99 protein-coding genes (1 of these 99 only partly in view) are annotated in these 114730 nt (G+C 73.4%); 42 read left to right on the top strand and 57 right to left on the bottom strand.

The features are described from left to right. The 3 genes from FHX73_RS39090 to FHX73_RS39080 all read right to left on the bottom strand — a co-directional run. Positions 1 to 1227 carry the 5' portion of a hydrogenase maturation protein gene (locus FHX73_RS39090; protein ID WP_145910847.1) on the bottom strand. 444 nt of this gene lie to the left of the window's left edge, so 1227 of the gene's 1671 nt are visible here — the first part of the coding sequence; the start codon lies at positions 1225 to 1227; its stop codon lies off the left edge, out of view. A 106-nt stretch (positions 1228 to 1333) separates the two neighbouring features. Then, complete coding sequence (locus FHX73_RS39085) at positions 1334 to 2497, bottom strand: hypothetical protein (protein WP_246214159.1); 1164 nt, start codon at positions 2495 to 2497, stop codon at positions 1334 to 1336. Between the two features lie 203 nt (positions 2498 to 2700). Further along, positions 2701 to 3291, bottom strand: a complete 591-nt coding sequence (locus tag FHX73_RS39080) for a cysteine hydrolase family protein (RefSeq protein WP_145910767.1) — start codon at positions 3289 to 3291, stop codon at positions 2701 to 2703. A gap of 196 nt (positions 3292 to 3487) precedes the next feature. Here FHX73_RS39080 and FHX73_RS39075 point away from each other — a divergent pair, with 196 nt between their 5' ends. Next, positions 3488 to 4480 carry a GlxA family transcriptional regulator gene (locus FHX73_RS39075; RefSeq protein ID WP_170305274.1) on the top strand — a complete coding sequence of 331 codons (993 nt, stop codon included), beginning with the start codon at positions 3488 to 3490 and terminating at the stop codon, positions 4478 to 4480. Here FHX73_RS39075 and FHX73_RS39070 read toward each other — a convergent pair. After that, positions 4477 to 5886: an MFS transporter gene (locus FHX73_RS39070; protein ID WP_145910766.1), complete on the bottom strand. Its 1410-nt coding sequence runs from the start codon at positions 5884 to 5886 to the stop codon at positions 4477 to 4479. The genes FHX73_RS39075 and FHX73_RS39070 overlap by 4 nt on opposite strands. Before the next feature lie 135 nt (positions 5887 to 6021). On the opposite strand from FHX73_RS39070, the gene FHX73_RS39065 reads away from it, so the two are divergent. After that, entirely contained in the window at positions 6022 to 6918 is an 897-nt protein-coding gene (locus FHX73_RS39065; protein WP_145910765.1) for a helix-turn-helix domain-containing protein, read from the top strand. Positions 6919 to 6929: 11 nt separating this feature from the next. Here the strand turns inward: FHX73_RS39065 and FHX73_RS39060 are convergent, their stop codons facing one another. Both FHX73_RS39060 and FHX73_RS39055 read right to left on the bottom strand, forming a co-directional pair. Beyond that, positions 6930 to 8297, bottom strand: a complete 1368-nt coding sequence (locus FHX73_RS39060) for a sialidase family protein (RefSeq protein ID WP_145910764.1) — start codon at positions 8295 to 8297, stop codon at positions 6930 to 6932. 118 nt (positions 8298 to 8415) lie between these two features. After that, positions 8416 to 9105 (bottom strand): GntR family transcriptional regulator, encoded by a 690-nt coding sequence (locus tag FHX73_RS39055; RefSeq protein ID WP_246214158.1) that lies wholly within the window; start codon positions 9103 to 9105, stop codon positions 8416 to 8418. Positions 9106 to 9329: 224 nt separating this feature from the next. On the opposite strand from FHX73_RS39055, the gene FHX73_RS39050 reads away from it, so the two are divergent. From FHX73_RS39050 to pcp, 3 genes are read left to right on the top strand one after another with little or no spacing between them, the layout of a single operon-like run. Beyond that, positions 9330 to 10034 carry a DUF969 domain-containing protein gene (locus FHX73_RS39050; protein ID WP_145910763.1) on the top strand — a complete coding sequence of 235 codons (705 nt, stop codon included), beginning with the start codon at positions 9330 to 9332 and terminating at the stop codon, positions 10032 to 10034. Further along, positions 10031 to 10999 (top strand): DUF979 domain-containing protein, encoded by a 969-nt coding sequence (locus FHX73_RS39045; RefSeq protein WP_145910762.1) that lies wholly within the window; start codon positions 10031 to 10033, stop codon positions 10997 to 10999. Before FHX73_RS39050 ends, FHX73_RS39045 begins: the two co-directional genes overlap by 4 nt. Positions 11000 to 11035: 36 nt before the next feature. Continuing rightward, a complete protein-coding gene (pcp, locus tag FHX73_RS39040; protein WP_145910761.1) occupies positions 11036 to 11677 on the top strand; it encodes a pyroglutamyl-peptidase I in 642 nt (213 codons plus the stop codon). 10 nt (positions 11678 to 11687) lie between these two features. Here pcp and FHX73_RS39035 read toward each other — a convergent pair whose 3' ends face one another. Continuing rightward, entirely contained in the window at positions 11688 to 12950 is a 1263-nt protein-coding gene (locus tag FHX73_RS39035; RefSeq protein ID WP_145910760.1) for a chymotrypsin family serine protease, read from the bottom strand. A 248-nt stretch (positions 12951 to 13198) separates the two neighbouring features. Here FHX73_RS39035 and FHX73_RS39030 point away from each other — a divergent pair, with 248 nt between their 5' ends. Beyond that, positions 13199 to 13966: an SDR family oxidoreductase gene (locus FHX73_RS39030; RefSeq protein ID WP_145910759.1), complete on the top strand. Its 768-nt coding sequence runs from the start codon at positions 13199 to 13201 to the stop codon at positions 13964 to 13966. Between the two features lie 14 nt (positions 13967 to 13980). Here FHX73_RS39030 and FHX73_RS39025 read toward each other — a convergent pair whose 3' ends face one another. From FHX73_RS39025 to FHX73_RS38975, 11 genes are all read right to left on the bottom strand, one after another. Next, positions 13981 to 14745, bottom strand: coding sequence for a thioesterase II family protein (locus FHX73_RS39025; protein ID WP_145910758.1), 765 nt, complete (start codon positions 14743 to 14745; stop codon positions 13981 to 13983). 158 nt (positions 14746 to 14903) lie between these two features. Continuing rightward, on the bottom strand, positions 14904 to 15350 hold the full coding sequence (locus FHX73_RS39020) for a cupin domain-containing protein (protein ID WP_145910757.1): 447 nt from the start codon (positions 15348 to 15350) through the stop codon (positions 14904 to 14906). A 95-nt stretch (positions 15351 to 15445) separates the two neighbouring features. Continuing rightward, the gene (locus tag FHX73_RS39015) at positions 15446 to 16783 is read right to left on the bottom strand and encodes an ammonium transporter (RefSeq protein WP_145910756.1); all 1338 of its coding nucleotides are present in this window, start codon (positions 16781 to 16783) and stop codon (positions 15446 to 15448) included. Then, complete coding sequence (locus FHX73_RS39010; RefSeq protein ID WP_246214157.1) at positions 16783 to 18168, bottom strand: ammonium transporter; 1386 nt, start codon at positions 18166 to 18168, stop codon at positions 16783 to 16785. Before FHX73_RS39010 ends, FHX73_RS39015 begins: the two co-directional genes overlap by 1 nt. Positions 18169 to 18233: 65 nt before the next feature. Then, positions 18234 to 19205 (bottom strand): urease accessory protein UreD, encoded by a 972-nt coding sequence (locus FHX73_RS39005; RefSeq protein ID WP_145910755.1) that lies wholly within the window; start codon positions 19203 to 19205, stop codon positions 18234 to 18236. Further along, positions 19202 to 19822, bottom strand: a complete 621-nt coding sequence (gene ureG, locus FHX73_RS39000) for an urease accessory protein UreG (RefSeq protein WP_145910754.1) — start codon at positions 19820 to 19822, stop codon at positions 19202 to 19204. Before ureG ends, FHX73_RS39005 begins: the two co-directional genes overlap by 4 nt. 38 nt (positions 19823 to 19860) lie before the next feature. After that, positions 19861 to 20577 carry an urease accessory protein UreF gene (locus tag FHX73_RS38995; protein ID WP_211786468.1) on the bottom strand — a complete coding sequence of 239 codons (717 nt, stop codon included), beginning with the start codon at positions 20575 to 20577 and terminating at the stop codon, positions 19861 to 19863. Continuing rightward, the gene (gene ureC / locus FHX73_RS38990) at positions 20574 to 22298 is read right to left on the bottom strand and encodes an urease subunit alpha (protein WP_145910753.1); all 1725 of its coding nucleotides are present in this window, start codon (positions 22296 to 22298) and stop codon (positions 20574 to 20576) included. Before ureC ends, FHX73_RS38995 begins: the two co-directional genes overlap by 4 nt. Further along, entirely contained in the window at positions 22298 to 22759 is a 462-nt protein-coding gene (locus FHX73_RS38985; protein ID WP_145910752.1) for an urease subunit beta, read from the bottom strand. The genes ureC and FHX73_RS38985 overlap by 1 nt, the downstream gene beginning before the upstream one ends. Before the next feature lie 69 nt (positions 22760 to 22828). After that, positions 22829 to 23686 carry a sirohydrochlorin chelatase gene (locus tag FHX73_RS38980; RefSeq protein WP_145910751.1) on the bottom strand — a complete coding sequence of 286 codons (858 nt, stop codon included), beginning with the start codon at positions 23684 to 23686 and terminating at the stop codon, positions 22829 to 22831. 3 nt (positions 23687 to 23689) lie between these two features. Continuing rightward, a complete protein-coding gene (locus tag FHX73_RS38975) occupies positions 23690 to 23995 on the bottom strand; it encodes an urease subunit gamma (RefSeq protein WP_145910750.1) in 306 nt (101 codons plus the stop codon). Positions 23996 to 24452: 457 nt separating this feature from the next. On the opposite strand from FHX73_RS38975, the gene FHX73_RS38970 reads away from it, so the two are divergent. The 3 genes from FHX73_RS38970 (at position 24453) to FHX73_RS38960 (ending at position 26936) form a co-directional block, all read left to right on the top strand. Continuing rightward, positions 24453 to 25409: a heavy metal-binding domain-containing protein gene (locus FHX73_RS38970; protein ID WP_145910749.1), complete on the top strand. Its 957-nt coding sequence runs from the start codon at positions 24453 to 24455 to the stop codon at positions 25407 to 25409. A 125-nt stretch (positions 25410 to 25534) separates the two neighbouring features. Continuing rightward, the gene (locus tag FHX73_RS38965; RefSeq protein ID WP_145910748.1) at positions 25535 to 26365 is read left to right on the top strand and encodes a heavy metal-binding domain-containing protein; all 831 of its coding nucleotides are present in this window, start codon (positions 25535 to 25537) and stop codon (positions 26363 to 26365) included. 103 nt (positions 26366 to 26468) lie between these two features. Beyond that, positions 26469 to 26936, top strand: coding sequence for a hypothetical protein (locus FHX73_RS38960; protein ID WP_246214156.1), 468 nt, complete (start codon positions 26469 to 26471; stop codon positions 26934 to 26936). A 44-nt stretch (positions 26937 to 26980) separates the two neighbouring features. Here FHX73_RS38960 and FHX73_RS38955 read toward each other — a convergent pair whose 3' ends face one another. Then, positions 26981 to 29167: a DEAD/DEAH box helicase gene (locus tag FHX73_RS38955; protein ID WP_246214155.1), complete on the bottom strand. Its 2187-nt coding sequence runs from the start codon at positions 29165 to 29167 to the stop codon at positions 26981 to 26983. Positions 29168 to 29217: 50 nt separating this feature from the next. On the opposite strand from FHX73_RS38955, the gene FHX73_RS38950 reads away from it, so the two are divergent. Beyond that, entirely contained in the window at positions 29218 to 30354 is a 1137-nt protein-coding gene (locus FHX73_RS38950; protein ID WP_342795365.1) for an NAD(P)-dependent oxidoreductase, read from the top strand. Positions 30355 to 30400: 46 nt separating this feature from the next. Here the strand turns inward: FHX73_RS38950 and FHX73_RS38945 are convergent, their stop codons facing one another. Next, positions 30401 to 31693, bottom strand: a complete 1293-nt coding sequence (locus FHX73_RS38945; protein WP_145910746.1) for a condensation domain-containing protein — start codon at positions 31691 to 31693, stop codon at positions 30401 to 30403. Positions 31694 to 31698: 5 nt separating this feature from the next. Next, complete coding sequence (locus tag FHX73_RS38940) at positions 31699 to 33972, bottom strand: peptidase domain-containing ABC transporter (protein WP_145910745.1); 2274 nt, start codon at positions 33970 to 33972, stop codon at positions 31699 to 31701. Between the two features lie 1226 nt (positions 33973 to 35198). Here FHX73_RS38940 and FHX73_RS38935 point away from each other — a divergent pair. From FHX73_RS38935 to rfbA, 3 genes are all read left to right on the top strand, one after another. Further along, positions 35199 to 35624, top strand: coding sequence for a response regulator transcription factor (locus FHX73_RS38935; RefSeq protein WP_145910744.1), 426 nt, complete (start codon positions 35199 to 35201; stop codon positions 35622 to 35624). Between the two features lie 118 nt (positions 35625 to 35742). Further along, positions 35743 to 36723 carry a dTDP-glucose 4,6-dehydratase gene (gene rfbB / locus FHX73_RS38930; RefSeq protein ID WP_145910743.1) on the top strand — a complete coding sequence of 327 codons (981 nt, stop codon included), beginning with the start codon at positions 35743 to 35745 and terminating at the stop codon, positions 36721 to 36723. Positions 36724 to 36752: 29 nt separating this feature from the next. Further along, complete coding sequence (gene rfbA / locus FHX73_RS38925; RefSeq protein ID WP_145910742.1) at positions 36753 to 37622, top strand: glucose-1-phosphate thymidylyltransferase RfbA; 870 nt, start codon at positions 36753 to 36755, stop codon at positions 37620 to 37622. A 31-nt stretch (positions 37623 to 37653) separates the two neighbouring features. On the opposite strand, the gene FHX73_RS38920 is transcribed toward rfbA, so the two are convergent. From FHX73_RS38920 to FHX73_RS38890, 7 genes are read right to left on the bottom strand one after another with little or no spacing between them, the layout of a single operon-like run. Continuing rightward, positions 37654 to 38865 carry a serine hydrolase domain-containing protein gene (locus tag FHX73_RS38920; RefSeq protein WP_145910741.1) on the bottom strand — a complete coding sequence of 404 codons (1212 nt, stop codon included), beginning with the start codon at positions 38863 to 38865 and terminating at the stop codon, positions 37654 to 37656. Then, positions 38862 to 39734 (bottom strand): FAD binding domain-containing protein, encoded by an 873-nt coding sequence (locus tag FHX73_RS38915; RefSeq protein WP_145910740.1) that lies wholly within the window; start codon positions 39732 to 39734, stop codon positions 38862 to 38864. The genes FHX73_RS38920 and FHX73_RS38915 overlap by 4 nt, the downstream gene beginning before the upstream one ends. Then, the gene (locus FHX73_RS38910) at positions 39731 to 40225 is read right to left on the bottom strand and encodes a (2Fe-2S)-binding protein (protein ID WP_145910739.1); all 495 of its coding nucleotides are present in this window, start codon (positions 40223 to 40225) and stop codon (positions 39731 to 39733) included. The genes FHX73_RS38915 and FHX73_RS38910 overlap by 4 nt, the downstream gene beginning before the upstream one ends. Next, a complete protein-coding gene (locus FHX73_RS38905; protein WP_145910738.1) occupies positions 40222 to 40938 on the bottom strand; it encodes an FkbM family methyltransferase in 717 nt (238 codons plus the stop codon). Before FHX73_RS38905 ends, FHX73_RS38910 begins: the two co-directional genes overlap by 4 nt. A 17-nt stretch (positions 40939 to 40955) precedes the next feature. Continuing rightward, positions 40956 to 43241: a xanthine dehydrogenase family protein molybdopterin-binding subunit gene (locus tag FHX73_RS38900; RefSeq protein WP_145910737.1), complete on the bottom strand. Its 2286-nt coding sequence runs from the start codon at positions 43239 to 43241 to the stop codon at positions 40956 to 40958. Further along, on the bottom strand, positions 43238 to 44014 hold the full coding sequence (locus tag FHX73_RS38895; protein ID WP_145910736.1) for a class I SAM-dependent methyltransferase: 777 nt from the start codon (positions 44012 to 44014) through the stop codon (positions 43238 to 43240). Before FHX73_RS38895 ends, FHX73_RS38900 begins: the two co-directional genes overlap by 4 nt. 38 nt (positions 44015 to 44052) lie before the next feature. Beyond that, entirely contained in the window at positions 44053 to 44316 is a 264-nt protein-coding gene (locus FHX73_RS38890) for a nucleoside triphosphate pyrophosphohydrolase family protein (protein ID WP_145910735.1), read from the bottom strand. Between the two features lie 257 nt (positions 44317 to 44573). Here FHX73_RS38890 and FHX73_RS38885 point away from each other — a divergent pair, with 257 nt between their 5' ends. The 4 genes from FHX73_RS38885 to FHX73_RS38870 all read left to right on the top strand — a co-directional run bounded on the left by FHX73_RS38885 (position 44574) and on the right by FHX73_RS38870 (position 49273). Further along, on the top strand, positions 44574 to 44879 hold the full coding sequence (locus tag FHX73_RS38885) for a phosphopantetheine-binding protein (RefSeq protein WP_145910734.1): 306 nt from the start codon (positions 44574 to 44576) through the stop codon (positions 44877 to 44879). A 50-nt stretch (positions 44880 to 44929) separates the two neighbouring features. Further along, positions 44930 to 45940 carry a MupA/Atu3671 family FMN-dependent luciferase-like monooxygenase gene (locus tag FHX73_RS38880; protein WP_145910733.1) on the top strand — a complete coding sequence of 337 codons (1011 nt, stop codon included), beginning with the start codon at positions 44930 to 44932 and terminating at the stop codon, positions 45938 to 45940. A gap of 52 nt (positions 45941 to 45992) precedes the next feature. Continuing rightward, on the top strand, positions 45993 to 46928 hold the full coding sequence (locus FHX73_RS38875) for a phosphotransferase (RefSeq protein ID WP_145910732.1): 936 nt from the start codon (positions 45993 to 45995) through the stop codon (positions 46926 to 46928). A gap of 83 nt (positions 46929 to 47011) precedes the next feature. Further along, the gene (locus FHX73_RS38870; protein WP_145910731.1) at positions 47012 to 49273 is read left to right on the top strand and encodes a non-ribosomal peptide synthetase; all 2262 of its coding nucleotides are present in this window, start codon (positions 47012 to 47014) and stop codon (positions 49271 to 49273) included. Positions 49274 to 49324: 51 nt separating this feature from the next. Here FHX73_RS38870 and pabB read toward each other — a convergent pair whose 3' ends face one another. The 7 genes from pabB to FHX73_RS38835 all read right to left on the bottom strand — a co-directional run bounded on the left by pabB (position 49325) and on the right by FHX73_RS38835 (position 57547). Next, the gene (gene pabB, locus FHX73_RS38865; RefSeq protein WP_145910730.1) at positions 49325 to 51385 is read right to left on the bottom strand and encodes an aminodeoxychorismate synthase component I; all 2061 of its coding nucleotides are present in this window, start codon (positions 51383 to 51385) and stop codon (positions 49325 to 49327) included. Beyond that, positions 51366 to 53075, bottom strand: coding sequence for an AMP-binding protein (locus FHX73_RS38860; RefSeq protein ID WP_145910729.1), 1710 nt, complete (start codon positions 53073 to 53075; stop codon positions 51366 to 51368). Before FHX73_RS38860 ends, pabB begins: the two co-directional genes overlap by 20 nt. A gap of 62 nt (positions 53076 to 53137) precedes the next feature. Further along, a complete protein-coding gene (locus tag FHX73_RS38855) occupies positions 53138 to 53914 on the bottom strand; it encodes a ketosynthase (RefSeq protein ID WP_145910728.1) in 777 nt (258 codons plus the stop codon). A gap of 115 nt (positions 53915 to 54029) precedes the next feature. Then, the gene (locus FHX73_RS38850; protein WP_145910727.1) at positions 54030 to 55220 is read right to left on the bottom strand and encodes a beta-ketoacyl-[acyl-carrier-protein] synthase family protein; all 1191 of its coding nucleotides are present in this window, start codon (positions 55218 to 55220) and stop codon (positions 54030 to 54032) included. Positions 55221 to 55312: 92 nt separating this feature from the next. Then, complete coding sequence (locus tag FHX73_RS38845) at positions 55313 to 55693, bottom strand: acyl carrier protein (protein ID WP_145910726.1); 381 nt, start codon at positions 55691 to 55693, stop codon at positions 55313 to 55315. Between the two features lie 10 nt (positions 55694 to 55703). After that, positions 55704 to 56798, bottom strand: a complete 1095-nt coding sequence (locus tag FHX73_RS38840) for a MupA/Atu3671 family FMN-dependent luciferase-like monooxygenase (protein WP_145910725.1) — start codon at positions 56796 to 56798, stop codon at positions 55704 to 55706. Continuing rightward, a complete protein-coding gene (locus FHX73_RS38835) occupies positions 56798 to 57547 on the bottom strand; it encodes an SDR family oxidoreductase (RefSeq protein ID WP_145910724.1) in 750 nt (249 codons plus the stop codon). Before FHX73_RS38835 ends, FHX73_RS38840 begins: the two co-directional genes overlap by 1 nt. A gap of 456 nt (positions 57548 to 58003) precedes the next feature. Here FHX73_RS38835 and FHX73_RS38830 point away from each other — a divergent pair, with 456 nt between their 5' ends. The 8 genes from FHX73_RS38830 to FHX73_RS38795 all read left to right on the top strand — a co-directional run bounded on the left by FHX73_RS38830 (position 58004) and on the right by FHX73_RS38795 (position 66976). Beyond that, a complete protein-coding gene (locus FHX73_RS38830) occupies positions 58004 to 59266 on the top strand; it encodes a PLP-dependent aminotransferase family protein (protein ID WP_145910723.1) in 1263 nt (420 codons plus the stop codon). Beyond that, positions 59263 to 60417 carry a glycosyltransferase gene (locus FHX73_RS38825; RefSeq protein ID WP_145910722.1) on the top strand — a complete coding sequence of 385 codons (1155 nt, stop codon included), beginning with the start codon at positions 59263 to 59265 and terminating at the stop codon, positions 60415 to 60417. Before FHX73_RS38830 ends, FHX73_RS38825 begins: the two co-directional genes overlap by 4 nt. Positions 60418 to 60463: 46 nt before the next feature. Beyond that, a complete protein-coding gene (locus FHX73_RS38820) occupies positions 60464 to 61609 on the top strand; it encodes a PLP-dependent aminotransferase family protein (protein WP_145910721.1) in 1146 nt (381 codons plus the stop codon). Further along, on the top strand, positions 61606 to 62652 hold the full coding sequence (locus tag FHX73_RS38815) for an NAD-dependent epimerase/dehydratase family protein (protein WP_145910720.1): 1047 nt from the start codon (positions 61606 to 61608) through the stop codon (positions 62650 to 62652). The genes FHX73_RS38820 and FHX73_RS38815 overlap by 4 nt, the downstream gene beginning before the upstream one ends. 64 nt (positions 62653 to 62716) lie before the next feature. Beyond that, entirely contained in the window at positions 62717 to 64114 is a 1398-nt protein-coding gene (locus FHX73_RS38810; RefSeq protein ID WP_145910719.1) for an NDP-hexose 2,3-dehydratase family protein, read from the top strand. A 32-nt stretch (positions 64115 to 64146) separates the two neighbouring features. Then, positions 64147 to 65121, top strand: coding sequence for a clavaminate synthase Cs1 (gene cs1 / locus FHX73_RS38805; protein ID WP_145910718.1), 975 nt, complete (start codon positions 64147 to 64149; stop codon positions 65119 to 65121). An 11-nt stretch (positions 65122 to 65132) separates the two neighbouring features. Further along, the gene (locus tag FHX73_RS38800; protein WP_145910717.1) at positions 65133 to 66104 is read left to right on the top strand and encodes a Gfo/Idh/MocA family oxidoreductase; all 972 of its coding nucleotides are present in this window, start codon (positions 65133 to 65135) and stop codon (positions 66102 to 66104) included. A 44-nt stretch (positions 66105 to 66148) separates the two neighbouring features. Next, complete coding sequence (locus tag FHX73_RS38795) at positions 66149 to 66976, top strand: TauD/TfdA family dioxygenase (protein WP_170305273.1); 828 nt, start codon at positions 66149 to 66151, stop codon at positions 66974 to 66976. 164 nt (positions 66977 to 67140) lie between these two features. Here the strand turns inward: FHX73_RS38795 and FHX73_RS38790 are convergent, their stop codons facing one another. The 7 genes from FHX73_RS38790 to FHX73_RS38760 form a co-directional block, all read right to left on the bottom strand. Beyond that, the gene (locus tag FHX73_RS38790; RefSeq protein ID WP_246214153.1) at positions 67141 to 68367 is read right to left on the bottom strand and encodes a TIGR02679 family protein; all 1227 of its coding nucleotides are present in this window, start codon (positions 68365 to 68367) and stop codon (positions 67141 to 67143) included. Further along, entirely contained in the window at positions 68364 to 72512 is a 4149-nt protein-coding gene (locus FHX73_RS38785; protein WP_145910715.1) for a TIGR02680 family protein, read from the bottom strand. The genes FHX73_RS38790 and FHX73_RS38785 overlap by 4 nt, the downstream gene beginning before the upstream one ends. Before the next feature lie 19 nt (positions 72513 to 72531). Further along, entirely contained in the window at positions 72532 to 73746 is a 1215-nt protein-coding gene (locus FHX73_RS38780) for a TIGR02678 family protein (RefSeq protein WP_145910714.1), read from the bottom strand. Next, positions 73743 to 75272 (bottom strand): TIGR02677 family protein, encoded by a 1530-nt coding sequence (locus tag FHX73_RS38775; protein ID WP_211786467.1) that lies wholly within the window; start codon positions 75270 to 75272, stop codon positions 73743 to 73745. Before FHX73_RS38775 ends, FHX73_RS38780 begins: the two co-directional genes overlap by 4 nt. A gap of 733 nt (positions 75273 to 76005) precedes the next feature. Further along, positions 76006 to 76488, bottom strand: a complete 483-nt coding sequence (locus FHX73_RS38770) for a hypothetical protein (RefSeq protein ID WP_246214152.1) — start codon at positions 76486 to 76488, stop codon at positions 76006 to 76008. A gap of 48 nt (positions 76489 to 76536) precedes the next feature. After that, entirely contained in the window at positions 76537 to 77862 is a 1326-nt protein-coding gene (locus FHX73_RS38765) for a GH1 family beta-glucosidase (protein ID WP_145910712.1), read from the bottom strand. 114 nt (positions 77863 to 77976) lie between these two features. Further along, a complete protein-coding gene (locus tag FHX73_RS38760) occupies positions 77977 to 78606 on the bottom strand; it encodes a TetR/AcrR family transcriptional regulator (RefSeq protein WP_145910711.1) in 630 nt (209 codons plus the stop codon). A 96-nt stretch (positions 78607 to 78702) separates the two neighbouring features. On the opposite strand from FHX73_RS38760, the gene FHX73_RS38755 reads away from it, so the two are divergent. Both FHX73_RS38755 and FHX73_RS38750 read left to right on the top strand, forming a co-directional pair. Next, on the top strand, positions 78703 to 80271 hold the full coding sequence (locus FHX73_RS38755; RefSeq protein WP_246214151.1) for an APC family permease: 1569 nt from the start codon (positions 78703 to 78705) through the stop codon (positions 80269 to 80271). Between the two features lie 43 nt (positions 80272 to 80314). Continuing rightward, positions 80315 to 82048 (top strand): amidase, encoded by a 1734-nt coding sequence (locus FHX73_RS38750; protein ID WP_145910710.1) that lies wholly within the window; start codon positions 80315 to 80317, stop codon positions 82046 to 82048. 7 nt (positions 82049 to 82055) lie between these two features. Here FHX73_RS38750 and FHX73_RS38745 read toward each other — a convergent pair whose 3' ends face one another. Next, positions 82056 to 83162 (bottom strand): response regulator, encoded by a 1107-nt coding sequence (locus FHX73_RS38745; RefSeq protein ID WP_342795364.1) that lies wholly within the window; start codon positions 83160 to 83162, stop codon positions 82056 to 82058. 142 nt (positions 83163 to 83304) lie between these two features. Continuing rightward, positions 83305 to 83520, bottom strand: a complete 216-nt coding sequence (locus tag FHX73_RS38740; protein ID WP_145910709.1) for a hypothetical protein — start codon at positions 83518 to 83520, stop codon at positions 83305 to 83307. Positions 83521 to 83982: 462 nt separating this feature from the next. On the opposite strand from FHX73_RS38740, the gene FHX73_RS38735 reads away from it, so the two are divergent. The 8 genes from FHX73_RS38735 to FHX73_RS38700 all read left to right on the top strand — a co-directional run bounded on the left by FHX73_RS38735 (position 83983) and on the right by FHX73_RS38700 (position 92220). Further along, positions 83983 to 84942 (top strand): helix-turn-helix domain-containing protein, encoded by a 960-nt coding sequence (locus tag FHX73_RS38735; RefSeq protein WP_145910708.1) that lies wholly within the window; start codon positions 83983 to 83985, stop codon positions 84940 to 84942. A gap of 133 nt (positions 84943 to 85075) precedes the next feature. Then, positions 85076 to 85738, top strand: coding sequence for a TetR/AcrR family transcriptional regulator (locus FHX73_RS38730; protein WP_342795363.1), 663 nt, complete (start codon positions 85076 to 85078; stop codon positions 85736 to 85738). A gap of 461 nt (positions 85739 to 86199) precedes the next feature. Beyond that, on the top strand, positions 86200 to 86508 hold the full coding sequence (locus tag FHX73_RS45875) for a hypothetical protein (RefSeq protein ID WP_211786466.1): 309 nt from the start codon (positions 86200 to 86202) through the stop codon (positions 86506 to 86508). After that, positions 86505 to 87236 carry a bestrophin-like domain gene (locus FHX73_RS38720; protein ID WP_145910707.1) on the top strand — a complete coding sequence of 244 codons (732 nt, stop codon included), beginning with the start codon at positions 86505 to 86507 and terminating at the stop codon, positions 87234 to 87236. Before FHX73_RS45875 ends, FHX73_RS38720 begins: the two co-directional genes overlap by 4 nt. A gap of 189 nt (positions 87237 to 87425) precedes the next feature. Continuing rightward, positions 87426 to 88544: a hypothetical protein gene (locus tag FHX73_RS38715; protein WP_145910706.1), complete on the top strand. Its 1119-nt coding sequence runs from the start codon at positions 87426 to 87428 to the stop codon at positions 88542 to 88544. Positions 88545 to 88854: 310 nt separating this feature from the next. Then, positions 88855 to 90273 (top strand): family 2B encapsulin nanocompartment shell protein, encoded by a 1419-nt coding sequence (locus FHX73_RS38710; protein ID WP_145910705.1) that lies wholly within the window; start codon positions 88855 to 88857, stop codon positions 90271 to 90273. An 80-nt stretch (positions 90274 to 90353) separates the two neighbouring features. Further along, positions 90354 to 91217 (top strand): geranyl diphosphate 2-C-methyltransferase, encoded by an 864-nt coding sequence (locus tag FHX73_RS38705; protein WP_145910704.1) that lies wholly within the window; start codon positions 90354 to 90356, stop codon positions 91215 to 91217. A gap of 136 nt (positions 91218 to 91353) precedes the next feature. Next, on the top strand, positions 91354 to 92220 hold the full coding sequence (locus FHX73_RS38700) for an SDR family NAD(P)-dependent oxidoreductase (protein ID WP_145910703.1): 867 nt from the start codon (positions 91354 to 91356) through the stop codon (positions 92218 to 92220). A 72-nt stretch (positions 92221 to 92292) separates the two neighbouring features. Here the strand turns inward: FHX73_RS38700 and FHX73_RS38695 are convergent, their stop codons facing one another. Together FHX73_RS38695 and FHX73_RS38690 are read right to left on the bottom strand one after the other, a co-directional pair. Further along, positions 92293 to 92961 (bottom strand): O-methyltransferase, encoded by a 669-nt coding sequence (locus tag FHX73_RS38695; RefSeq protein ID WP_145910702.1) that lies wholly within the window; start codon positions 92959 to 92961, stop codon positions 92293 to 92295. An 84-nt stretch (positions 92962 to 93045) separates the two neighbouring features. Continuing rightward, complete coding sequence (locus FHX73_RS38690; protein WP_145910701.1) at positions 93046 to 93699, bottom strand: DedA family protein; 654 nt, start codon at positions 93697 to 93699, stop codon at positions 93046 to 93048. Positions 93700 to 93893: 194 nt separating this feature from the next. Between FHX73_RS38690 and FHX73_RS38685 the strand changes: the two genes are divergently transcribed. Further along, entirely contained in the window at positions 93894 to 97445 is a 3552-nt protein-coding gene (locus FHX73_RS38685) for an NACHT domain-containing protein (protein WP_246214173.1), read from the top strand. Positions 97446 to 97598: 153 nt separating this feature from the next. Here FHX73_RS38685 and FHX73_RS38680 read toward each other — a convergent pair whose 3' ends face one another. The 9 genes from FHX73_RS38680 to FHX73_RS38640 all read right to left on the bottom strand — a co-directional run bounded on the left by FHX73_RS38680 (position 97599) and on the right by FHX73_RS38640 (position 105973). After that, positions 97599 to 98903: a S53 family peptidase gene (locus tag FHX73_RS38680; RefSeq protein WP_246214150.1), complete on the bottom strand. Its 1305-nt coding sequence runs from the start codon at positions 98901 to 98903 to the stop codon at positions 97599 to 97601. A gap of 82 nt (positions 98904 to 98985) precedes the next feature. Beyond that, positions 98986 to 99822 (bottom strand): class I SAM-dependent methyltransferase, encoded by an 837-nt coding sequence (locus tag FHX73_RS38675; RefSeq protein WP_211786465.1) that lies wholly within the window; start codon positions 99820 to 99822, stop codon positions 98986 to 98988. A 154-nt stretch (positions 99823 to 99976) separates the two neighbouring features. Further along, positions 99977 to 100762: a spermidine synthase gene (locus FHX73_RS38670; protein WP_170305281.1), complete on the bottom strand. Its 786-nt coding sequence runs from the start codon at positions 100760 to 100762 to the stop codon at positions 99977 to 99979. Between the two features lie 59 nt (positions 100763 to 100821). Beyond that, entirely contained in the window at positions 100822 to 101784 is a 963-nt protein-coding gene (locus FHX73_RS38665; protein WP_145910697.1) for an alpha/beta hydrolase, read from the bottom strand. Positions 101785 to 101821: 37 nt separating this feature from the next. After that, positions 101822 to 102940, bottom strand: a complete 1119-nt coding sequence (locus FHX73_RS38660; RefSeq protein ID WP_145910696.1) for an AI-2E family transporter — start codon at positions 102938 to 102940, stop codon at positions 101822 to 101824. Between the two features lie 44 nt (positions 102941 to 102984). Further along, positions 102985 to 103698: a glycerophosphodiester phosphodiesterase gene (locus FHX73_RS38655; protein WP_246214149.1), complete on the bottom strand. Its 714-nt coding sequence runs from the start codon at positions 103696 to 103698 to the stop codon at positions 102985 to 102987. Beyond that, a complete protein-coding gene (locus FHX73_RS38650) occupies positions 103695 to 104135 on the bottom strand; it encodes a hypothetical protein (RefSeq protein ID WP_145910694.1) in 441 nt (146 codons plus the stop codon). The genes FHX73_RS38655 and FHX73_RS38650 overlap by 4 nt, the downstream gene beginning before the upstream one ends. A gap of 58 nt (positions 104136 to 104193) precedes the next feature. Continuing rightward, positions 104194 to 104610, bottom strand: a complete 417-nt coding sequence (locus tag FHX73_RS38645; protein WP_211786464.1) for a TOBE domain-containing protein — start codon at positions 104608 to 104610, stop codon at positions 104194 to 104196. 166 nt (positions 104611 to 104776) lie between these two features. Continuing rightward, positions 104777 to 105973 (bottom strand): ROK family transcriptional regulator, encoded by a 1197-nt coding sequence (locus FHX73_RS38640; RefSeq protein WP_145910693.1) that lies wholly within the window; start codon positions 105971 to 105973, stop codon positions 104777 to 104779. 121 nt (positions 105974 to 106094) lie between these two features. On the opposite strand from FHX73_RS38640, the gene FHX73_RS38635 reads away from it, so the two are divergent. Both FHX73_RS38635 and FHX73_RS38630 read left to right on the top strand, forming a co-directional pair. Further along, a complete protein-coding gene (locus FHX73_RS38635; protein ID WP_145910692.1) occupies positions 106095 to 107303 on the top strand; it encodes an MFS transporter in 1209 nt (402 codons plus the stop codon). A 12-nt stretch (positions 107304 to 107315) separates the two neighbouring features. Beyond that, positions 107316 to 107978 (top strand): TVP38/TMEM64 family protein, encoded by a 663-nt coding sequence (locus tag FHX73_RS38630; RefSeq protein ID WP_145910691.1) that lies wholly within the window; start codon positions 107316 to 107318, stop codon positions 107976 to 107978. A gap of 7 nt (positions 107979 to 107985) precedes the next feature. On the opposite strand, the gene FHX73_RS38625 is transcribed toward FHX73_RS38630, so the two are convergent. Then, positions 107986 to 108714 (bottom strand): SDR family NAD(P)-dependent oxidoreductase, encoded by a 729-nt coding sequence (locus tag FHX73_RS38625; protein ID WP_246214148.1) that lies wholly within the window; start codon positions 108712 to 108714, stop codon positions 107986 to 107988. Between the two features lie 88 nt (positions 108715 to 108802). On the opposite strand from FHX73_RS38625, the gene FHX73_RS38620 reads away from it, so the two are divergent. From FHX73_RS38620 to FHX73_RS38605, 4 genes are all read left to right on the top strand, one after another. Further along, positions 108803 to 109324 carry a DinB family protein gene (locus FHX73_RS38620; protein WP_145910689.1) on the top strand — a complete coding sequence of 174 codons (522 nt, stop codon included), beginning with the start codon at positions 108803 to 108805 and terminating at the stop codon, positions 109322 to 109324. Between the two features lie 260 nt (positions 109325 to 109584). Beyond that, positions 109585 to 109980, top strand: a complete 396-nt coding sequence (locus tag FHX73_RS38615) for a cell division protein SepF (protein ID WP_145910688.1) — start codon at positions 109585 to 109587, stop codon at positions 109978 to 109980. Positions 109981 to 110094: 114 nt separating this feature from the next. Beyond that, entirely contained in the window at positions 110095 to 110643 is a 549-nt protein-coding gene (locus FHX73_RS38610) for a TetR/AcrR family transcriptional regulator (protein WP_145910687.1), read from the top strand. 93 nt (positions 110644 to 110736) lie between these two features. Further along, positions 110737 to 112242: an MFS transporter gene (locus tag FHX73_RS38605; RefSeq protein WP_145910833.1), complete on the top strand. Its 1506-nt coding sequence runs from the start codon at positions 110737 to 110739 to the stop codon at positions 112240 to 112242. Positions 112243 to 112258: 16 nt separating this feature from the next. Here the strand turns inward: FHX73_RS38605 and FHX73_RS38600 are convergent, their stop codons facing one another. Next, positions 112259 to 114691 (bottom strand): SpoIIE family protein phosphatase, encoded by a 2433-nt coding sequence (locus FHX73_RS38600; protein ID WP_145910686.1) that lies wholly within the window; start codon positions 114689 to 114691, stop codon positions 112259 to 112261. Positions 114692 to 114730: the final 39 nt, after the last annotated feature.

Below are 114730 nucleotides of genomic sequence, written 5' to 3'. Positions count from 1 at the left end.
CTCGTCCGCCGCGAGCGCCAGCATCACCCCGCCGGCCGCCGCGTTGCCGCCGAGGGCCGCGACCACCAGGCGGTCGGTGGTCCCGAGCACCGCCTCCACCAGGTCGTCGATCGCCTCGATGTTGGCCCAGGACTCGGCGGCCGGATCGGCGGCGGCCTCGATCACCCCGAGGTGGATGCCGTTGGAGAAGAAGTCCCGGGCGCCGCCGAGCACCAGCACCCTGGTCGGGCGGGCGCAGGCGGCCCGGTAGGCGGCGAGCAGCCGGCGGCACCGGTCGGTGCTCATCGCGCCGCCGGGGAAGGAGAACCGCAGCACCCCGGCCTCGCCGTGCTCCTCGTAGCGGATGTCGCTGAACGTGCTGCGGCCGGCCGGGATCCGCAGCGGCGCGGGGAGGTCGGGGACGGCGGGCAGGCGCTCGCCGAGCGCGAGGACGGCGGGCAGCTTCACCGGGGCGGGGCCGCCGGGGGTGCGGGCGGGGCGCAGTTCGGGGATCCACACCGCGCCGTCGGCGGTCGCCAGGCAGATCGCGCCGGCCCGGGTGGCCAGCACGCTGCCCGGCGTGCCGCGCAGCTCGTCCTCCGGGTGTCCGCCGTGCAGGAACCAGGCGCCGCCGAGCAGTTCGGCGCGCACGCCCGGTTGCGAGTCGGCCGCGCGCAGGGTGCGCAGCACCGCCGCGGTGTCGTCGGCGGCCCAGTCGATCCGGCGCTCGGCCTGGGTCAGCGGCGGGCGCACCCGGATCGGCAGTCCGGTCTGCGGCCGGGGCCGGTGGCGGCCGGAGGCGACCCGGTCGACGGCCCGCAGCACGGCGCGCAGGGCGGCGTCGGAGAGCTCGCCGCGGTAGACGTCGCTCTTGCCGGCGGCGGGCAGCGGGAACGCCTCGTCGGCCCAGATGTCCCCGGCGTCCATCTCGGCGTTGGCCTGGAGGACCGTCACACCCCAGGCCCGCTCGCCGTCCAGCACCGCCCGGTCGAGCGAGGACGGGCCGCGGTCGCCGGGCGGGCCGGGGTGGACGATCAGACAAGTGTGACGGGACCAGACGTCCGCCGGGACGGCCGTCTTCAGCATCGGTGCGAGGATCAGCTCGGGGTCGTGCCGCACGACCGCCGCCCGGACCTCCTGCGGGGTGCCGACCACCTCGGCGGGCGCCTGGTGGCCCCGGTCGTGCAGTTCTGCCTGGACGCGCTGGGTCAGGCTGTTGAACGCGCTGGCGATGAGCAGGATGCGCACCGTGACCTCCGAGGAGTCCATCACTGAGAGTGATGGTGAGACTACCCGGTGCCGGTGAGGGGTGGTGCGTCGACACGCAAGGCGTGCCGGTGGTGCTGGCGCAGCGTCAGATCTGCGCCGGGCTGGCCGAGTTGCTCGCCTTGTGGCCGAACGGGCAGGCGGTGGCGGCACTGAACGCGGCGGCAGTGGCGGCCGCGGCCGGGGCGGGCGAGGTTCCGCCGATCTGGCCGAGGATCTCGTCGGAGAGCAGGTCCTGCCGGCCCTTGAGCGCGTCGGCCACCTTGGTGTCGGCGACGAAGACCAGCTCGGCCGCGACGTTGTCCTGGACGATCCGGGCCAGGTTGTCCAGCGCCACGAAGACCGGGTCGCTGGGCGGCTCGACGGTGGCCAGGTCGATCAGGTGGGTGTCCACCTTCACCGGGTTCATGCAGGGCCGGATGATGATCGAGTTCTGATTGAGCTCGTAGGTGGTCCACTGCGAGAGCACCACGGTGTAGAGGTCCTGCCACTGGGCCTCGCCGATCTTGCCGCGCCACTGCTGCATGATGGCGCGCACGCCGGCGATCTGGGCGGCCGCCGCGTGCTTCATGTTGGTGCGGATGTAGCCGTAGACGCCGGCGGTGAAGTCCTCGAAGGACTTCATGTCGAACCGCTTCGCCTGCACCGTGGCGGTGATGAAGGCGCCGGCCGCGTCCAGCAGGGCGCCGCAGGAAGTGGTCAGCTCCTGGGGCAGGTTGGCCTTGGCGAGGGACTGCCGGGCGGTCGCCAGGGTGGCGCCGAAGGCTTGCAGCGGGGCGATCCAGCCGGTGGTGTCGGTGCTCTTGTAGGCCACCATCCGCAGGTCGTGCGGGTCGATCCGGGCGGCGTTGGACACGTTCGGCACGGTGGGGCTCAGGTAGGCGGCGAGCACCGAGAAGATGCCCAGCGGCACGTGGCTGATCGACTTGGCGAGCTCGAAGGTCTCCGAGACCGGGTTGACGGACTCCTGGGTGCCGTTCCAGACCAGGGTGAACTTGCCGCCCTTGGCGTCGTTCTGCACGACGACCACCGGGCTCAGCTGCTTGACCAGATCGGCCTTGAGGGCCGCGTAGTTGGCCCGCATGCCGGAGTTGACGGCGAGGACGGCGTCGCGGGCCTGGCCCTGCGGGTCGACCGCGACCGGGCCCGGTGCGGCGTCGGTCGCGGCGGCGGACGCTACGGTCGGTGCGCCGAGCAGCGAGGCGGCGCCGAGCGCGGACGCGCCGCCGAGGAATCCTCTGCGAGTGGCCATGAACTCTCCTTCGGTTGGGCTGGATCGGGTCTGTGGGGGATGAACATGCTTGGTCCTTCTGGGGGTTGGGACCGGGGTGTGCCGGGGCACGAAAAAGCGAGCGCGGTCCCAACGGCCGTCCGGGCTCGGGGGAACAGGGGACGGCCGGTGGAGGCCGCGCTCGCCGTCAAGGGGTGCGGTGGCGCGGGTGAGTGCTTCCCGGCTCAGCTCAGGGACTTGCCGGTGGGCACCACGACGCCGTAGAGGTCGGCGATGGTGGCCAGCGCGGCGTGGTGGAGCTGGTGCGCCGTCAACTCGGCGCCGGTGGAGGCGAGCGGGCGGGTGGCGCAGGCGTCGGCGACCACGGTGGGCCGGTCGCCGCGCAGGAAGGCGCCCGCCGTGGTGAAGGCGACGCACATGTGGGTCATGAAGCCGGCGATGATCACGTCCTTGCGGCCGGCCGCGTCGACGTGGGCGGCCAGGTCGGTGTCCACGAAGGCGTTCGGCACCTGCTTGACCACCACCGGCTCGCCCTCGACCGGCGCGACGCTCGGGTGGATCCGGCCGATCTCGGCCCGGATGTCGTAAGGGGTGCCCTCACCACCGTCGTTGATCACGTGGATCACCTTGGCGCCGGCCGCGCGGGCCCGGCCGAGCAGCTCGGCGGCCGAGTCGAGCGCGGCCTGCCAGCCGTCCAGCTCCATCACGCCGCCGACGTAGGTGTTCTGGTAGTCCACCAGGATCAGGGTCGAGTCGGCGAGGGTCGCGGGGGTCTCGTCGAAGCCGTTGAGAGCGCGCAGGGTGGTCGAAGACATGGGTGTTCCGCCTCAGATTCTTTACCGGGCTAGTGAGTGACCGGGGGGAGCTTTTACCGAGCTGTACCGCTCGTCCTCACCGCGCGGTGCGGCGGTGAGCTGCGGTTCTCAAGCTACGGGGGGTGTCGAACTGGCGGCAATGCCATCTAACATGCAGAAAAGGACATGGCCGATGTGCGCTCCGGGGGGAGATTTGATGAACACCGTCAACCGACTGATCGTGGTGGTGCTGTTCGAGGGGGTCGACCTGCTCGACGTGACCGGGCCGCCGGAGGTGTTCTCGCTGGTCCAGCGCGAGACCGACGACCTGACGGGCTACCGGATCATGCTCGCCGCCCGGTCCATGGAGCCGGTGACCACCTCCGCCGGGGTGCGGGTGCTGCCCGACCTCACCTTCGCCGAGGCCCTGGAGCGCAGCATCGACACCCTGCTGGTGCCCGGCTCGGTGGAGGTGGACGAGCGGCGCCGGGTCCACCCGCAGACCGACCCGGAGGTGGTGGACTGGGTGCGCCGGCTCGCCCCGCGCAGCCGCCGGGTCGCCTCGGTCTGCGTCGGCGCGCACATCCTGGCCGCCGCCGGCCTGCTGGACGGCAAGCGGGCCACCACCCACTGGTCCACCGCCCAGCAGCTCGCCACCGACTTCCCCGCCGTGGAGGTGGACGCCGACCCGATCTTCATCCGCGAGGGCAACGTCTGGACCGGCGCCGGGATCAGCGCCTGCCTGGACCTCTCGCTGGCCCTGGTCGCCGACGACTTCGGCGAGCAGCTGGCGCTGCGGGTGGCCCGGCAGCTGGTGATGTACCTCAAGCGGCCCAGCGGCCAGAGCCAGTTCAGCGTGCCGCTGGAACCGGTCTCGACCACCCGCCGGATCGAGGAGCTGCGGCTGCACATCGGACGCAACCTGGACCAGCCGCTGACCGTGCCCGACCTGGCCGAGCACGCCCACGTGAGCGAGCGTCAGCTGACCCGGATCTTCAAGACCGAGCTCGGCCAGACCCCCAGCGCCTACGTCGAGTCCGCCCGGGTGGAGCGGGCGCGCCACCAACTGGAGTCCAGCGACGCGACGTTGGAGCGGATCGCGGCCCGCTGCGGCTTCGGCACCACGGACACCCTGGTGCGCGCCTTCCGGCGCACCCTGGACACCACGCCCACCGAGTACCGCCAGCGGTTCCGGCTCGGCCGGCCCTAAGCTTTGCCGGGACGACGCAGCAGCAGGGCCAGCAGGGTGCCGGCCAGCACCAGGGCGACGTTCACCAGGACCGCCAGGGAGATGCCGGGGAGCACGCTGTGCCCGGCGGCGCGGGTGGCCACCAGGGCGCTCATCACCGGGGTGCCGACGGTGATGCCGATCTGCTGGGTCATGGTGGCCAGGCCGGTCGCCATGCCCTGCTCGGCGTCGGGCAGGCCGGAGGTGGCGGTCACCATGAAGGCGACGATCACGAACATGTTGCCGACCCCGCCGAGGAAGGTGGCCGGCAGCAACAGGCCGAGCCAGCCCGACCCGTGACCCAGCGCCAGCAGTGCCGCCGTGGCGCCGGCCTGGAGCAGCCCGCCCGCCAGCAGCGTGCCGCGCGTGCCCAGGCGGGCGATCACCCGGGCGGCCGTCGACCCGCCGAGCACCGTGCCGACGCCCAGCACACCGAAGCTGAGCCCGGCGGCCAGCGCGGAGAAGCCCAGCACCTCCTGGAGGTAGAGGGTCAGCAGGAAGACCAGCGAGGTCTCGGTGAGGAAGGCGATCAGCCCGGCCAGGTTGCCCAGCACCACCGCCCGCCGGCGCAGCACGGTGAGCGGCACCAGCGGCGCGGCGGCCCGGCGCTCGACCGCGAGGAAGGCCAGCAGCAGCCCGGCCCCGAGCAGCAGCGCCAGCAGTGCGACCGGGCTCCCCCAGCCGCTGCGGCCCGCCTCGGTGATCCCGAGGACCAGCGCGAGCAGTCCGAGCGTGACGGTCACCGCGCCCGGCAGGTCCAGCCGGGGCCGCGCGGCCGGCCGGCTCTCGCGCAGCACGCCCGGCGCGACCAGCAGCACGCCCAGCGCCACCGGGACGTTGACGAAGAAGGCCCAGCGCCAGGAGAGCAGGTCGGTGAGCACGCCGCCGAGCACCGCACCCGCCGTGAACCCGGCCGACATCAGCGCCCCGTTGAGGCCCAACGCCCGCTCCCGCAGCCGCCCTTCGGGGAAGGAGGTGGTGAGCAGCGAGAGGCCCGCCGGGGTCACGGCGGCGGTGGCCAGTCCCTGTGCCACCCGGGCGGCGATCAGCAGACCGGGGCTGCTGGCCAGTCCGCCGGCCAGCGAGGCCGCGCCCAGCAGGGCCAGCCCGAGCAGGAAGAGCCGGCGGCGCCCGAACAGGTCGGCGATCCGGCCGAAGAGCAGCGTGAAGCCGGCTGCGGGCAGGGCGAACGCCGTGCCGATCCACTGGAGTTGGCCGAGCGGGAGGCCGAGCCCCTGGCCGATCGCGGGCAGCGCCACGTTCAGGATGGAGAAGTCCACCGCCAACATGAACTGCGCCACCAGCAGCACCACGAGCACCAGGAGGTGGCGCCCTGAGAGCCGGGTCGCGCCCCGCTCCGCCAGCCGCAGTTCCTCGACTGTCGACATGTCAGTCCTTCCGTTCGGAGAGATCCGTTGACGAGAAGGAGCCTGGCCGGGCGCGCGGCGACTACCCAGACCTCGGCGGAAGGTAGCACTGGCAGGGGTAGTCAACCCGCGGGCCGTTGCGGGCAGACTGGGCGCATGGACACCACGACCGCACTCGGAGAGTTCCTGCGCAACCGGCGCGCCCGGCTCCGGCCCGAGGACGTCGGCCTGACGCCGATCGGCAACCGCCGCCGGGTGCCCGGCCTGCGCCGCGAGGAGCTGGCCCAGCTGGCCGGGGTGAGCGTCACCTACTACACCCGACTGGAGCAGGGCCAGAGCGCCAACGCCTCCGACGGGGTGCTCGACGCGATCGCCCGGGCGCTGCGGCTCAACCCCGACGAGCACGCCCACCTGCGCAACCTGGCCCGCCCGCAGCGGGCCGGGCGCGCGCCCGCCGCCCGCCCCGAGCGGGCGCGGGCCGCCACCCGGCAGCTGATCGAGGCGATGGACCGGGTGCCGGCCGTGGTGCTCGACCGGTGCAACGAGGTGCTGGCGTGGAACCGGCTCGGCCACGCGCTGCTGGCCGGCCACCTCGACCCCGCCGCCCCCGACCGGCCCGCCGAGCGCCCCAACCTGACCCGGCTGCTCTTCCTCGACCCGCACACCCGGGAGCTGTACGCCCACTGGGAGGAGGAGACCCGGGTCGCCCTGGCGGCCCTGCGCCTGACGGTGGGTCAGCACCCGCAGGACCGCCGGCTCGCCGAGCTGGTCGGCGAACTGGCGATCCAGAGCCCGGCGTTCAGCGCGCTGTGGGCCAAGCACCCGGTGCGGGCCTGCACCACGGGCCGCAAGCAGCTGCGCCACCCGCTGGTCGGCGAGCTGGAACTGGCCTTCGAGACACTGCCGTTGTCGGACGGCAGCGGCCACCGGATGCTGCTGTACAGCGCGGCTCCGGACAGCCCGTCGGCCGCGGCGCTGGAGCTGCTGGCCTCGCTCGGCCTGGAGGTCGAGGGGGCCCGGCGGGCGCGCGACCGAAGCTCGCGTTCGAGCTAGGACCGGCCGGACTAGGGCAGCGTCACGTCCACCGTGTCGGACCAGATCTGGTCGGTGGTGGGGTCGGGGGCGACCGCGCTGCCCCAGCCGAGGACCAGGCGGGTCGGCGAGAGGGCGGACAGGCCGAAGGTGTCGCCGGGCCAGACCGCGGTGGCGCCGAAGGAGCGGGAGACCTGGACCGGGTCGGAGAGCCAGCCCTGGGCGATCGAGAAGGTGCGCAGGTACTGGGCGTAGCCGCGCGGGTCGCTGGAGGAGAGCCAGCTCACGTAGGCGATGCCGGGCGGGCCGGCCACCACCTGGATCAGGTGCGGCACGTTCAGGGTGTCCGGGGGCGCCTGGACCGGGGTGGACCAGGTGGCGCCGTGGTCGGTCGAGTAGGCGAGCCAGCCGGTGTCCGTGGTGCTGCCCTGGGTGTCCCAGGTGGCGTAGAGCGTGCCGTCCGGGCCGAGCGCCTCGGCGCCGTCGATCCACCACTCGGTGCTGTTCATCGTCCCGGCGTCCGGGCCGATCCGCACCGGCGGCGACCAGGTCGCCCCGCCGTCGGTGGAGCGGCTGGCGTAGGTGTAGGCGACCGTCAGGTCGTCGGTGGGAACGTTGGTGACGGCGTAGCCCTGGTAGACCACGTCGATCGAGCCGTCCGGCTCGACCAGCACCGGGGCGCTGTCGCCGCCGCTGTTCGGGTAGCCGGGGCTGATGTGCGACATCGCGCTCCACGTCCGGCCGCCGTCGGTGGACTTCTGCACGACGGCGTTGACGTCGCCGGTGGCGAAGGCGCAACTGCCGCTGGGCGGGCAGACGCTGGTCACGGCGGCCGCGCTCGGCCCGTAGTCCCAGGTGAGGTAGAGCGTGCCGTCCGGCCCTGCGGCGATGAAGTCCCGGTCGCCCCAGTTGCCCTGGTCCGGCGGGACGATCACGCCGGCGGTGCGGAAGCTGGCGCCGTGGTCGGTGCTGACGTCCACGACCGGGTAGCTCTGGCCGGAGCGGGAGGTCATGAAGGAGGCGTAGACCGTGCCGTCGGGGGCGACGGTGACCGCCGGGTCCCACGTGCGGCTGCCCTTCTGCCCCGTGCTGCCCGGCAGGGTGAGCGGGGTGGCGAAGGAGTTGCCGCCGTTGGTCGAGGCCGCGAGGCCGATGCCCTTGCAGCCCATCCAGACCTCGTAGACGGCGTTCGCCGCCGGGTCGGCGGCCTGGATGGTCTCGGCGTTCTGGCCGGCGCACCCGGCCGAGACCTCGCTCGGGGTGCCGGTGGTGTAGGTGGCCGCGACGGCCGGTGAGCGCGGCGCCGCGGCCTGGGCCGGGAGGGTGCAGAGGGCGAGCGCCGCGGCGCCGGCGCAGAGGCCGGCGACCGTGGTTCTGAGCGTGGTGCGGGGAGCGTGCACGGACTGATCTCCTTCGGGTGGAAGGGACTTGGTGCCGTCCGGCGGCGCCGTTCGGGCTCCGCCACCGGACGGGATTCCCCCGGATCGGTCGGCTCACTCCGTCACGGCGTGGACGATGTCATCGCGTGGACGACGTCATGGCGTGGACGATCACCGTCCGGGCGTCGTCCAGGTAGCGGGTCAACTCGACCTCGGCGTCGTCGATCTCGCCCGATTCGAGCAGCCCGGCGAGCACCTGGTTGCGGCGCAGGAAAGGCTCGTGCAGCGCGTGCGCGGAGGGCACCGCGGCGAAGGCCAGGCGGAGTTCGGCCGCGAGGCGGACCATGCACTCGTCGATCCGCTCGCTGTCGGCGAGTCCGGCGACGGCCAGGTGGAAGTGCAGGTCGGCGGTGCCGACCGCGCCCCAGTCGCCGCGCTGCTCGGCCTCCTCGGCCCGGGCCAGCGCGCTGCGCACGGCGGCCAGCCGCTCCGGGGTGGCCCGCCGCACCGCCCGCACGCCCGCCACCTCCAGCGCCAGGCGCAGCACGTAGATGTCCACGACGTCCTGCGGGCCGAGCGTGCGGACGAACACGCCGCGGTTCAACTCGTGTGCCACCAGCCGCTGGTCGGCCAGCAGCCGGAAGGCCTCGCGCAGGGTGTTGCGGGAGACGCCCAGGGCCGCGCCGAGTTGCTCCTCGGAGAGCCGGGTGCCGGGTGCGAGCCGGCCCTCGGTGATGTGCTCGCGCAGCAGTTCGGCCACCCGCTGCGCTGCGCTGGCCCGTGCCAGCCGACTCCGGTCGGCCGCCAGTGCGTCGAAAACCCCGGTCACGCCTTGCCTCCTGCCACCGCTGCGGAACTGCCCGTTCCTCTTCCGGAGCGCCTCCGGACGTGGAGAACGAGACGCTACCCGAGTCTTGTCGGATTGTTCCACAATCCCCTAGCCTCACCAGCACCCCCGCAGGGTCCCGGTCCACAAGACCGGGACCGCGCCTGCCCGTTGCGAAGGACCTTCGCCGCGGCGCAGGGCTTCCGATCCGAAAGGCGGCCCTCAGCGTGATCGTTCTTCTCGGCGTCCTCATCGTGGTGGCGGGCTTCGCCGCCAGGCGAAATCCCGTCCTGATCGTCGGCGTCTCCGGCGTGTTCACCGCCCTGCTGGCCGGGCTCGGCCCGCTGAAGGTGCTGGACGCCTTCGGCGCGGCCTTCGCGTCCAGCCGCTCCGTCACCCTGTTCGCCATCACCCTGCCCGTCATCGGCCTGTTGGAGCGTCACGGATTGCAGGAGCAGGCCCGCGCACTGATGGGCCGGCTCGCCGGGCTCAGCACCGGCCGGCTCCTCGCGATCTACCTGGTGATCCGTCAACTCGGCGCGGCCACCGGCCTGACCGCGCTCGGCGGGCCCGCCCAGGCCGTCCGCCCGATGATCGCCCCGATGGCGGAGGCCGCCACCGAGCGCCGGCACGGGCCGCTGACCGGGCGGGCCCGGGAGCGGCTGCGCTCGTTCGCCGCCAGCGCCGACACGGTTGGCCTGTTCTTCGGCGAGGACTGCTTCCTCGCGGTCGGCTCGATCCTGCTGATCACCGGCTTCGTCAACGCGACCTACCACACCCACCTGGAGCCCGCCCAGCTCGCGCTCTGGGCCATCCCGTCCGCCGTCTGCGCCACCCTGGTGCACGGCGCCCGGCTGCTGCGCCTGGACCGCACGCTCGCCCGGGAGTCGGCCGGCGCCGCCACCGAGCCGACCCTGGAGGGTGCCAAGTGATCCGGGTCGAATGGCTCTACTGGCTGGTCGGTGCCGTCTTCCTGGCCATGGCTGCGCAGATGGCCACCGATCGCAGCAATCCCAAGCGCTTCGGCAGCGCCGCCTTCTGGGGCCTGCTCGGCGCCAGCTTCTGCTACGGCACCTGGGTGGTGCAGAAGACCGCGCCCGCAGCACCGTTGGGCCTCGCGGTGCTGGCGATGATCTGCCTGGCCGGCCTCGGCTTCACCGGCCGCGGCACACCCGCCACCACGACGCCCGCGCAACGGGCCGCGTCCGCCGCTAAGTTGGGCAACCGGCTGTTCGTCCCGGCGCTCACCGTGCCGCTGGTCGCCCTGCTCTGCGCCACCCTGCTGAAGGACGTCCACCTCGGCCGCCGGCCGCTCTTCCAGACCGGCGACGAGACCCTGCTGGGCCTCGGCATCGGCGCGATCGTCGCGCTGGCCGTCGGCCTGCTGCTCACCCGCGAGCGCAACCCCGGCGTTGCCCTGCACGCCGGCCGCGGGCTGCTGGAGTCGATGGGCTGGGCGCTGCTGCTGCCGCAACTGCTGGCCGTGCTCGGCTCGATCTTCCAGACGGCCGGCGTCGGCACCCAGGTCGGCAAGCTGACGGTCCACCTGCTGCCGCACGGCGACAGGTTCGCGGCGGTGCTGCTCTACTGCGTCGGCATGGCCGTCTTCACCGTGATCATGGGCAACGCCTTCGCCGCCTTCCCGGTGATGACCGCCGCGATCGGCTGGCCGGTGCTGATCGGGCAGTTGCACGGGCACCCGCCCGTGGTGCTGGCCGTCGGCATGCTGGCCGGCTTCTGCGGCACCCTGGTCACCCCGATGGCCGCCAACTTCAACCTGGTGCCGGCCGCGCTGCTCGAACTGAAGGACCAGTACGGGCCGATCAAGGCCCAGGCGCCGACCGCGGGCGCGCTGCTGGTCTGCAACATCGCGATCATGTCGATCTTCGCCTTCTGACCCTCCGTCACTCCTCCGTCTGGAAAGGCCCCGCTGATGACCCGGGTCCTGCTCACCGGTTTCGAGCCCTTCGCGGGCGACAGCGTCAACCCGTCCTGGGCGGCCGCCCGGGCCCTCGCCGTCGATCCGCCGGCCGGGATGTCCGTCACCGCCGCCCGGCTGAGCTGCGTCTTCGACCGGGCGGTCGGGGAACTGCGACGCGCCGTCGAGGAGTCGGCGCCGGAGGTGGTGGTCTGCCTCGGGCAGGCCACCGGCCGACCGGACCTGACCGTCGAGCGGGTCGCGATCAACCTGGACGACGCGCGGATCCCCGACAACGCGGGCGGCCAACCCCTCGACCGCCCGGTGGTCGAGGGCGGCCCGGCGGCCTACTTCGCCACCCTGCCGGTCAAGGCGTGCGTGGCCGCCGTCCGCGAGTCGGGCGTGCCCGCCTCGCTCTCGCACACCGCCGGCACCTTCGTCTGCAACCACGTGTTCTACGCGCTGATGCACCTGCTCGCCACCGAACTGCCCACCGTCCGCGGCGGTTTCGTGCACGTGCCGGCACTGCCCGAGCAGGTGCTCGCCCAGCCCGCCCCCGCGCTGCCCACCGCCACCGTCGCGCACGGCCTGCGCGCCCTGCTGTCCGCCGCCACCGTCGCCACCGACCTGCGCACACCCGGGGGAACCCTGCACTGATCCACTACGGTCAGCTCGTCGAGAAGTTGAAGGCGTTGACGATGGGAGTCATCGGCACGTAGACGGCCTGCCAGAAGCAGGTGGTGGCCACGGCGGTGTCGTGACAGGGCAGTTGGGTGCCGCTGCCGCCGGCGATGAGGATGCCGCGCGCGCTCATGGCGGCCTGCGGGCCGGAGGGGTTGGCGATGACGGGCCCGCCGCTGTCCCCCTGGGCGACGACGACGTCGTGACCGCCGCGGTGCTCGGCGAGGTCGACGGGGCCGATGACGTCCCCGTGCTCGTTGCGCATCTTCCCGTCGGTGGCGGTGACCTGCACGTCGCAGTGGTAGCCGGACATGGCCCCGCTGGTGCAGACCAGGTCACCGGTGTCGTTGCGGCCGGCCCCGTACAGGCCGCGGGTGGAGGCGGAGCTCCAGGAGCCGTCGTAGAACCGGCCCTCGGCGCCCTGGCCGAGCCCGACCGCGGTGATGTCCAGACCGGCGTCCGACTGCACGGCGTCGCCCACCAGCTGCCCGTCGCCGGTGCGGTAGGTGCCCTGGGCGCCGCAGTGACCGGCCGTCAGCAGGACCCGCCGGTTCCCGCTGAACCCCGCGAAGCCGCTGCTGCAGAAACTGCCCGCCGGGCTGCGCAGCTCGGCACCGGCGTCCCAGGGCGAGCGGGCGGCGCCCCGGGGCCCGGCCAGGTCCGTGAAGCCGCCCTCCGGCACGGCGGTGACCGGCACGCCGCCGGACAGCGCGGTGGCGCCCGCGGCGTAGCTGTCCGGGGTGGGCGAGGAGCCCGCGATGCGGTGGGTGGTGGCCACCTGGTAGCCGACCCGCAGGCCCGTCCCCTGCTCCAGCGGAAAGATGCTCGACCACTCCCCCGGCCCCGCCGCCCGCGCCAGCGCGTCCACCGCACGCAACAGCTCCGCCCGGCTGTAGGGAGCCGAGTGCACCCGCACCGCGTACTGATCGGGCGTGCGCTCCGCGATCACCCGCGCCACCTGCGCGGGCACGCCGCCCTTCCAGTACAGGTCCAGCGCCCGGGCGGCCGGATCCATCACGATCCCGCTGTACCCGTCGCTCCCCGGCACCTGACGATCCACCAGCTCCTGCACCGCGTCCCCCACGTGGTGCAGTTTCACCTGACGGGTCCCCACATCGTCCGTGACGAGCGTGACCCCGGACACCACCCGCCCGGCGGCATCCCCCACCGGCGTGGGCCACGCGGCCCCGGCACACACCAACAGCGCGGCCCCGGCCAGCCCGAAGGCGACCAGGCGGGGATTCCTCATCAGCGCTCCACTCGGCTGCGTCGAACCGTGCTCTCGCACGCACCGCGAGAGGGCCGGCCGGTGCGCACGGGCTGTCACTTGCGTGAACGACCGCGCGCCGGGGACGTCACTGCCACTTACCTCCAGGTAACCGCTGACCTCAAGGTTCGTACTTGTGAGTGCGGATTCCGCGGGTGAGGGTGGGACCGCGACCGGAGGGCCCGATCCGACACGAGGCCCTCTGTGGGGACCACTTCTGAGGGGTATTCATGAACGGCTACGCGGGCAGGAAAGCGGTCATCACCGGCGGGACCATGGGCATGGGGCTCGCCACGGCCAAGGTGTTCGTAGAGGGTGGCGGGGAGGTGGTGGTCACGGGGCGGAACGCGGAGAACCTTGCTGCCGCGCAGGCGGAATTGGGGGCCAAGGGGCACGTGGTGAAGTCCGACACGGCGGTGCCGGCCGACATCGACGCGCTGGGCGGGATCGTCGAGGAGAAGCTGGGCCGGATCGATCTGCTGTTCGTCAATGCCGGGTTCGCGCAGCTCGGCGAGTTCGGGCGGGTGACCGAGGAGTTGTTCGACGCGACGTTCGGCGTGAACGCCAAGGGTGCGTACTTCACCGCGCAGCGGCTCGCTCCGCTGGTCAACGACGGTGGCGCGATCGTCTTCACCACCTCGATCGCCAATGAGTCCGGCACACCGGGGATGGGACCGTACGGCGCCTCCAAGGCCGCGGTGCGGTCGTTCGCCAAGGTGATCGCGGCCGAGTTGCTGCCGCGGAACATCCGGGTCAACGCGGTGAGTCCGGGGTTCATCGACACGCCGACCGGCGGCATCACCGGCGCTGCGCCGGAGATGCTGCGGGCCTTCGCGAAGCTGGGCGACGAGCTCACCCCGATGGGCCGGCACGGCTCCGCCGAGGAGGTGGCCCGGGCGGTGCTGTTCCTGGCCTTCGAGGCGACCTTCACCACCGGTGCGGAGTTGACCGTCGACGGCGGGCTCGGCCAGCGGATCAGCCGGCCGCAGGGCCGGTGACCCGGGGCCCCTGGTCAGGCCGGGGCGCCGAGGGCGTCCAGGTGGTCGGCCAGCAGCGAGATCACGTCCTGCGGGCGCTCGGTGAGGAAGAAGTGGCCGCCCGGGAAGACCTCCAGGCGGAAGTCGGCCGAGGTGTGCTCCGCCCAGGCCTCGGCGTCCGGGATCGGCGTCTGGGGGTCGGCGTCCCCGGTCAGCGCGGTGATCGGGGAGGTCAGCACCGCGCCCGGCGTTCCGCGGTAGGTTTCGGCGGCGCGGTAGTCCGAGCGCAGGACGGGCAGCACCATGCGCAGGATCTCCGGGTCGGCCAGGATCGCCGGATCCGTGCCGCTGAGGTCCTTCAGCTCGGCCACGATCCCGTCGTCGTCGCGCTGGTGCACCAGTTCACCGCGGTGCGGCCGCGAGGGCGCCCGCCGCCCGGACGCGAACACCCGGCTCAGCCGGTGCCCGTCCGCCTCCAGCAGGCGCGCCACCTCGAAGGCGACCGAGGCGCCCATGCTGTGGCCGAACAGGGTCAGCGGCAGGTCGGTCAGCCCGCCCATCACCCGGTGCACCTGGGCGGCCAACTCCCGCACGTCGTCCAGGCAGGGCTCGGTGTACCGGTCCTGACGTCCCGGGTACTGCACCGCGAGCACGTCCGCGCGTCCCGCCAACCGGAGTGCCACGGGACGGTAGTAGACGGCCGAACCGCCCGCGTGCGGGAAGCAGATCAGCCGCGAGGCGGCCTGCGGTGACGGCTGGAAACGGCGGAACCACAGCTTCTCGATGTTCGGGTCACTCACGATGTCCGACTCCCTCCCGAGGGGCCGACGAACCGTCAGGAACCATCTCTCGGATGGAGTCCGCGAACGCCCCCCGGCCCGGTCCGACTGCCGTTCGGACCCTACCTCCGGCCAAGTCGGCCGGGCAACCCACGCAAGATCCGCCCCATCGGGTTCAGTCAGAGCGTGTCGGTCGCGTACTCGGCGCGCAGGGCGGCGAGGCCGTCCGGGTCGAGCGGCCGGCCGGCCTCGATGGCGCGGTGGACCTCGCGGAAGTAGTCCTCGTACCCGGCCGGGGTGAGCAGGAAGAGGCAACGGGCCTGGGCGGCGGAGGCGTTGCGGAAGCCGTGGGCCAGGCCGATCGGCACCGAGACCGTGCCGCCCGGGCCGAGCGCGGTCGCGCCGTCGGGCAGGTCGAAGGTGACCTCGCCCTCCAGGACGTGGAAGTGCTCGGCGTGGCCGTGGTGGACGTGCGGCGCGGCGCCGACGGCGCCGGCCGGGAAGGTGTACTCCACCACGGCCAGCGCGCCGCCGGTCTGCGCACCGGAGAGGTGCACCAGGTACGACCCGGCCGGCGCGTGCAGCCGCTCGCCACCGCCGGGTCGGATCAGGGCCAGGTCGGTCATGAGCCGATGATAGGCCAGGGGTGGGTGGGGCTGACGGGGGATCAGCACCGGTCGGGCCCGGCGGCGTTCCGCCGGCCCCGACCGGTGCCGCCGTCCTACTGCTCCTGGTCGGCCGCCAGCAGCCGGCGGACCTGGTCGAGCAGGGCGCTCGGGTCGGGCTGAGAGCCGCCCTGGTCGATCCCGCTGCCGCGCAGGGCGTCGGCGATCTCCTTGAACTGGACGTCCCAGTCGTTCTGGTAGACCTGCTCGTGCTCCTCCGCCGCGTGCGCCTGGCGCAGGCCCACGGTGCGGTCGACCACCTTGCCGATCAGCGCGGTCATCGCGAACGAGAACAGGCCGATCACCAGCACGGCGACCAGCTGCTTGCCGAGCAGGTCCCAACCGCCGCCGTAGAACAGGCCCTTCTTGCCGGTCATCACGCCGGTCGCCGCGAGCCCGGCCATCACCATGCCGAACAGGCCGCCCCAGCCGTGGATGCCGACCACGTCCAGGGTGTCGTCGACGCCGAACCGGTACTTCCAGCTGATCGCGAAGGCGCAGGTGAGGCCGGCCAGGAAGCCGATCACCGAGGCCCACAGCGGGGTCACGTCACCGGCCGCCGGGGTCATCGCCACCATGCCGGTGACGGCGCCCATGCTGATGTCGAGCAGGCCGACCTGGCGGGTGCGCCACCAACTGGTCACCGCCCAGCCCGCCATCGCGGCACCGGCGGCGAACTGGGTGTTGACGAAGCCCATCGCGGCGGCGCCCGGCACGCCCAGCGAGGAGCCGGTGTTGAAGCCGAACCAGCCGAACCAGAGCAGCGCCAGACCGATCACCACCAGCGGCAGGTTGTGCGGACGGATCGTCTGCCGCTCGAAGTCCGCACGTCGTCCGGCCACCGCCGCCAGCGCCAACCCGGCCGCGCCGGAGGCGAGTTCGACCACGGTGCCACCGGAGAAGTCGACCGCGCCGAGCTGCTTGGCGACCCAGCCCTGCGGGTCGAACACCCAGTGCGCCATCGGCACGTAGACCAGCAGGGTCCAGGCGCAGACGAAGACCAGCCAGCCCTTCATCGTCGCCCGCCCCGCCACCGAGCCGCTGATCAGCGCGACCGTGACGATGGCGAAGGACATGTGGAAGACCGCGAAGGTCACCGTCGGAATGGAGCCGGTGCGGCTGTCCAGCCCCACGCCGGACATGAACACGTGGTCCAGGCCGCCGATCAGGCCGTGCCCGCCGACGTCATGGCCGAAGGCCAGGCTGTAGCCGACGGTGAACCAGATGATGCCGACCAGCACCACGCAGCCGAAGCACATCTTGAGCATCGCGATGACCTGACCGGTCTTCACCATGCCGCCGTAGAAGAAGGCCAGCCCCGGCGCCATGAGCAGCACCATGGCGGCGGCCATGATCAGCCAGGCGGAGTTGCCGGTGTCGAATGGCTGGGACATCACTTCTCCTGCTCGCGCCGTTCGAGCACCTGCCGGAGCTCGGCCAGCAGGTCGGCGTCCGCGACGGCGGCCACCGCCTCCGCGGCGCCCGCCTCGGGACCGCCCGCGCCCACGGTGACCGGCACCCGGGCACCGACCAGACGGCGGCGGATCTCGGCGATGGTCTCGTCGTCGTAGGCCTGCTCCTCCTCCGCGCCGGGCACGTGCTCGTACTCCTCGGCGGCCCGGAAGCCCACCGTCTTCTCGATCACCTGGGCGATCAGCCAGGTCATGCCGAAGGAGAAGGCCGCGCAGACCAGCACGCCGACCGCCTGGCGCCACAGCAGGTCGACTCCCCCGCCGTAGAACAGGCCCTTCTTGCCGCTCATCTGGAAGGTGGCGAACAGGCCGATGCCCAGCACGCCGACGACGCCGCCCCAGCCGTGCACGCCCACCACGTCGAGGGTGTCGTCGTAGCGCAGCTTGTACTTGAGGTTGATCGCGAAGGCGCAGACCACGCCCGCGACGAAGCCGATCACCAGCGCGCCGATCGGCGAGACCTCGCCGCAGGCCGGGGTGATGGCGACCATGCCGGCCACCGCGGCCGAGGCCACGCCGAGCATCTCGACGTGCCCGAGCCGCCACTTCTCGATCAGCGGCCAGCCCACCATCGCGCCGCAGGCGGCGAGTTGGGTGTTGAGGAAGGCCATCGGCGCAGTGCCGCCGGTCTGCAGGGCGGAGCCGGCGTTGAAGCCGAACCAGCCGAACCAGAGCAGCGCCAGACCGATCACCACCAGCGGCAGGTTGTGCGGGCGGATGGTCTCGCGCTCGAAGTCCTTGCGCTTGCGGACCACGATCGCGACGGCCAGGCCGGCCGCGCCGGAGTTGATCTCCACCGGCATGCCGCCGGCGAAGTCCAGCGCGCCGAGGTGCGCGGTGATCCAGCCGTCGGGCGCGAACACCCAGTGCGCCATGGGCACGTAGACGAACAGGGTCCAGGCCACCACGAACCAGAGCCAGCCGCGCATGGTCGCTCGGCCCGCGATCGAGCCGCTGATCAGGGCGACGGTGATGATGGCGAAGGCCATCTGGAAGGAGGAGAAGACGACGGTGGGGATCGAGCCGTTCAGGCTGGTCATCCCGATGTCGTGCATCATCCAGTGCTCGGGGGTGCCGATCAGGCCGACGCCGCTGACGTCCTTGCCGAAGGCGAGGCTGTAGCCGATGGCCAGCCAGAGCAGGGTGACCAGGGCCAGGCAGACGAAGCTCATCTTGAGCATGACCAGCACGTGCTTGGTCTTGACCATGCCTCCGTAGAAGAAGGCCAGGCCCGGGGTCATCAGCAGGACCATGGCGGTGCTCGCCATGAGCCAGGCGGTGTTGCCCGTATCGAGGGTGTGAGGCATCGGAAGTCTCTCCGGGTCGGGGGACTTGAGGGGACAGGGGACTTGGATTGTTCTCTGACGGTTCGTCAGGACTTGCGCAGGGCCGGGGCCGGTGCGCCGATCAGTAGTCGGCGCACCGCGTCCCAGGCCCGTCGGACGGCTGCGGCGACGGCGGGCGGATCGTCGCCGAGCACCCGCAGCCAGGCTCCGGCGTCCTCGGGCAGCACGCTGACGCCGAACGGCAACCCGCTGCCGTCGAGCGCGTCGTGCAGGGCGTCGGCGATCTCGGTGGCCGGTGCCAGCGGGCTGACGGCGTAGAAGGTGGAGAGCAGGTCGTGCCCGGCCAGCACGGCCGGGCCGGTGACGCCGCCGGCACCGCCCGGCTCCAACCGGACGGTGTCCACGGCGAACAGCCGCCCGTCCGGCCGCCGCCACTCCAGGTCGGCGGCGAACACCTGGTAGGCGTTGCGCTCGCCGTGCGCGAGCCGGCCGGCCAGCACGGTCTCCGAGGCGAGCACGGTGGCCGAGGGTGCCACCGTGATCACGCTGCGCTGGTAGCACCGCGAGTCGCGGTGCGGGATGGTCGGCTCGGGCAGGTACTCGACGTAACTCCCCTCCTCGGCCGTCAGGTTGACGATCTGGGTGGCGTAGTCGGCGTCCATCCGGTGGATCTTGGTGGCGGCCTGGGTGGTGAGGTGGACGGCCGTGCCGGCGCCGCAGCGCAGGTCGGTGCGCAGCCGGTCGGCCTGGACGATGCCGCCGCCGGTGGACATCAGGAAGGTGACGGCCAGGTCGGGCCGCGCGGGGTCGAAGTAGAGCGGCCGCATGATCTGCAGCGGCGACTTCTGGTAGTGGTCGACGAGTTCGGTGCGCCCGCCCACCCGCTCGAAGCCGAGTTCGAGCAGGCCGATCTTGCCCGGCCGGCCCACCCCGAGCGCCGTCGGGCGGCCGGCGTGCCGCAGCACCTCGGCGGGGATCCGCTCGGGCGTGTAGTGGGCCGGGTCGGACCGGGTCGCGGTCACCATCCCGGCCGCAGTCGCCGTCGCGGTCGCGGTCATCCGGTGGTGGTCCGGTACGACTCCAGCAGGTCCGCGACGCGCTCCAGGCCCTCGCCGGTCAGGCTGTTGGTGAGCACCACCGGCCGGCCCTCGCGGACCATGTCCGCGTCGGCGGTCATCACGCCGATGTCGGTGCGCACGTACTGGGCGATGTCGATCTTGTTGATCACCAGCACGTCGGAGTCGGTGATGCCCGGGCCGCGCTTGCGCGGCATCTTCTCGCCCTCGGCGGTGTCCAGCACGAAGAAGAACATGTCGACCAGCACCGGACTGAAGGTGAGCGTCAGGTTGTCGCCGCCCGACTCGTAGAGCAGGGTGTCGATGTCCGGGAACTTCTCCAGGAGTTCGGCCCCGGCGGCCAGGTTCATCGTCGGGTCGTCCCGCACCGCCGTGTGCGGACAGGCGCCCGTCTCGACGCCCACCACCCGCTCGGGGTCGAGCACCCCGGCGAGGTTGCGCCGCACGTGGTGGGCGTCCTCCTGGGTGTAGATGTCGTTGGTGATCACCGCCGGGCGCCGGCCGCGGGCCACCAGCACCGGCACCAGCGCCTCGATCAGCGCGGTCTTCCCCGAGCCCACCGGCCCGGCCACGCCGACCCTGAGCACGTCGTCCGTCATCTTCCGTCCTCCTTCTCCGTCTGGTTCTCCCGCACTGGTCAGGAGGCGAACATCCGTGCCTGGGCACGCTCGTGGCGACCGGACATGACGTCCGCCATCGGCACGCAGCCGCCCAGGTCGGCCAACTCCCGGTCCAGCGCCGCTCCCGTCACCTCCGCGATCACCCCGGCGGCGCTGCGCAGCGTCACCTGGGCCCGGCGGTGGTCGGTCAACCGCAGCCGGAGCGCCGCGCTGGTGAAGCTCACCGCGAAGGCGAACAGGTCACTCGCCACGGCCTGTTCGACCGGCACCGCGCCGGCCGCGTAGGCGACGCCCGCGGCGACCGCCTGGCAGCCGGGCGTGCGGCGCTGCGCCACCAGTTCGGCGTAGCGGTCCAACTCCTCCCCGCCCAGGGCGAGTCGGGCGGTGTCCAGGAGCTGGCGCCCGGTCCGGGTGGCGGCTTGGCGCAGCTCCCGGTTGAGCTTGCTCGCGAACAGCCGCTGGTCGATCTCGACCACGTCCGCCCACCGGCGCTCGGCGGCGGCCCGGTGGGCCAGCGCCAGCGCGGTGGCGTCGGCCGGGCCGACCGAGTGGCGCAGCAGGTCGGCGAGCAGCGCCGGCATGGTGTGCTGGTCCACCCGCTTGGCCTGGAGGTAGCCCTCCAGGCCGTGCGAGAGGGTGTAGAGGCCGCTGGGGAAGGCCGAGTCGGTGAGCTGGAGGCTGACCAGCAGGCTGTCGAGGGCCGGACTCACCGGGCTCTGCGCGCGGGCGTTCACGCGAGGTAGAAGAGGTGGTTGAGCGGCAGGGTGTGGGCCGGCTCGATGGTGGCCGGCTCGCCGTCGAGGGTGACCCGGTAGGTCTCCGGGTCGACCTCGATCCGGGGCATCGCGTCGTTGCGCACCATGTGCTGCTTGCCCACCGTGCGGCAGTCGCGGACCGGCAGCACCCGGCTGTTCAGGCCGAGTTGGGCCGGCACCCCGAGGTCGACGGCCGCCTGGGACATGAACGACACCCGGGTCGCCTGCCGGGCCCGCCCGTAGGCGCCGTACATCGGCCGGTAGTAGATCGGCTGGGTGCTGGGCAGCGAGGCGTTCGGGTCGCCCATCAGCGCCCAGTTGACCATCCCGCCCTTGATCACCATCTTGGGCTTCGCGGCGAAGGAGTTGATCGGCCACAGCACGATGTCGGCGAGCTTGCCGGGCTCCAGCGAGCCGATGTGGTCGGCGGTACCGGAGGCGATCGCGGGGTTGATGGTGAGCTTGGCCAGGTAGCGCAGCACCCGGAAGTTGTCGTTGCGCTCGCTGTCCCCGGCCAGCGGGCCGCGCTGGTCCTTGCAGTGGTGCGCGGTCTGGAAGGCGCGGGCGAAGGACTCGCCGATCCGGCCCATCGCCTGCGAGTCCGAGGAGAAGATGCTGATCACGCCCTCGTCGTGCAGCACCGTCTCGGCGGCCACCGTCTCGGCGCGCACCCGGGAGTCGGCGAAGGAGACGTCCTCCGGGATGTGGTGGCTCAGGTGGTGGCAGACCATCACCATGTCGAGCAGCTCGTCGATCGAGTTGACGGTGTAGGGCAGCGTCGGATTGGTGGACGAGGGAAGGACGTTGGGCTCGCCGGCGATCCGCATGATGTCGGGGGCGTGGCCGCCGCCCGCGCCCTCGGTGTGGAAGGTGTGGATGGTCCGGCCGTCGATCGCCGACAGGGTGTCCTCGAAGAAGCCCGACTCGTTGAGGGTGTCGGTGTGGATGGCCACCTGCACGTCGTACTCGTCGGCCACCCGCAGCGCGGTGTCGATCGCGGCGGGCGTGCTGCCCCAGTCCTCGTGCACCTTCAGCCCGCACACGCCCGCCTCGACCTGCTCGCGCAGCGCCTGCGGCAGCGAGGCGTTGCCCTTGCCCAACAGGCCGACGTTGACCGGCAGTTCCTCGACCGCCTGGTACATCCGGCCGATGTTCCAGGGGCCCGGGGTGCAGGTGGTGCCGTTGGTCCCGTCGGTCGGACCGGTACCGCCGCCGATCAGGGTCGTGATGCCGTTGCTCAGCCCCTCCTGGACCTGCTGCGGGGCGATGAAGTGGATGTGCGTGTCGATGCCGCCGGCGGTGGCGATCAGGTGCTCGCCGGAGATCACCTCGGTGCCCGGGCCGATCACCAGCTTCGGGTGCACCCCGCTCTGCAGGCGGGGGTTGCCGGCCTTGCCGACGGCCGTGATGAAGCCGTCCTTGACGCCGATGTCGCCCTTGACGATGCCGAGCACCGGGTCCATCACCACCACGTTGGTGATGACCAGGTCCAGCGCGCCCTGGAGACTGGTCGCGGCCGGGTCCTGGGCCATGCCGTCCCGGATGCCCTTGCCGCCGCCGTAGACGGCCTCGTCGCCGTAGTGGCCCTGGTTGAAGTCCTTCTCGACCTCGACCACCAGGTTGGTGTCCGCGAGGTGGAAGCGGTCGCCGACCGTCGGTCCGAACAGGTCGGTGTACTGGTTGCGGGGAAGCAGGGCCATCAGGACTCGACCCCCGGCTCCACAGCGGCGGACAGCTCCGGGGCGGACGGCCCTGCGGCGGACGGCTCCGCGGCGGCGCCGGTCGGGCGCGCGCCGGCGAAGCCCAGCTCGGCCGCCCGGCGCAGCGCCCTGGCCCGGGTGTCGGCCGAGTTGAGCCCGCCGTCGACCAGGCCGCTGAAGCCGACCAGCCGCCGGTGCCCGGCGTAGTCGACCAGGTCCACCTCGCGGGTGTCGCCCGGCTCGAACCGCACCGCGGTGCCGGCCGGCAGGTCCAGGTGCATCCCGTACGCCTGCGCCCGGTCGAACTCCAGGACCCGGTTCACCTCGAAGAAGTGGTAGTGCGAACCGACCTGGACGGCGCGGTCGCCGGTGTTGCTCACCGCGAGCCGGGCCTTCGGGCGGCCGGCGTTGATCTCGACCGGGTCCTCTGCGTACAGGTAGGCGGGCCTGCCTGCTGACATCGCGTCACTCCTCGGGGGCGTGGGGGTAGGTGGGGCTGGTGGGTGTGGCTGGTAGGTGGGGCCGGGTGCTCAGTGCTGCCGCGCGTCGTGCGGGTGCGGGTGTGAGTGGACGTGCGGGTGCGGATGCGGGTGCGTTCCGTCGGTGTCCGGGTCCGGGTGGGAGTGCGGGTAGCCGTGCCCGTGCTCGGCGTCCAGCCCGGCCGCGATGCCGTCCTCGCCGTGCCGCAGCCGGTGTAGCGCCGCCTGCGTGCGGGCGAGCAGCACCTCGCCGAGCGCCGGGGGTGCGAGCAGCGGCCCGCCGTCCTCGGCGCCGGGGACCGGCTCCGGTGCCGCCGGGCCGAAGCCCGCGGGCAGCATGACGACCCGTCGGGCGCCGAGCCGCCGGCAGCGGTCCACGCCCTCGGCGATGCCGGGGTCGCCGCCGTGGAAGGCCACCTCCACCGACCGGTGGGTGCCGTGCTGCCGGACCAGTCGGGCGATCCGGAACAGTTCGGCGTCGTCGAACGGTCCGCCGGCCGGCGCGGTCACCAGGACGGTGGCCTCCGTCCGGTCGTCCCCGGCGATCCGACCGGCGGCGGCCCGCAGCCAGCCGACCAGGTGCACCGCAGCGCCGAAGGGCTCGGCGAGCGCGACCCGCCCGTGGGTCGCCGGGCCGGTCAGCCAGCGCAGCGCCCGGGCCGTCTCGGCGACCAGGCGCGGGTCCCGCCCCAGGGTCATCGGCAGCACGCACACCGGACGGTCCGCGTGCGCCAGCGCCTCGGTGACCGCCCGCGCGAGCTCCCGGCCGACGCCGACGGCGCGGAACGCCCGCCCGGCCTCGACCTGCGGCCGCAGCGCGGCTGCCCGGCCGCTCTCGTGCCCGCCGACCAGGACCAGGGTCGCCGCCCCGCCCCCGTCGCCCTCGTCGCCCCCGGCCGCCGGCGCCACGGCTCAGGCGCCGATCGGATCGTGACAGGACACCAGCTTGGTGCCGTCCAGGAAGGCGGCCTCGATCTGCAGCAGCGGGAGCATCTCCCGGACGCCGGTCATGACCTCCTCGGCGCTGACGACCTTCTTGCCGAGCTCCATGCACTCGGCGACCGTCCGGCCGTCCCGGGCCGCCTCCAGGATGCCTTCGCTGATCAGGGCGACGGCCTCGCTGTAGTTCAGCTTGACGCCCCGGTCCCGGCGGCGGCGGGCCAGGTCGGCCACCACGTAGACGTAGAGCTTGTCGATCTCCCGCGGGGCGAGATTCATGGTGGCGCTCCTTCGGCGGGCGCAAGAGGGTGCCGTGCGGCCGGGCCGCGCGACATCAGAGATGAGTTCCACAATGCGGAACGACTATTCCGCCTGATGGGAAGGTAGGACCGGCGCAACACGCCGTCAACGGTTTGTTGATGACCTTGGGAGGATTTTTAACAAGGCTTGCCCTCGCCGGGATGCTCGGTCCGACACGCCCTGTGATCAGTGCGGACACCGTCAACTCCCGCCCGGGGCGGGCGATCAGCGCAGGCCGGGCCGCCGGGAGCCGGCTGCCGGGCCGGTCCGGCAGCCGTCGCGCCGCCCTCCCGGACCGGCCCGGCCGACGCGCGGAACTCGTTCGGCGACCCTGCTGTCGCCACGCCGGACCTGCCGCGTAGGGTGCCTTGTCGGAGCTCAGCAGGGACCTCCGGCGGGAACGTCGGACCGGTCCGACAGGAACGGGGGTGGCCGCATGTCGGAGCCGTGGAGCGGTGCCGGACTGCCGCCCGCCGCGGCGGCGCGGGTCGCCGAGGTGCGGGCCAGCGGGACGTGGTCGTCCGCGCTGTCCACCGGCGAGTTCGCCGCGATCAGGTCGGTCGGCTTCGAGCCGGTCGGCCAGGTGATGGGGTCGGCGGTCTACCACGTCGGCCGCAGCGGCCGGTACTGGGGCTACCACGACTGCCTGTTCGCCGGCGCCGGACGGCCGTTCGCCAACTACGGCACCGCCGGCATCGCGCTCTCCGGCAACGGTGCGCCGAGCGCCGCCCTGGTGCAGGTGCTGGACTCGGCGCGGCGCACGGCGCTGGGCCGGATGAGCGCCGAGTGCGCGGCCCTGGGCGGCGACGGCGTGGTGGCCGCGCAGTTGACCATGGCTCCGTTCCCGGCCGCGCCGGACTGCCTGGAGTTCAAGGTGATCGGCACCGCGGTCCGGGCGGCCGGCGAGGTGCGGCCGAGCCACCCCTTCACCTGCCACCTGGACGGCCAGGGCTTCGCCAAGCTGGTCGGCGCCGGCTGGGTGCCGGTCGAGCTGCTGGTCGGCATGTCGATCGGGGTGCGCCACGACGACTTCACCACCGGGCTGCAGACCAACTCCTGGTACAACCGCGAGGTCGACGGCTGGACCGCGCTGGTGCACCACGTCCGCGCCGACGCCCGCGCCCAGTTGGGCCGCCAGGGCACCGAGCGCGGCGGCGACGGCGTGGTCCTGGCCGATGGCGACCTGCGGGTCTGGGAGGAGCGCTGCATCCGCAGCGGCCAGAACAACGAGCAGCGCGACCACGTCGCGGAGAGCACCCTGATCGGCACCGCGATCGCCCGCTTCGCCGCCGGGCCCGCCGAGCCGCGCACCCTCACCGTGATGCCGTTGAACGGCGGCGACCGGCTGCGCCGCCGCCTCGCGCAGGCCGGTCGCCCCGGCGCCCGCCGCTGACCCGAGCCGCCGAGCCGCTGACCCCCGAGCCGCCGGGCCCCGAGGCCGCCGAGCCCCGAGCCGTCGAGCCCGCCGTACCGCGTCGCCGAGCACGTCCTTACACAGTCAAGGGGAGAACGACCCAGATGAGCACCTTCGATCCCAACGCGCAGGGCGTGCCCGCCGACGCGATGCGCCGCCTCGCCGAGCTCGAACCCGGCAAGCCGGGCTCGATCTTCACCAGCGACCTGTCGGTCAACGAGTTCCTGCTGGTCCGCGAGGCCGGCTTCCAGCCGATCGGCCTGGTCCTCGGCAGCTCGATCTACCACGTCGGGATCCAGCTCGGGCGCTGGGGCAAGAACCAGGAACTGGAGACCCTCAGCCAGGCCATGTACCACGCGCGCGAGCTGGCGATGACCCGGATGGAGGCCGAGGCCGCCCAGCTGGGCGCGGACGGCATCGTCGGGGTCCGGCTCACCGTGGAGGCCCGGGAGTTCGGCTCGGACATCGCCGAGTTCATCGCCATCGGCACCGCCGTCAAGGCGGACCGGCCCGCGCCCGGCGGCACCAGCTGGCGCAACAACAAGGGCCTGCCGTTCACCTCCGACCTGTCCGGCCAGGACTTCTGGACCCTGATCCGGGCCGGCTACGCGCCGCTCGGCATGACCATGGGCACCTGCGTCTACCACATCGCGCACCAGAAGATGGGCTCGGTCTTCTCCAACATCGGCAAGAACGTGGAGATCGAGCAGTACACCCAGGCCCTGTACGACGCCCGCGAGCTGGCGATGGCGCGGATGCAGGCCGAGGCCGAGGAGCTGCAGGCGGAGGGCATCGTCGGTGTCCAGCTGAACGCCCACAACCACCGCTGGGGCGGGCACACCACCGAGTTCTTCGCGATCGGCACGGCCGTGCGGCCGCTGCGGGCCGACCACGAGATCGAGCGGCCCACCATGGTGCTCAGCCTCGACGGCTGAGGCCCGCCGACCGCTCGACGGGTGGGACGGGCGGGCGCCCCCCGGCGCACACTGGAGACACCGCAGGCCGCCCACCACCCGCAGCACCGCTTCGAGGAGTGAGATGACCGACCACCGCGAGATCGAACCCGTCGGCCCCCAGGAAGGCGCCCCCGGGGCCCCCGACGCCTCGGACGCCCCGGGCTCCATCGACCTGATCGCGGCCGCGCTCCGCCGGGACGCCGCCGACCTGGACGTCTACGCCCAGGTCCTGACCGGCACGCTCGCGGAGGCGCTGCCCGCCGACGCGGTCACGGTCGAGCGCAAGCGCAGCCTGGCCGACCGGATGGCCGGCCGCCCCGGCCGGATCGAGCGGCTCGAAGTCTTCATGGACGACCAGCGGTTGGTGCTCAGCGTGGCCAACGGCCGCCCGAACGGCGAGGTCTGTCGGGTGGTCCGCGGCGTGGTGCTCTCCCGCCGCCCCGTCCCGCTCGACGAGTGGGCCCGCGAACTCGCCGCCGCCGTCACCACCCGGGCCCGCTCCGACGCCCGCGCCCGCTCGGCCCTGGAACGCCTGGTCCTCGGCGACTGAGCCCGTCAGGTGCCGGTGGCGGGCTCGGCCCGCCCCGGCCCGGCTCAGTCGCGCCGCACGGCGGCCAGGCGCAGCTGCTCCTCCTCCACGATCCGCACCGCCAGCGCGTGCTCCGAGACGTCCACCGCCTCCGGCACGGACTCCGCCACCTCGCTGCGCCGCGCGTACTGGTCGAAGAGCCGGTCCTTGGCCCGCAGGATCTCCAGCACCCGCTGGTCGACGCTGTCGGCGGCCAGCAGCCGGTGCACCTGCACCCGCCGCACCTGCCCCATCCGCTGGGCGCGGCCCACGGCCTGACGCTCCGTCGTCGGTTTGAGCTGCGGCTCGCACAGCACGACGACGGAGGCCGCCTGGAGGTTCAGCCCCACGCCGCCGGCCTGGATCTGACTCAACAGCACGGCATGGCCCGGCACTTCGGCGAACCGGTCGGCCACCTCCTGGCGCCGGTCGGCCGGCAGGCTCCCGTCGATCGGGCCGAACACCCGCTCCCCCAAGGCCTCCTGAACGGCCGTCAGCACATCGCGGAAGTACGAGAAGACGACGACCTTGCGCTCGTTGCCGGCCGCCTCCGCGACGATCTCCCGCAGTCGCTGGAGCTTCGCCGAGCGCGCGGGATCCGCGTAGGCGGCCCGGCGCATCGCCATGAAGTTGCCCGCCGCGACCGCCGCCCGGTACGCCTCGAAGTCGGTCGGCGTGAACTCCGCCCACTCGTCCACGTGCACCACCTCGGGAAGTTCGGTGAGCACGTCCCGCTGGTTGCGGCGCAGGTAGGCCGGGGCGACCGCCTTGCGGAACGCCTTCGGCCCCGCCGCGGCCAGGCCGTGCTGGATCCGCGGCAGCAGCTCGGGCTGGAGGTAGCGCACCAGGTCGCGGAACTCCTCGACCCGGTTCTCCATCGGGGTCCCGGTGAGGAAGAGCACCCGCTCGACCCGCTCCGTCCACCCGGCCACCGCCTGGGAGCGCTGCGCCCGGTGGTTCTTGACGTAGTGCGCCTCGTCCACCACGACCATCGCCACCGCCTGCTCGGCCGGCACCTCCAGCCGACGCAGCCCGTCGAAGGTCACCACCGCGACGCCGCCCTCGCGGAGCCACTCGGCGAGCGCCGCCTCCCGTTCCGGACCGTGGCACCGGTAGGCACGCAGCGCGCTGCGCGACTCGACCTCCCGGGTCCAGTTGATCAGCACGCTCGCCGGGCAGACCACGAGGAAGTACGTGCTCCCCCCGGCCCGCAGGTGGGCCATCGCGGCGATCGCCTGGACGGTCTTGCCCAGACCCATCTCGTCCCCGATGATCACCCGCTTCTGCCGCAGCGCGAAGCGGGCGCCGAAGGCCTGGTAGCCGCGGAGCGAGACGGTGCACTGCGCCTCGTCCAGCGGCTCCGCCCGGATCCGGTCGGACAGCTCCTCGGGGAGGAAGCCCTCCGCCGCGGACACCTCGGCCGGCCCGAGGCCGGCGATCCCCGCGAGCACGCCGTAGAACTCGGCCGAGCGGTGCTCGAACTCGGTCCACGCCTCCAACTCGGCGGCCGGCGGGCGCAACAGGTCCGCCGACACCTGGGCGAACAGCAGCGGCAGCCCCTGCCCCGCCTGCCCCTGCCCCGGCTCTGACTCCGCCAGCAGCTCCGCCAACCGCTCGACCGCCGCGAGCCCCGCCTGCTTGCGCTCCCGCCCGGCGAACAGCGCGCGGATCGCCCCGGCGGCCGGCCGGGCCGCCGCCACCAGCTCCGCGAGCTCCCCGGCCACCCGCCCCGCGACCTCGCTCGCCCGGGCCGCCTCCGGCCCCGCCACGACCAGCCGGTGCAGCGCCACCACCAACGCCGTGCTCGCCGGATCCCGCTGGTCGACGTCGAGCCGGACCGCGACGCCCTGCTCGACCGCCCCGGCGATCTGCCCCGCCGCGGCCAGGGTCTGAGCAGCCGTCTGCGCCCCGATCCCCGGCAGCAGTTGGAGCTGGTAGGCCGAGGCCTCCCGCACCTGCCGCACGCTCGCGAAGCCCGCCGCCTCCAACGCGCCGACCCGCAGGCGCCCCTCGGTCACGTCCCGGAGCCGAGCCACCGGTATCGCGTCCAACTCCGCCCGGACCAGCCGCTCCTTCAGCTCCGCCACGGCTCGGCCCACCTGCTCGACGGCACCGCGGTAGTCCTCGACGACCGCGCGGGCCGCCTCCAGCAACCGCTCGGCCTCCGCGAGCACGGCCCGGGGCTTGCGCACCGCCCGCTGCCTCTCCCCCACCCGTGGCCCCCTGCTCCGGCTCGACCCCCAGCACCTCGCCGGATCTTCACATGATCCCACCCCGGCCCGACACGTCCGGTCGCCGCCCGCCCCCGACCGGCACCGTTGATCGTCGCCGATTTGATCTTTGTCGATTCGGCCACCCTGGTGCGAGTACATCCGACATGATGCGCAGAGGCCTCGGGGAGCCGTCCGACCCGGACGGGCCGACCCGCGGGGGAGGGTGGACGCCGTCGTCCACGGAGGGGGAACGCATCATGACGCAGACTCAGGACCGGCGTCTCGGCTGGCTCGGCACGGGGCGCATGGGCGTGGCGATGGCCGAGCGCCTGCTCGACGCCGGCGAGGAGCTCGTCGTGTGGAACCGGACCAAGGCGAAGACCCGGCCGCTGGCCGACCGGGGCTGCCAGGTCGCTGACGGCATCGGCGAGTTGGCCGAGCGGTGCGACGTCGTCTTCGTCGTGGTCACCGCCTCGGCCGACCTGCTGGAGGTGGTCACCGGACCGGCCGGGCTGCTGCGGGGCGGCAGCAGCCGACCCTCCGTCATCGTCGACTTCTCGACGGTCTCCGCCGAGGCGTCCGCCGAGGCCTCGGCAGCGGCGGCCGCGGTCGGCGTGCAGTTCCTCGCCTCCCCCATCAGCGGCAACCCGGACATGGTGGCCGAGGGCACCGCCGCGATCGTCGCCTCCGGCCCCGACGAGACCTTCGAGCAGGTCCGCCACTACCTGGACCACATCGCCCCCTCCGTGACGTACGCCGGACCGGGCCAGACCAGCCTGCTGGTCAAGCTCTGCCACAACCTGATGCTCGGCATGACCACCCAGGCCCTGGTCGAGGTCACGGCACTCGCCGAGAAGGGCGGGGTGGCGCGCGCCGACTTCCTCGCCTTCATCAACGGCTCGGTGCTCGGCTCGACCCTGACCCGGCACAAGGGCCAGGCCCTGGCGGCCCGCGACTACCGACCGACCGTCACCACGACCATGCTGCGCAAGGACTACGACCTGGGACTCGGCGCCGCCCGCGCCCTGGAGGTCCCGATGCCGGTCGCCGCGACCGTCCACCAGGTGATCCACACCGCCATCAGCCTGGGCTACGCCGAGGCCGACTACGCCTCGCTCTTCGAGGTCGCCGCCCGCGCCGCGGGCCTGCGGCACGAGGAGGAGGGCACCGGGGAGCAGGAGGCCTGATCGGCGCGGCCGATCGGCACGGCTGACCGGGGCGGCGGGCTCCCGGTCAGCCGGGCGGCGGGAGACCCACCCCGGCCCTCAGCTCGGCGAGGATGCTGCTCGACACCCCGGGTGCCGCGTAGCGCGGACCCAGTCGCAGGCGCATCCGCAGCTGGTCCTCGCGGCTGTTCACCAGCAGGTCCGCTCCGCCCGACAACCGGTGGACCACCGGGTCGTACGCCCCCGGGCGGGCCAGCACCGGGCCGACCCGGACGGGCCGCAACGGCACCAGGTCCTTGAGGTAGGTGGCGGCGGCATCGGTGGTGAGGCCGGCCGAGGCGGCGATCTCGGCCTGGAAGTCGGCGAGCGTCGCACCGGCCACCCGACGGTTCCACAACAGGGTGACCACCTCCCTGCGGGCCTCGCGCAGCAGCGCGTCCGCGTCCTCGGAGCGGCGCAGGAACAGGGTGAGCGGGACGGTGTACATCCCGGGGACGTCGCGTTCCGCCGCCGTGCGCGCGTCCACGAAGACGGTGATGCCGAGCAGGTCGCGCTCGCTCACCCGGAACAGGGCGCCGGCGAGTGCCGCGATCGTCAGCTGGAACTCGCTGCAACCCGCCCGGCGGCAGCGCTCCCGCAGCTCGCCGAGGTCCGGACCGCCGACCTCGACGGTCAGGGCGACCCCCTCCTCGGCGTAGGCGACCGGGGCGACGGCGTCCCGAGGGCCGGCCTCGGCCCGCAGCCGGCTGCTCCGCTGCTGCCAGAACCGAGCGGTCGGGTCGCCGCGTTCCGCCAGCTCCGCGGCCTGGGCGTCCGCCGAGGCGAGGAAGCTCGCGGGGGGCGCGGGTTCGTCCCGTGCCTCGCCGCCGAGGTAGGCCAGGTACCGCCACAGGTCGGCCAGGAAGAGCGACCGTCCCCTGCCGTCCAGGGCCAGGTGGGAGAAGGTCACCTGGAACGCGTGCAGGCGGGCGGAGTGCCGGAGCAGCCGGAAGGTGAAGGGGTAGTCCGTCGCCAGGTCGTACCCCTTGGCGATGTCCGCCGCCAGCACGCTGCGCGCGTAGCGGGCGAACTCCTCCTCCGACGCATTGGAGACGTTCTGACAGGTCACCAAGGTCCGCCCGGTCGGTTCGGGGCGCAGCCACTGAAAGGGCTCCCCGGTATCCGGATCGCGCGACACTCCGATGCGCAGCGCCTCGCACCGGCGGACGGCCCCGGCCAGGGCACGCACGAAAGCGTCGACGTCGAGTTCCCCCTCGATCCGGTAGCTGGTCGACAGCGCGTCGCGCACCGAGGGGTTGCGGCTCATCGCCTGGTGGTGGACCAGCTGAGCGGGCGTCAGGGCGTGGGCGCGCACGGGCACGGCGATCACCCGTTCCCGGAGGTCGGGGCGTCGGCGGTGTCGCGCCGCACCACCCGCCCGTTGTCCACCACCACGACGCCGTCCGCGACGGACGCGGCAGTCAGGCGGTGCGCGATGAGGACCACCGTGCGGCCGAGGGCCGCCACGTTGCGCAGGACCCGCTCCTCCGTCGAGGGGTCGAGCGCGCTGGTCGCCTCGTCCAGCACGAGCAGGCGCGGAGACCTGACCAGGGCGCGGGCCAGGGCGATCCGCTGGCGCTGACCACCGGAGATCCCGGCGCCGCCCGGGCCGAGCAGGGTCTCGTAGCGCATCGGCATGGACTGGATGTCCGCGTGGATCTCGGCGGCCCGGGCGGCCCGTTCGATCTGCTCCTGCGTCGCGTCGGGGGCACCCAGCACGATGTTGGACCGGATCGAGCCGCCGAACAGCCGGGTGTCCTGGCTGACGTAGGAGATCTGCCGGCGCATCGCCACCCGGTCGATCCGGTCGGTGGCAGCGCCGTCGACCGCCACCGTGCCCTCGGTCGGCAGGTAGAGCCCCGCGATCAGGGCACCCAGCGTGGACTTGCCGCTGCCGGAGCGCCCGAGGACGGCCAGCACGCTGCCGGGCGCCACCGTCAGGTCGACGTCCCGCAGGGCCGGGCGGGTGCTCCCCTCGTAGCTGAACCCGACGCCGGTCAGTCGCAGTTCGCCGTCGGTGACCGGCGGTCCGGGCGCGGCATCCGGCGGGCGGCCCTCCGGGCGGCTCTCCAGGATGTCCGCGAGCCGGGCCAGGGTCCGGCCGAGCGAGGCGACCTGCAACGTGGTCTGCATCAGGTTGGTCAGCGGCACGAACAGCCCCATGGTGAGGGTCGAGAAGGCGACCACGGTGCCGAGCGGGGTGTGCCCGTCCGCCACCTGCTGTGCGCCGAGCAGCAGCACGGTGACCGGCGCGGCGAACTGCAGTCCGGACAGCACGGCGCCGCGCAGTGCCGTGGAGCGCCGGCTGCGGTTGCGGGTCCGCAGCTCGTCCGCGAAGGTGGCCGACCACCGCTCGCCGGCCACCTCCTCCAGACCGGACGCCTTCAGGGTCAGCGCGCCGTTGAGGATCTCGATCAGCTCGCCCTCGGCGACGGCCTGGCTCTCCAGGGCGTCCGCGTTCAGGTACTCCTGCCGGCGCCAGCCCAGTACGGTGACGGCCAGTTGGAGCACGGCCAGGGCGTCGACCACCAGAGCCAGTTGGGTATCGGCCAGGAAGAGCAGCGTCAGGTAGCCGAGCACCAGCAGCCCGTCGAAGACGGTCGACATCGCGGAGCTGGTGAGGACCTGGCGCACGGCGGTGCTGGTGCGCACCCGCATGGCGAGGTCACCGGGGTGCCGCCGCACGAAGTAGTCGTACGGCAGGGACAGCAGGTGGCGCAGGACCCGGAGCGTGACCCGTTGGTCGGCGGTGGCCTGCAGTGCGGCGATCGCCAGCCCCCGCACGGCCTGGAGCAGCACGAACGCGAGGACCAGGACGGCCGCCAGGCAGAGCAGCAGGGCGGCGTCGGCCCGCCCGTCCCGGGCGGTCGCGGTGTCGATCAGGTAGGCGGATCCGAAGGGCGCCGCGAAGTTGAAGAGGATCAGCAGCAGCGAAGCGGCAGCCAGCGGCACCCAGGCGGTGGTCCTCGGGAAGAAGCCGGCCAGGTAGCGCCAGTTGCCGGCCCCGGCGTGCACCGGTGCACGCCGCGACCGGGCTGCCGGGACCGCCGGGGCGTCGGCCGGCGGGCGGAACTCCAGGGCGACGCCCGTGAAGGCCTTGCCCGCGGCCTCGCGCGGCACGCGTCGCCGGCCCAGTGCCGGGTCGACGATGTAGAGGAAGGACTCGGTGGCCCGTTCGAGGACCACGAAGTGGCTGAAGTTCCAGAACAGGATGGTGGCTGCCGGGAGCCGGCGCAGTCCGTCGAGACCGGTGCGCACCCCGCGTGCCGTCAGGCCGTAACGGCGCGCGGTCGCAAGGAGGACCTGGGCGGAGACGCCGTCCCGCCCGGCGTTGGTCTGCCGGCGCAGTTCGTCGATCCCCGCCTGGATCCCGTGGTGGGCGAGCACCATCTGCAGGCTGGTCGGCCCGCAGTCGCTGAGCTGGCTCTGGGTGCGCACCGGCACGCGCCGACCGCGCGGGCGCCGGAGCAGGTCGCGCCAGGGCACTGCGTGGCGGCCGTCGCCGGTGAGCTTCCAGGACGTCCCCGGCAGCGCGTCGCCGCCGGCGGGGCGGTCGCGCCAGGCGACTGCCTCACGTCGAAATCGGCGGTCCACGGTCACCGCGGATCAACTCCTCGCTGCTGGGGTTCGGTGTTTCCCGGCGGGCCCGCGGCCCGCCGGGGCACGGCGGGGCGGGCCGCCCCCGGCAGCACCTGAGGTGCCGCCGAGAGCGGCCCGCCCGCAGTCGGCGCGCCGAGGGGCCGGTCCGTCGGCGGCGGTCCCGCCCGACGGACCGATCACCACTACGGCTTGCCGAGCGGCGTGACGAAGCCGCCGGAACCGCCGACGACGTCGGTCAGCTCCTCGTCCTCGACAGCGCTGAAGTCGACGTCCTCGAAGATGATGTTCTCCATTTCTTTCACCTCCCCCTGGGTCTCTGGTGGTTTCACCGCACGGCACGGCGTGCTGCCGTGCGGTTGGCTCTGAGGGGCCGGCGGCGGGAGCGCCTTCGGCGCGCGGCACACCGCGCCCGGTGCGGACCCGCACCGACGGGGCCGGGCCGGCGTCCGGGCGCCGACCCGGGTGCCCGGACAGCACCGGGGTTCGCGGTTCTTCCGCGGGCCGGCGCTGCCGGCACGCCATCGCGTCGGCCGACGGGGTGAACTGATGGCGGAATTCCTCTCGCGGAATCACGCCGGCGGCGTCCGATCGGACCGGTGGACGGAATCGGCCGGGTCGGACTGATATTCATGAAAAGCCTTTTCGGTCCCGGGACCGACCGGATTGCCCGGCCCGGACCGCGTGGACCCGGAAGTCTCCGGCACCGGCACCGGCACGGCCCCCGCATCAGCGGGCACTGTCCGAGCGGTGATCCCTTCCGTCGCCAGAGACTTTTGCATCCGATCGGACTGATCGTCAACCCTCGTGAACTGGAACGGTGTTCGCCGGCCGAATTCACCGGTGGCCGGTCCGGGCGCGTCGCACGCACGGCGTGCCAGGCACCAGGAATTCCACTGACGATCCCTCAGGACATGTGACGGGACGGCGACTGCAGGTCACCGGGCTCGCACGCCGCGCGTGCCAAGCTCCGGAATTCCCGCGAAAGGAACTCGGGAAGCCGGCGGGACGGTCCGCATGAATCGCACGCACGGCGTGTCAGGGCTATTCTCCGTACAAATGTCAACTTCCCTTGCAGGCAAGGTCGTACCATGATTGACTCTGGCGGACCACTTGACACGCTTCGCAGATGTCGTGGTGCGAAACGCAAGCAGTGAGGCCATTTCCTGGCGCTCCTGTGGTGATCCTGTAAACGGACACAAGAGGGTTGGACATCAAGAGGGTTGGACATGACGCCAAACAAGGAATCATCGACGCTCGTGCGCGCTCCGGGGCCGACCGGGAGGAATGCGGCCGCCATCCGCGACGCGGCATTTCCGCAATGGCGCGGCGCGGCGACCGCCGGGGGCATCGGATCGCGTGACGAGATCGAGCGGATCCACTCCGGGATCTCCGCGCTGAGCGCTCGGGAGTTCGAGGTCCTCCGGCTGGTCGCCACCGGGATGACCAACTACAGCATCGGCCTGGAACTGGGCATCTCCGAACGGACGGCACGCGAGCACATCGCCCGCATCATGCTGAAGCTCCGGGTGGGCTCCCGGGTCGAGATCGCCGTCGTCTCCACCAAGTGGGACTTCTTCACCCTGGCGGGCCGGGGGCAGCTCCGGGAGCCCGGTGAGGCGGCCCGCGGGGAGCGGACCGACCGCGGGGCCTAGGCCCGCGGTCCGGCGCGGGCCGACCGCGACCGGTGTGACGGCGCGTCAGCTCCTGCCGTCCCGGCCCGAACCCGAGCCCGCAGGCTCGGCGAGATCCGATCAGAGGGGCTTCACCTCCATGCACATCCTGGTGACCGGTGGCGCCGGATTCATCGGCAGCACCTACGTGCGCCGACTGCTCACCGGCGGTCTCGGCACCGACGTCTCCGGTGTCACCGTCCTGGACAAGCTGACCTACGCGGGCAACCTGGAGAACCTCGCGCCGGTCTCCGGCGACTCCAGGCTGCGGTTCGTCCACGGGGACATCGCGGACCGGGAACTGGTGCCGCAGCTGCTCTCCGAGGCCGACGCCGTGGTGAACTTCGCGGCCGAATCCCACGTGGACCGCTCCATCGGGGACTCGACCGAGTTCATCCGCACCAACGTCCTCGGCACCCACAACCTGCTGCGCGCGGCCCTGCAGCAGGGCCTGCCGCGGTTCCTCCAGGTATCCACCGACGAGGTGTACGGGTCGATCGCCGAGGGCTCGTGGACCGAGGAGTCGCCGCTCGAACCCAATTCGCCGTACGCGGCGGCGAAGGCGAGCGCGGACCTGCTGGTCCGCTCCTACGCCCGCACCCACGGCCTGAACGCGAGCATCACCCGGTGCGGCAACAACTACGGCCCCTACCAGTTCCCCGAGAAGCTCGTGCCGGCCTTCGTCACCGCGCTGCTGCGCGGCGGCACCGTGCCGCTCTACGGCGACGGCCTGAACGTGCGGGACTGGCTGCACGTCGACGACCACTGCCGCGGCATCCAGCTGGTGCTCGACCGGGGTGCGCCCGGCGAGGTCTACCACATCGGCGGCGGAAGGGAGTTGTCCAACCGGGAGGTCACCGGGATGCTGCTGCGGACACTCGGGCGGGACTGGAGCTCGGTCCGGCCGGTCGCCGACCGCAAGGGCCACGACCGCCGCTACTCGCTCGACGACGCCAAGCTGCGCGGGCTCGGCTACCGGCCACGGGTCGGCTTCGAGGAGGGCCTGCGGCAGACCATCGCCTGGTACCGGGAGAACCCGTCCTGGTGGCGGCCGCTGCTCGACCCCGGCGAGCAGGCGTGAACCGCGGCCCCTCCCCGGAAGGAACGACCATGCGCGGCATCATCCTGGCCGGCGGATCCGGCGCCCGGCTGCGTCCGCTGACCAACGTGCACTCCAAGCAGCTGCTCCCGGTCTACGACAAGCCGATGGTCTACTACCCGCTCGCCCTGCTGATGCAGGCGGGCATCCGCGAGGTCCTGGTCATCTCAACGCCGCAGCACCTCGGGCTCTACCGCGAGCTGCTGGGCGACGGGAGCAGGCTCGGCATCACCCTGGAGTACGCCGTCCAGGAGGCGCCCGAGGGGCTCGCGCAGGCCCTGCTGATCGGCCGCGGGTTCATCGGCTCCGGCGCCGTCTGCCTGGTGCTGGGCGACAACATCTTCTACGGGCACCGGCTGCCCGACCTGCTCCGCGCGGAGGCCGAACGGCTCGACGGCTGCACGCTGTTCGGCTACCCGGTCGGCGACCCCGAGCGGTACGGCGTCGCCGAGGTCGACGGCGACGGCGCCATCGTCGGCCTGGTGGAGAAGCCGAGCCGCCCCAGTTCCAACCTGGCGGTGACCGGCCTGTACATGTACGGCAACGAGGCCGTGGACCGCGCGGCCGAGCTCGCCCCGTCGGCCCGCGGCGAACTGGAGATCACCGACCTCAACCTCACCTTCGTGCGGGAGAACCGGGCCCGGCTGGTCAACCTCGGCCGCGGCTGCGCCTGGTTCGACACCGGGACCCACGACAGCCTGCTGGAGGCCTCGCTCTTCGTCCAGCTGCTGGAGAAGCGCCAGGGCATCCGGATCTCCTGCCTGGAGGAAGTGGCCTACCGGATGGGGTACATCAGCCGCGAGCAGCTCGCACTGGCCGGCAAGGAACTGTCCGACTCGTCAGGCTACGGGCGCTACGTGCTGGCGCTGGCTGACGCCTGAGCCGCCCGGAGCGGTCCGAGCGGCGTGGGCGTCAGTCGTCGAGCGCACGGTAGGCGGCCGCCCACACCTGGGGGAAGACCCGGTGCCGGAACGTCGCCGTGCTCTGGGTGACGAGCATCGCCGTCAGGTCCCGGGCCGGATCGTTGAACCAGCCGGTGCCGTACTTGCCGTACCACCCGTAGCTCCCGACCGAGGGCGCCAGGTGGTTGCGGCGCAGGTTGACCGCCATCCCGAAGCCCCAGCCGAAGTGCTGCTGGAAGACCGGTGTCCAGACCAGCGTGGAAGCCTCCCGCTGGCGCCGCGTCAGGTGATCGGTCGTCATCAGCGCCACCGACTGCGGCGACAGGACCCGTTCGCCCCGGTGGATCCCGCCGGCCAGCAGGGCCGAGGTGAAGGCCAGGAAGTCGTCGGCGGTGGTGACCAGCCCGCTGCCGCCCGTCTTGAACACCGGCAATCGGTGCCGGAGCCAGTCGGGGCCGTGCTCGACGGCGAGCGCGCCGGTGGCCTCGTCGTGCGTGTAGGCGGTCGCCAACCGCGCCGCGCTCCCGGCGTCGATGCCGATACCGGTGTCCTTCATCCCGAGCGGCTCGCAGATCCGCTCGCGCAACGCCTCCCCGAGGGGACGTCCGGCGGCCCGGGCGACCAGCACGCCCAGCACGATCGGGCTGATGTGGTACATCCAGCGCTCACCCGGCTGGTGGGCCAGCGGCAGCGCACCGAGCCGGCGGATCCACTCGTCCGGCGACAGCAGCTGACCGCCCGGACGGTCCGCCAGCTCCAGGGCGTTCAGGGCGTCGGCGAGCGGGACCGCGCCCGGCTCGGCGAGGATCGCACCGGTGCCCAGGCGGCAGGTGAGCAGGTCCCGCAGCGTCGTCGGCCGCTCGGCCGCGACGGTGTCGTCCAACGGCCCGGCCGGATCGGCGAGCACCCGCATGCCGGCGAGCTCCGGGAGGAACCCGTCGACCGGGTCGTCGAGCCGCAGCGTGCCGTCCTCGACCAGTGTCATCGCGCAGGCGGCGACGAGCTGCTTCGTCCAGGACGTGACGCGCACGACGGTGTCGCCCGCCATCGGCGTTCCCGAACCCTCGCCCTCGAAGGCGAGTCGGCCCGTCGCCACGACGTGCACCTCGCCGCGGCGGGCCACCAGGGCCAGCGCCCCCGGCACGTGGCCGGCCCCGACGTGGCGCTTGAGCACATCGCCCAGCCGGGCCAACCGGGTCGGCGAGAAGCCGCTCGGGGTCATGCCCGCCACCCCCGCTCCCCTGCCGCGGCGAGCACCGCACGGCGCGTCAGCACCCGGGCCAGGTGGTCCCGGTACTCGGTGTCGACGCCCCGGTCGACCGGCGGTGCGGCGCCCTCGGCCGCCGCACCGGCGGCCCGGTCCACGGCCGCCGCGGTGGCGTCCGCACCGGCCAGTGCGGCCTCGACCGCGAGCGCCCGCAGCGGGGTGGCCCCCATGTTCGCCAGTCCGATCCGTGCCTGCACGATGCCGCCGCTCCCGCGGCGCACCGCCGCCGCCACGCCGACCACCGCGGCGGCCTGCGCGCAGTGCCGGAACTTCTCGTAGTGGAACCCCCAGTCCGCACCGAGCTCGGGCACCCGGATCTCGACGAGCAGTTCCCCGGGTTCGAGCGCGGTCCGCAGGCGCCCGGCGAAGAACTCGCCGGCCGGGAGGGTGCGCCGCCCGTGCGGACCCTGCGCCACCAGCTCGGCGTCCAGCGCCAGCACCGCCGGCGGCAGGTCGGCGGCCGGGTCAGCGTGGGCGAGCGAACCGCCGAGCGTGCCGCGGTGGCGCACGGCGGGGTCGCCGACCGTGCGGGTCGCGGCGGCCAGCAGCGGCGCGTGCCGGCGGACCAGCGGGTCGTGCAGGACCTCGTGATGGGTCGTCATGGCGCCGATCACGAGCCGGCCGACCTCCCGCCGGACACCGCGCATCCCCGGCACCCGGCCGACATCCACCAGGAGCGTCGGGGCAGCGCGGCGCAGGCGCAGCATCGGCAGCAGGCTCTGGCCGCCGGCCAGTACCGTCGCGCCCGGGCCGCCCTCGGCCAGCACCCGGACGGCCTCCTCGACGCTGGTCGGGCGGGCGTAGTCGAACGCTGCGGGGATCATTGCGGCGCCCCGTCCCCGCAGGCGGCCGCCACCCGGCCGGGCGCCGCGGCGAGCACGGCCCGGACGATGTTCTGGTAGCCGGTGCAGCGGCAGAGGTTGCCCCGCAGCGCGTCCCGGACCGCATCCGGGTCCGGGTCCGGGTCGTGCCGCAACAGGTCGCGGGCCGCCATGATCATGCCGGGGGTGCAGTAGCCGCACTGAAGGGCGTGCTGCTCGTGGAACGAGCGCTGCAGCGGGTGCCAGGCGCCGTCCTGGGCCAGCCCCTGGGCGGTGGTCACCTCGCAGCCGTCCGCCTGGACTGCCAGGACCGAGCAGCTCTTGACGCTCAGACCGTCCAGATCGACCGTGCACGCCCCGCAGTTGCCGGTGTCGCAGCAGATCCGGGTGGCGGTCAGGTCCAGCCGGTCGCGCAGGTAGTGGGCGAGCAGGAGCCGGGGCTCCACCTCGTCCTGGTGGACCCTGCCGTCCACCGTCACGGTGATCCGGTTCACCCGGCCCTCACGCTTCCGGACCGGAAGATGCCGTCGATCATCAGCATCTGACCGGTCGTGTCGTCGCCGCTGTGGTTCTGCTCCAGGGCGACCATCGAGAAGCCCCGTGCGGTGAGGAAGTCCAGCATCTCCCCGAACGTCGGCGCGCCGTGGTGCATCGGGACCAGCGGCAGCTCCAGTTCGAGCAGCGCGACCTGGTCGAGGACCGGCCCCGCGCCCCGCAGGACGGCCAGCTCGGCACCCTCCACGTCGAGCTTCAGGTACACCCTGCGCCCCTGGCAGCCCAGTTCGCCCCAGAGCGAGCGCAGCGACCGCACTGGCACCAGCTCCGTGCCGGCCTCGGTGTCGTGCGGCCACACCCGCGCGGGCAGCTCCGTGCGCCGCAGCACCGAGGAACCGAGCGAGGTGCGGGTCAGGTGCAGCAGGACCTGGCCGTCCGCCTCCCCGAGCGCCACGTTGCGGCAGTGCCAGGCATCGTCCGCGCGGGCTGCCTCGGCGAGCACCGCGAAGGTCGCGGAGGCCGGCTCGAACGAAACGATCTCCCCTCGGTAACCGCACTGGCGCAACCACCTCGCGTACTGACCACCGTTCGCGCCGCCGTCGATGACCAGGTCGACGTCCCGCAGCAGCAGGCGTCGCCGCTCCTGCGAGGTCATCAGGTCGGCGGTGTGCGCCGGGAGGTCCCGGACCGTGCGTGGGGCCGGACCGGCCATGGGTTCCTCGCTCTCGTTCACTGCGGCGACCGGCCCGCTCGGCCGGCCCGCGTGATCGCCGCCCAGACGCGCTGCGGCGTCAGCGGCATGTCGATGTGCCGGACGCCCAGGTGGGCGACCGCGTCGATGACCGCGTTCTGCACCGCGGGGGTGGAGCCGATCGTCCCCGACTCGCCGATCCCCTTGACGCCGAGCGGGTTGACGTCGGTGGGCGTCTCGCCGGCCGCCAGCTCGAAGTCCGGCAGATCGGCGGCCGCCACGGCCGGGTAGTCCGCGAGCGTCGCGCCGAGCGGATTTCCACTCCGGTCGTGGCGGACCTCCTCGAACAGCGCCTGCGCGATGCCCTGCGCGATGCCGCCGTGGCGCTGGCCCTCGGCCAGCACCGGGTTGAGCACCGGCCCGGCGTCGTCCACCGTGACGTGGCGCAACACCGTGGTCAGCCCCGTCTCGGTGTCCACCTCGACCACCGACAGGTGCGCGCCGAACGGGAAGGTCGGGTGCTCCGCCTCGAACTCGACGGCCGCACCGATCCGCCCGGCCGGCCCACGGCCGGCCACCTGCGCCCAGGTCAGCGCGCGGCCGGGGTCGCCGACCGGGTACCAGGTGCCGGAGCCGGTGTCGAGCACCACCTCGGCCGCACTGGCGCCGAGCAGCTCGGCGGCGCACCGCCGGGCCTGCTCCCGGACCTCGTGGGCGGCCTTGCGCACCGCGGAGCCGCCGAGTTGCAGCGACCGGCTGGAGTAGGTGCCGACCGCCTTCGGGATCAGGTCGGTGTCCCCGTGCACGACGTCGATCCGGTCGAGCGGGATGCCCAGCGCGTCCCCGACCAGCGTCGACCAAGCGGTCCGGTGCCCCTGGCCCTGCGTCGAACTGCCGGTCAGCACCGTCACCCGGCCGTCGGCAGCGACGGCCACCTCGGCGGTCTCGCCACCGCCGCCGGTCATCTCCACGTAGACGCACAGGCCGATGCCCAGCAGGTCGCGGTGGCCGCCGTCCCGGCGCGCGGCCTGCTCGGCCCGCAGCGCGCGGTAGTCGGCGGCGGCCAGGACCGTGTCCAGGGCCGCCTGGTAGGCGCCGGAGTCGTAGCGGGCCCCCGTCCGGGTCCGGAACGGGAACGCGTCCGCGGCGATCAGGTTGCGGCGGCGGACCTCGGCCGGATCCATGCCGATCTCGGCGGCGAACAGGTCCACCGCCCGCTCGACGGCGGCCGTGGCCTCCGGCCGGCCCGCGCCGCGGTACTTGTTGACGGGGGTGGTGTTCGTGACGACGACCCGGTACCCGGCCTGCACCTGCGCGATGTCGTACACGCCGGGAGCCATCGTGCAGGTCACCGGGGCGAGGGTGGCGGTGCGCGGGTAGCCGCCCGCGTCCTGGACCACGTCCAGGCGATAGGCCGTGATCGTGCCGTCGCGCCGGCCGCCGATCCGGACGCGGTTGAGCTGGGCCCGCCCCTGGGTCATGGCGACCAGGTTCTCGGCCCGGCTCTCCGCCCACCGCACGGCGGTTCCCGACCTCCAAGCCGCCCACGCGACGGCGATCGCGTCCCGGTCGATGCCGATCTTCGCGCCGAACCCGCCGCCGACATCGGGGACGACCACCCGGATCGCCCCGAGCGGGATGCCCAGTGACTCGGCGAGGGTGCTCCGGCAGCGCTGGGCGTTCTGGCTGCTGTGCCAGACGGTGAGCCGGGTGCCGTCGAAGACCGCCGCGGTCGCGCGGCACTCCAGCGGGACACAGGCCACCCGGTGGTTCGCGATCTCCTGGTCGACGACCACGTCAGCGTCGGCGAAGACCGCGTCGTCGTAGCCGTCACGGCCGCGCTGGTCGGCGACGTTCGTCCCGACCTGCGGGAACAGCAGGGTGTCGTCGAGCAGCGCCCGGGCGGGCCCGACCACGGCTGGCAGCCGCCGGTACGCCACGTCGACGAGCTCCGCGGCGTCCGGGCCGCCGTACCGCGCGTCGGTGAGCACGATCGCGACCGGCTCGCCCACGAACCGGACCCGCTCCCCGGCGAGCAGCGGCTCGACCAGGAACTCCCCGCCCGGCACCGAGCCGGGGAAGGCTCTGGGCGCCGGCAGGCCGTCCAGGTCAGCAGCCGTGTAGACGGCCAGCACGCCTGGGTGGGCCCGCGCCCGGGACGCGTCGACGCCGGTGACCACCGCGTGCGCGACCGGGGACCTCACGAAGGTCGCGTGGGCCGCCCCGGCGAGTTCGGGCACCCTCAGGTCGTCGACGAAGAGGCCGCCCGAGGTGAGCAGGCGCGCGTCCTCCAGACGCCGCACCCGGGTGCCGAAGGGACTCACGCCGCGGTGTCCGGGTTCCTGGTGGTGCGCAGGCAACGGCAGGCCACCGGCAGCTCGATCGTCCGGTCCCCCGACAGGCCCAGCTCGTCCCGCGCGTACCCGGCCACTTGCTCGTCCACGGCGCGCCGGGCATCGGCCGGCAGCAGGGCGGCGGTGGCGTCGGTGCCCAGGAGCCCGACCAGCTGCTCGGCGGTGACGGTCATCGTCCAGGTCAGCCGCAGCTCCTCCAACGGGCCGAACAGCGCACCGGTCGGCGGGTCGACGGCCTTGCCGGTCGGCGCCACGACGCCCCGTCCGCCCTCCCGGGCACGCAGCGCGCGGGTGAAGCGGTCGAGCTCGGCAACCCACGGGACGGACACGTCCCGGTGGTTCCACAGCACGCCGAACCGGCCGCCGCCGCGCAGCACCCGGGCGATCTCGGGGACGGCGCGGTCCGGGTCCATCCAGTGCCAGGCCATCGAGATCAGCACCGCGTCGGCCCGGCCGTCCGGCAGCGGCATCTCCTCGCCGGTGCCCGGCAGTGCCAGCGCGGCCGGGCAGCCACGGGCGAGGACCTCGCGCATCCGCGGGTCGGGCTCGACCGCGACGACGTTCGGAACCCGGTCCACCAGGCTCCGGGTCAGCGCGCCGGTGCCGGCCGCGAGGTCGACCACCGTCCGGCAGCCGTCCGGCAGAAGCCAGTCCAGGGCCGCGGTCGGCACACCGGGCCGGAACCGGTCGTAACGCTCGGCGATCTCCCCGAAGGACAGTGCCCGGGTTCCGCTGCGGTCCATGCTCAATCCCCTCCAACTGCTCGACGGCCGCGATTCCCTCAGTCCGGGCGGGCCGCGTTCCGCTCGGTCTTCGACTTGACCTCGGCCCGCAGATCGAGCCCGGTCATCTCGGCGATGCTCGCCACGTAGAGGACGACGTCGGCCAGTTCCTCGCCGAGCTTCCCGCCGCCCTTGCGCCACGCGCCGAAGGCCGCCGCCGCCTTCTCCTGGAGCATGCAGAACTCCAGTGGGACGTCGGTGGTGTTGAAGCCCTTCAGCACCTTGTTGTCCCAGGCGATTCGCTGCACGGAACCGATGTCCACGTCGTTCCTCCCGGAAGCGCACTCAGGTCGTGGGAATGCGGGCCCATGCTGCCGCCGGGCCCGGCAAGGCGCCTATTGGCTCTTCGGCCAGCACCTCGGCCACGGGACACCGGCCGAAGAGCCAGTAGGCAGGGTTCGGGCGCGACGGGAGTATCGGTCCGGATTCCCACCCGCACGAGCACCGGGGGACCCGCGTCGGACGGGACGCGGCATTGCCCGAGCAGTGCGGCTGCCGCGACGGCGAAAGGTGATGAGGCATGGCCGAGAACTCGACCCCGGGCAACGGCGAACCGGACGGCGGGGTGTCATCCGCCCCGGCACCACCGGCGCCGGCCGGTTCCGGGACCGAGGAACTCCTGCTCCGGCTGTTCGCGCAGGTGCTCGACCGCGACGACGTAGGCGCCGACGCCGGGTTCGAGGACCTGCGCGGGGACAGCATCGCCGCGATCCGGCTGGTCACCGCCGCCCGCAAGGCCGGCCTGGCGCTGAAGGTGCGGGACGTCTTCACGCACCAGAGCGCCAGGCGCCTCGCCCGTGCCGTCGACGGCCGTTCCGGGGCCTAGGCCCTGTCCGGCCGGATCGCCGGCACCAGGTCGATCACTGGAGGAGAACCGTGGATTTCAGTCTTTTCTGCTTCGCCCATGACGGAACCGGCGACACCCGGCGGATCCCCTACGACCTGCTACTCGAAGCAGCGCGGTTGGCGGACCGGCACGGGTTCGCCGCGGTGTGGGCCCCTGAACCGCACTTCCATCCGTTCGGCGGGCTCCGCCCCAACCCCGCGCAGGCGGCCGCCGCGGTCGCGGCCGTCACGGAGCGGGTCGAGATCCGGGCGGGGAGCGTCGTCGGCCCGGACTACGACCTGACCCGGTTCGCGCAGGAGTGGGCGACGGTCGACAACCTCTCCGGCGGCCGGGTGGCGCTGTCCTTCGGCCCCGGCTGGCCCGGCCCCGACTTCGTCCTGGCGCCGGAGGACTACCCGCAGCGCCGGGAAGCGCTCATGCGCACGCTCGGCACCGTGCGGCAGCTCTGGCACGAGGGCGCTACCGGCACCGGTGCCGACCGCATCTTCCCGGCCCCGGTGCGGCCCGAGGTACCGGTCTGGCTCACCAGCGCGGGCAGCGCCGGATCCTTCCGGGAGGCCGGTGAGCTCGGCGTGGGAGTCCTCACCCACCTGCTCTGCCAGAGCCTGGAGGAACTCGCCGAGAAGACAGCCGTCTACCGCGAGGCCTACACCGGGACGGGCGCGCCGCGGGTGGCGCTCCTGCTCCCCGCCCTCCTCGGGCCGGACCGCGCGGCGGTGCGGCAGGCCGTCCGCGCCCCGTTCCTGCGCACCGACGCGGGGCGGCTGCGGCAGGCCCCGGGTGAGGTGCTGCGCGGCGTGGATCCGGCGGACCTCGACCCGGAGGACCTGGAGTTCCTGGTCGAGCGCGCCTTCGACCGCCACGTCGGCACCGGGGGCCTGTTCGGCCGGGTGGAGGACGCCGCGGGGCTGCTGGACCGGGTCGCCGCGGCCGGCGTCGACGAGGTCGCCTGCATGGTCGACTTCGACCTGGAGACCAGCACCGTTCACACCGGCCTCGGGCACCTGGCGGCACTCAAGGACACCTGGCGGGCCCGGTGACCGCGACGCCCGGGAACGGTCGCGGTTCCCGCACCCAGTACGGTTGCTCGGCATGACCGAGATCGAGCCCGAAGCCGGCTCCGCGACCACAGCCGCTCTCCTCCGCGAGCAACTGCGGCTCCAGCAGCCGGACCTGGCCGAGCTGCCGCTGCGCGAGGTGGAGGGCGGCTGGGGCAACCAGATGTGGCGCCTCGGGGACGAACTGGCCGTGCGGATCCAGCGCATGAACACCGAGCCCGACGAGCAGCTCAAGGAGCGCCGCTGGCTGCCGCTGCTCGCCCCCCGCCTGCCGCTGCCGATCCCCGTCCCGGTGCGCACCGGCGCGCCCTGCGATCGCCTCCCCAAGATGTGGACGGTCATGACGTGGGTGCCGGGCCTGCCGCTGGACCACGGGTCGATCACCCGCGGCGAGCACGCGGCCGACACCCTGGCGGCGTTCCTGCGGGCACTGCACGTGCCGGCGCCCGCCGACGCACCGGCCGCCGCGGGCTTCGGCGCGCACCCCGCGGAGTGCGCGGACGGCTTCCGCCACTTCTTCGACTCCCTCGACGCCGACGCGATCGGCTCTGCCGACGACGACGTCCGGGCCGTCTGGGCGGACGCCGTCGCGGCCCCCGCCTGGCAGGGTCCGCCGGTCTGGGTGCACGGCGACCTGCATCCCGCGAACGTCGTCGTCGCGGACGGGACGCTGGCGGGCGTCGTCGACTTCGGCGCCCTGTGCGCCGGCGACCCGGCCTGGGACCTGGCGGCCGCCTGGGTGCTGCTGCCGGCCGGCGCGGCCGCGCGCTTCTTCGCGGCCTACCCGGAGGTCGACGAGGCGACGGTCCGGCGCGCCCGCGGGCTGGCCGCGCTGAAGAGCCTCTTCCTGATGCTGATGGGCCAGAACGGGGACCGCGGCCTGCCCGGCGGCAAGCCGGCCTGGGGACCGCTGGGACGCGCGGCGCTCGACCGGCTGCTGAGCGAGCGTCAGACCCGGTTCCCCGGTTAGGGCCTGTCCGGCGGATCCCGCCCGGCGCGCGGGGCCGTCGCCGCTACTCGTGTACCGCTACTCCCGCGAACGGAAGGCGACCCATGGCACCGGACAGCACGCCCACGCGGAACGCCGCGCACCGGACGCCACCGCCGGCCGGTGGCGAGCGCACCGGATTCCCCGCCGACCGTCCGGCCGCGCCGGGCGAGCCGCGCTGGGAGCGGCTGGACGTCGCGCTCGGCGCCGACCTGGAGCGACGCGTCGACGCCCTGAGCCACGGTTCCCCCCGATCGCTGCACCTCGTGCTGACCACCGCGGTGATCGCCCTGCTCCGCGCCTACACCGGGAGCGACGAGCTCGTGGTGGGGCAGCCGCCGCCGGTCGAGGAGCTGCCCGCGGACGCGGTGCGGGCCGGGACCGGAGCCGTCGTCCTGCGCTGCACCGCGACGGCGCGGGACACCTTCGCCACACTGCTGGAGACGGTCCGCGCCGCGGTCCTCGCCGGACCCGGCCACCAGGACCTCCCGGTGGCCGAGGTGGCCGTGGCCTTCGACGGCCTGCACGACCCGGCGTTCGCCGACTCGACCCGGGTGCCGCTGCTGTTCACCTTCGCCCGGGACGCGAACGGGACCGCGGTGCGGGTGCGCCACGACTCCCGGCGGCACACCCGCGCCGGGGTGGAGCGCCTCTGCCGGCACCTCCTGGTGCTGCTCGACCGGGCGAGCGCCGATCCCGCGAGCCCGCTGCGGGACATCACGCTGACCAGCCCGCAGGACCTCGCCCTGCTCGCCGGCTTCAACGCGACCGACCGCCCCTACGACCTCGACACGACCGTGCACGCCCGGTGCGCGGCCCGCGCCACCGCACAGCCCGACGCGATCGCCGTCGTCAGCGGTCGAGGGAGTACGACCTACGGCGAGTTGGACCGTCGCGCGAACGCCCTGGCCCGAACGCTGCAGGCACGCGGGGTCGGGACCGGGGACCGGGTCGCGGTCCTCCTGGAGCGCTCGGAGCTCATGCTGGTCGCCGTCCTGGCCGTGCTGAAGGCCGGCGCCGCCTACGTTCCCGTCGATCCCGCCTATCCCGCCGACCGGGTGGCGTTCGTGCTGCGCGACTGCGCCGCAAAGGTGGTCCTGGTCGCCGGTGCCGTCCCGGCGCAGGCCGCGCCGGGCGGCACGGTCGACCTGCGCGACCCGTCCGCGTACTCCCCCGTCACGACCGCGCCGACGCGGACATCCGGGCCCGGCGATCCGGCGTACGTCATCTACACCTCCGGTTCCACGGGCACGCCGAAGGGCGTGCTGGTGGAACACCGCTCGGTGGTGAACCGGCTGACCTGGATGCAGGAGGCCTACCCGCTGCGCGCCGGTGACGTCGTCCTGCAGAAGACCTCGATCTCCTTCGACGTCTCGGTGTGGGAACTGTTCTGGTGGATGTTCGAGGGCGCGACGGTCTGCCTGCCGGCGCCGGGCGACGAGCGCGACCCCGAAGCGATCATCGACGCCGTCGAGCAGCACCGGGTGAGCGTCCTGCACTTCGTCCCCACCATGTTGGCGGCGTTCCTCGACTACGTCGCCGAAACCGGGGAGGCTGCCCGGCTCGCCCCGCTGCGCCTGGTGTTCGCCAGCGGCGAGGCGCTGAGCCCGGCTCATGTGGCGGCCTTCCACCGGGTGCTGCGCCCCGGCGCGACCGGGCCGGACCTGGTGAACCTCTACGGTCCGACCGAAGCCACCGTCGACGTCAGCCACTTCCCGTGCACCGAGCCGGGCGCCACCGTGCCCATCGGGCGGCCCATCGCGAACACCCGCCTGTACGTCCTGGACGACGCGCGGCGGATCCAGCCGGTCGGTGTCCCGGGTGAACTGTGCATCGGCGGAGTCGGGTTGGCGCGCGGCTACCTGGGGCGGCCCGAGCTCACCGCGGACCGCTTCGTCGAGGCGCCGTTCCCCGGGGAGCCGCGCGTCTACCGCACCGGTGACCTCGCGCGCTGGCTGCCCGACGGCACTGTCGAGTACCTGGGCCGCGCCGACCACCAGGTGAAGATCCGCGGCTTCCGGGTCGAGCTCGGCGAGATCGAACACCGTCTCAGGTGGCTGCCGGAGGTGGCGGACGCCGCCGTCCTCGCGCTCGGCTCCCCGCCGACCCTGCACGCCTTCGTCGCCGCCCAGGAACCACCGGCCGCCGACCGTCTCCAGGACGCGCTGGCTGCGGTCCTGCCCGCGTTCATGGTCCCGAGGCACTTCACCGTGCTCGGGGCGCTGCCGCTCTCCCCCAACGGCAAGGTCGACCGCGGGCGGCTGGCCGTGCTCGCCGCCGAACCGGCTCCGGCTCCGGCTCCGGCTCCGGCCCGCGACGGTCGCTGACCCGGCCGCCGGGGCAGGGCCACCCGCCGCGGGCCGCCCTGCCCCGGGAGCTCAGTCGCCGTCCCCGGGGAAGGCCATGCCGAACAGGTTGAGCAGGGGTGCCGTCTTCACCCTGGTCTCCTCGAACTCGGCCCGGGCGTCGGAGAGCGTGGTGACGGCGCCTCCGGTCCCGAAGGAGACCTCGGTCCCGGTCATGACGACCGTCCTGATCACCACACTGAGGTCAGCGGCCCCGGTCAGCGAGAAGTAGCCCAGGGCACCGGAGTAGATCCCCCGGGGCCCCGCTTCGAGCCGGTCGATGATCTGCATGGTGCGGATCTTCGGCGCGCCCGTCATGGAACCGGGCGGGAAGGCCGCCCGCACGCAGTCCACGGCGCTGTGGTCCGGGCGCAGTCGGGCCCGCACCGTGCTGACCAGTTGGTGGACCGTCGCGTAGCTCTCGACCTCGAACAGCGGGTCGGCCCGCACCGAGGCGGCCTCCGCGCACCGGCTGAGGTCGTTGCGGACCAGGTCGACGATCATCAGGTTCTCGGCGCGGTCCTTGGGGTCGTTCGCGAGCTCATCGCGCAGCCGCTCGTCCTCGGACGCGGACCGCGACCGCGGCCGGGTGCCCTTGATCGGCTTGGACTCCACCGCCCCGTCGGCGCCGACCCGCAGGAACCGCTCGGGCGAGGAGCTGAGCACCGAGAACGGCCCGAACCGGAGCAGGGCGCCGAACGGGACGGGGTTCTGACGGCGCATCAGGCGATAGGCGTCCCACGGGCTGAAGGTTCCGGTGCCGTGCACCGTGTTGGTCAGGCAGATCTCGTAGGACTCGCCCGCGTCGATCTCCTTGTGGCACGCGCCGATCAGCTCCAGGTAGCGCCCCTTGTCGTGCCGCAGCCCCAGCGTGTCGAGCGTGCCGGGCGGGCCGGGGAGGTCAGCGCCGTCCTCTGCGCGGCCGGCCGCCGGGGCGGCCAGCTCCTCCAGGCTGCGCCGGGTCCGGTCGAACCACCGCGCCGCCGGCTCCGGGTCGTCGTCCACCAGGGCCAGCAGGTGGGTCTCGCCCAGCTCGTGGTCGAACACGACGGCGCGGTCGGCGAAGACCATCCCCGCGTCGGGGTGGGGAGCGCGGTGCGCGGACTCTCCGCCGCACTGCGCCTTCAGCTCGTACCCCAGGTACCCCACCCACCCGAGGGCGAAGTCGAACGGGAGCTCGGGCACCTCGGTCCGGTGGGCGCGCAGGTCGCGGTCGAGCCAGTCGAGGAACGGGCCGTCGACGACCTCCTGCCCGGCGGCGGAGCTGACGACGACGCAGCCGCGGTCCACGTGGGCCTCGGCCACCCGGGCCAGCGGCCCGGTGGCGTCCCCGAGGTAGGAGAACCGGCCGCCGCCCGGCCCGGTGCGGCTGCTGTCGAGCCAGAAGGCGTGCCGGGAGCCGGCGTGGAGCGCGGCGAACGCCTGCTCGGCCGGCACCTCGAACGGCAGCTTGCGCACGGCCACCCGCCGGCCGGGCCGGCGCTGCCCGGTCCCGGCCCCGGTCGCGCGCGGCGCGCCCGCCTCCCGGGTGAGCCGCATGAAGTTGCGCAGGATGCGCGGCCCGTGGCCGGTGCCGATCGACTCGGGGTGGAACTGCACGCCCCACAGCGGCCGGCTGCGGTGCCGCACGCCCATGAGCACCCCGCTGGGCGTCCAGGCGATGGCCTCCAGTTCGTCGGGCACCTCCGCCACTGCCAGCGAGTGGTAGCGGACCACGGTGAACGGCGAGGGCACGCCCGCGAAGAGGGCGTCACCAGTGTGTGCCACCGACGACTGGCGGCCGTGGTAGATCTCCGGCGCCGGGACGACCCGGGCGCCGTGGACGTGGCACAGCACCTGGTGGCCGAGGCAGACACCGAGCACCGGGATCCGCGCCCGCCGGACGACGTCGGCGCAGATGCCGACGTCCTCGGGCTCCGCCGGGTTCCCCGGGCCTGGCGAGAGGACGACGTTGTCGAAGTCGTCGAGCAGGGCCGGGTCCCAGCGGGGGTCGTCGTTCGTGATGACGGTCGGCGCGGATCCGTTGATCGCACCTATGCAGTGGGCCAGGTTGTGGGTGAAGGAGTCGTAGTTGTCAATGATCAGTGTGCGCACCGGTGTCCTCCCGCTGTCGAAGGGCCTCCCGGCTCCGGACCGCCTTCCCGTTCGGATTGCGCGGCAGTGCCCCGGAGAGCCGGAAGAGCTTGGGAACCTTGAAGTCGGACAGCCGCGACCGGCACCATTCGGCGAGGTCGGCCGCGCTGAGCCCGGCCTCGCCGCCGACGTGCGCCTCGATGGCGTCACCGAAGACGACCACTGCCTCCCGCACTCCGGGGTGGCGCAGCAGCGTCTCCTCGACCTCCGTCAGGTCGACCTTCAGGCCGCCGATCGTGACGACCGAGTCGGCCCGGCCGCGGTAGCTCAGGGTCCCGGTCACCGGGTCCAGGTCGCAGCGGTCGAAGGTCCGCAGCCAGCCGTCGTGGAACCGGTCGGCACGGTCCGACCAGAGGTAGGGCGTGACTCCGGTCCGCACCCGCAGCTCCCCGGCCACGACCCGCACCTGCGTCCCGGTGACCGGCCGGCCCAGCACGGGCGGCCGGGCGCCCGAGGTCAGGTCGGCGGCGATGATCCCGGTTTCGGTCGTGCCGTAGACCGGGCTGATCGGCACCCCGAACCGCTCGCGGAACCGGGTCCAGGTCCCGAGCGGCAGCGGTTCCCCGGCGGAGACCGCGAGCCGCAAGGACGGCACCGCGTCCGCCGGGGAGCGCGCGAGCAGGTCGAAGTGCACCGGCACGCCGAAGACCGCGGTCACCTCGGCCGCCCGGGCGGCCGCGAGCATCGTCGCGGCCCGGATCCGGGACGGGTACACCATCTGCGCACCGGAGTTCAGGCCGTGCAGGACTCCTCCGACCAGGCCCATGGTGTGGATGACGGAGTTCAGCAGCAGGACCCGGTCCCCGGCCCCCGGCATGCCCGGCAGCACGGCGTAGCGCTCCAGTTCCGCCAGCAGGGCGTCAGGGCCGCGGCCGATCACCTTCGGTTGCCCGGTGGAGCCGGAGGTCGCCTGCACCAGGCAGACGTCCGGCGCGGCCGGACGCCCCGTCGCGCGGCGTACCAGGGTGAACGGCACCTCCTCCGCCAGGTACCTGGTCACGGGGGACACGGGCGCGGCACGGAGCAGGAAGCGCGGTTCGCAGATCCGCAGCAGGCGGTCGACCTCGGGGGCGGTCGACCGCACGTCGATGAGCATGACCTGGGCGCCGCGGGTCCACGCGGCGAGCATCGCGTACAGCAGGGTCAGACTGGGCGGCATGCACAGCGCGACGGAGGAGCCGTCGCCCACCCCCTCGGCCGCCAGCCGCACCGCCAGGGCGCCGACGCGCTCCCGCAACTCCCCGTAGCTGATGGCGCGTTCGGCCAAGGCCCAGACGTCCTCGTCGGGCCGTCGGCCGAGCACCTGCTCGCCCCACCAGGAGGGCGCGGTGCCGCCGGAGGCCGCCGGGGCCGGGGGGGCCGGCGGGGCCGGCGGGAGAGCCGGGGCCGTCGGGGGCGGGAGGTCCGGCGGCACGGGCTCTCCCGCGCGGGTCGCCAGGTAGTCGTGCAGAGCCCTGACCGAGGTGAACGAGGCGAGGTCCGCGTACCCGGGCGCGATCCGGATGCCGTGCCGCTCCTCCAGTTGGTGGGTGATCGTGACCAGTGCGAACGAGTCGACCGTGATGGGGCTGTCGAACTCGACGGCTCCCGGGTCGTCGGCCACGCTCAGGCATTCCGCCACGAGCCCTCGCAGGGCCTCAAGAGTGATCATCTGGGTTTCCTTGTCCGCCGGACCGGGGCGCGCGTGCCGCGGTCCGGCCGTTGAAGTCCCGGTCACCGGGGGAGCCGGTAGGTGTGGGCCGCGGGCTGCCCGGCGCGCACGGCGGCGCACAGCGCCAGGAACCCGCCGAGCCAGCCGAGCGGTCCCGCCGAGCCGTCGTCCTCCTCGAAGACCCGACCGGCGGGTGCCGGTGAGAGCGTGAGCCGCGTCGCCCCGGTGCCGGGATCGAACCGGCGCAGCAGCAGGGCGGCCGCGGCGTCCCCGGCCGGCAGCCGGTGCCGCCAGCCCGCCGCTGCGGCCGACTCGCCGGCCCGGCGCACCCGTTCGGTCGGCGCGGTCTCGACCCCGATGACCAGCACCTGGTGCAGCTCCGGGTCGTCCAGGAGGGCGTCGGCGATCCCGAGCGCCTCCCCCGCCGGATCGCGGACCGCCGAGACGCAGGTGAGCGGCCCGTGGATGCCGTGACGCCGGGTCAGCTGACCGAGGATCGAGGTGCTGACGGACTGGAAGAACATCAGCGGATTGGTGATCCTGCCCTCGACGGTCCACCGGCTCGCGGTGTCCGCCGTGACCGCGTCGCCGTGCACCGTCGCCAGCACGATCGCGGTGCCGGCGCCGTGCGGCCCGACATGGTGGGCCGCAGTGCCCGGGGTCTCCAGGCAGGCCGTCGCCACCGCGTGCACCAGCGGGCCGAACCGCGAGACGGCGAACCCCACGATCCGGGGGAGCTCCACGGGAGCCGCCCCGGGCAGGCCGGCCGCCGCGTCCCCCCAGGGGACCAGGCAGGAGGCGGCCACCGCGGCGCGGTGGGAGATCGGGGCTGGCGGCATGGCCTTCCTTTGCGAGTGGTGCCTCTGTGGCTGGTGCCGCTGCGAGCGGTGCCGCTGCGACTGGTGTGCGGGCGACTCGGCGTCCGGTTCCTCCGCTGCTCGGCGGAGGAACCGGTCACCGGGGCTGCGGGGCCCCCAGGACGAGGGCCGCGTTGGCGCCCCCGAACGCGGCGTTGAGCGACAGCGCCCGCGCGGCGGTCAGCGGCCTCGCGGCGAGCGGAACGCAGTCGAGCGGGCAGTCGGGGTCCGCGCCGAGGAACCCGGCGGTGGGGGGCACTCGTCCGTCCGCCAGCGCCAGCAGCGTGATGACGGCCTCGACGGCCCCGGTCGCCTCCAACATGTGCCCGGTGGTGCTCTTGGTCGAGCTCACCGGGACCGCGCCGGCCTGGTCGCCGAACACCTGACGCATCATCAGCGCCTCGGCGGCGTCGCCCTGCGGTGTGCCCGTGCCGTGCGCGTTGACGTACCCGATGTGCTCGGCGCCGAGGCCGGCCCGCCGCAGGGCGGCCAGCGCGGCGGCGGCCAGGCCGCGCCCCTGCGGGTGCGGCCGCACGGGATGGTGGGCGTCCGCGGACAGACCCCAGCCGAGGACGCTGCCGTACGGGCGGGCGCCGCGCCGCCGCGCGTGCTCCGCCGACTCCAGCACCAGCACCGCGGCGCCGTCGCCGTGCAGCAGCCCCTGCCGGCCCGCCGAGAACGGGCGCATCACCGGCTCGACGGTGAGCGCCTGCCCGGAGTCGAACCTCGCGAAGTCGTCCTCGTTGACCAGGTTGGCGCCGCCGCAGACCACCGAGCTCGCCCGCCCCGTGCTGATCAGCTGGGCGCCGTACGCGATCGCGTTGGTCGCCGCCACGCAGGCGTTGACGAAGGCCAACCGGGGCCGCCCGAGCCGGAACTCCTCGCCGATGACCTCCGGCAGCGCCCCCGGCAGGGTGTCCAGCACCCCGGCCGCGCCGGGCCGGTCCCCGTTCGCGTGCGCCGCCCAGAAGCCGAGGTTCGCCGCGTGGTCCCCGCCGGTGCCCAGGAGCACGGGCGCGCCCGCGCCGTCCTGGCCCGCCCGGTCCAGCGCCTGGGCCACGCAGGCGCGCAGGACGGCCAGTTGGGTGAGCGCCGGGTCCGGGTGCTGGGCAGCGTACCGCGCGCGGTACGGCGCCGGGTCGAACCTGGTGACCTTCGCGAAGGCCGGCCGCCCGGCGAACACCCCTGCCCTGAGCACCTGCGCACCGAACCCGAACGCCGTGAACACTCCGTAGCCCGTGACGACGACCTCGTGCACGCTGGGCACCTCCAGGTAGTGGAACCCCATGTTCCCGCCGGGTCCCGGGCCCCGCCTACTGGCCCTTCGGCCACGGGGCACCGGCCGGACCCGCCCGGTCCGGGGCGCCCGCCGGCCCGCGCTCAGTCGTCGCCGCTGATCCGCGCGGCGACCGCCACCGGATGCTCCGTCAGCAGGTGGTGCATCAGGTCCCGCAGTGACGGATGGTCGAAGACGACCTCCGGCTCCAGGTCGATGCCGTACACCACCCCGATCTCCGCCATCAGGTAGACCAGGGAAACGGAGTCGAACCCGATGCTCATCAGCTCCGCGGCGAACTCGACCTCGCCGGGTTCGACCAGGAGGAACCCGCACGCGGCCAGCCGCAGGTCCTGCTCGACGACGGCTGCGGCGCCGCCCGGAGCCGTGCCCGCGGTCCGGTGGCTGGTGTCGGTGCCCCCTACCGGAGGGGCCGCGCGGGCCGCGGTCACCGGTTCCGTGGGCAGCGTGGGCTGTGACTCCATCGTGTTCCCTTCAGGACTGCTGGGTCAGGTCCGCACGGAGGCGGGCGAGTTCGGAGACGGTCGCCAGCACCGTGCGGCGCGGGAGGCCGAAGTCGACGAGGCAGGCGAGCTCGTCGGCGCCCGCGGCGTACATCCGCCGCATCGCCGCCGCCACCTCGGTCGGGTCCCCGATCAACGAGCGTCCGCGCAGGTAGCGTTGGACGGCGAAGTCGAGGCTCCTCGCCCGGACCGCCGGGTCGGTCCGGGCGTCCTGCTGGCCGAGGTAGGCCGCCAGGTAGCGCCGCAGCGGTCCTTCCGCCTCACGCCTGGTCCGCGCCCCGTCGGTCCCGATCGCCGTGTGCACCATCAGCGACACCCGCCCCCGGCCCCCGTGGTGCGCGGCGAAAGCGTCGCGGTACAGGCCGATCAGCTCGACCAGGCGCTCCTCGGCGAAGGTCCCGTAACCGGTGAGCAGCCCGGCGCCCACCTCGCCCGCGTGGACGAAGGTGCCCGGGCTGCCACCCGCGGTGATCCAGTGCGGCAGGCTGGGCTGCACCGGCCGGGGGTAGGTGAGCACGGAGTACTCGGCGTCGCCCGGGCCCGACAGGGTCACCGGCCGCCGGGCCCACAGGTCCTGGACGGTCCGCCAGTTCTCCCGGGCCCGGTCCGCGCGGTCGGCGAAGCCGTCGGGGGCCAGCACGAAGTCCCTCGGGTTCCAGCCGGTGGCCGACGACACCTCCACCCGCCCGTCGGACAGGTTGTCCACCACGGCCCACTCCTCGGCCACCCGCAGCGGATCGTGCAGGGGCAGCACCACACTGCCGGCCCGGATCCGGATGACGGTGGTGCGCACCGCCAGCGCGGCCGCCAGCACGGCCGGGTTGGGGTGGCCCCCGCCGAACGGGGTGAAGTGCCGCTCGGGCAGCCAGACGAAGTCGAGGCCCTGCTCGTCGGCCGACACGGCCGCGTCCAGCAGCAGGCGGTAGGCGGCGCGGTCGTCCGGCTGCGGTGCCCCGGCCGGGAGCGGCCCGGCAGGGGGCGGCCCGGCGGGTTCGTCCGAGGCGGAGAGCCGCCCGGCCGGATCCGCCAGGGCCGAGAAGAAGTACAGGCCGATTCCGTGCGCCATCAGAGCGCACCGCCCGAGGCCCGCAGGTTCTGGCCGGTCACCCAGCGCGAGTCCGGGCCGGCCAGGAAGCCGACGACGTCGGCGATGTCCTGCGGCCTGGCGAGCCGGCCGAAGGCGTTGGACCTGCCCCACTGCCGGAGCACCTCCGGCGCGACCGTGGCGCTGACCCGCTCCGTCTCCACCGCGCCGGGCGCGACGCTGTTGACGGTGATCCCGCGCCGGGAGAACTCCTTCGCCGCCACCCGGGTCAACTGCTCGACGGCAGCCTTGCTCGCGGAGTACGCGGCCTGCGAAGGGTGCGCGAGGGCGGTCGCGGTGGAGGACACGTTGATCACCCGGCCGCCCTCGCGCAGGCGGTGGACCGCCTGCTGCAGGGCGAAGAAGGTCCCCTTGAGGTTGACCGCCAGGACGTCGTCGAAGAGCTCCTCCGAACTGTCCGCCAGGGTGCCGCGCCGCATCACGGCCGCGTTGTTCACCAGGATGTCCAGGCCGCCGACCAGGGCCTCGGCCCGGTCGAACAGGTGCGCCACCTCCGCGACCCGGGTCAGGTCGGCCCGCACCGCGTGCATCCGCCCGTCGCCGTGCTCGGCGTCGCACTCCGCGACCGCGTCCAGCGCCGTCCGGTCGTCCTCCCGGTACCCGATCACCACCAGCGCGCCGTCCCGGACGAGCCGCTGGGCTATGCCCTTCCCGACGCCCCGCGATCCTCCGGTGACGAGCGCGGTCTTGCCTTCGAGGGGACCGTTCATCGGTCTGGCTCCTTCCGGCTCCCGACATCGGCAGGGGACGGCGAAAATTGGTGGAGGAGACGGCGGAAAACAGCTGCGCCGGCGGACCGCATTCGGCGGTCCGATGATTTCTGCGCGCCACCCTGGCACGCCCTCCGGATTTCCGTCAAGGCCGGTCCGACCGGTTTCCGCAAGCCTTGCCGCAGGGGCTTTCCGTGCCGTCCCAGCGCTGGCCGCGGCTGCCTCCGGCATCTCCGGAGCCGCCTGATCGACCACATCATGGCTGGTCAGAGCGGATTTCGCGCGGGCGGACCGGCCGAACCGCCGACGACGAAGTGACGGTGGACAGCCGGTCCGCGCACCCAGAAGAATGGGTGGTCACGCAACGCGGCGAATGGGTTCACTTCACTCCACGGATATCAGGCACGTGAATCGCCCGACAATGCTCGACAACAAACGCACTCGGGGGATCCGGGCATGACTGGTATCAGAGAGATCCGCGAACTCGTGGACCGTTTCCGCGCGCAGGAGGAGGCGGCGGACGGCGCCGTCAACCTGGTGCCGAGCGAGAACCGGCTCTCGCCGCTGGCCCGGCTGCCGCTCGCCACCGACTACTACAACCGGTACTTCTTCAACGACGCGCTCTCCCCCGGGTTCTGGCAGTTCCGGGGCGGCCAGGCCGTGGCCGAGATCGAGACGGACCTCGCGGTCGGCGGGCTGAGCCGGCTGGCCCGCGCGCCATACGTCAACGAGCGCCCGATCTCCGGGCTGTCGGCCATGATGATGGCGCTGGCCGGCCTCGGCGGGCAGCCGGGCGCAACGGTCGTCTCGGTCGACGCCGCGTCCGGCGGGCACTACGCCACAGCGGACCTGGCCCGCCGGCTCGGCTTCTCGTCGGCGACGGTCCCGGTGATCCGCGGCCGGGTCGACGAGCACCGGCTCGGGCAGCTGCTGCGCGAGCTCGCACCGGAACTCGTCTACCTGGACCTGCAGAACAGCCGCCACGAGCTCGACGTCGCCCGGGTGTCGGAGCTCATCGCGGCGCACTCCCCGCAGACCCTGCTGCACGTGGACTGCAGCCACACGATGGGGCTGATCCTCGCGGGCGCCCTCGGCAACCCGCTCGACGCCGGCGCCGACACGATGGGCGGCTCCACGCACAAGAGCTTCCCCGGGCCGCACAAGGGGGTGCTGTTCACCCGCGACCCGGAGCTGCACCGGCGGTTGAAGGACGCGCAGTTCACCATGCTCAGCAGCCACCACTTCGCCGAGACGCTCGCGCTGGGGCTGGCCGCCGCCGAGTTCGAGCACTTCGGCCCGGCGTACGCGCAGCAGGTGCTCGCCAACGCCCGGCTGTTCGGCAAGCTGCTGACGGCGGACGGGTTCGACGTCGCCGCGGACGAGGACGGACACATCACCAGCACCCACCAGCTCTGGGTGCGGATCGGGGACGCGGAGCGGACCGACGCCTTCTCGCAGGCCCTGTACGAGCACGGGATCCGGGTCAACGTCCAGGTGGACCTGCCCGGCCTGCCGGGGCCGGTGCTCCGCCTCGGGATCAACGAGCTCACCTTCGTCGGCGGCCGCGAGCCCGCCGTGCACGCGCTGGCCCGGGAGTTCACCGACGCCCGGGCCGGCCTGCGCCGGGACGGCGGCGGCAGCCGGCGCGTCCGCGAGGAGTGCGGCCCGCCCTTCTACTTCACCGAGTTCGCCGACCCGACGGCGCCGGCCGCGCGATGACCGGCCGACCGATCATCGTCGTCGACGCGGGTTCCTACGCGCTCTCCGGGACCGCCATCGCCGGCGTGGGCCAGCGGTTGGCGGAGATCGCCCAGGTGCTGGGCGATCGGTACACCGTGCGGGTGATCGCCGCGCCCGCCGCGGACACCGTCGACCTCGGGGCGGCCCAGCAGGTCGCGCCGGGCGGGGAGGCGGCCCGGGCCATCGCCGCCGCCGACGCCGTGCTCTTCTTCGACACCCCGGACCGCGACCGGATCGAACTCGCCGTCGCCCACCGCAAACTGATCATCGGTGAGTGCCGGGCGCCGATCGAGCACATGAGCTACCCGTCGGTCCTCGCCTGCGCCGACCCCACCGGCGAGCACCAGCGGTTCCTCGGCACCTACCGGCGGATGCTGCAGGTGACGCACCACTTCCTGTGCCGCTCCCAGGTCGAGCGGGCGGCGCTGCTGTCGACGCTGTGCGCGTTCGGCCGGATCACCCCGGCCGACACCGCGCGGTCCGCGACCCTGGACCACCTGGTCTCCACCGTGCCGGTCGGGTTCAGCCGGCGGGGCATGGCGGCGGCGGACGCGGCCGAACCAGTGCATCTGGCGGACTTCCTGTGGACCGGCGGCATCTGGTCCTTCTTCGAGCCGCTCATGCTGGTCGAGGCCGTGCGGATCCTGCGCGACCGCGGCGTGCCCGCCTCGGCCGCCTTCCTGCACGCGGCTCCCACCCCGGACACCCGGGCCACCATCGGCGAACTCGCGCGGTCGATCGCTGAGTTCGGGCTCGACGACCGCGTCCTCCTGCACACCGAGCCGCTCGCGCTCCCGGACCGCGACCAGTACGTCAAGTCCGCGCGGGCGTACGTCTGCATCGCCAAGCGCGGCGCGGAGAACGAGACCGGGACCCGGCTGCGCCTGCGCGACACCTGGCTGCACGGCGTACCCACGGTGATCGACCCGCACGGCATCTCCGGTGACCTGGTCGCACACGAACGACTGGGCGTGGTCCTGCACGAGCCGAGCGCCGAGAGCCTCGCCGACGCGCTCCAGCAGGTGCAGGAGGGCGCGGTCGACCGGCCCGGCCGGCGGATGGAACGGCTCTACGAGAACAGCCTGGCCGCCTTCATGGACTGGTTGGACAGGGAACTGCGCCGTGGCTGAGCCGCACCTCCCCCCGAATGTCACCCGGCGAACAGGGAGCCACATCATGGATTACCGCGACCTCGGCGTCACGCCCGTCGTCAGCGCACAGGCCAACTCGACCCCGCTGGGCGGCTGCACGCTCAGCGACGGGGTCATCGCGGCGATGGGCAGCGCCGCCCGGTCGCACGTCGACATGGACGAACTCTGGCGGGCCGCCGGCGAGTTCCTCGCCGTGGTGACCGGCGCCGCGGACGCCTGCCCGGTCACCGGTGCGGCCGCCGGCATGGCGATCGCGGTGGCCGCCTGCGTCGCGGGGACGGACCCGCTGCGGGTGCGGCAGCTGCCCGACCCCGGTGACCGGCCCAACGAGGTCGTGCTGCAGAAGGGCCACTCGATCAGCTACGGGGGCGCGCCCATCACCCAGATGATCGCGCTGGGCGGCGGCCGGACCGTGGAGGTCGGCGCCGTGAACGAGACCCTGCCCAGCCACGTCGCCGGCGCCATCACGGCACGGACCGCCGCGCTGGTCTACGTCACCTCCACCACCCACGCGATCCACCGCAGGGGCGTCCCACTCACCGAACTGGTCGCCATCGGCCGCACGCACGGCGTCCCGGTGATCGTGGACGCGGCGGGCGAGAGCGACCTGCGGGCCTGGGTGGCCGCCGGGGCCGACCTGGTGATCTACAGCGGTCCCAAGATGCTGGGCGCGCCCACCTCCGGGTTCATCTGCGGCAGCGCCGGGCTCGTCGCGGCCTGCCGCGCGCAGTACCTCGGCATCGCCCGGCCGATGAAGGTCGGCAAGGAGAACCTGATGGGCCTGCTCCAGGCCGTCCGGGAGTACACCGACGTCCCGGAGGCGGAGCGGTCCGCGGCGCAGCACGCGCGGATGGCCGCCCTCGCGGCCCGGCTCGGCGAACTCCCCGGCCTGTCCGCCCGGGTGACCCAGGACGAGTCCGGGCGGCCGATCCACCGCGTGACGCTGACCGTCGACCCCGCCGCGGCCGGGCTCGGCGCCGCCGAGCTGGCCGCGGCGATGACGGCGGGCGACCCGGCCATCCACCTGCGCGACTTCAAGCTGCACCTGGGCGTGCTGGAGGTCGACCCGCGCGCGCTCAGCACCGACGGCGAGGAGGCGGTCGTGCGGCGGTTGGCGGAACTACTGCCGGAGCGCGGCGCCGCGCGGACCGTCGCGGGGGCCGCGCGGTGAAGCGGATCGCGGTGAAGCGGATCGCGGTGAAGCGGATCGCGGTGAAGCGGATCGCGGTGATCGGGGCGGGGTTCCTGGGCAGCGCCCTCGCCCTGGGCGCGGCGCGCCGCGGCTGGCACGCCACCGTGATCGGCCGTTCCGACCCCTTCGCCACCGGGCAGGCGGACCCCGGGCCGGGCGTGATCCGGCTGCTGTCCGGCGACGGCGTCGAGCGCCTGCCGCAGGCGCTCGGCGCGGACCGGGACGGCGACCGGACCGAGGACGGGGCCGGGGACAGCGGGCTGGACGCGCTCGTCATCGCGGCCGGCGGCCGCTTCCCGCTGCCCTCCGCGGCGGCACCCGCGGCCGACGCGATCGGGACGCTCTCGCTCGTGATCGGGATCTGCGAGGGGGTGCGCGCCCTCAGCCCCGGAACGAGGGTCTTCTTCCTGTCCTCCGCCGGTGCCGTCTACCCGCCCGGCGAGGGCCTGCGGCGCGAGTCCGAGCCGGGTGAGCCCACCTCGCCCTACGGGATGTCGCGGCGGGTGGGCGAGGAGTACCTGGAGTACTACCGGCGGGTGCACGGCCTGTCGACGCACTCGCTGCGCTGCGCGAACATCTACGGCCGCCTGCTACCGCCGTCGCGCGGGCAGGGGGTGGTATCGGCGGCGTTCTGGAGCGCCCTGACCGGGCAGCCGTTCACCCTGCACGGCGACGGACGGCAGACCAGGGACTTCCTGTACGTCGACGACCTCGTGGCCGCGACGCTCGACCTGGTCGCGCTCGACCCGGCCGCGCTGGGCCGGGAGCTGCCCGCAACGATCAACGTAGGTACTGGCGAGGGCAGTTCCATCACCGAGGTGCTCGCCGCGGTCGGCGCCGCCACCGGGCGCACCGTCGCCACCGCGCCCGGCCCGCATGCGCTCACCGACACCGGCGACCTGGTGGTCGACGTGTCGCTGCTGCGCGGCCTCACCGGTTTCGAGCCGCGCGGCCTCGCCGCCGGCATCAGGCTGATGGCCCGCGAGATCGCGGCCTCGGGCGGTTCCCCCGAGCGCCCATGACCGTCCCCGAACGTCCCTGACCTCCCGTCGGGCCCCGTCGACGCGGCCGGAAGAGAGCTACCCCATGCGCACCGAGACACCCCGCTCCGCCGGGCTCCTGGCGTCCTCGCTGGTCCTGAACACTCCGCAGACGCCCGACGCCGACGCCTTCCTCGAAGCCCGTGCGGCCCGAACGGGACACCTCGTCACGGAGGTCCCGTTGGACGCGCTGACCGACTGGCGGCTGGACGACCGCCTCTCGCACGTGTCCGGCCGCTTCTTCACGGTCGAGGGGCTCTCGGTCCGCACGGACTTCGGGCCGGTTCCCCAGTGGAGCCAACCGGTCATCGTGCAACCGGAGATCGGCATCCTCGGGATCATCACCAAGCGGATCGACGGCGTCCCGTGCTTCCTGATGCAGGCGAAGCTGGAACCGGGCAATACCGAACTGGTCCAGTACGCCGCGACCGTCCAGGCCACTCCCAGCAACTACCAGCGCGTGCACGGCGGTCGATCCACCCCGTACCTGGAGTACTTCCGCGAGCACACCGGACGGCGGATCGTCTTCGACCAGCTGCTGTCCGAGCACGCCTCCTGGTACCTGCACAAGCGCAACCGCAACATGATCGTCGAGGTCCCCGAGGACGAGGACGTCCCGGTGGGCGACGACTTCGCCTGGTTGACGCTCGGTCAGCTGCGCGGGCAGCTCCAGCGGGGCAACCGGGTGAACATGAACGCGCGCACGGTACTGTCGGGCCTCTCCTACCGCACCGGGGCCGGCCCGGAGGACGACCCGCACTCCGGCGACGTCCCCGGGGACGCGTTCCAGCGCCAGGTCGTCGCCTCGCACCGGGCCGGCTGCTCGGACGCCGACCTACGCGCCGCGATGACCTGGCTCATCGACCAGAAGGCGCGGTTCAGCCTGGACGTGCGGCGGGTCGGCCTGGGCGAACTGGACGACTGGGTGTGCGGCCCGGACGGCATCCGCCACCGCGAGGGCCGCTCCTTCCGGATCGTCGGGCTGTCGGTCGCGGCCGCCAGCCGGGAGGTCGGCAGCTGGTCCCAGCCGGTGCTGGAGCCGACGCCCGGCAACGTCGTGGCCCTGGTCTGCCGACGCCGCGCGGGAGTGCTCCAGGTCCTCGTCCAGGCGATGGTCCAGCCCGGCCTCACCGACCGGCTGGAGCTGGCCGCGACCGTGCAACTGACCCCCGGCGGCCTGCGCGGCCCGGAGGACCTCCCGCCGCTGGTGGAGTACCTCGAAGCGCCCGAGCCCTGGATCCGCCTGCGGAGCCTCCAGTCGGAGGACGGCGGGCGGTTCCTCCGCGCGGACACCGAACACCTGGTCATCGAGGTCCCGGAGGACCACCGGGTCGAGGCGCCCGACAACTACCGGTGGATGACCCTGGGCCTGCTCAACCGGCTGATCCGCTCGGGCTACTACGTCAACGTCGAGGCCCGCAGCCTCGTCGCCTGCATGCTCTGAACCCGCGCCACACGGAAGGAAGCTGGTCAACCGTGACCTCATCCACCATCGACTGCACTCCGTACCGGGCGGAGCTGCTCGCCCTCGCCGCGGCGCTGCCCCCGGTGCCGCGGGCCGACCTGCCCGCCTTCCTCGCGGAGGCGATCCGGCTGGCGGACCGGCTCCCGCATCAACTGCGCCGGGCCATCGATGAGTTCAACGCCGACGGCAATCTGGACGGCTACCTGCTGCTGCGCGGCCTGCCGGTCGAGCCGGAGGCCGTGCTGCCGCCCACCCCGGTGTCCGGCCCGCCGCCGGAGGACCGGCCGCTACTGGCCATGGAGGCCATGCTCTGCGTCGTCGGCGGCGCACTGGGGCTGCTGACCGCCTACGACCAGGGCTACGGGAACCGCCGCTCCCTCACCGTGCTGCACGAGCTGTTCCCGACGCCCGAGGCGCACCCGCTGTCGGGAGCGACTTCCACCACCCAGCTGGAGTTCCACACGGACCTCTCGCACCACGCCCGCCAGCCGAACTACATCCTGCTGTCCTGCTCGCGCGGCGACCACGAGGGCAGGGCCGCGACCCTGATCGGCTCGATCCGCAAGGCGCTGCCACTGCTCGGCGATCAGGTGCGGGAACACCTGTACGACCGAGTGTTCACCCGGCAGTTCGACGCCGAGGACCTCGCCCTCACGGTCAACGTCAAGCCGCTGTACGGCGCCCAGGAGGACCCGTACGTCAGCTTCAACCGGTCGTTCCTCACCGCCGAGACGCCGGAGGACCTCGCCGCCCTGGACGCGCTGTCGCAGGCCCTGACCCAGGTCGTCGAGCCGGTCCTGCTGACCCGGGGCGACCTGCTGGTCATGGACAACTTCCGGATCGCGCACGGGCGGGCCCCGTTCACCGCGCGCTGGGACGGCAAGGACCGCTGGCTGCACCGGGCCTACGTCCGCACCGACCGGAACGGCCAGCTGTCCGGCGGCGAGCGGCCGGGCGACGTCGTCCCCTTCCTCCCCCGCCGCTGACCGCCGCCGCCATGGAGCTACTGCTGATCGGCGTGTCGCGGTTCGCCCGACGGCGCGTGCTGCCGGCCGCCGCTGCCCTCCCCGGGATCGAGCGGATCAACGTGGCCAGCACGCACGCACGCGCACACGACCTCGCGGACGTGCCGAAGCTCGGCACGGTGCACCCGGACTGGAGCCGGGCGCTGGCGCTCACCCGCCCCGGGGTGGTCTACGTCTCGCTGGTCAACGGCGACCACGCCCGGGTGGTCCGCCAGGCCCTCGACCACGGGCACCACGTGGTGGTCGACAAGCCGGCCCTGCCCGACCCGGAGACCGCCGAGCGGCTGGTGGCGCTGGCCCGGTCGTCCTCGCTCGTCCTCGCCGAGGCCACCTGCTACGCCTTCCACCCGCTGTTCGCGGCGATCCGGGAGCTCCTCGCCGACCTCGGCGCGCAAGTCACCACGGCCGTGGCGGCCTTCACGCCGCCCGTCCCGCCCGACGACTGGCGCCACGACCGGGCCAGGGGCGGCGGGGCGGTGTCCGACACCGGCCCCTACGCGGTCTCGCTCGGCCGGGTGCTGTGGGGCACGGAGCCCGAGCGGATCGAGGTCGTGGTGGGCGACCGCACCGCCGACGCGCTGGAGACCTCGTACGGCATGCTCGCCGGCTACCCCGGCGGGCGCACCGTGCTCGGCCAGTTCGGGTTCACCAGTGGTTACCAGAACCTGGTCCGGCTGACCGGCCCAGGATTCGCGATCGAGGTCGAACGGCCCTTCTCCGCACCGCCGGGCACGACGGTGGCCCTGCACGTCCAGGTCGGCGACCAGGCCTACCGGCGAACCGTGCAACCCGCCGACAGCATGCGGGAGTTCCTGGACGAGGTGCTCACCGCCACCCGCACGGGCTCACCGGCCTTCGGCGCCGCCCTGCTCAGCGATGCCCGGGCACTGGCCCGGCTACGGCGGGCGGCGGCGCCACCACCGGACCGCGGCGGTACTCGATGAACAGCAACAGCCACGCGTCACACGAGCCTGCGGGAGGTCACAGCGTGCACCAGGTGCAAGCCGACTACCGGATGCCACGGGCCGAACAGCCCGTGGACTTCACCGAGCGCGGGGCCGCGGGCCGGCTCGCACGCGGCATCGAGGAGCACGGGTTCGCCGTAGCCACGCTGGCGGGGGCCGCCGAGCCGAGCGCCGCACTCACGGTGCTCTCCACGGCACTGCGCCTCGGCGACCCCTACGTCCCGGCCCTCTACCGCTACGCCGAAACGCGGGACTACGCCGCCTCCTACACCGACATCCGCAGCAACCCGAACGACCGGCACCCGGGCTTCAGCACCACGGCGGGCCAGGCCTGGCACGTGGACGGCCTCCTCGACGAGATCGGCCGGATCAAGACCACCATCCTCTACTGCGTCCGCGCGGCCCACCGCGGCGGGGACACCCTGCTCTTCAACTCGGTGGCCGCCTTCGCCGAACTCCGCGCACAGGACCCGGCCGCGGCCCGCACGCTGCTCTCCCCCACGGTGCTCAACCGCCGCTCCACCATCCCCGCCATCGAAGTGAGCGCCACCGGCCCGGCGTTCTCGGTCGACGAGACGGGCAACCTCATCACCCGCTACACGGACAACGAGACCTGCACCTGGAACCCCGACGCCGGCCCGCCCGGCACCCTGGCCCGGGCTCTCGCCTTCCTCCGGGCCGCCTGCGACGACCCCCGCTACCGCCTGGCCCTGCGCCTGGCCCCCGGCCAGGCGCTGGTCTTCCGCAACGACCGCCTCGCCCACGGCCGCCAGCCCTACGAGGACCGGCCCGGCGCCCGGCGCCACCTGGTCCGCGCACTCTTCGCGAACGCCCCCGCGGCGTCCGGCTGAGCGGACCGTCGGCTCTCGACCACCACCCGGTCCTGCTCGACCAGGGTCTCCTGGAGGGCCACAGAGCCACGGTCGTCACCGTCGAGGTCGAAGTCCTTGGAGCGCGAAGTCCACATGCCGCACCTTGAGCCGCTGCCCGTCCCCTCGGCGCGACGAACGGCCGGTCACCGCAGCTGACTCCTCAGGTCGTCGAGCAGCACGTCAGCTACCACTTCCTCGACCACGGCCGTGCCCAACTCGGCCATCGCCAACGTGAGTTCCGGATCCCAGGGCGCGGGCGTGAGGCGCCCGGGGTCGGGGCCGGCCGGGAGCCGGGTCGCGGCGGCGCGGTAGTCCCCGGCCGCCAGGCGCCACGGAACGGCACCGGTCTTGGCCAGCACGTGGGCGGCGATGCGGATGCCCTCGCCGTCGAAGTCGCCGTGGTGACGCAAGGGGCTGCCGGACCGGGCGAGTTGGCGGAGCAGGTGGATCACCGCGGTGTTGGGCCAGCCGGAGGTGCAGACGAGCGGCGGGCAGCGGTCGCCGAACTGCCGCAGGGCGAGGGCGAGCACGCTCGGGTTCTCGACGATGTGGACCGGCCCGGTGGGCCAACCGAGTTCACCAGGGGAGCGCAGTTGCCCGAGGGCCAGGCTGACGGGATGGCCAGCGTCGGCACTGATCCGGCAGATCCGGGCAACCGGGCCACCGCCGTCGGGGCGGAGGCCGACGGCGAGCACGGTGCTGGAGAGTTCGTCGTCGGCGACGCCGGCCCTGCTCCAGAGCGCGCGCCGCGCCTCGGCGCTGTCCGGCACGTCAGTCCCGTAGAGCGCCGCCAGCGCTCGCAGGACGGAAGCGGACAGCCGGGTCCCGTCGTCGAGGGCGTGGGAGTCGCCGCCGAGGAGGCGGGCGGCGAGGACCGGAAGTGGTTCCCCGTCGGCCGGGAGCGCGGCAAGGACGGTCAGTGCGGCGGCAAGCAGGCGACGGGTCCGGTCCGGCGAACCCTCGACCAGGCCGTTGGCCTGTTGGTGACCGACCCACTCGGTGAGGGCGGGCTGGGCGGTGACCACCTCGTGGCCCGCCAGCCAGTCCCAAACAAGGCTGCGCTCGGTCGCCTCCCGTTCTCGCTCGGTCGACCGGTTCGTGATCGGGCGGCCGATGACGGCGGCCGCCACCTCCCGCACGGACTGCCCGCAGGCATCCGCCACAGCAGCTTCGAGGTGGACGAGTTGGATGCTCGGTTCGGTGCCGGGCAGCCGGTCGAGGCCGAGCAGGTCCGCGAGGGCCTCCCGACCGGCGTCGCCGAGCGGCCCGACCCGCACGCGGCTGACCGGCCGACCGGTGGAGAGGCGGTCGTGCACGGCGTGCCACAGCGGCCGGAGCTCCGGAGTGTCCAGCACATGACGGTTCGTCACTCCGCTTCTCCCGCAGGGGATCCGTCGGGCAGCAGCTCGGCCCCCGTCCAGGTGAAGCGGGCACTGGTGACGGCGTCGTCGCCGTCCGCGCCGGTGATCAGCTGGTGCACGGCGATGCCCGAGAGTTCGCGGTAGGTGCACCACTCGTGGTCGGAGGTGAGCACCAGGTCGAGGTCGAGCGCCGCCAGCAGGGCGAAGACCTGGCCGCGGTTGATGGTGTCCACACCGACGAAGACCTCGTCGAGGAGGATCAGCCGCGGGGACACCGGCACCGCCTCGTAGTGGGCGGCGACGGCGGCGAAGAGCGGGAGGTGCAGGGCGATGGCCTTCTCGCCGCCGGAGAGCGCGCCGTGCAGCCTCTTGGTGAGCAGCTGCCAGCCGGCGCCGTTGGCGCGGTCCAGCTTCACGACGAACTGGTGCCAGGCCGTGTAGTCGAGGACCTCGGCGAGTTGTTCGTCCCAAGTCGCCGCGGTGTTACGGCTTTTGGCCTCCTCGATGCGGCCGCGGAAGAAAGCGTGCAGGGCCTCGCGGTCGGCCTCGGTGATCCTGGCCGGATCCTTGAGCAGGAGCTCGCGGGCCGTCCTGGTGCCGGCCGGCAGGTCGGGGTGGATCTGCCACACCAGGCGAACAGCCACCCTGGAGGCGGTGCGGACGTGTTCGAGGTGGCCGTTCATCCGCTCCACCAGCTCACCGGCCTGGCGGATCCGGGATGCCAGGTGACGGCGGGTGTCACCGGTGAGGGTCTGGTCGAAGAGGGTCCGCTCAGCGGCGGTGATGTCGTCCTGGCTCCGGTCGCGGTCGCCGGTGAGGAGGGCGAGCAGCCCGGTCGCGCCGGTCCGGGCCCCGTCGATCGAGGCGGTGAAGACGTGGATGTCCTCATCGGGCTCAAGTTCGAGGTCGGCACGGGTGCTCAGGCTCTGGCGGGCCCGGTGGACGGCTTCCGACAATCGATTGAGCGCGTCACCGAGGTTCCTGCTGCTGTGCGGAAGGTTCGGCCACTTGAGAGCCGCTTCCCGGGCCGCTTCGAGGGTGGCACGGGTGCCGTCCCCCGAGGTCAGGACGAGGGTCGCGCCGGCGTCCTCGGGGAAGCCGAGGACGCACAGGCGCCGGAACCGCTGGGCGGCCTCGTTGCGGACACCGACGGCGTCATCCCGGCGGACCGCGTCCTGGGCCATGGTCGCGGTCAGTGCACCGATCCGGCCTTCCACGGCGATGAGGGCCTTGGTCCCGGCCCCGATCTCCTCGCGGACCCGGGTGAGTGATGTCCGCAGATCGCCGAGCCGGGCGGCCAGTTGGAGGTAGTCCTCGCCGATCGAACTCTCGACGGCTTCGAGCGCCGCCCGAAGTCCCCGGGCCGTGCCCTCCGCCTCCTCCGCCTCACCCACACGCTCCTCGGCAGCCGACCGCGACGCCTCGGCGTGGGTGCTGGCGGCATCCCAGGCGCCTCGGGCGGCCGACCAGTCCACGTGTGCGTCCAACCAGACGTCGGCCTGCTCGCGCAGCACCTCGACAGCGGCGGCGACGGCGTCCAGGGCGGCACGCTCGGTCGGCAGGGCGTGCTCGGCGCAGGCGCCCGTCAGCGCACGCCGTTCGACCGCCACCGCCTCCTCCCGCTGCGCGAGGCGCTCGACGGCCAGGCGCACCGCATCGCCGCGTGCTCCCACCTCGACCTCCGCACGCTCCCAGGCACGCTTGGCCTGGTCCACCTCCGCGTGGGCCGGCCGCGACCCCACATCGGCGGCAATGCGCTGCCGGCGCTCGGCGAGGGAGCGCAACTCGGCTTCGAACGCGGTGGTGGCCGCGGTCTCCTTGGCCAAATCCGCTGCCAGTTCGGCGATCCGGCGCTGCCTGGTGCGCTCCCGGGCCACGGCACCGATGTGACCGGCCTCGCCCTTCGCCCAGCTGCCGGTGGTCACCGCGAGGCGCCAGCTGCCGTCGGCTGCTACGGCCACCGGGGAGCCCGCCGGGAGCGTACGCCCGTAGGCGATGCCCGCGAGCAGCCGCTGCACCTGTGCGGCCGGCACCGGGCCGTCGGTTTCGGGGCGCAGGACGTCGAGCAGCGAGGGGCCCGGTGTCGGGGCGGCCGAGGCCGGGTCGGCCAGCACGTCGTGACCGAGGACGGTGAGGCTGCCGTCCGGGGTGAGCCAGGCGTCCAGCAGGCCGGCCGCCTCCAGGGCCGCTTCGATGCCGGCCTGATCGGCGGGCGGCACGTCCGGTTGGAAGGCCAGCAGCCGCCACAATGGGGCTCCCGCCGACACCGCCCGGTCCGCCGTGCGCGTGCGCGGCGGCGCCGGCGGGAGCTCGGTCACGGCGGAGGTGCGTTCCAGTTCCAGCGCGATCCGGTCCCGCCGGGTACGGCTCCGGTCCCGGGCGGCGCGGGCGGTGGTCTCGTCGGCGGTGATGCCGCGCTCGGCAGCGCGGGTGGCGATCTCGACCAGGGCCAGCACGCCGGTCTCGACCGCGGCGCGGGAGGCGAGTTCCTCCACATCGTCGATGCGCAGCTCGGTGCACCCGGCCGTGGCCCACTGGCGCAGCCGGTCGGCGTGGGCATCGACCGCGGCCTCGTACGCACCGGCGTTCTGTGCGCGGCGCTCGGCCGCATCGGCCAGCCGTGCGCGCGCCTCTTCGAGGTGCTCCTCCGCCACCTCGCGGTCCGCCACGGACCGCTCGTGCCGTTCCACCGCAGCACGGACCTCGGCGATGCGGCCGTGGCGTGACGCGACCGCGCCGCGCACCAGCCGACGTGCGCCGCGCCCGTGCTCGGTCGTGTCGGCCGCCGCACCCGCGGCGGCGTCCAGCATCACCTGGACTTCGGTGCAGAGGGACTCCATGGCCGCTCGCCGGGCCGCTCCCCGGGCGTCCTCGCGGGCGGCCCGGCTCTGCTCGGCGCACCGCTCGGCGCGCACCCGGGCCTGCTCGGCCCGTGCGGCGTCCTCGCCGGCCGCGCGGACCTTGCGGTCGGCGGCCGACCGGCCGCGCTCGGCAGCCTCGGCGGCACGGTCGGCACGGCGGCGGAGCTGGTCGAGTTCCTGACCCTGGCGATAGATCTCCGAGTCGAGCAGTCCCTCGATGGCGCCCTCGATCTCCTGGGCCGCGTGTTCGTGATCGGCCTTCGCCAGGATGGTGCGCTCGCGTTCACCCACGGCGTCGGCGTGCGCTTCCTCGCTATCCCGGGCGGTGCGGCTGAGGTTGTCCAGCTCGGTGGTGGCGGAGATGAGCGCGGCCGCCCCGGCCCGCAGCACCCGCTGGGCGTAGCCGCGCTGCTGGGTCGCGACCGCGGTGGCGGCGGTGACCTCCTCGTCCAGGGTCCTCAGGTGCTCACGCTGACGGTCCAGGCGCTCGAACCCCTCGGCGAGCTCGGCGATCTCGCCCTGGCCGAGCGGCGGCAGGGCGCGGGACAGCAGCGAGGAGAGGAGCGACGGGTCGAGGCGCTCGGAGAGCTTGGGAGTCCGGAGTTGGAGCAGGGCGGTGATCATGGCGTCGTAGCGCTGCTCGCTCAAGCCGGGAAAGAGCGTGCTGCGGACCGTGCCGCGGTAGTCGGCCGCCGCGGCGTGCAACTCGCCGCGTCCGCGCAGGGCTTCGGCCAGCACGGCACGGGTGAGCGGCTGCCCGGCGTCGTTGACCAGGGAGAGGCCGCCGGGCACGTCGATCCGCGCGGTCGTGGTGAAGAAGTCCGCGGTGACGCCGCTGGTGTGCGTGGTCGCCTGGAGCCTGGCACCGCAGGTGAACCACGCCGGTCCGTCCTCGTGGGCGCGGCGGAACTCCAGCCAGACGTAGCCGACCCGGGTCTTGCCCGACGCGCCCTCGCCCATCAGGTTCCAGTGCATGGTGCGATCGGAGCCGCCGAAGGTGGACAACCGGCTGGGGCGCAGGCTGGCGTCGAACAGGAACGGCAGCAGTACTTCCAAGGCCTTGGACTTGCCGGTGCCGTTCTGACCCCTCAGCAGCAGGCGGCCCTGGTGGAAGGTGAAGATCTCGTCGTAGTACCGCCAGACGTTGAGGATGCCGGCCCTGGACGGCTGCCAGCGCGCCCCTGCCGCTTGCTCGGTCGCGGTCGGCTGGGCCTCGGTCACGGTCGGCTGGGCCTCGGTCGCGATTGGCTGGGCCTCGGTCGCGGTCGGCTGCGGGAGTGCCGTCACAGTCATCGGAAGGGATCCTCAATGGTCACGGGGTGGATCCGGCGGCCAGGGCCACCCGGTAGCGACAGGCGGCGGGCCGGGCGACGGTACGGCCGGTGGTCCGGTCGGCCAAGCCGAAGTCGGTCAGGACACGGACCGCGTCGCCGGCGAGTCGCTGGGCTCCGTCCTGCGACTGGTAACTCTTCGCCCACTGCGGGAACCGGCGCAGCAGGTCGTCCGCCTCCGCGGTGAGCTGTTCCGGCGTCAGACCCCCCGGAGCGGCGGTCAGCGGATCCAGCAGGAGCAGCGCGGCGATCCGGGCCGACGAGGAGTCGTCGGGGAACCTGCTGTCCGTGGCGATGCCGTCCGGGTCGACGGCCATCAGGCCGTCGGCGCGCTCCTCCAGCACGAAGCCGCCCTGCTCCGCCGCGCGCCGGACGATCTGACGTCCCGTGGGAGACGTGAGGTAGGCCAGTTCGTCGGCCGACAGCTCGTCATGGTGGAGCACCGGGTCATCGAAGAGCCGGCGCAGCACGGAGTGCCGCAGCCGGAGGTTGTGCTGCACCTCGGACGCGTCAGCCCCGCCGTACCGGCTCTCGCGCACCAGCTCGGGCAGGAGTTCCGTGAACCGCCGCGGCAACTCCTCGGCCGGCACTGCCAGTCGGGACGGCCCGACGGGTGCGGCGAGCAGGCGCATCAGCAAGGTGGCATCCACCCGGTAGAGCACCTTCGCTTGCGCCGAGTCGACGAAGTTCTCCGTCACGCCGTCCATGGTGAGCAGCGCGCCGAAGGACTCCAGGACCTTCAGGACGTCCACGAGCGCCATGCGTTCGGACTTGCTCGCGGTGTCGAACCGCGGCAGCGCCTCGTCGGTGGCACAGGCCTGGACGACTCGATCGGCCAGGAGCCCGACGGTGGTCACCGGGACGGGCAGCAGCTCGGCCGCGACGACGCAGAGCAGCGTGTAGCGGCGCCGGTCGAACGGCGCCTTGCCCGAACGCGGCCGCCGGGCGGGGCGCGAGGCATCCGGGCCGGTCCGGATCTTGAGCAACCGCGCGTACCCCAGGCGGGGTTCCACCACCAGCTGCCAGCCGCAGTGGTAGTCGAACCATTTCGTCAACGGGCCCTGCCTGCGGCGGATCAGCTCGAAGGTCGACCGGTCCGCGCGCTCGGTGATCAGCGGTCGCCCGAGCAGCAGTCTGACGCCTCGTGAGACGTCCTCGCGTTCGGCCAGGACCAGTTGGTTGGCGAGGGTGCTCATTCCGCTTCCGCCCCGTCTCGAACCCCTGATCGCACGCCTGCTCGGCCGCCTCCCGGAACGCTGATCTCCACCAGGTAGTCGGGTGCTTCCAACTGCCCGCGCGACGTCCGCAGCACGGCCCGTCCGGCGTCGCCGGCCCGCAGGACGATCTCGACCCGGCCGTCCGAGGTGACGGCCCGGCGCACTCCGCCGCCGTCCGGCCGAGCGGCCAGCGCCCGGCCGAGGAGGTCGAGCAGCCGCTCGAAGACGGCGTGGTCCAGACGCCCGAAGGCCGACAGCCGCACCGGGTCGCCGGTACCCAGGACGTCCCAGGCGGCTTCGAGCTCGGCGCGCTCCTTGCGGGCCAGCTCGGCCCGGGCTGCCTTGATCCCGCCGACGTCCCGGACCTTGCCGGTTCGGGTGAACCGTTCGGTGCGGCCGCTGGTGCGCAACAACGCGGACACCTCGACCGGCGGGGCTTCGGCCCACCGCTGCGAGGAGGGCACCAACTCGGGATCCGGGTGGGCGAGGTGGGCATGACGTGCCGAGCCGAGGCCGAAGGCTGCCGACCACAGCCGGTGCAGGTCATCCTCGGTGGGCGCGGCGGCGAACCAGCGGGCCAGCTCCCGGAAGTCCTGCGCAGCGCTGGAGGATCGCCGCCGCGACTCGGTGATCCGGTCCAGGACCTGGAGGAGCGTCACGATGGCCCGCCGCGCCACGTCGTGCAGCTGCTCCACCCGGGGTCGTGAGCCGTCCGTGGGGAGGAACCAGGCCCGCAACCCGTCCCAGCGCGCCCGGCGCCGCTCCAACCAGGCCGGCGCGGGATCGGCGCCGGCGACCGGCGGCAGCTCGGCACCGCGCAGCGCCCGCTCGTGCAGCAGGAACACCCCGCGCTGCTCGACCCGCTGCACGGCCGACGCCACCGCCTGCGCACGACGGTCCAGGTTGCGCAGGAACTCCTGGAGGTACGCCACCGTCGCCGCCTTGACCTCCCGGAAGGTCGCCAGGTCCGCGCCCTCGGCGCGCAGCAGGCGCTGCAACTCGCCGTTGAACGTCTTGGTGTTGGCCAACAGCGCCTCCAGATGGCTCTCCAGCTCCTGCAAGGTGGAGAAGACCCGGCGGTCCGACGACCCCGCCTCTCCGAGCAGCACGTACAGCTCGTTGAGCCGGTCGGCGACGGCCTCCAGCACGGCGGTCTGCAGCGCCCCCGTCGCCGCGAGCACCGAGAGCGCCTGCTCCACCGCCGCGATGGCGGCCTCGCCACGCCGGGTCAGGGAGTACTGGAGGTTCCGGCGCTCGTACTCCTCGGCCGTGCGGTAGTTCTCCGCGTGGTTCTGAACCACATCGAGCAGTTCCCAGGTGCGCAGTTGACGCAGCGCGTCCTGCAAGTCGTCGTCGTGGATGTCGTCGAGCCAACCCGCCGATCGCAGCCGGGCACGGACCTCGTCCAGCCCGAGGGCCGTCTCCAGCCGCTCGTTGGCTTCACCGAAGGCCTGCAGGATCGCACCGTAGAGCTCGGCCCGCTCCCCCGTCGTGAACCGGAACATCTCCGCGGGCACCCTGCGCAACGGCTTCCCTCCCCACCAACAGCCAGGCCCGTTCTTGGCCGACTCCACACTACGCGGACGACGGACAGCGCCGGACCACGTGCTCCTCTTTCGGCGTTCACCAAGCGTCGCAACTCACCGTCGAATGTCACCGCCGTGGCCGGCAGCGCCTCCAACGGCCTCCTCAGTTCGTGCGAGCTCGTGCACACCCGACGGTCCGACGACGCCGGCTCACCGAGCAGCACTCACAGCTCGTTGAGCCGGTCAGCGACCGTCTCCGGCACGGCTGTCTGCAACACCCGGTGTCGGACCCTCACATGGGCTGCCGGCGCAGGTCGCGGACCACGCTCCGCGCCTGTTCGGCGGACTGGGCCCGTTCGACGTACCTGTCCTCAAGGTCTCCCCGGGCACGTTCCGGCTCGCCCTGGAAGGCCGGCGCAAGCTCGACCAGGGTTCGAGCCGCCGACCTGAGGGCGGCGAGCGTCGGCGCGCTCTCACCGAGATCCAGGCGGCACTCGGCAGCGCGGAGCTGTGCGGTGATCGCGGCAGCACGTTCCTCCGGGCCCGAAGACCAACCCCAACCGTTCTGAGCCGTCCTGAGACGTGGAACTCGGATCTCACTCTCCCCGGGCCCGACAGCGAGAACCTGTCAGGCCCGGGCGGCCCAGGGTCTCGTCGTCTCTCCTCCATCAGGACCGCCCATGACGCAGACGCAGCTCTGAATGCGCTCGGATCAGTCCTCCTCCGTCACCGCCATCCCGCTCGCCCGGGCGATTTCCTCGACGGCCGCACGGTCGCTCGCCCGCCGGCCCGCGGCGGCGTCGAGGCGGTCGCGCATTTCCCGCAGGCGGGTCGGGTCGGCGGCGACCTCCGGAGGCACGAGTGACATGACCTCCTTGGCCCACTCGCCGTCACCGAGGTCGGCCACCACGCGGTCGGCGCGCTCCTCGTGTCCGGGCGTCAGGGCGCCGAGCAGGCCGAGGAGGACGAGCAGTTCGCGCTGGACCGCAGGTGTGAACAGCTCCCGTTCCTCGTCGTCCAGCTTCACCGCGACCCGCCCGCCGCCGAGCTCGATGTAGCCGCGCAGGACGTCCATCAGGAGCTTGAACTGCGGCTCGGGCATCAGGACCTGGAGCGACTCGATGTAGAGCTTCAGTCGCAGCGCCGGCAGTTCCGAGGGGACCGCGTCGCCGTCCTCGTGCTCGCTGTCCGTCACCTGGATCCTCCCTGGTGTGCTCGCCCACGGGTCACCCGACCACCCTCTTCACCCGACATGATGACTGCTGATCGCGTCCCGGTACCAGGCGTACGACGCCTTCGGCGTGCGCCGCTGCGTCGCGTAGTCCACGTGCACCAGGCCGAACCTCTGCTCGTACCCCTCCGCCCACTCGAAGTTGTCCATCAGCGACCAGGTGAAGTACCCCCGCACGTCCACGCCCTGGGCGTGCGCCTGAGCCAGGGCGGTCAGGTGGCCGGACAGGTAGTCGATGCGGAACCGGTCGTCCAGGGTCGCGTCGGTGGAGCAGCCGTTCTCGGTGATGGTGATCGGGGGGAGCGCATCGCCGTACCGGGCGCGGAGGTTGACGAGGAGTTCGCGCAGGCCGTCGGGGACGACGGGCCAGCCGAAGGCGGTGCGGGGGACGTTCTCGATCTCGGCTTCGGTGAAGGGGAGGCCGGGGTCGGTGGGGGCGGCGATGCGGGTGGGGTTGTAGTAGTTGACGCCGAGGCCGTCGAGGGGGACGGCGATCAGGTCGAGGTCGCCGGGGCGGACGCAGCCGCCGAGGTCCTCGGCGAGCCCGTAGGCGGAGAGGTCGGGGTAGCGGGCGAGGAGCAGGGGGTCGGTGAACAGGCGGTTGTGCAGGGCGTCGTAGGCCTCGGCCGCGGCCAGGTCCGCCGGTGAGTCGGTGGCCGCCCAGACCGGGGTGAGGTTGTTGGCGATCAGCACCTGGTGCCCGCGCTCGCGCAGCAGCGCCGCCGCCAACCCGTGGCCGAGCAGCTGGTGGTGGCCCGCCGGGAGGGCGTCCAGCATCATCGCGTGCCCGGGTGCGTGGATGCCCAGCGCGTAGCCGAACACCATGTGGACGAAGGGCTCGTTGAGGGTGATCCAGGCCGGCACCCGGTCGCCCAGCCGGTCCGCCACCAACTCGGTGTATTCCACGAACCGGTGGGCGGTGTCCCGGGCCGGCCAGCCGCCGCCCTCCTCCAACTCCTGTGGCAGATCCCAGTGGAAGAGCGTCGGCAGCGGCGTGATGCCGGCGGCGAGCAGCTCGTCCACCAGCCGGTCGTAGAAGGCGAGTCCGGCCGGGTTGGCGGCCCCGCGCCCGGTCGGCTGGACGCGCGGCCAGGCGATCGAGAACCGGTAGCCGTCCAGGCCCAGGCCGCGCATCAACTCCACGTCCTCGCCGTACCGGTGGTAGTGGTCGCAGGCGATCCGCCCGCTCTCTCCGTCCTTCACCGCCCCCGGCCGCTCGCAGAACGCGTCCCACACCGAGCGTCCGCGACCGTCCTCGTCCACCGCCCCCTCGATCTGGTAGGCGGCGGTGGAAACACCCCAGCGGAACCCCGCCGGCAGGTCGAAACGAGTCACCATGTCCAGCCCCTGTCAGAGATGAGGGAACCTCATGTTAGCGACTCGCCACTGAAACACCAGATGCCGCACGGGATTTGACGAAGAGATCCCACCGCCGAGGGCCTGGCACACGCACTACGACGCCCGGTGCTCCACTCCGTCGAGCAGCAGGCCGAGCCCCAGCTCGAAGCCGCGGTCGTCCAGGCCCGTCGCGCCGCCGCCGCGGGCGAAGGAGCCGTCCAGGGCGTCCGCCAGCGCCGGGTACTCGGGGCGGTACTCGGCCGGTTCGCGGGTGAAGCCGGCGGTGAAGGTCTCCAGCGCGGAGCCGAGCACCAGGTAGTCGAGCGCGGCGGCCACCTCCGCCGCGTCCGCCGGGGTGAGGCCGGCCCGGCCGAGGAGGGCGAGCAGCGCGTCGTAGCCGCGCAGCGCGCGGGGGGCCTCGACGCGGCGGCGGGCGAGCAGGGCGATGGTGTTCGGGTGCCGCAGGAAGACCGCGCGGTAGGCGCGCGCGTAGGCCGCGAGCCCGGCCCGCCAGTCGGGATCGTCCAGCGGCGACTGGTCGACCTCCTCGTTGACCAGTTCCGAGACCGCGGTGACCAGGGCTTCCTTGCTCGGGATGTGGTTGTAGAGCGAGGCGGCCTTGACCCCGAGCCGCTCCGCGAGCGCCCGCATGGTCAGGCCGTCCGGGCCCTCCTCGTCCACCACCTGGAGCGCCGCGCGTGCGATCCGCTCGCCGGTCAGCAGCGCCTTGCTCGGTCGACCCACCGAGATCTCCCCTCTTCCGCTATCCCCGTTCCGCCGCTATGGTGCCAGACCAACACCAGGAACTAACTAAGTTAGTTTTACGAGAGGGCAGCGCTCGTGGCCGACAACACCCACACCGACGCGGCACCCGGTCCGGGAAGCAGACCGGAAGCCAGACCGGAAACCGCGCCGGAAACCGCGCCGGAAACCGACGCGGACCGCCTCGCCGAGCTCGGCTACCGCCAGGAACTGCGGCGCAGCCTGAACGTGCTCGGCAACATCTCCATGGGCTTCGCCGTCGTCTCCCCGGTGGTGGGGCTGTACGCCGCCGTACAGGTCGGCATGAGCGTGGCCGGCGGGGCCTGGATCTGGGCGCTGCCGATCTGCCTGCTCGGCCAGTGCCTGGTCGTGGCCGTCTACTCGGAGCTCGCCTCGCAGTGGCCGCTGGCCGGCGGCGCGTACCAGTGGAGCAGGCGGCTGGCGAGTCCGACCTTCGCCTGGCTGAGCGGCTGGATGTGGCAGTTCGCGGTGATGTTCGGCAACACCACGGTCGCCTACCTCGCCTCGCCCTGGCTCTTCTCGCTCTTCGGCGCCGTCCCGACGCCCACCCAGCAGGTCCTGGTCTCGGTCGGCTTCATGCTGTTCTGCGCGCTGGTCAACGCCTACGGCATCGACTTCCTGCGCTGGTTCGTCAGCCTCGGCATCGCCGCGGAGGCCGTCGCCTCCGTGCTGGTCGGCTTCACCCTGCTGCTGGTCTTCCGGCACCACGGCTTCTCGCTGCTCACCGACTTCCTCAGCGCGCCGAAGGGGCTGGGCATCAGCGACACCGGCGCCCTGCTCGCCGCCGTGGCCGTCGCCGGCTGGGCGTTCATCGGCTTCGACGCCTGCGTCTCGACCGCCGAGGAGACCAAGGACGCGGCGCGGCAGGTCCCGAGGGCGATGTGGTGGTCGCTGCTCAGCGTCGGGCTGGTCGTCATCCTCAACGCGGTCTCGGTCGAGCTCGCGCACCCCGACCCGGCCCAGGTCGTCTCCGGCAAGGACCTGGACCCGGTCACCACCGCCGTCACCCACGCCTTCGGCGGCTGGGCCGACAAGCCGTTCGTCCTCGTCGTCCTGATCAGCTTCACCGCCTGCCTGATGGCCTCCCAGGGCGGCGCCGCCCGCGGCCTGTACTCCCTCGCCCGGGACGACGTGTTCCCCTTCTCCCGTCACGTCCGCAAGGTCAACCGGCACAAGGCGCCGATCGGCGGCCTGGTCGCCGCCACGGTGATCAGCTGCGCCGCGCTGCCGCTGGGCCTGAGCACCTCGGCGATCGGCAGCCTGATCACCTTCGGCAGCGCCGCCACCTTCGTGCCGTTCTTCCTGCTCACCCTGGTCTCCCTGACCGCCCGGCTGCGCGGCACCTGGAAGCCAGCCGGAGCGGTCGGCTACGGACGGCTCGGCACGCCGCTCAACTTCCTCGCGGTGCTGTGGACCGGCTTCGAGCTGGTCAACGTCTGCTGGCCGCGCACCATCCTCGCCCCGGCCGGGGCGCCCTGGTACCAGATCTGGGCGGCGCCGCTCGGCGTCGGCACGGTCACCCTCGCCGGCCTCGCCTACCTGCTGGTGCGCCGGCCCGACCGCCGGATGCGCGACGCCGACCTGGACCGCCCGCTCGGCGACGAGCTGGCGCCCGCCGTCCTCTGACAACCACCCCGCAACGCCCCCGAACCACCCTGGAGACACCCGCATGACACGCCCGTTCGACGTCGTCGAGACCGGCCTGGCCGACCTGCGCGCGGCGCTGGAGAAGGGCGGGACCACCGCGGTCGGCCTGCTCGACGCGTACCTCGCCCGGATCGAGGCCTACGACCGGCCCGGCACCGCCACGGCGCTCAACTCGCTCGTCGTGATGAACCCTCAGGCCCGCGCCGAGGCCGAGGCCTCCGACGCCCGCCGCGCCGCCGGCCGGGCCCTCGGCCCGCTCGACGGCATCCCCTACACGGCCAAGGACAGCTACCTCGCCGAGGGCCTGACGGCCGCCGCCGGCTCACCGGCCTTCGAACACCTGGTCGCCCGCCGCGACGCCTTCGCCATCGAGCGGCTGCGCGCCGCCGGCGCCGTGCTCATCGGCCTGACCAACATGCCGCCGATGGCCAACGGCGGCATGCAGCGCGGCGTCTACGGCCGCGCCGAGAGCCCCTACAGCGCCGACTGGCTGACCAGCGCCTACGGCTCGGGCTCCTCCAACGGCTCGGGCACCGCGACGGCCGCCTCGTTCGGCGCGTTCGGCCTCGGCGAGGAGACCTGGTCCTCGGGCCGGGCGCCCGCCTCCTACAACGCGCTGTGCGCCTACACCCCGAGCCGGGGCGTGATCTCGGTGCGCGGCAACTGGCCGCTGGTGCCGACCATGGACGTCGTGGTCCCGCACACCCGCACCATGGCCGACCTGCTCGAACTGCTCGACGTCATCGTCGCCGACGACCCGGACACCCGCGGCGACCTGTGGCGCACCCAGCCCTGGGTGCCGCTGCCCGCGCCGTCCGAGGTGCGCCCGGACCGCTACCCGGCGCTGGCGCCCGCGGACCCGGCGGCGGCGCGCGCCGCGCTGGCCGGCAAACGCGTCGGCGTGCCGGGGATGTACGTCAACGCCGACCCCGGGGCCGGGACCAACCCCGACGGCGGCATCGGCGGCCAGACCGGACAACGGATCGTCACGCGCGCCTCGGTCATCGCCCTGTGGCAGGCCGCCCGCCGCGACCTGGAGGCGGCCGGCGCCGAGGTTGTCGTGGTCGACTTCCCCGTGGTGACCAACTACGAGTCCGACCGCCCGGGCGCACCCTCGCTGTTCACCCGGGGCCTGGTCAGCCCCGACTTCCTGGCCCGCGAGGTCCTCGACCTGTCCGCCTGGGCCTGGGACGACTTCCTGCGGGCCAACGCCGACCCGGCCCTGCCGAGCCTCGCGGACGTCGACGGCGCACGCATCTGGCCCAAGCACCCCGGCGAACTGCCGGACCGCTACACCGGGTTCGACGACGTCATCGCCGACTACCCGCGGCTGGTGCGCGAGCACCCGTACGCGGCGGTCACCGACATCCCGCACCTGGAGCAGGGCCTGCGCGGGCTGGAGGAGACCCGCCGGGTCGACCTGGAGCAGTGGATGGACGAACTCGGCCTGGACGCCGTGGTGTTCCCGGCGGTCGCCGACCTCGGCCCGGCCGACATGGACGTGCACGAGGCCTCCGCCGACCTCGGCTGGCGCAACGGCGTGTGGGTCGCGAACGGCAACCTGGTGCCGCGCCACCTCGGCATCCCGACGGTGACCGTTCCGATGGGCACCATGAGCGACACCGGCATGCCGGTCGGGCTGACCTTCGCGGGCCGCGCCTACGACGACACCGCGCTGCTCCGGCTCGCCGCCGCCTTCGAATCCACCGGCCGGCGCCGCACCGAACCGCCGCGCACCCCACGACTGCTCAGCTGACGGTTTGTCAACTGACGCCCGGCGGAAGCGGCGGATCCTGGTAGAGGCGGCGCTCCAGGTACAGCTCCACGAAGACCGCCACCTTCGCGCGCAGCGCCCAGGGGTCGAACGGCTTGACGATGAAGTCCACGGCCCCGACGGAGTAGCCGCGCACCGAGTGCTCGGGGTCGTTGCCGATCGCGGTGAGGAAGATGATCGGGATGTTGCGGGTCTTGGCCCGGCGCTTGATGTGGGCGGCGGTCTCGTAGCCGTCCATGCCGGGCATCTGGACGTCCAGGATGATGACCGCGAAGTCGTCGTGCAGCAGCAGTTCCTTGAGGGCGTCCTGGCCGGAGGAGGCCGTCACCAACTCCTGGTCGGGCACGTCCAGCACGCTCTTGAGGGCCAGCAGGTTGGTCGGTCGGTCGTCCACCAGCAGCACCTTCGGCCGGACCTCGGCGGGCAGCAGGTGGCGCACGCTCTGCACGGCCGGGAAGGCGTCCTCGCCGTCCCGGCCGCGCTGCACCTCCACCAGGGAGAGTTGGCGCTCCAGCAGCTCGCAGCGCGCCTCCGCCTGGGCCATCCGGCTGCGGGTCTCGCAGAGTTGGGCCCGCAGCCGGGCGACCTCGGCCGCCAGCCGGTTGCGCTCCACGAGCAGGGTGTCCACGTCGAGGTCGGTGACGGCGGCGGTCGCGGCGGCCTCGATGTTGAGGCGCACCTGGAGGTCCGCGATCCGCTGGTTGCGCTCGACCAGCGCGTCGTCCAGCACGTCCTTGTGCGCGGCGGTGCGGCGCACCTCCCGGTCGGCGTCGGCCAGTTGCTGCTGGAGCTGGGCGAGCGCCCTGGTCATCGACGCGTTGGTGCGCTGCGCGTCCTGGTGCTGGCGCCGCACGACGTCGATCGCCTCCGGGGTCGCGGCGACCCCGCGCTCCGCGGCCACGTCGGTGAGCAGGTCCTCGATGAACTTCCACGGCGGGACCCGGCTGCCGGCCAGGTAGCGCGAGAGCGTGCCGACGTTCACGAAGCGGCGCAGCGCGTAGCGCCGCATCGATATCCCGAGCACGTCGAACTGCTCGCGCAGGGTCTGCGCCAGCCGCCGGCACTCGTTGTTCAACTCCGCGTCGAGGGGCTGCATGCCCGCCACTCCTGCCCCCCTGGGCGTACGTCGTTCCGTCATGTCTCCCCCGCTCCCCCGTTCACCACACCAACGCCGGCCACACCACTCGCCGCACCGACGGGCGGCCCCGATCCGCGGACCGGGGCCGCCCGGCCCGGCATCAGGACGATGCGCCCGGACCCTGGCCGCCCTCGGTCGCACCACCGACCAGCCGGTCGAAGAAGGGCACCGCCACCCCGAACGCGCCGGCGCCGTAGAGCACGCACTGCGCCGGCGGGTTGTGGGCCAGCACCGAGAGCACTCCCGCGCCGATGCCGGTCAACAACGCCAGCGTCAGCACCAGGGCGGACCTCAGTGACAGCAGGGAACCGCGCACCGTCAACCTCCAAGACCGCGACGGCCGCACAGCCGCCGCTCGAACCCCGGCACGAATCAGCCGGGTTGACCGCAAGCATGACCCATTCACCGGTGTTGCACGGCCCGCATCGCCCCCGCGGCGCCACACGGCAACAGACCGGCAACACCACCGCCTCCGGCATCACCGCCGTCAGGGCTCCGACGCCCCGGCGGTGCCCGTGGTCGGGCGAGCCGATGATTGATTGACCGATCCGCATCCGATCGAGTCGCAGGTCCGATCGGGTGCGGACCACCGGTCATTCCCAACTCCGACAACCGGCTTGACGCCGGGCCTGACGCGGCTGGCACTATGACGTCAACTCGGCTACCGAACAGCGGGTTTCAGGTGACGGGGCGGTACCCACCGCTCAGACCGCGGCGCTCCTCCTTCCTCACCCGGGCAAGGCTGTGCGGCGTTGCGGCAACCACCACGGGGGTGTTGATGCTCGAAGCCACCGGCCTGTCGGACCGGTCCGAACAGGTCTACCGCGCGATGCTCGGCCACCACGACCACGGCGTGGCCGACTTGGCCGCCGACACCGGACTCAGCGCGCTCCAGGTGCACGACGCGCTGAACGAGCTGGCGTGCCTGGCCCTGCTGCGCCCCGCCACCGGGGCCGGCCCGGCGGTCGAGCCGACAGCAGCCGATCAGGCGGCGCTGGAAGCGGAGTTGGCGGCCGTCCGGACCGCGATCACGGCGATCACCGCCGCACACGCACACGCACACGGAAGCGGCCACGGCCCCAGCGGCGCGGGCGAAGGCGCGCACCGCCTGCCGGGGCTGGACGCGGTGCGCGCCCGGCTTGAGGAACTCCAGCAGCTCACCGAGTCGGAGTGCCTCTCGCTCAACCCGGGCGGCTCCCACCTGCCGAACGCCCGCGACACCGCCAAACCGCTCAACCAGCTCGCCCTGGAGCGCGGCGTGGCGATCCGGGCGGTCTGCCGGGACGGCTTCCGCCACGACCCCGACACCCTCGCCTACGCCCGCTGGCTGACCGACCTGGGCGGGCAGATGCGCACGGTGGCGACCGTGCCGATCCAACTGGTCGTCATCGACCGCACGGTGGCGGTGCTGCCGCTCGACCCGGACGACCCGGGGGCCGGGGCGCTGGAGGTGCGCAGCCCCGCCGCGCTGACGGCCGTCTGCGCGCTGTTCGACCGGGTCTGGGCGGCCGGTGTGCCGCTCGGCGGGCCCGAACGGCCCGACCGCGACGGCTGCACGCCGATGGAGAGCGCGCTGCTGGGGATCATCGCCGGCGGCCAGCCGGACGACGTGGCGGCCCGACGGCTCGGGCTCCCGCTGCGCACCGTGCGGCGGATGATGGCCGACCTGATGACCAGGCTGGGAGCCGCCAGCCGGTTCCAGGCCGGCGTGAACGCGAGCCGGCGCGGCTGGCTCTGACCGGTCCAACGGCAGCACCGCCAGACGGAGTTCGCGTACCGTAGGTCTCCCCGGACCGGGGCACCGGCGATTCGCGCCGGTGCCGGCGATCGGGCACAGTGGTCACCCCGGGTGGCGAGAGGGAGGCGAGCCGGTGGTCGAGCGGGCGAGCGGAGCGCTGACGGCACAGGTGATGGAGCCGGAGCTGCGGCGCCGGCCGGTGCAGCAGCGCAGTCAGCTGCGACTGGAGCGAATCCTGGACGCCTGCGCCGAGTTGCTCGACCTGGGCGGCGCGGCGGGGCTGACCACCAAGGAGGTGGCCGCCCGGGCCGGGGTGCCGATCGGCACGCTCTACCAGTTCTTCACCGGCAAGCCGAGCCTGCTGGCCGCGCTCGCCCGGCGCAACCTGGTGCGCTACCTCGACCGGCTGACCCGGCGGTTGGCGGCCGAGTGCCCGCGGGAGGTCGGCGGGTTCGTCGACCTGGCGATCGAGGAGTTCGTCGCGATGAAGCGCGCGGTGCCCGGGTTCGGTGCGCTGGACTTCGGATTGACCGGACCGGCGCCGGCCGCCTCGCTCGGCGACGTCGAGCACCTGCTCGACCGAACGGTCGACAACAACGGCACGGTGGCCGAAGTCCTGCACGGGCTGATCACCGAGCACCTGGGCACGGCCGGCACGCCCTCGCCGCTCTCCCTGCGGGTGGCGCTGGAGTCGGCGGACGCGGTGCTCCAGCTGGCCTTCCAGCAGGACCGGGACGGGGATCCGGAGTTGATCGCCGAGTGCAAGCTGCTGCTGCGCCGTTACCTGACGCCGTGAGAGCCACTCTCCCGCGCATCCCCTTCGCTCGCGCGTCCACATCTCGAACGCCAGGCCGAGATTGCGCCACTCGCACGGGTCAATTCGTGCACCAGAAGCAAGGTTTCACCATTCGGCCCACACGGGCCTGATTATCGTCCTTGACCATGCACGGCGACGACGACCCCCAGCAGCACCACCCGCCGCGGCAAGGCCACGACCCCGGCCACGACCCCGGCGACGGCCACGGCGACCCCGGTGGCCCCGGTGGCCCCAGCAACCCCGGCGACGGCCACGACGGTCACGGCCACCATCACCACCCCTGGCCCTGGCCGTGCGACGACGGCCAGGGCCACTGCTGCCACCCCCCGACCCCGCCACCGCCCCCACCTCCGCCGTCCCCGCCACCGGTCCCACCACCTCCGCCGCCGCCACCCCCGCCTCCGCTCCCGCACCCCCCTCCCCCGCCGCCACCCCCGCCGGTGCACGCCCCGGCCCAGCCGCCGCCACCCCCGCCACCCCCGCCGCCCCCGCACCCCGCGCCGCCGAAGCCGCACCCCAAGCCGACGCCCACCCCCGCTCCCCCGCCCAGCCACGTCGCGCTGCCCGCCCCGCCGCCCCCCGCCCAACTGCGCACCGCCACCGCTGTGCCGCACCAGCCCGACGACAGCACGGCGGTGCCCCCGGCCGACGCGCAGAACGCCTTCACCTTCGTCGCGGTGATCATCCCCGCGGTCCTCGCGGCCGCCGCCTCCAGTTTCATCAACCACACCACAGGGAGACGTCGTTGAGTCTCGGAATCGTCCTCGCGGTGCTGCTCGGCGCCGCCCTGGCCGTGGGCATCCTGGCCGCCTTCGGCCGCACCGCCCGGTCCCGCGAGGGCAACTTCTCCTCGGGTGCGCTCGGCTTCCTCGGCTCGGCCTCGCTCTCCTCCTTCACCCTGGTCGCCGCCTTCCTGATCGCCGGCTCCTGGTCCAACCTCAACACCGCGCGCGGCCACACCTGGGACGAGGCCCGCTCGCTCAACGCCGCGTACACCGACGCCGACCCGACCACCCGGCCGCTGCTGCGCAGCTACGTGAACGACGTGATCGGCCCGGACTTCCAGTCGATGGCGCACGGCAGCGCCTCGCCCGCCGCCTGGGCGGGACTGGACGCGGTGCGCAGCCACGTCGAGGCGCTGCCGGACTCCGCGCAGCGCACCACCGAGCTGAGCGACCTGGACGACGTCTACACCAAGCGGCAGATCCGGCTCGCCGACACCGCGCTCTCGCTGCCCTCACCGCTCTACCCGGCGCTGATCGTCACCGGCCTGCTGGTGCTGCTGTACGCCCCGATCGCCGGGCTGACCTTCCGCCACCGGGAGGCGATCGCGCTCGGCCTGGTCGGCGCGGTGGTCGGCTTCGGGATCTTCCTGGTGACCCAGATGACGCACCCGTACGCCGGCCCGATGCACGTCACCCCGGTGGCGTACCAGCAGAGCCTGGAACGCTTCACACAACTGTCACAGCGGAGCTGACGCCGATTCAGCCCGGGGTGACGCCGCGTCCGGTATAACAATGGGACCGGTCGGGCCGGGCGGTGTGCGCGCACCGCCCGGCCCGACCAGCGACGCCGCCCCGGCGAACGCCCCGACCGGCGACGCCGTCCGGCACGTCGGCGGTGCCCTAGCACCGGGCACGCGATCCGATGATCGACAATAAGCGCCATGAGCGTGATCACCGCGTGTGCCGGCCTGCTGCTGCTCGGCCTGACCCTCGCCAGCATCCTGCGCACCCTGGTGGTGCCGCGCGGGCTCTACTCCTCGCTGACCGCCAGGCTCTGGCGGACCGGGCGGACCGTGCTGCGACTGACCGCCGCGCCGTTCGACGGCTACGGTGCGCAGGACCGGGCCCAGGCCTGGCTGGCCCCGCTGATGCTGGTCGGCATGCTGACCAGCTGGCTGCTCGCGCTGCTGGCCTCGTTCACCCTGCTGATGCACGCGAACTCCGGACTGTCCTGGAGCGTCTCGGTGCGCGAGGCGGGCTCCAGCCTCTTCACCCTGGGCTTCGCCAGCGGCGACCGGCTGCGGCTGTCCGCGCTGGACTTCGTGGCCGCGGCCAGCGGCCCGATCGTGATCGCCCTGCAGATCGCCTACCTGCCGACCCTGTACAACAGCTACAACCGGCGCGAGCTGGAGGTGACCCTGCTGCAGTCGCGGGCCGGCGAGCCCGCCTGGGGGCCGGAGCTGCTGGCCCGTCAGGCCCTGGTGGACACCGAGACCGCACTGCCGCAGCTCTACCGCGACTGGGAGCGGCTGGCCGCCGAGGTGGGCGAGAGCCACTCCAACTACCCGGTGCTGCTCTCCTTCCGCTCGCCGCAGCCGTACCGCAGCTGGATCGTCGGGCTGATCGCGGTGATGGACGCGGCGGCCATCCAACTCTCCATCAGCCCGCACAGCGCCCCGCCGGAGGCCCGGCTGGTGCTGCGGGCCGGCTTCACGGCGCTGCGCGACATCGCCCGGGTGGTGCGGATCCCGTTCGACGCGGACCCCGACCCGCAGGACCCGATCCGGATCAGCTACGCCGAGTTCGACGCGGCCGTGTCGATGATCGTGGCCTCCGGCTTCCAGGCCGAGCGGCCGACCATACTGGCCTGGCCGCACTTCCACGGCTGGCGGGTGAACTACGAGGCGATCGCCTACGAGCTGGCCCGCCGGGCGGACGCCGTTCCGGCGCTGTGGACCGGGCCGCGGGACTTCGTCGCCTCGCCGATCCCGCCGCGCCGGCCGGCCGACCGCAGGCCGGGCAGCGGACCCGGCAGCGGACCGCTGGGGGCGATCGGCTGAACACCCGAGCGATTCCCATCACTCGAAGCACAGTCCCACCAAAAAGTACCGTCAGTTATTCCCGAAAAGAAGAGATCCCGAATAAGTAATATTTACTTATCATCGCTAATTCGTTGATCTTGAACCCATTTTCGCAGGTCAGAAGGGTGGTGCGAACCCCTAAACGGGGGCGCGCGAAATTCTTCACACCTCCCTTCACAAAAGAGAAACCGACGTTCCGTCCCCCATTGGGACGCGGCGTGCGGTGGAATCTGACGCGGCAACAGATTTCACCCGTATGCCGCTGATCCGTGAGAATGGGAGAGACCCGATGTCGATCGAGACCGGGCCCGCGCCGACCGAAGCGCAGCAGACCAAGTCGCAGCTCAGCCTGAGCACCTCCGCCGCCCGCAATCTGGCCACGACCACCAAGTCCGAGCCGCAGATGCAGGGCATCAGCTCGCGCTGGCTGCTCCGCTCGCTCCCCTGGGTGCAGGTCTCCGGTGGTACCTACCGGGTCAACCGCCGGCTCTCCTACGCCGTCGGCCGCGGCCGGGTGAGCTTCGTCAAGACCGGCGCCGAGGTCAAGGTGGTGCCGCCGTCGCTGCGCGAGGTCCCGGTGCTGCGCGGCCTGGAGGACGACGCCGTGCTGGAGGAGCTGGCCAACCGGTTCACCCAGCGCGAGGTGGCGGCCGGCGAGGTGCTGGTCGAGGCCGGCCAGCCGATCGACGAGGTCTTCCTGATCGCCCACGGGAAGATCAACCAGATCGGCACCGGCAAGTACGGCGAGACCGCCGTGCTCGGCCACCTGGCCGACGGCGACCACCTCGGCGACGAGGCGGTGCGGCAGTCCGACGCGCTCTGGGAGTACACCGTGAAGGCCGCCACGGCCGGCACCGTGCTCGTCCTGCCGTTCGCCGCCTTCCGGGAGCTGATCGGCCGCTCCGAGGCGCTGCGCGAGCAGATCGCCGCCTACCTGGCCAGCAACGACCTGGCGCAGAACCAGCACGGCGAGGCCGAGATCGAGCTCTCCGCCGGCCACGACGGCGAGCCCGACCTGCCCAGCACCTTCGTGGACTACGAGCTGGCCCCGCGCGAGTACGAGCTGAGCGTCGCGCAGACCGTGCTGCGGGTGCACAGCCGGGTCGCCGACCTGTTCAACGACCCGATGAACCAGGTCGAGCAGCAGTTGAAGCTCACCATCGAGGCGTTGCGCGAGCGCCAGGAGTACGAGCTGGTCAACAACGCGGAGTTCGGCCTGCTGGCCAACGCCGAGTACGACCAGCGGATCCAGACCCACTCCGGCCCGCCCACCCCGGACGACCTGGACGAGCTGCTCAGCATGCGCCGCGAGACCACCCACCTGTTCGCGCACCCGAAGGCGATCGCCGCCTTCGGCCGGGAGTGCAGCAAGCGCGGCATCTACTTCGGCAGCGTGGACATCGGCACCCACCACATCCCCGCCTGGCGCGGGGTCCCGATCTTCCCGTCCGGCAAGATCCCGGTGGTCGACGGCCACACCTCGTCGATCATCGCGGTCCGCATGGGCGAGAACAACCAGGGCGTCGTCGGCCTGCACCAGACCGGCATCCCGGACGAGTACGAGCCCGGCCTGAACGTCCGCTTCATGGGCATCAACGAGAAGGCCGTCATCTCGTACCTGGTCAGCGCCTACTACTCCGCCGCCGTCCTGGTCCCGGACGCGCTCGGCGTGCTGGAGAACGTCGAGGTCTCGCGCCCGCGCGCCTGACGCCCCGACACCTCCGGCGGTTCGCAGTCCCCTTCGCAGTCCCTGTCCCCGTCCCCTCCCACGAGGAGCCCTCGAACACCATGACGACCACCACGCCCGACCCCACCTCCGTCCTGCGCACCGCCTTCCAGAAGTCGGTGGCCAACTACTGGAACACCAACCAGGAGGACCCGGTCAACCTGTGGCTGGGCCAGATCGACGACCTCTACCACCACCACTACGGGCTCGGCGAGTACGACCCGTCGGTGCTGGAGGGTCCCGAGGACACCCGCGACGAGCGGATCATCAAGGAGATGCACCGGCTGGAGACCGCCCAGGCCGACGTGCTGCTGGACCACCTCGGCGACGTCCGCCCCGAGGACAAGCTGCTGGACGCCGGCTCCGGCCGCGGCGGCACCAGCATCATGGCCAACGCCCGGTTCGGCTGCGAGATCGACGGCATCTCGATCTCCGAGTACCAGGTCGGCTTCGCCAACGACCAGGCGCAGAAGCGCGGGGTGGCCGACAAGGTCCGCTTCCACTTCCGCAACATGCTGGACTCGCAGCTGGCGACCGGCTCGCGCAAGGCGATCTGGACCAACGAGACCACCATGTACGTGGACCTCAACCAGGCCTTCGCCGAGTTCTCCCGGCTGCTGGAGTTCGGCGGCCGCTACGTCTGCATCACCGGCTGCTACAACGACATCACCGGTGGCCCGTCGCGCGCGGTCAGCCAGATCGACCAGCACTACATCTGCAACATCCACCCGCGCAGCGAGTACTTCCGGGCGCTGGCGGCCAACGGCCTGGCGCCGATCAAGGTGCTGGACCTGACCCCGGACACCATCCCGTACTGGGAGCTGCGGGCCAAGTCCTCGGTGGCCACCGGCATCGAGGACCCGTTCCTCACCGCCTACAAGGAGGGCAGCTTCCACTACCTGCTGATCGTCGCGGACAAGATCTGACGACAGCTCGGGCACAGCGGGCCGGTCGCACCGCGGGGTGCGGCCGGCCCGCAGTCATGTCCCCAGCTCGACATCAACACATTAGATCGACATCAACACATTGATAACTCATCAAAGTATTGATAGAAATCAGGGCATGACTACAGAGACTCCACTGCTCGGCCGGACCGTGCTCGTCACCGGCACCACCCAGGGACTCGGCCGCGCCCTCGCACTCGACCTCGCCGGGCAGGGCGCCACCGTGCTGCTGCACGGGCGCGACCCGGAACGGCTGGCGGAGGCGGCCGCCGAGGTGCGGGCCGCCGGCTCCGAAGCGCGCTGCTACCGGGCCGACCTCGGCGACCTGGCCCAGGTGCGGGCCCTGGCCGACCGACTGCTGCAGGACGAGCCGCGACTGGACGCGGTGGTGCACAACGCGGTGGCCGGCGGGGGCAGCGACCCGACCCGGCGCGAACTCAGCGCGCAGGGCGTCGAACTGCGGCTGGCCGTCAACCACCTGGCCCCGCACCTGCTGACCCGGCTGCTGCTGCCGCTGCTGCGGCGCACCGCGCGGGCCGAGGGGCGGGCCGGCCGGGTGGTCAACGTGGCCTCGATGGGCCAGCAGCCGGTGGACCTGGCCGACCCGATGATGGAGCGCGACTACGAGGGGCTGGCGGCGTACTGCCGCAGCAAGCTCGCGCTGATCACGGACACCTTCGAGCTGGCCGGCGCCCTGCCGGCCGACGAGGTCACCGTCAACGCGCTGCACCCCGCGCACCTGATGGACACCCCGGGCGTGCGGGCCTACGGGCTGGTGCCGGAGGTCGGCGTCGAGGAGGGGGTGCGGCCGACCGCGCGGCTGGTCACCGATCCCGCGCTGGAAGGCGTGACGGGCCGTTACTTCGACCGGTTCACCGAGGCCCGGGCGCACGAGTGGGCGTACCAGCCGGCCAACCGGGCCGGGCTCGCCGCGCTGACCGAACGGCTGGCCGCGCCGTTCGCCGGGCCGCTCGGCCGAGACTGAAGCTGAGGCTGAGGCTGAGACCGGGACTGAGCGGGGGTCGGTGGGCGGCCCGGGCCGCCCACCGACGGTGTGTCAGGCGCCGACCCGGATCAGGGTGAAGCCGTCGTAACCGCGGCTGCCCACGGTCTGGATCGAGGTGCCCTCCAGCCGCGGGTGCTGCGCGACCAGCTCGTGCATCCGGCGCACCCCGAGCACCGAGGGGTCCTCGCTCGCGGCGTCGGCCACCTTGCCGCCGCGCACCACGTTGTCCACCACGATCAGCGAGCCCGGCCGGGTCAGCTTGACCGACCACTCCAGGTACTCGGGGATGCTCGGCTTGTCGGCGTCGATGAAGACGAAGTCGAACGGCTCGACGCCGTCGTCCACCAGCTCGGCCAGGCTGTCCGAGGCCCGGCCGGTGCGCACCTCGGCGACCTTCTCCAGGCCGGCCTCGTGCAGGTTGGCCCGGGCGACCGCGGCGTGCGCCGGGGAGAGCTCCAGCGAGACCAGCCGGCCGTCGGCGGGCAGCGCCCGGCCCATCCAGATGGCGCTGTAGCCGCCCAGCGAGCCGACCTCCAGGATCCGCCGGGCACCGATGCCGAGCGCCAGCAGCTGGAGCAGCTTGCCCTGGGTCGGCGAGACGGCGATCTCCGGCAGGCCCGCCTTGGCGCTCTGCGCGAGCGCGGCGGCCAGCGCCTCGTCCTCGCCCACCAGCGCCTCGGTCAGGTAGGTGTCGACCTCGGTCCACTGCTGCTGGGTCATCAGCATCCTCCTCTGTGCAAGCCGTTGTGCCGCCGCCGATCCTACGCGGCGGCCCTCCGGTGACAGATCATCAGCCGACCGGCCTCACTCGCCCGCGGTCACCCGCTCCGGGTCCGGGGCGGCCTCCGGGTGCTCGGCCCTGGCCTTGGCGGCCCGGCGCTTGATCACCAGGCCGGACGCGAGCCCGCCCACGGCGGCCAGCGCGAGCGCGATGTAGGAGAAGCTCTGCAGGTACTGCTCGACGGCCTTGCCGATGTAGTAGACGGCCATCGTGGTGCCGCCGGCCCAGATCACCCCGCCGAGCACGTTGGCGATCAGGAACTTCCAGTACGGCATCCGCAGCGCGCCGGCCAGCGGACCGGCGAAGATCCGCAGCAGCGCGATGAAGCGGCCGAAGAAGACGGCCCACATGCCCCAGCGGTGGAACGAGCGCTCGGCGGTGGCCAGGTGGTCCGGCCCGAAGTGGCGGGGGAACTTGCGGCCCAGCTTCTCGAAGAGCGGCTTGCCGCCCTTGCGGCCGATGGCGTAGCCGATCGAGTCGCCGATGATCGCGCCGGCGGTGGCGCAGAGCGCGACCAGCACCGGGTTGACCGTGCCCTTCGACGCCACCATCCCGGCGGCGACCAGCGCGAGTTCGCCGGGCAGCGGGATGCCGAGGCTCTCCAGCCCGATGATCAGGGCTACGAGTCCGTAGACCGCGCCCGGGGGCACGCTCTCGATCCAGGCGTCGATGTGCAAGGCCGGTTCCTCCAGAACGCGGTCGGTGGGGCAAGAAGGCAGCCTAACGCGCCACCCGGCGATCGAACGCTTTGCCCGCCCTTTAGGTTCCCCGGAAGCTTCCCGGACCCGGTGGCGGTGCCGGAACCGGCCTGCATACCGTGGAGTGTTCGGGGTGTTCTCGCACCCCAGCAACGGTCTCCGGGGTGGACGACATGCAGAACGGCCTTCGCCAACCCAAGATCAGGCTCGTCACGGGGCCGCCGGAGGGCGGCCTCTTCCGCGAGGGATGGGCACGCCTGCGGCGCCTGTTCCGCGTGCCGTTCTGGCGCGTGCACACCCGCTGGCTGGTGCAACGGGGCGTCAACCGGGCCCGGCACTGGTGGCGCCCGTGGTTGGCCACCACCGCCGAGGTGCTCAGCTTCGCGCTGACGCTCCTCTTCATCTGGTGGGCGGTGAGCGGCCTCACCACCCTCGTCTTCCACCACGGCGGATGGCTGGGGCCCGATCACATCTGCGGCAATGACAGCTCCTCTTGTGAGGCGGTGAGCGGCGCGGGAGTGCCGGTGGCGCTCCTGGCCGCCTCGACCTTCGGGTTCCTGATCTGGCGGCTGCACCGGCTGCGCCGGTACTGCCGACGCCGGGCGTTGCAGGCACCCAACCACCTGGTGCAGACGGCCGGCAGCCTGATGGACGAGGTCGTCGGACGCGACCAGCTCTGCAACGCGATCATGAACAACCTGCGGGACAAGCACGCCCGGCGTCCCCATGTGGTGGTCGGCCCGGTCGGGGCGGGTAAGACCGCCCTGCTCGTCCGGCTCACCCACAAGCTCGCCGCCCAGGGAGCCATCCCCGTGCCGGTGCAGCTTCGCAACGTGCAGCGCGCCGAGGACCTGGACTTCGCCGAACTGGCCCGGTTACGGTTCAGCGAGATCGTCGAGCCGGTGGCCCGCTCCGGCGACGAGGTGGACCGGGTCTGGCGCTGGCTGCGGCAGATGGCGGACAAGATCGTGGTCCTCGCGGACGGACTGGACGAGGCACTCAACCGCGACCACGCGGATCGCCGCGACAGCCTGATCCGGCGGGCCATCCGCCGGGCCGGTGAGGACGGGCTGCCATTGGTCATCGCCTCCCGGCCGCACGATCCGCTGCGGGCCATGCAGGCCGCCGTCTCGGAGCTGGACCCGCTGAGCGACGAGGCGGCCCTGCACTACATCTCCAGCAGCGGCAGCTGGCGTTCGGACCCCACCCTGCTGGACCGGGTCGTCGAGGCCGCCAACATGGCGGAGTCCCCGATCTACCTGCAGATCGCCAAGGACCTGCACCAGAAGGACCTGCTGGAGCCGCTGTGGACCGGGGACGCCACGACCGACCTGCTGCTCTACGACAGTTGGGCGCTGCGCGCGGACCTGCTGGAACGCTGGGTGGACGCGCTGATTTCCGGGGACGTCCACACCGAGCTGCCGCTCGACCACCGGACGCGGGAGGAGGTGGTCGAGTACATCTCCGCCCTCGCCTGCATCGGCCTCTCCCAAGACCGCGCCGACGTCGAACTCCGCGAGCTCGACCCCTCGGTGGAGTTGCAGGACCACGGGGCACCGCCCGCGGACCGAGCGGGTTGGCGGCCCGCCAACCCCGAATGGAACAGGCGCGTCAGGGCTGAACTGGATGAGCGGGTAGGAGTCTTGGGCGGTCCGGGGATCGACGTCCGGCTCGCCTCGACCTGGGGTGCTCGGATGGGATTGGTCTACGAGGACGGCGACCGGGTCCGCTTCCAGCACAGCATCGTGCAGGCGTTCCTCGGGTCCCGTTACCTGGATCGGATCTTCCAGGAGGACACCTGGCCGCACGTCGTCAGGGCCCTGGACCACGGCGGTCGGGAGCTGCTCATCGCCATGACCCTGTACTCCCGCTCGGCGAACGGTGGTTGTACCTGTTGCCGCAGCAACAAGCTCGACTGTCCGGTGTCCGTGATGCGCGACCTGCTGCGAAACAAGGCCGAACAGTTGCTCGAAATAGCCGAGAAGGCCGACACGCTGACCGAACGGGCCCGCGCGACCACCAGGTACGCGGGCCAGGACTGGCGCGGCCGACCCCGGCTGCGGGCGATCGAGGCCTACGGCGCTGCTGTGGAAATCGACAGTGTCGACCAGTTTCCTGACCAACAGGCGCTCTTCAACAGGATCAGCAAGGTCTGGGAAACGTTCGAGCACGTCGAGGATGCGGCACGGCTGCGCACCGCCAAGCTCGTCCTGGTGCGGCAGTGCGGCGCCGCAGCTCGCCGGGTGGCCGCCGCCCGGTCCCGGAAGCCCGCGACGGACCCCGGCTGGCCGCCCTACAAGCGCCTGTTCGAGATCGGTGCCCGCGAAGCGGACCGCACCGTGCGGGAGGCGATCACCAAAGAGGTCGGTGCCGGCGGCGAGGCAGCCTACGACGTGCTGTGCACGAGGCTCAGGGGGCCCGACCGGGTGATCGCCCACACGCGCAGCTGCGGCTGCGGCACGGCACTGCCGAACCCGGCCGCCCCGCCCGGGGAATGCGGGAAGCAGTCGGAGCGCGCCCGCCGGGCCCAGCGACGGCAGGCGGCCCGGAGAAGAAAGGTCGAGGAGCAGAAGCTTGCGCAGACGGAAGCGCAGGCCGAGAAGAAGGACTATTTCAGCAACACGATGCGGGCCTGGCTCCTTCCCCTGCTGGTCGACTCCTCCGGGCTGTCGCGTCATCAGGCCAGCCCCTGCGACGACCTGGACAACTGGGTCCAACTGGTCGCCCAGCACTCCCGCAGCGACACCCCGCTCCGCAGGGATCCGCCGGGCAGCACCATCAGCCTGGGCGTGGCGCTCGCCCAGGGCTTCAAGTACGCGGCCAACCGGCGGCTCAGTCCCGAATCCGACCGGCAGGCCCGCGAGTTCCTCACCAAGCAGGCCGAGGAGCTGCTGAAGCACAGCACCTTCTGGTTCACCCGGCTGACCCTCCTCCAAGCCCTGACCCTGTGGGCCCTGCCGGACGACGTCAACGCCGACCAGCCGATGCGCGGGCACGGGTCCGATCCCCGGGGCCAGGTCCGGGAGTGGCTGACCCTGGACGGGCCGCACCAGGAGGAGCACCCGCTGGTGAAGGCGGCCGAGAAGCTGGCCGTGCGCGCCCTGCAGACACGCCGGCCCGAGCGGTTCCTGTGGATCGACGAGGTGGCGGTCGCGTCCAGCGTGGGCACCGAGGTCGGGCTGCCCGGGGAGCCACGGGCCCACAACCTCTGGATCCCGCCCTCCACCGGCTGGAGCACCCTGGACCCCACCGCGCAGCAGCTGCTGGTCGACGTGCTGCTGCTCGTCGTGCTCGCCGAGCGGGCGTACCGGCCGAAGGACCTGTTCCGGCTGCTGGAGCTAATGTCCCGTGAGCAGGAGCGGATCCAACTCCCGTCCTGCATGGACCTGGACCGCACCCGGCTGGATCCGGTGCGGGGCGCGGAGCGCACGTCGGCGCCCGGTTCCAACTGCACGGACAAGTGCCGCCTGCGGATGTGCCCCTACCCGGCCAGGGTGGAGGCGCTGCGCGTGGAGTTCAGCGAGGTGCTCTGCCTGCACCAGCGCGACCTGCTGCGGCGCTGGCAGCCCCGGTCCTGGCTCTACCTGCGGTTCCGGCGCGAGGCCGCCTGGCAGCGCGGGGTGCCGGTCGCCGGCCTGCGCCACTTCTGGGAGCAGATGGGCGACCGCGCCCGGGACGTCAAACCGGACAGCACCGACGCCGCGAAGGTCCGCGGCTGGCACTGAACACCGCAGGGCCGGCCGTCAGCCGGTCCGCTCCGACAGCTCGACGATGAGCCCTTCCGGACCGACGTCCCGGTGGCCCATCGCGCCGTGGCACGATGGGAGTTGACGGTCCGGGGCGCGTTCCGCACCCCGGCCGCCACGACTGACCCGGCGTCAGTCCAGGTGCGCCAGCTCCCGCACCAGCTCGGCGGCGTCCAGCGTGCCGACGCCGGTCGCCTGGTCGTAGCCGGGGCCCGCGGTGTAGCCGTTCGGGCCGGTGGAGCCGGTGGTGACGTCCACGACGCCCGGGGCGTGCTCGGCGTACAGCCGGTACAGGTCCTGGTCGATCACGCCCAGGCGGTGGCCGGCGGCCTGGTCGGCCAGCGCCACCACGGCGGCGAACAGCGGGGAGGACTCGCTGGTGCCGGCGCCGTCGGCGGTCCAGCCGGTGTTGGCCGGGTCGAAGCTGGAGTAGAGCCAGAGCGCGCCGTTCGGCGAACCGGCCATGCTGATGTCGGGAGTGCCGCGGTGGTCGCCGACCACCGAGCGCACCGGGTTCTGGTACCCCGGGCGGGCGAAGACCTTGGAGAGCTCGCCGCCACTGCCGGACCAGGCGGCGTCGGGCGCGGTGCGGTGGCCCTGGCCGTCCAGGTACAGCTCGGTCCCGCCCACGGCGGTGACCAGCGGGTCGCCGGCCGGCCAGGCGGCGTCCAGCCGGCCGGCGTGGCCGCCGCCGTCGCCCGAGCTGGCGGTGAGCGTGACGCCGTGGTGGGCGGCGTTGGTGAAGGCGTAGCGCAGCGAGGTGAGGCTGGTGTAGTCGCCGACGTCGAAGCCCGGGAACATCGCCTCGCTGGTCGCCCAGCTCATCGAGACCACGTCGGCCTGACCCGCGTTCACCAGGTGGTTGATGCCGCTCATCATCTCGGGCACGCCGACCGGGCCGTCGGTCTCGGCGACCCCGGTCTCCAGCAGCACGATCTTCGCCCCGGGCGCGACGGCGTGCGCCGCCTCGACGTCCAGCGTCGTCTCGCCGGCCCAGCCCGCCATGTCCGGGTTCTTCGGGTCGAACGCCGGCACCTGCCCCCACTGCACCACGTCCACCGTGCTGCTGGGGATGCCCCACTGCTTGGAGTAGACGTCGAGGTCGTGCTGGATGGTCGGCGAGCCGAACGAGTCGACGATGACGATGGTCCGCCCGTCGCCCGTGATCCCCGCCCGGTACAGCGGGTCCAGGTCGTAGGCGGTCCGGTACTGCAACGGCGAGTAGCAGGCGCGCTGCAGCTGGGCGACGCAGTCCGCGGTGGGCACCGGCGCGGCGAACACGGGGTCGCCGCCCGAGGCCCTGGTGAACGCGTGCATCGGTACGGCGGCCCCGCGCGGAGCGGCGGCGGCAACGGAGGTGCCCCCGCCGAGCGCGGGCACCAGGGCGAGCGCGAACGCACCTGCGGCGGCGCCGGCGAGGCGCATACGTGTAGTCATGGACATGGCGGTCATCGTAGTTTGACGCCGCTTCAGCTGTCAGCCGTTCCGGGAGCGGGGTCCGGCGGCGACCGCCTCCCGACTACCGCTCCGCGAAGTCCAGCACGGCGACCGAGGGCAGCCGGGCGGCCAGCGGGGAGAGGTTCAGGGCCAGCGGCACCAGGCCGGCGAGCGGGCCGCGGGCGCCGGTCGGGCGCACCTCGCGGACGCCGACGATGGCGGGGCTCGCGCTGCGCAGCAGTTCGCGGTCGCCGGCGTCCATCGCCCAGGGCATCGGCGGGGCGTGGTAGCCGTGGCTGACCGCCTTGCCCTTGCGGGTCAGCCGACCGAACCAGTGCGGCACCGCGTCCAGCACCAGCGAGCCGCCGGGGAAGTGCTCGGCGCAGCCGGCCAGCAGGGCGCGCACCCGGGCGGGCTGGAGGTACATCAGCAGGCCCTGACAGGTGATCAGCACCCCGTGCTCGCGGTCCACCAGGTCGGCCCAGGAGGCCAGGTCGGTGGCGTCGGCGGCCAGGTAGCGCTGGCGCGGGCCGGGCGGCAGCAGGCGCTCGCGCAGGCCCACCGATTCGGGGAGGTCGACGGTGAGCCACTGGGCCCGGCCGTTGTCCACCCGCCAGTACTGGGTCTCCAGCCCCTCCCCCAGACAGACCACGGTGCCGCGCGGCTCCCTGGCCAGGAAGTCGGCCACCTCCCGGTCGAAGCACCCCACCCGCAGCGCCTGGAGCTGGGCCTGGCCGGCACTGGTGCCGAACCGCTCGGCGAACGGGTAGTCGATCCGGTCGACCAGCTCGACCGCCTTCGGATCGTGCAGCACGGCGTCCGGCCGCCGGGCCTCGGCGGCGCGCTGGTAGAGCGTCCACAGCGCCGTCTCCGGCACCGCGTCGAGCTCGACGGACACCGACGGTTCGTCAGAAGTCACCTGGGTCTCCTTGGGGTCCTCGTGTGCGATCGACTCTCCCGGACAGTCTGACACCGCGCCAGGTACGCGGGGCGCGGGCGCGGGAGGGCGCCCGCGCGTCGGGTCGTCGGCCCGAGCCGTCGATGAGCGGGTCAGGAGGTGGGCCGGCGCCGCCTCAGCCGATGCTGAACGCCCCGCTCGGCGGGGGCGGGGAGGGTTCGGCCTCGGCGTCCGGGACCGGGGTGGCGCGGGCTGCCAGGCGGCGCAGGTCGGGGCCGTCGACCAGGCGGGCCGGGAAGGGGTCGGCGGCGAGGCGGCGGGCCAGGGTGTCGGCGGGGAGGGGGTGGTCGGAGCCGACGAGGAGCAGGTTGCCGTAGCGGCGGCCGCGGAGCACCGAGGGCTCGGCGATCAGGCAGGTGTGGGCGAAGACCGCGCGCACGTTGGCCGTCTGGGCGGCGGCGAAGGCGAGCGGCGCGCCGTCCGCCAGGTTGGCCGCGTAGCAGCCGCCGGGTCGCAGGGCGGCGGCCGCGAGCCGGACGAAGTCGACGGAGTTCAGGTGCGCGGGGGTGCGGGAGCCCTGGAAGACGTCGGCCACCACCAGGTCCCAGCCGGCCGGTTCGGTGGCGGCCAGCCGCTCGCGGGCGTCGCCGACCGCCACCTCGGCGGCCGCTCCCCACGGCAGCACCTCGGCGACCAGGTCGACCAGCGGGCCGTCCGCCTCCACGGCGAGCTGCCGGGAGCCCGGGCGGGTGGCCGCGACGTAGCGGGGCAGGGTCAGCGCGCCGCCGCCCAGGTGCAGCGCGGCCAGCGGGACGCCGGCCGGGGCGAGGGCGTCCACCAGGTGTCCGAGCCGCCGGGTGTACTCGAACTCCAGGCGGGTCGGGTCGACCAGGTCCACGTACGACTGCGGCGTCCCGTCCAGGGTGAGCAGCCAGCTGCCGTCGCTGTCCAGGTCCGGCATCAGTTTGGCGGTGCCGAAGGCGGTCTGACGGAGCACCGGGAGCGGGTCCGGCGCTGCGCTCACAGGTAGGCCTTCAGCCAGCGGTCCAGCTCGGTGAAGACCTGGGCGCGCGCCTCGGGCCCGGAGAGCACCAGGTCGTGCATCCCGCCCTCGATCCGCACCACGGTGACCGAGCGGCCCAGCCGGGGCGCGACCGCGACGATGTCGTCGGCCCGCAGCACGGCGTCCCGGTGGTGCAGCGCCGGGTCCCACTTGGCCTTGGAGATGCTGGCGGTGGAGGCCATCACGAGCACCGGCACCTGGAGGCCGAGGCCGCGCCGGACCCGCTGGTGCCCGCGCTGGATGGCGGCCAGCCAGCCGGCGTAGAGCGGGAAGCCCTCGGCCGGCTTGAGCGAGAGGTCGAAGTCCCAGCTGCCCTGGTGGTCCTTGTGCAGGCTGTGCACGTAGTGCGGGCTCAGCGCGCTGGGCAGCTTGCGGGTGGCGGCGAGCCGGCCGAGCGCGCCGACGGCGGGCGCGCCCAGCACCCGGACCGCCGCCGCGGTGGGCATGGACAGGAACGGGCTGTTCAGGAAGAGCCCGTCGACCAGGCCGCGCCCCTGCCGGCGGGCCGCCCAGAGCGCGGCGACCAGGCCGCCGGTGGAGTGCCCGTTGACCAGCAGTTCGGTGTGCCCGTCCTGCTCGCGGATGACCCGGACCGCCGCGTCCAGCTCCTCGTCGTACTCGGCGAGGTCGCTGATGTAGTTGGGCGACTGGTGCGGGCGCAGCGAGCGGCCGTACTTGCGCAGGTCGAGGGCGTAGAACGAGTAGCCGAGCTCGACGAAGTGGTCGGCCAGGTGGGTCTGGAAGAAGTAGTCGACGTACCCGTGCACGTAGAGCACCGCGCGCCGCGGTGCCGCCGGGTCGGCCGGCTGCGGGGCGAGGCGGCGCACCAGGGTGGCGACGACCGGGCCCTCGGCGTCGGGCCGCAGCGTCAGCTCGGCGGACTCGTAGGGCGCGCCGAGGATGTCTGTTCCGAATTCCACAGCGCCGACTGTACTAGGGCCGTGTTACCCGGCGGTATTACCCGGTCGCGTTCCGGGCGCGCGCCTTCAGCCGGGCCCGGCGCCCGGGTCGGCCGCGCAACACGTCGACGATGCCGAGGCCGGCCGCGCACAGCGGCACGGCGAGCAGCGCGCCGAGGATCCCGGCGACGCCGGAGCCGGCCACCACGGCGACCATGATGGTGGCCGGGTGCAGTTCCACGGTGCGGCTCTGGATCACCGGCTGGAGGATGTTGCCCTCCACGGTCTGCACGGCGAGCACCACGCCGAGCGTCCAGAGCGCCTTGCCGAGCCCGCCGTCGGCGAGCGCGACCAGCACGGCCACGGTGCCGGAGAGGAAGGCGCCGACGAACGGGATGTAGGCGCCCATGAAGACCAGCGCGCCCAGCCCGGCGGCGCCGGGCACGTCGAGCACCAGCAGGCCGACGGTGATGAAGAGGGCGTCGATCAGCGCGATCAGCGTGGTGCCGCGCATGAAGCCGGCCATCGCCTCGAAGGCCTGTCGGCCGCAGCGGATCACCAGGTCGGCCCGGTCCGCGGGGACGGTGGAGCGCACCAGGTCCGCGGTGCGGTCTCCGTCGCGCAGGAAGAAGAAGACCAGGGCGAGCGCGAGGATCGAGCCGGTGACGACCTGGGTGGCCAGGCCGAGTCCGGAGACCACGCCGTTGGCGAGCTGGGCGGCGAAGGAGCTGCCGGCGTTGGAGGTGTGCTTCAGGGTGTCCTGCAGGCTCTTGCCGAGCGGGCCGAGCTTGGCGGCGAGCTGGTCGCCGGCCTGGGTGAGCGCGTGGGCGATCTGCGGGGCGCTGTGCACCAGGGAGTTGACCAGCAGGTAGAGCACGCCGGCGACGGCGGCGACCAGCACGGCGCAGGTCAGTCCGGCCGCGGCGCCGCGCCCGAGGCCGCGCCGGACCAGCCAGGGCACCACCGGTTCGAGCAGCGCGGTGGCGAGCAGCGCGATGATCAGCGGCACGGTGGCGGCGCGCAGCTCGACGGCGGCGAGGACCAGCAGCGCGCCGACGGTGATGAACAGGATCACCGCGGCGGACCAGGCCGCCGCCCGGCGGACTCCGGGCGGCAGCAGGTGGTCCGGCGGCTCGGGTACCGGTACTACCGCTTCCGATTCGCTCACATCGGGCATACCGCCATTAAATCTGACATCCAGTCAATGTCGCTCACCCGGCACTACCGGCGCGCGCGGTCCAGCTCGGAGCGGAGCACCGCGATCCGGTTGCTGGTCAGCGAGGCGACCCCGAGCGCGATCATCCGGCGCATGGTGCGGCGCAGGTCGACCGTCCAGGTGGCCACCTCCAGGCCGGCCTCCGCGGCCCGGGCCACCAGCCGCTCGTCCACCAGGCCGAACGGCGGGTTGAGGTAGCGCGGCCGCAGGTCGGCCAGGAGCGCGGGCACCGGCAGCTCCGGGCGCTTCCAGGTGAGCGAGAGCTGCGCGTCCGGGGCCTGCTCGCGCACCGCCAGCATCGCCTGGACCGGGCCGCAGAACGCCACCAGCCGCTCGGCGCCCAGCTCGGTGACGGTGCGCCAGGTGGCCCGGGCGGGGCCGGGATCGTCCAGGTCGATGAGCAGCCTGGCGCCGGGCTGCTCGGCGAAGAGCTTGAGGGCCTCGGCCAGCGTGGGCACCCGGTGGCCGCCGGCGAACTTCTGCGCGGCCAACTGGCTGCTGGTGAGCGCGCCGACCGGGCGGTCCAGCTCCCACAGCCGCCGCAGCGTCGGGTCGTGCAGCAGCACCGGCACGCCGTCCCGGGTGAGCTGCACGTCCACCTCCACCGCGTCGGCCCCGGCGGCGAGCGCGCCGGTGACGGCGGGCAGGGTGTTCTCCCGGAACCGGTACGGGTCGCCGCGGTGGGCGACGGCGAGCGGGCGGGACGGCGTTGCGCTCAACGGGACACCTTCCAGAGCCAAGGGGTCATCAGGTCGACGTGCTCGCGGTAGGTCGGTTCGCCGGGGACGGCGACCTTGAGGGTCTGGGCCGGCGGGAAGGTGCGCACCCGCACGTGCGCCAGGCCGGACCAGACGGCGTCGAGGAAGTCGGGCAGCACCTCGCGCCTGACGTCGAAGCCGACGCCCTCGACGGTGACCCGGGCCTCGTCGTGGGTGAACAGCCGGACCGTGACGGCCGGGGTGCCGCCGAACTCCAGCAGCGCCTCGTGTGGGACGGCGGAGGGGTCGGCGTCGTCCGAGCCGGTCGCGAGCAGCCCGGCGAAGGTCTGGTCGGCGCCGATGTCATGACTGGCCGTCACCGACCGTCCGTGGCGCTCGGCGGTCGCGGTCACGGCGGCCACCGCCGCCTGGGTGGTGGGCAGCACGGATCGGGGCACGGCACTCCTCGGACGGTCGGCGCGGGTCAGTGGATCAATCAGTGGATCAAGGCGCGGGTCAGCTGCGCTCGATCATCACATTGGTCGACTTGATGACGGCGGTCGCGGGTGCCCCGGGGACCAGCCCGAGCTCCTCCGCCGAGTCCCGGCTGATCAGCGAGACCACCCGGAACGGGCCCGCCTGGATCTCCACCTGGGCCGCCACGTCGCCGAGCACGACCTGGGTGACGATCCCCGGGAACCGGTTGCGCGCCGAGGAGCGGCCCTCCACGCCGTCGGCCGCGCCGGGCTTGGCCAGCTCGCGGGCGAACGCGGCCAGCGGCTCGCCCGGGATGATCCGGTGCCCGTGCTCGTCCCGCTCGGCGGACACCCGGCCCGCGTCGACCCAGCGCCGCATGGTGTCCGCGCTGACCCCGAGCATCGCGGCGGCCTCACCGATCCGGTAGTGGTTGACCGACCGACCCGGCTGGCTCATGGCGGCACTCCCTCGCCCTCTCGACGACCACCTCCGTGCGGTGATCCACGACGCACCCCATCCTGCCGCATCCGCCGCCCCTCGCCGTCCCGCTCCCACCCGGGGTCCTCGCGTCCCCGGCTCCGCGGGTCCGCGTCGCAGCGCCCGGCCGACCCTCCGTCAGCGGTCAGGCCCCGCCGAACAGGTCGCGCCGCACCGCGTCGGAGGCGATCAGCACGGCGCCGCCGAGGACCGCGCCGCCGCCCGCGGTGCCGGCCCGGACCTCGGTGCGCAGCGGGGTCAGCCCGGCGAGCCGCCGCTCGACCCGGCCGGCCAGGGCCGGCCCGCCGGCCCGGCCGATCTCGCCGCCGAGCACCACGCAACCCGGGTCGAGGATCACGCAGACCGCCGCCACGGCCACGGCCACCCGGCCGGCGAGCTCGTCCAGGAACGGCTCGCCGGCCTGGCCGGCCGCGAGGGCGGCGAGCACGGCGGCCTCGGCGGCGGGCGCGTCGTCGGCGCCGTCGCCGGGCACCGGCAGGCCGTGGTCGCGGGCCAGCGCGCAGACGGCGGCGCTGGCGGCCAGGCTGTGGAAGCCGCCGTCGCAGCTGTAGGCGCTGGGCAGTGCGGCGGTGCCGGGCACCGGCAGGAAGCCGATCTCGCCGGCCCCGCCGGAGGCGCCGCGCCGCAGCCGCCCGTCGAGCATCACCGCCGCGCCGGCGCCGTGGCCCAGCCAGAGCAGCACGAAGGTGTCCCGGTCGGTGGCCGCGCCGAGCCGGTGCTCGGCTATGCCGGCCAGGTTGACCTCGTTCTCCAGGATCACCTCGGCCGAGAGTGCGGCCCGCAGCTCGTCCACCAGGTCGCCGTGCCAGTGCGGCAGTTCGGCGGTGGCCCGCAGCCGCCCGCTGGCCGGGTCCACCAGGCCGGGCGCGCCGACCGCGACGGTGTGCAGGTCGGTGACGCCGACGCCGCGGGCCGTTTCCAGCAGGGTCCGCAGCACCTGTCCGACCATGTCGGCGGGCGGCGGGGCGAGCGGGTCGACGGGCAGGGCGGCGGTGGCCAGCGAGCGCCCGGTGAGGTCGGCGACGGTGAGCGTGACGCCGACCGTGCGGACGTCGATGCCGGCCAGGTGGGCGCGGTCGGCGCGCAGCCCGTAGACCCGGGCGTTGGGGCCGCGGCGCTGCTCGCCGCGCTCCCCCACGATGCCGACCAGGCCGCCGTGCTGCAGGCGTTCCAGCAGGTCGGAGACGGTGGGTCGGGACAGGCCGGTGAGCGTGCGCAGCTCGGTGGCGGTCAGCGGGCCGTGCGCGAGCAGCAGGTCGAGGGCCAGCCGGTCGTTGATCGCACGGGCGGTGCTCGGCGTGGCCGTGCGCGCGGTGGTCATGGCACGGCATCCTTCCAGACTCGTTCACCCGCTATCTATCAGGGTCCCTTCCTGATAATTTACCGGCTGCCGGATACGCCGGACACGGCTGCCGGACCGGACCTCACGGGAGGGAACCCTCATGCCGACCACCACCCCCGAACTACGCCCCCTGCTCCGGGCCAGGCGCGGCATCGCCGTGGTCTTCGCCGTGCACGGAGCGGTGGCGGGCACCTTCGCCAGCCGCATCCCCGCGATCCAGGGCCACCTGCACCTGAGTGCGGGTCAGCTCGGCCTGGCCCTGGTGATGCCGGCCATCGGCGCCTCGCTCGCGATGCCGCTGGCCGGGCGGATCGCCCACCGGCTGGGCAGCCGGGCCGCGCTGCGGCTGCTGCTCGCGCTCTGGTGCCTGGCGCTGGTCCTGCCCGGGCTGGCCCCGGGGCTGCCCTGGCTCTGCCTGGGGCTGGCCGTCTTCGGCGCCACGGCCGGGATGGCGGACGTCACCATGAACGCCGCCGGCGTGACGGTCGAGGGCGGGCTCGGCCGGGCGATCATGTCGGGGCTGCACGGGATGTGGAGTTTCGGCGGGCTGGTCGCCGCCGCCTGCGGAACGCTGGCGGCCCGTCAGCACCTCGCCCCGCGCGACCACCTGCTGCTCGCCTCGGCGCTGCTGCTGGTGCTCGGCCAGCTGGTCTGCGGCCGGGTGCCGGACGTCCGGGCGGAGCCGGAGGCCGAGGCACCGCCCCGGTTCTCGCTGCCGCCGCGCTCGGCCCTGCTGATCGGCCTGGTCGGCTTCTGCGCGGTCTTCGCCGAGGGCGCCGGGATGGACTGGTCGGGCGTCTACCTGCGCGACGTCACCGGCGCGGCGGCGGGCACCGCGGCGATGGCCTACACCGCGTTCGCTTGCACCATGACGGTCTCCCGGCTGGCCGGCGACGCGGTGGTGCGGCGGCTCGGACCGGTGCGCGCGGTGCGGGCGGGCGGCGCGGTGGCGGCGGCCGGCGGGCTGCTGGTGGTCGCGGCCACCGGCCCGGCGGTGGCGATCCCGGGCTTCGCGCTGATCGGGATCGGGATCGCGGTGGTGGTGCCGCTGGCCTTCGCCGCGGCCGGGCACGCCGGCCCCAACCCGAGCCAGGCGATCGCCGGCGTCGCCACCGTCACCTACACCTCGGGGCTGGTCGCGCCGGCCATCGTCGGCGGGATCGCCCAGGCCAGCTCGCTGCGGGTGTCGTTCGCGCTGGTCACGGTGCTGGCGGCGGCCCTGGTGGTGACGGCGGGCGCGCTGCGCCCGGCGGGCCTGGTCGCCCAGCGGGAGGTCCCGGCCAGGGCCGAGCAGCCGCACCGGGTGTGAGAGGCTCGGCGGGTGTCCACTCCCCCCGCCCCCGGCTCCCGCGCGCGCTGGATCCGGCTCGCCGCCCTGGTGCTGCTGCTCGCGCTGGCGGCCGGCTCGGCGGCGTTCTGGGACCCGCGCACGGTGATCGCCGCGGTGCCCGCCGGCTGGCGGGCACCGGCCTTCGCCGGGCTGTTCGCCCTGGGCACGCTGGCCTTCCTGCCCAAGCCCGCGCTGAGCGTGGCGGCCGGCCTGCTGTTCGGGGCCCGCTGGGGCGTGCCGGTGGCGGTCGCGGGCACCACGCTCGGCGCGGCGATCGCCTTCGGGCTCGGCCGCGGGCTCGGGCAGCAGGCGCTGCGCCCGCTGCTGCGCGGGCGGGCGCTGACCGCGCTGGACCGGCAGCTGACCGAGCGGGGCTTCCGCAGCGTGCTGCTGCTCCGGCTGGTGCCGGGGGTGCCGTTCCAGGTGGTGAACATCGGTGCGGCGCTGTGCGGGGTGCGACTCGGGCCGTACCTGGCCGGCACTGCCCTCGGGGTGCTGCCGGCCACCGCGGCGTACGCGGTCGCCGGGGCCTCGGCCGACCGGCCGGGCTCGCCCGCCTTCCTCGTCTCGACAGCGGCGGTGCTGCTGTTCGGCGCGGCCGGCCTGGCCGCCGCCTGGCGCGGTCGGCGCACCCAGGCGGCACCGGCGGCCTGACGATCCGTCAGAGCCCGCCCGCCACCCGCAGCACCGCGCCCGTGGTGTACGAGGCGTCCGGCGAGAGCAGCCAGGCAACCGCGGCGGCGATCTCCTCGGGGCGCCCCGCCCGGCGCAGCGGCACGCTCGGCGCGACCCGGGCGGCCCGGCCGGGCTCGCCGCCGAGGGCGTGGAACTCGGTGTCCGTGGTGCCGGGGGCGACGGCGTTGACCCGCACCCCGGCCGGGCCCAACTCCTTGGCCAGGCCGAGGGTGAGCGCGTCGACGGCGGCCTTGGTGGCCGCGTAGTGCACGTACTCCCCGGGGCTGCCGATGGTGGCGGCGGCCGAGGAGACGTTGACGATGGACCCGCCCGCGGTGAACTCCCGTGCCGCGCGCCGGGCGCAGAGCAGCACCCCGACCAGGTTGACGTCGACCACCCGGCGCAGGTCCTCGGTCCGCAGCTCGGCGAGGGTGCCCCGGGTGCTGGTGACGGCCGCGTTGTTGACCAGCCCGGTGGCGTGGCCGAGCCGCTCGGCGGCCTGGTCGAAGAACCGCTCGACGTCCGCCTCGACGGCGGTGTCCAGTTGCAGCGCGACGGCGAGCACGCCGGCCGCCCGGGCCTCGGCGGCCACCTGCTCGGCGGCCTCGGCGTCCCGCCGGTAGCCGATCGCCAGGTCGTGGCCGTCGGCGGCGAGTCGGCGGCACAGGGCGGCGCCGATGCCCCGGCTCCCGCCGGTGACCAGGGTGACGGGCACGGCGGCCTCCTCATGATCGACTGCCCGCCACGCTACCGTGCCGAAACCCGCTCGCCCGAACCGCCCCTGGTGGTCCAGGATGTCGGTCATGAACGCCCCGATCGACACCACCGAGCGCCAGGACCCGCCGTACACCGGTGGTGAGGCGGAGCTGCTCGCCTCCTTCCTCGACTACCACCGCAAGACGCTGACGCTCAAGTGCGCGGGCCTGACCGCCGAGCAGTTGCGGGAGCGTTCGGTCCAGCCGTCCGAGCTGACCCTGCTGGGCCTGCTCCGGCACCTGGCCGAGGTGGAGCAGTACTGGTACCAGGTGGTGCTGCTGGGCGAGGAGCGGCCGCCGCTCTACTTCACCGAGGCGGATCCGGACCGCGACATCCACGGGGTGGCCGACGCCGACCCGGTGGAGGCCCTCGCCGTCTGGCAGCGGCAGGTGGCGCTGGCTCAGCAGGCGGTCCAGGGGCTCCCGCTGGAGACGGTGGGGCGCGGGAAGCGCCGTGGCGAGGACGTGACGCTGCGTTGGATCCAGATCCACATGATCGAGGAGTACGCCCGCCACAACGGGCACGCGGACCTGCTGCGCGAGGCGGTCGACGGCGTCACCGGGGAGTGACGCGACGTCAACTCTCCTTGACGCCAGGGGCAATCGGGTGATCCCGGCGGCATCCCTGGAACCCTTCACCGACCTGCGGCGTCCGCTCAGTACGAGGACGGTGCGTGCCGCCGGCACGCGCCACCACCCCAACGGCGCGCCAGGGCGGGCACCGATGCGGTGATCAGTGCGATACTCGGACAGTTCCGACGAGTGGATGACGCGTCAGGTGGTCGCGCCGCAGACGGAACCGATCGGGGAACAGGACAGGGAGGCGCGGCATGGGAGCACTTCGCGACGAGGCCCACAACGGTTGGCTGATGCCGTCCGGGAGCTACCCGGCCGCGGTGTACGACGAGGACGACTGGGGTAACGCCGAGACCATTCCGGCCCTGCCGAACCCGCAGCGGATCGTCTCCGTGAAGCCCACCGGCTTCGAGTCGGCCCGGACCGTCGGCGAGCACGTGCGCGCCGGCACCCCGGTGGTGATGGACGTGACCGAGATGACCGACGCCGAGGCCAAGCGGATGGTCGACTTCGCCTCCGGGCTGATCTTCGGCACCCAGGGCGGGATCGAGCGGATCGCCCGCCGGGTCTTCCTGCTCACCCCGCCGGAGGTCGAGGTCATGGTGATCGACCGCCCGCTGGACGACAGCGGCTTCTACAACCAGAGCTGAACCACCTCCCTCCAGGGCGTCGGGCTGCATCCCGGCGCCCTTTCGCGTGCCCGCGCGCCGGACACCGAAGATTCATCTGAGACATCCATGTCTCAGATGAGCTATCCTCTTCTCATGGCGATCGATCCCGACTCCGTGCTCAAGAGCGCCGCCGACGTGCTCTCGCGCAACCCCACCGCGCACCTGGACGAGATCGCCCGGGCCGCCGGGATCAGCCGGGCCTCGCTGCACCGGATCTTCCCGGGCCGCGAGGCGCTGCTCCACGAGGTCGGGATGTTCGCGCTGCGCCGCTACCGCGACGCGCTGGACACCGCCGACCTCGAACACGGCGACACCGAGGAGACCGTGCGCCGCCTGGTCGAGCTGCTGGTCCCGGACGCCATGCTCTGCGCCTTCCTGGCCGGCGAGAACCAGCTCTACGACAACCCCGAGCTGTCCGAGCTCTGGGACCGCCTCGGCGACCGGATGCGGGCCTTCTTCCTGCGCGGCCAGCAGGAGGGCCGGTTCCGGATCGAGCTGTCGGCCGGCTGGCTGGCCGAGTCCTTCTTCGCCCTGGTGGCCGGGATCGGCTGGGCGGTGCAGGACGGCCGGCTGGCCCCGCGCGAGAGCGCCCAGGCCCTGACCGAGCTCTTCCTCGGCGGCGCCGCCCGCAAGACCGCCTGACCTGCCTGACCTGCCTGCCCCGTCCGACCCACCCGTCCCCCGATCCACTCCCTGCGTCCGGAACCTCCGGAGACTCCCGTGAGTACCCCCGTCCTGCCCACCCTCATATCCCCCGCCACCCCCACCGCCGACCGCCGCCGCTGGGCCGGCCTGGCCGTCCTGGTGCTGGCCGTGCTGCTGGTCGCGATCGACGCGACCGTGCTGGTGCTGGCCATCCCGTCGATCACCGAGACGATGGCGCCCAGCGCCACCCAGCTGCTCTGGATCGGCGACGTCTACTCCTTCGTGCTGGCCGGCCTGCTGGTCAGCATGGGCTCGCTGAGCGACCGGATCGGCCGCCGCCGCCTGCTGCTCGGCGGCACCGCCGCGTTCGGCGCCGCCTCGCTGCTGGCCGCCTACGCGGGCGGGCCGGGCACCCTGATCGCGGCCCGCGCCCTGCTCGGGCTGGCCGGCGCGACCATCATGCCGTCCACCCTGTCGCTGATCCGCGCCCTCTTCCCGGACGCCCGCGAGCGGGCCACCGCGATCGGCCTGTGGGGCGCGGCGGCCACCGCCGGCGCGGCCGGCGGGCCGCTGCTCGGCGGGCTGCTGCTGGAGCACTTCTGGTGGGGCTCGGTCTTCCTGCTCAACCTGCCGGTGATGGCGCTGCTGCTGGTGCTCGGCCGCTGGCTGCTGCCGGAGTCCCGGGACCCGTCGCCGGGCGGCTTCGACCTGCCCAGCGTGCTGCTCTCGATGGCCGGCCTGATCGGCGTGGTCTACGCGGTCAAGGAGGCCGCCGCCCACGGACCGGCCCACTGGCAGGTGCCGGTGGTCGGGCTGCTCGGCGCGTTCGCGCTCTGGCGGTTCGTCAGGCGCCAGCTGCGCCTCGACGCCCCGCTGCTGGACGTGCGGCTGTTCGCGGACGCCCGCTTCACGGCGGCGACGCTCGGCGCGCTGATCGCGATCTTCGGGATGGGCGGGGTGGTCTTCTTCACCTCGCAGTACCTCCAGCTGGTGCGCGGCTACTCGCCGCTGACGGCGGGTCTGGCGGAGCTGCCCGCCTTCCTCGGCTCGATGGCGGCCGCGATGCTGAGCGCCCAGCTGGCCCGGCGGGTCGGGGCCCGGGGCACGCTGGCCGGCGGCATGGCGCTGCTCGGCCTGGCGCTCGGGGTGCTCGGCTGGCTCCGGCAGGACACCCCGTACCTGGTGCTGGCCGTGGTCTTCGTGGCGGTCGGGGTGGCCGAGGGGCTGGTCTACACGCTCTCCTCCGCCCTGGTGCTCACCGCCGCTCCGGCCGAGAAGGCGGGCGCGGCCTCGGCCGTCTCGGAGACCGCCTACGAGCTGGGCACGGCACTGGGCATCGCGCTCTTCGGCTCGGTGGTCACCGCCGTCTACACCGGCTCGGTGCCGGTGCCGGCCGGGGTGGACCCGGCGGCGGGGCAGTCGCTGGGCGGGGCGCTGGAGGCGGCCAAGGGGCTGCCGTCGGCGCTCGGCGAGCCGCTGGTCCAGGCGGCCCGGGCGGCCTTCACCCACGGCATGGCGCTGGCCTCGCTGCTCGCCGGGGTGCTGGTGCTGGCCGGGGCGCTGCTGGCCTGGCGGCTGCTGAGGGAGCGTGAGTAGTCGGCCCGGCAGCTGATCAGCTGCCGATCGGCAGCTCCAGCTCGGCCCAGACCACCTTGCCCTGCTTGGTCGCCCGGCTGCCCCAGCGGTGCGCCAGCTCGTTGACCAGGTACATCCCGCGCCCGCCCTCGTCCTCCGAACCGGCCGGGCGCAGCCGGGGCTGCTGGCGCCCGGTGTCGGCCACCTCCAGGGTGAGCACCCGGTCCCGGTAGAGCCGCAGCCAGAGCGGGTCGCCGCCGTGCACCAGGGCGTTCGTGACCAGCTCGCTGACCAGCAGTTCGGCGAAGTCGGCGACCGGGCCGAGCCCCCAGCCGGCCAGCGTGGAGCGGGTGAACCGGCGGGCGGCGGAGGGGGTCGGGCCGTCGCCGGTGAGCGGCAGGGTGGCGATCCGGTCCCGGGGCACCGGCAGCACCCGGGCCATGATCATCGCCACGTCGTCCTCGGCGCCGCTGCGCACCAGGGTGGAGATCACCGCGTCGCAGTGCGCCTCCAGGGTGCGGCCGCGCTCGGCCAGGGTGCGGCGCAGCAGGCCGATGCCGTCGTCGATGTCGGCGCCGCGGCGCTCCACCAGGCCGTCGGTGTAGAGCGCCAGGATCCCGCCCTCGGGCAGGGTGAACTCGGTGTTCTCGAAGGCCGCGCCGCCGACCCCGAGCGGCACCCCGGGCGGGGTGGCGAGCATCCGGGCGTCGCCGTCCGGGCCCATCACCACCGGCGGCAGGTGGCCGGCGCTGGCCAGCGTGCAGCTGCGGTCCACCGGGTCGTAGACGGCGCAGACGCAGGTGGCGAACTGGCCCTCGCCGATCTGGTCGGCGGTCTCGTCGAGCCGGGCCAGCACCTGGGCGGGCGCCATGTCCAGGGTGGCCAGGGTGCGGGCGACGGTGCGCAGCTGACCCATCGTCGCGGCGGCCCGGATGCCGTGGCCCATCACGTCGCCGACCACCAGGGCGACCCGGCCGCAGGAGAGCGGCACCACGTCGAACCAGTCGCCGCCGACCTCGCTGACCACGCTGCTGGGCAGGTAGCGGTAGGCGATCTCCAGGCCGAGGGTGCGGTGGATCTCCTGCGGCAGCAGGCTGCGCTGCAGGGTCAGCGCGGTGTCCCGCTCGCGCCGGTAGAGCCGGGCGTTGTCGATGCAGACGGCGGTGCGGGCGACCAGCTCCTCGGCCAGCGCCACGTCGGCCTCGCCGAACGGCTCCGGGTTGGCGGTGCGGACGAACTCGGCGCCGCCCAGCACCATGCCCCGGGCCAGCAGCGGCACCAGCAGGTAGGAGTGCAGGCCGGCGGCCAACGCCGGCTCGACCCGCTCCTCGCGGGCCGCGATGACCCGCAGCTTCTCCTCCGTCACCTGGGGGACGTAGAGCGTGCGGCCGCTGCGCAGGCTCTGGGTGTAGACCCGCCCGGACTCGTAGGCGGTGGTCTCGCCGACCGCGTCGGCCGCCGTGGTCAGGGCGTTCTCGTAGGCCTCGCCGGCCGCCACCGCGCGCAGCAGCACGCCCTGGTCGGGGGCCAGCACACCGGGCTCCTCGCCCTGCAGGATCGGGTCGAGCAGGTCGACGGTGGCGAAGTCGGCGAACCGCGGGATGACGGCGGCGATCAGCTCCTCGGCGGTGCGCTGCATGTCCAGGGTGGTGCCGATCCGGGAGGTGGCCTCGGCCAGCAGCGAGAGCCGCTCCTGGGCCCGGGCCGCCCGGGCCTCGGCCTGGAACCGCTCGGTGACGTCGATCAGCGAGGAGCTGACGCCGAGCACCCGCCCGCTCGGGTCGGCGAGCCGGAAGTAGGAGGCGGACCAGGCCCGCTCGTGCTCCGGGTCGCCGGGGGTGCGGCCGTGCGAGCGGGCGTCCACCACCGGTTCGCCGGTGGCCAGCACGTAGCGCATCACCGCCTCGATCTCGGCGGAGTTCAGGCCGGGCAGCACCGCGTCGATCCGCCGGCCCAGGTGCTCGGGCACCGGCAGCCCGTTGATCCGGGCGAGCGCCTCGTTGAGCCGCACGAAGCGCAGTTCGGTGTCGTACACGGCCATGCCGATCGGCGACTGGCTGAAGAAGCCGTCGAGCATCGCCAGGTCCGACTCGACCTGGCGCACCGCGCGCGGGTCGGAGCCGGTGGCCAGCACCAGCGGCCGGCCGCCCGGGCCGGCGATACCGTAGGTGTGGAGTTCCAGCAGCACCTCGCTGCCGTCCTTGTGGCGCACCGGGAAGCGGCCGGTCCAGTCGCGGCCGGTGAGGATCTTCTCGTAGCGGGCCAGCACCTCGGGGCGGCGGTCCCCGGTGGTGAGCAGCGGGGCGGCGTACCGGCCGACGATCTCGGCGGCGGGCCAGCCGAGCAGCCGCTCCGCGTCCTCGCTCCAGTGCAGCACCACGCCGTCCGCGTCGAGCAGGGCGGTGGCGAGCGGGACCAGGCGATGGCCGTCCAGGGACGCGGCGTCGTGCTGCGGTGCTGGTCTGTCCATCGGCGGCAACCATCCGGCGGCTCGGCTGTGGGTCGGCTC

It is taken from the genome of Kitasatospora viridis (genome assembly GCF_007829815.1).
In the GTDB taxonomy this organism is placed as follows: domain Bacteria; phylum Actinomycetota; class Actinomycetes; order Streptomycetales; family Streptomycetaceae; genus Kitasatospora; species Kitasatospora viridis.
The sequence above is the reverse complement of the archived record's forward strand: the minus strand, read 5'-3'. Positions and strand labels throughout refer to the sequence as shown.

Excerpts from the sequence above, each read along its gene's own strand:
- FHX73_RS39085 (WP_246214159.1), bottom strand. The coding sequence starts at position 2,497 with ATGGCCACTCGCAGAGGATTCCTCGGCGGCGCGTCCGCGCTCGGCGCC.
- FHX73_RS39080 (WP_145910767.1), bottom strand. The coding sequence starts at position 3,291 with ATGTCTTCGACCACCCTGCGCGCTCTCAACGGCTTCGACGAGACCCCC.
- FHX73_RS39075 (WP_170305274.1), top strand. The coding sequence starts at position 3,488 with ATGAACACCGTCAACCGACTGATCGTGGTGGTGCTGTTCGAGGGGGTC.
- FHX73_RS39070 (WP_145910766.1), bottom strand. The coding sequence starts at position 5,886 with ATGTCGACAGTCGAGGAACTGCGGCTGGCGGAGCGGGGCGCGACCCGG.
- FHX73_RS39065 (WP_145910765.1), top strand. The coding sequence starts at position 6,022 with ATGGACACCACGACCGCACTCGGAGAGTTCCTGCGCAACCGGCGCGCC.
- pcp (WP_145910761.1), top strand. The coding sequence starts at position 11,036 with ATGACCCGGGTCCTGCTCACCGGTTTCGAGCCCTTCGCGGGCGACAGC.
- FHX73_RS39035 (WP_145910760.1), bottom strand. The coding sequence starts at position 12,950 with ATGAGGAATCCCCGCCTGGTCGCCTTCGGGCTGGCCGGGGCCGCGCTG.
- FHX73_RS39030 (WP_145910759.1), top strand. The coding sequence starts at position 13,199 with ATGAACGGCTACGCGGGCAGGAAAGCGGTCATCACCGGCGGGACCATG.
- FHX73_RS39020 (WP_145910757.1), bottom strand. The coding sequence starts at position 15,350 with ATGACCGACCTGGCCCTGATCCGACCCGGCGGTGGCGAGCGGCTGCAC.
- FHX73_RS39015 (WP_145910756.1), bottom strand. The coding sequence starts at position 16,783 with ATGTCCCAGCCATTCGACACCGGCAACTCCGCCTGGCTGATCATGGCC.
- FHX73_RS39010 (WP_246214157.1), bottom strand. The coding sequence starts at position 18,168 with ATGCCTCACACCCTCGATACGGGCAACACCGCCTGGCTCATGGCGAGC.
- FHX73_RS39005 (WP_145910755.1), bottom strand. The coding sequence starts at position 19,205 with ATGACCGCGACCGCGACGGCGACTGCGGCCGGGATGGTGACCGCGACC.
- ureG (WP_145910754.1), bottom strand. The coding sequence starts at position 19,822 with ATGACGGACGACGTGCTCAGGGTCGGCGTGGCCGGGCCGGTGGGCTCG.
- ureC (WP_145910753.1), bottom strand. The coding sequence starts at position 22,298 with ATGGCCCTGCTTCCCCGCAACCAGTACACCGACCTGTTCGGACCGACG.
- FHX73_RS38985 (WP_145910752.1), bottom strand. The coding sequence starts at position 22,759 with ATGTCAGCAGGCAGGCCCGCCTACCTGTACGCAGAGGACCCGGTCGAG.
- FHX73_RS38975 (WP_145910750.1), bottom strand. The coding sequence starts at position 23,995 with ATGAATCTCGCCCCGCGGGAGATCGACAAGCTCTACGTCTACGTGGTG.
- FHX73_RS38970 (WP_145910749.1), top strand. The coding sequence starts at position 24,453 with ATGTCGGAGCCGTGGAGCGGTGCCGGACTGCCGCCCGCCGCGGCGGCG.
- FHX73_RS38965 (WP_145910748.1), top strand. The coding sequence starts at position 25,535 with ATGAGCACCTTCGATCCCAACGCGCAGGGCGTGCCCGCCGACGCGATG.
- FHX73_RS38960 (WP_246214156.1), top strand. The coding sequence starts at position 26,469 with ATGACCGACCACCGCGAGATCGAACCCGTCGGCCCCCAGGAAGGCGCC.
- FHX73_RS38950 (WP_342795365.1), top strand. The coding sequence starts at position 29,218 with ATGATCCCACCCCGGCCCGACACGTCCGGTCGCCGCCCGCCCCCGACC.
- FHX73_RS38935 (WP_145910744.1), top strand. The coding sequence starts at position 35,199 with ATGACGCCAAACAAGGAATCATCGACGCTCGTGCGCGCTCCGGGGCCG.
- rfbB (WP_145910743.1), top strand. The coding sequence starts at position 35,743 with ATGCACATCCTGGTGACCGGTGGCGCCGGATTCATCGGCAGCACCTAC.
- rfbA (WP_145910742.1), top strand. The coding sequence starts at position 36,753 with ATGCGCGGCATCATCCTGGCCGGCGGATCCGGCGCCCGGCTGCGTCCG.
- FHX73_RS38920 (WP_145910741.1), bottom strand. The coding sequence starts at position 38,865 with ATGACCCCGAGCGGCTTCTCGCCGACCCGGTTGGCCCGGCTGGGCGAT.
- FHX73_RS38915 (WP_145910740.1), bottom strand. The coding sequence starts at position 39,734 with ATGATCCCCGCAGCGTTCGACTACGCCCGCCCGACCAGCGTCGAGGAG.
- FHX73_RS38905 (WP_145910738.1), bottom strand. The coding sequence starts at position 40,938 with ATGGCCGGTCCGGCCCCACGCACGGTCCGGGACCTCCCGGCGCACACC.
- FHX73_RS38895 (WP_145910736.1), bottom strand. The coding sequence starts at position 44,014 with ATGGACCGCAGCGGAACCCGGGCACTGTCCTTCGGGGAGATCGCCGAG.
- FHX73_RS38885 (WP_145910734.1), top strand. The coding sequence starts at position 44,574 with ATGGCCGAGAACTCGACCCCGGGCAACGGCGAACCGGACGGCGGGGTG.
- FHX73_RS38875 (WP_145910732.1), top strand. The coding sequence starts at position 45,993 with ATGACCGAGATCGAGCCCGAAGCCGGCTCCGCGACCACAGCCGCTCTC.
- FHX73_RS38870 (WP_145910731.1), top strand. The coding sequence starts at position 47,012 with ATGGCACCGGACAGCACGCCCACGCGGAACGCCGCGCACCGGACGCCA.
- FHX73_RS38860 (WP_145910729.1), bottom strand. The coding sequence starts at position 53,075 with ATGATCACTCTTGAGGCCCTGCGAGGGCTCGTGGCGGAATGCCTGAGC.
- FHX73_RS38855 (WP_145910728.1), bottom strand. The coding sequence starts at position 53,914 with ATGCCGCCAGCCCCGATCTCCCACCGCGCCGCGGTGGCCGCCTCCTGC.
- FHX73_RS38850 (WP_145910727.1), bottom strand. The coding sequence starts at position 55,220 with ATGGGGTTCCACTACCTGGAGGTGCCCAGCGTGCACGAGGTCGTCGTC.
- FHX73_RS38845 (WP_145910726.1), bottom strand. The coding sequence starts at position 55,693 with ATGGAGTCACAGCCCACGCTGCCCACGGAACCGGTGACCGCGGCCCGC.
- FHX73_RS38840 (WP_145910725.1), bottom strand. The coding sequence starts at position 56,798 with ATGGCGCACGGAATCGGCCTGTACTTCTTCTCGGCCCTGGCGGATCCG.
- FHX73_RS38835 (WP_145910724.1), bottom strand. The coding sequence starts at position 57,547 with ATGAACGGTCCCCTCGAAGGCAAGACCGCGCTCGTCACCGGAGGATCG.
- FHX73_RS38830 (WP_145910723.1), top strand. The coding sequence starts at position 58,004 with ATGACTGGTATCAGAGAGATCCGCGAACTCGTGGACCGTTTCCGCGCG.
- FHX73_RS38825 (WP_145910722.1), top strand. The coding sequence starts at position 59,263 with ATGACCGGCCGACCGATCATCGTCGTCGACGCGGGTTCCTACGCGCTC.
- FHX73_RS38820 (WP_145910721.1), top strand. The coding sequence starts at position 60,464 with ATGGATTACCGCGACCTCGGCGTCACGCCCGTCGTCAGCGCACAGGCC.
- FHX73_RS38810 (WP_145910719.1), top strand. The coding sequence starts at position 62,717 with ATGCGCACCGAGACACCCCGCTCCGCCGGGCTCCTGGCGTCCTCGCTG.
- FHX73_RS38800 (WP_145910717.1), top strand. The coding sequence starts at position 65,133 with ATGGAGCTACTGCTGATCGGCGTGTCGCGGTTCGCCCGACGGCGCGTG.
- FHX73_RS38785 (WP_145910715.1), bottom strand. The coding sequence starts at position 72,512 with ATGACTGTGACGGCACTCCCGCAGCCGACCGCGACCGAGGCCCAGCCA.
- FHX73_RS38780 (WP_145910714.1), bottom strand. The coding sequence starts at position 73,746 with ATGAGCACCCTCGCCAACCAACTGGTCCTGGCCGAACGCGAGGACGTC.
- FHX73_RS38775 (WP_211786467.1), bottom strand. The coding sequence starts at position 75,272 with ATGTTCCGGTTCACGACGGGGGAGCGGGCCGAGCTCTACGGTGCGATC.
- FHX73_RS38765 (WP_145910712.1), bottom strand. The coding sequence starts at position 77,862 with ATGGTGACTCGTTTCGACCTGCCGGCGGGGTTCCGCTGGGGTGTTTCC.
- FHX73_RS38750 (WP_145910710.1), top strand. The coding sequence starts at position 80,315 with ATGACACGCCCGTTCGACGTCGTCGAGACCGGCCTGGCCGACCTGCGC.
- FHX73_RS38745 (WP_342795364.1), bottom strand. The coding sequence starts at position 83,162 with ATGCAGCCCCTCGACGCGGAGTTGAACAACGAGTGCCGGCGGCTGGCG.
- FHX73_RS38735 (WP_145910708.1), top strand. The coding sequence starts at position 83,983 with ATGCTCGAAGCCACCGGCCTGTCGGACCGGTCCGAACAGGTCTACCGC.
- FHX73_RS38715 (WP_145910706.1), top strand. The coding sequence starts at position 87,426 with ATGAGCGTGATCACCGCGTGTGCCGGCCTGCTGCTGCTCGGCCTGACC.
- FHX73_RS38710 (WP_145910705.1), top strand. The coding sequence starts at position 88,855 with ATGTCGATCGAGACCGGGCCCGCGCCGACCGAAGCGCAGCAGACCAAG.
- FHX73_RS38705 (WP_145910704.1), top strand. The coding sequence starts at position 90,354 with ATGACGACCACCACGCCCGACCCCACCTCCGTCCTGCGCACCGCCTTC.
- FHX73_RS38700 (WP_145910703.1), top strand. The coding sequence starts at position 91,354 with ATGACTACAGAGACTCCACTGCTCGGCCGGACCGTGCTCGTCACCGGC.
- FHX73_RS38695 (WP_145910702.1), bottom strand. The coding sequence starts at position 92,961 with ATGACCCAGCAGCAGTGGACCGAGGTCGACACCTACCTGACCGAGGCG.
- FHX73_RS38685 (WP_246214173.1), top strand. The coding sequence starts at position 93,894 with ATGCAGAACGGCCTTCGCCAACCCAAGATCAGGCTCGTCACGGGGCCG.
- FHX73_RS38680 (WP_246214150.1), bottom strand. The coding sequence starts at position 98,903 with ATGACTACACGTATGCGCCTCGCCGGCGCCGCCGCAGGTGCGTTCGCG.
- FHX73_RS38670 (WP_170305281.1), bottom strand. The coding sequence starts at position 100,762 with ATGCCGGACCTGGACAGCGACGGCAGCTGGCTGCTCACCCTGGACGGG.
- FHX73_RS38660 (WP_145910696.1), bottom strand. The coding sequence starts at position 102,940 with ATGCCCGATGTGAGCGAATCGGAAGCGGTAGTACCGGTACCCGAGCCG.
- FHX73_RS38645 (WP_211786464.1), bottom strand. The coding sequence starts at position 104,610 with ATGAGCCAGCCGGGTCGGTCGGTCAACCACTACCGGATCGGTGAGGCC.
- FHX73_RS38640 (WP_145910693.1), bottom strand. The coding sequence starts at position 105,973 with ATGACCACCGCGCGCACGGCCACGCCGAGCACCGCCCGTGCGATCAAC.
- FHX73_RS38635 (WP_145910692.1), top strand. The coding sequence starts at position 106,095 with ATGCCGACCACCACCCCCGAACTACGCCCCCTGCTCCGGGCCAGGCGC.
- FHX73_RS38620 (WP_145910689.1), top strand. The coding sequence starts at position 108,803 with ATGAACGCCCCGATCGACACCACCGAGCGCCAGGACCCGCCGTACACC.
- FHX73_RS38615 (WP_145910688.1), top strand. The coding sequence starts at position 109,585 with ATGGGAGCACTTCGCGACGAGGCCCACAACGGTTGGCTGATGCCGTCC.
- FHX73_RS38610 (WP_145910687.1), top strand. The coding sequence starts at position 110,095 with ATGGCGATCGATCCCGACTCCGTGCTCAAGAGCGCCGCCGACGTGCTC.
- FHX73_RS38600 (WP_145910686.1), bottom strand. The coding sequence starts at position 114,691 with ATGGACAGACCAGCACCGCAGCACGACGCCGCGTCCCTGGACGGCCAT.